General features: G+C 70.9%; 94 protein-coding genes (2 of these 94 only partly in view). 61 read left to right on the forward strand and 33 right to left on the reverse strand.

All coding sequences use genetic code 11. The features are described 5' to 3' along the window. Positions 1 to 30, forward strand: partial view of a TetR/AcrR family transcriptional regulator gene (locus H6726_02315; protein MCB9656456.1) — the final stretch only. 696 nt of this gene lie to the left of the window's left edge; 30 of the gene's 726 nt are visible here — the last part of the coding sequence; its start codon lies off the left edge, out of view; the stop codon is at positions 28 to 30. Further along, a complete protein-coding gene (locus H6726_02320; GenBank protein ID MCB9656457.1) occupies positions 27 to 602 on the forward strand; it encodes a sterol desaturase family protein in 576 nt (191 codons plus the stop codon). Before H6726_02315 ends, H6726_02320 begins: the two co-directional genes overlap by 4 nt. A 49-nt stretch (positions 603 to 651) precedes the next feature. Here H6726_02320 and H6726_02325 read toward each other — a convergent pair whose 3' ends face one another. Next, positions 652 to 1,560, reverse strand: a complete 909-nt coding sequence (locus H6726_02325) for an alpha/beta hydrolase (protein ID MCB9656458.1) — start codon at positions 1,558 to 1,560, stop codon at positions 652 to 654. A 97-nt stretch (positions 1,561 to 1,657) separates the two neighbouring features. Between H6726_02325 and H6726_02330 the strand changes: the two genes are divergently transcribed. From H6726_02330 to H6726_02365, 8 genes are all read left to right on the forward strand, one after another. After that, positions 1,658 to 2,887: a helix-turn-helix domain-containing protein gene (locus H6726_02330; GenBank protein ID MCB9656459.1), complete on the forward strand. Its 1,230-nt coding sequence runs from the start codon at positions 1,658 to 1,660 to the stop codon at positions 2,885 to 2,887. After that, positions 2,884 to 4,392: an alginate export family protein gene (locus tag H6726_02335; GenBank protein ID MCB9656460.1), complete on the forward strand. Its 1,509-nt coding sequence runs from the start codon at positions 2,884 to 2,886 to the stop codon at positions 4,390 to 4,392. The genes H6726_02330 and H6726_02335 overlap by 4 nt, the downstream gene beginning before the upstream one ends. A gap of 2 nt (positions 4,393 to 4,394) precedes the next feature. After that, positions 4,395 to 5,258, forward strand: coding sequence for a molybdate ABC transporter substrate-binding protein (gene modA, locus H6726_02340; protein MCB9656461.1), 864 nt, complete (start codon positions 4,395 to 4,397; stop codon positions 5,256 to 5,258). Further along, positions 5,255 to 6,067: a molybdate ABC transporter permease subunit gene (modB, locus tag H6726_02345; GenBank protein MCB9656462.1), complete on the forward strand. Its 813-nt coding sequence runs from the start codon at positions 5,255 to 5,257 to the stop codon at positions 6,065 to 6,067. Before modA ends, modB begins: the two co-directional genes overlap by 4 nt. Then, positions 6,064 to 6,852, forward strand: coding sequence for an ATP-binding cassette domain-containing protein (locus H6726_02350; protein MCB9656463.1), 789 nt, complete (start codon positions 6,064 to 6,066; stop codon positions 6,850 to 6,852). The genes modB and H6726_02350 overlap by 4 nt, the downstream gene beginning before the upstream one ends. Positions 6,853 to 6,862: 10 nt before the next feature. After that, a complete protein-coding gene (locus H6726_02355; protein MCB9656464.1) occupies positions 6,863 to 7,318 on the forward strand; it encodes a heme-binding domain-containing protein in 456 nt (151 codons plus the stop codon). 141 nt (positions 7,319 to 7,459) lie between these two features. After that, entirely contained in the window at positions 7,460 to 7,903 is a 444-nt protein-coding gene (locus H6726_02360) for a MarR family transcriptional regulator (GenBank protein MCB9656465.1), read from the forward strand. After that, complete coding sequence (locus tag H6726_02365) at positions 7,900 to 8,193, forward strand: DUF4442 domain-containing protein (protein ID MCB9656466.1); 294 nt, start codon at positions 7,900 to 7,902, stop codon at positions 8,191 to 8,193. Before H6726_02360 ends, H6726_02365 begins: the two co-directional genes overlap by 4 nt. 227 nt (positions 8,194 to 8,420) lie before the next feature. Here the strand turns inward: H6726_02365 and H6726_02370 are convergent, their stop codons facing one another. Continuing rightward, on the reverse strand, positions 8,421 to 10,361 hold the full coding sequence (locus H6726_02370) for a 3-isopropylmalate dehydratase (protein ID MCB9656467.1): 1,941 nt from the start codon (positions 10,359 to 10,361) through the stop codon (positions 8,421 to 8,423). A 47-nt stretch (positions 10,362 to 10,408) separates the two neighbouring features. Further along, entirely contained in the window at positions 10,409 to 12,475 is a 2,067-nt protein-coding gene (locus H6726_02375) for a response regulator (GenBank protein ID MCB9656468.1), read from the reverse strand. Positions 12,476 to 12,562: 87 nt separating this feature from the next. Here H6726_02375 and H6726_02380 point away from each other — a divergent pair, with 87 nt between their 5' ends. From H6726_02380 to H6726_02400, 5 genes are all read left to right on the forward strand, one after another. Continuing rightward, the gene (locus H6726_02380; protein MCB9656469.1) at positions 12,563 to 14,233 is read left to right on the forward strand and encodes a 2,3-bisphosphoglycerate-independent phosphoglycerate mutase; all 1,671 of its coding nucleotides are present in this window, start codon (positions 12,563 to 12,565) and stop codon (positions 14,231 to 14,233) included. Between the two features lie 20 nt (positions 14,234 to 14,253). Further along, entirely contained in the window at positions 14,254 to 14,901 is a 648-nt protein-coding gene (locus H6726_02385) for a hypothetical protein (protein ID MCB9656470.1), read from the forward strand. A 74-nt stretch (positions 14,902 to 14,975) separates the two neighbouring features. Beyond that, positions 14,976 to 15,983: a hypothetical protein gene (locus H6726_02390; GenBank protein ID MCB9656471.1), complete on the forward strand. Its 1,008-nt coding sequence runs from the start codon at positions 14,976 to 14,978 to the stop codon at positions 15,981 to 15,983. 31 nt (positions 15,984 to 16,014) lie between these two features. Continuing rightward, entirely contained in the window at positions 16,015 to 16,887 is an 873-nt protein-coding gene (locus H6726_02395) for a methyltransferase (GenBank protein ID MCB9656472.1), read from the forward strand. Further along, positions 16,884 to 18,191, forward strand: coding sequence for a hypothetical protein (locus tag H6726_02400; protein MCB9656473.1), 1,308 nt, complete (start codon positions 16,884 to 16,886; stop codon positions 18,189 to 18,191). Before H6726_02395 ends, H6726_02400 begins: the two co-directional genes overlap by 4 nt. A gap of 119 nt (positions 18,192 to 18,310) precedes the next feature. On the opposite strand, the gene H6726_02405 is transcribed toward H6726_02400, so the two are convergent. Together H6726_02405 and H6726_02410 are read right to left on the reverse strand one after the other, a co-directional pair. Then, positions 18,311 to 19,960 carry a long-chain fatty acid--CoA ligase gene (locus H6726_02405; protein MCB9656474.1) on the reverse strand — a complete coding sequence of 550 codons (1,650 nt, stop codon included), beginning with the start codon at positions 19,958 to 19,960 and terminating at the stop codon, positions 18,311 to 18,313. A 64-nt stretch (positions 19,961 to 20,024) separates the two neighbouring features. Beyond that, complete coding sequence (locus H6726_02410; GenBank protein ID MCB9656475.1) at positions 20,025 to 20,516, reverse strand: hypothetical protein; 492 nt, start codon at positions 20,514 to 20,516, stop codon at positions 20,025 to 20,027. 146 nt (positions 20,517 to 20,662) lie between these two features. On the opposite strand from H6726_02410, the gene H6726_02415 reads away from it, so the two are divergent. Next, the gene (locus H6726_02415; GenBank protein ID MCB9656476.1) at positions 20,663 to 21,460 is read left to right on the forward strand and encodes a DUF2470 domain-containing protein; all 798 of its coding nucleotides are present in this window, start codon (positions 20,663 to 20,665) and stop codon (positions 21,458 to 21,460) included. Positions 21,461 to 21,478: 18 nt separating this feature from the next. On the opposite strand, the gene H6726_02420 is transcribed toward H6726_02415, so the two are convergent. Continuing rightward, positions 21,479 to 21,847 (reverse strand): hypothetical protein, encoded by a 369-nt coding sequence (locus H6726_02420; GenBank protein ID MCB9656477.1) that lies wholly within the window; start codon positions 21,845 to 21,847, stop codon positions 21,479 to 21,481. 445 nt (positions 21,848 to 22,292) lie between these two features. On the opposite strand from H6726_02420, the gene H6726_02425 reads away from it, so the two are divergent. The 4 genes from H6726_02425 to H6726_02440 all read left to right on the forward strand — a co-directional run bounded on the left by H6726_02425 (position 22,293) and on the right by H6726_02440 (position 24,566). Beyond that, positions 22,293 to 22,895: a hypothetical protein gene (locus tag H6726_02425; protein MCB9656478.1), complete on the forward strand. Its 603-nt coding sequence runs from the start codon at positions 22,293 to 22,295 to the stop codon at positions 22,893 to 22,895. 93 nt (positions 22,896 to 22,988) lie between these two features. Continuing rightward, on the forward strand, positions 22,989 to 23,885 hold the full coding sequence (locus tag H6726_02430) for a sulfotransferase domain-containing protein (protein ID MCB9656479.1): 897 nt from the start codon (positions 22,989 to 22,991) through the stop codon (positions 23,883 to 23,885). 70 nt (positions 23,886 to 23,955) lie between these two features. Continuing rightward, on the forward strand, positions 23,956 to 24,198 hold the full coding sequence (locus H6726_02435; protein ID MCB9656480.1) for a hypothetical protein: 243 nt from the start codon (positions 23,956 to 23,958) through the stop codon (positions 24,196 to 24,198). Further along, a complete protein-coding gene (locus H6726_02440) occupies positions 24,195 to 24,566 on the forward strand; it encodes a type II toxin-antitoxin system PemK/MazF family toxin (GenBank protein MCB9656481.1) in 372 nt (123 codons plus the stop codon). The genes H6726_02435 and H6726_02440 overlap by 4 nt, the downstream gene beginning before the upstream one ends. 81 nt (positions 24,567 to 24,647) lie before the next feature. Here H6726_02440 and H6726_02445 read toward each other — a convergent pair whose 3' ends face one another. Further along, entirely contained in the window at positions 24,648 to 25,916 is a 1,269-nt protein-coding gene (locus H6726_02445; GenBank protein ID MCB9656482.1) for an NAD(P)/FAD-dependent oxidoreductase, read from the reverse strand. A 57-nt stretch (positions 25,917 to 25,973) separates the two neighbouring features. Here H6726_02445 and H6726_02450 point away from each other — a divergent pair, with 57 nt between their 5' ends. The 11 genes from H6726_02450 (at position 25,974) to H6726_02500 (ending at position 45,454) form a co-directional block, all read left to right on the forward strand. After that, positions 25,974 to 26,717 carry a 3'-5' exonuclease gene (locus tag H6726_02450; protein ID MCB9656483.1) on the forward strand — a complete coding sequence of 248 codons (744 nt, stop codon included), beginning with the start codon at positions 25,974 to 25,976 and terminating at the stop codon, positions 26,715 to 26,717. Between the two features lie 447 nt (positions 26,718 to 27,164). After that, positions 27,165 to 28,379, forward strand: a complete 1,215-nt coding sequence (locus H6726_02455; GenBank protein ID MCB9656484.1) for a hypothetical protein — start codon at positions 27,165 to 27,167, stop codon at positions 28,377 to 28,379. A 1,367-nt stretch (positions 28,380 to 29,746) separates the two neighbouring features. Next, positions 29,747 to 30,595 (forward strand): transposase family protein, encoded by an 849-nt coding sequence (locus H6726_02460; protein MCB9656485.1) that lies wholly within the window; start codon positions 29,747 to 29,749, stop codon positions 30,593 to 30,595. After that, the gene (locus H6726_02465) at positions 30,588 to 31,439 is read left to right on the forward strand and encodes an ATP-binding protein (protein MCB9656486.1); all 852 of its coding nucleotides are present in this window, start codon (positions 30,588 to 30,590) and stop codon (positions 31,437 to 31,439) included. The genes H6726_02460 and H6726_02465 overlap by 8 nt, the downstream gene beginning before the upstream one ends. A 305-nt stretch (positions 31,440 to 31,744) precedes the next feature. Then, entirely contained in the window at positions 31,745 to 40,267 is an 8,523-nt protein-coding gene (locus H6726_02470; protein ID MCB9656487.1) for a hypothetical protein, read from the forward strand. Positions 40,268 to 40,279: 12 nt separating this feature from the next. After that, entirely contained in the window at positions 40,280 to 40,936 is a 657-nt protein-coding gene (locus H6726_02475) for a hypothetical protein (protein MCB9656488.1), read from the forward strand. Between the two features lie 62 nt (positions 40,937 to 40,998). Continuing rightward, complete coding sequence (locus tag H6726_02480; GenBank protein MCB9656489.1) at positions 40,999 to 41,265, forward strand: hypothetical protein; 267 nt, start codon at positions 40,999 to 41,001, stop codon at positions 41,263 to 41,265. Next, entirely contained in the window at positions 41,262 to 41,537 is a 276-nt protein-coding gene (locus H6726_02485; GenBank protein ID MCB9656490.1) for a hypothetical protein, read from the forward strand. Before H6726_02480 ends, H6726_02485 begins: the two co-directional genes overlap by 4 nt. 5 nt (positions 41,538 to 41,542) lie before the next feature. Continuing rightward, positions 41,543 to 41,806, forward strand: coding sequence for a hypothetical protein (locus H6726_02490; protein ID MCB9656491.1), 264 nt, complete (start codon positions 41,543 to 41,545; stop codon positions 41,804 to 41,806). A gap of 1,028 nt (positions 41,807 to 42,834) precedes the next feature. Further along, positions 42,835 to 43,638 (forward strand): 2OG-Fe(II) oxygenase, encoded by an 804-nt coding sequence (locus H6726_02495; protein ID MCB9656492.1) that lies wholly within the window; start codon positions 42,835 to 42,837, stop codon positions 43,636 to 43,638. A 16-nt stretch (positions 43,639 to 43,654) separates the two neighbouring features. Next, positions 43,655 to 45,454 (forward strand): SDR family oxidoreductase, encoded by a 1,800-nt coding sequence (locus tag H6726_02500; protein MCB9656493.1) that lies wholly within the window; start codon positions 43,655 to 43,657, stop codon positions 45,452 to 45,454. A gap of 62 nt (positions 45,455 to 45,516) precedes the next feature. Here H6726_02500 and H6726_02505 read toward each other — a convergent pair whose 3' ends face one another. Then, positions 45,517 to 45,960, reverse strand: coding sequence for a transcriptional repressor (locus H6726_02505; protein MCB9656494.1), 444 nt, complete (start codon positions 45,958 to 45,960; stop codon positions 45,517 to 45,519). 66 nt (positions 45,961 to 46,026) lie between these two features. Here H6726_02505 and H6726_02510 point away from each other — a divergent pair, with 66 nt between their 5' ends. The 4 genes from H6726_02510 to H6726_02525 are packed head-to-tail and all read left to right on the forward strand — an operon-like array spanning position 46,027 to position 52,612. Next, positions 46,027 to 47,118 (forward strand): DNA adenine methylase, encoded by a 1,092-nt coding sequence (locus tag H6726_02510; GenBank protein MCB9656495.1) that lies wholly within the window; start codon positions 46,027 to 46,029, stop codon positions 47,116 to 47,118. 8 nt (positions 47,119 to 47,126) lie between these two features. Next, positions 47,127 to 48,626, forward strand: coding sequence for a hypothetical protein (locus H6726_02515; protein MCB9656496.1), 1,500 nt, complete (start codon positions 47,127 to 47,129; stop codon positions 48,624 to 48,626). 54 nt (positions 48,627 to 48,680) lie between these two features. Further along, positions 48,681 to 49,667 carry a TerC/Alx family metal homeostasis membrane protein gene (locus tag H6726_02520; GenBank protein MCB9656497.1) on the forward strand — a complete coding sequence of 329 codons (987 nt, stop codon included), beginning with the start codon at positions 48,681 to 48,683 and terminating at the stop codon, positions 49,665 to 49,667. Then, positions 49,664 to 52,612, forward strand: a complete 2,949-nt coding sequence (locus H6726_02525) for a 2-oxoglutarate dehydrogenase E1 component (GenBank protein ID MCB9656498.1) — start codon at positions 49,664 to 49,666, stop codon at positions 52,610 to 52,612. Before H6726_02520 ends, H6726_02525 begins: the two co-directional genes overlap by 4 nt. A gap of 32 nt (positions 52,613 to 52,644) precedes the next feature. On the opposite strand, the gene H6726_02530 is transcribed toward H6726_02525, so the two are convergent. Continuing rightward, positions 52,645 to 53,073, reverse strand: a complete 429-nt coding sequence (locus H6726_02530) for a hypothetical protein (protein ID MCB9656499.1) — start codon at positions 53,071 to 53,073, stop codon at positions 52,645 to 52,647. A gap of 177 nt (positions 53,074 to 53,250) precedes the next feature. Between H6726_02530 and H6726_02535 the strand changes: the two genes are divergently transcribed. Continuing rightward, entirely contained in the window at positions 53,251 to 54,162 is a 912-nt protein-coding gene (locus H6726_02535; protein ID MCB9656500.1) for a glutaminase, read from the forward strand. Positions 54,163 to 54,279: 117 nt separating this feature from the next. On the opposite strand, the gene H6726_02540 is transcribed toward H6726_02535, so the two are convergent. The 3 genes from H6726_02540 to H6726_02550 are packed head-to-tail and all read right to left on the reverse strand — an operon-like array spanning position 54,280 to position 57,151. Next, complete coding sequence (locus H6726_02540) at positions 54,280 to 54,936, reverse strand: response regulator transcription factor (protein ID MCB9656501.1); 657 nt, start codon at positions 54,934 to 54,936, stop codon at positions 54,280 to 54,282. Further along, complete coding sequence (locus tag H6726_02545) at positions 54,929 to 56,179, reverse strand: hypothetical protein (protein MCB9656502.1); 1,251 nt, start codon at positions 56,177 to 56,179, stop codon at positions 54,929 to 54,931. The genes H6726_02540 and H6726_02545 overlap by 8 nt, the downstream gene beginning before the upstream one ends. 15 nt (positions 56,180 to 56,194) lie before the next feature. Then, positions 56,195 to 57,151 (reverse strand): ornithine cyclodeaminase family protein, encoded by a 957-nt coding sequence (locus H6726_02550; GenBank protein MCB9656503.1) that lies wholly within the window; start codon positions 57,149 to 57,151, stop codon positions 56,195 to 56,197. Positions 57,152 to 57,270: 119 nt separating this feature from the next. Between H6726_02550 and H6726_02555 the strand changes: the two genes are divergently transcribed. The 3 genes from H6726_02555 (at position 57,271) to H6726_02565 (ending at position 63,095) form a co-directional block, all read left to right on the forward strand. After that, the gene (locus H6726_02555) at positions 57,271 to 58,848 is read left to right on the forward strand and encodes a hypothetical protein (GenBank protein MCB9656504.1); all 1,578 of its coding nucleotides are present in this window, start codon (positions 57,271 to 57,273) and stop codon (positions 58,846 to 58,848) included. Beyond that, complete coding sequence (locus H6726_02560; protein ID MCB9656505.1) at positions 58,845 to 61,715, forward strand: DUF2029 domain-containing protein; 2,871 nt, start codon at positions 58,845 to 58,847, stop codon at positions 61,713 to 61,715. Before H6726_02555 ends, H6726_02560 begins: the two co-directional genes overlap by 4 nt. 105 nt (positions 61,716 to 61,820) lie before the next feature. Further along, positions 61,821 to 63,095 (forward strand): aminotransferase class I/II-fold pyridoxal phosphate-dependent enzyme, encoded by a 1,275-nt coding sequence (locus tag H6726_02565; protein MCB9656506.1) that lies wholly within the window; start codon positions 61,821 to 61,823, stop codon positions 63,093 to 63,095. Positions 63,096 to 63,158: 63 nt separating this feature from the next. On the opposite strand, the gene H6726_02570 is transcribed toward H6726_02565, so the two are convergent. Genes H6726_02570 through H6726_02580 form a run of 3 tightly spaced genes read right to left on the reverse strand, consistent with a single transcriptional unit; the run spans position 63,159 to position 66,006 of the window. Then, positions 63,159 to 64,217, reverse strand: a complete 1,059-nt coding sequence (locus tag H6726_02570) for a hypothetical protein (protein MCB9656507.1) — start codon at positions 64,215 to 64,217, stop codon at positions 63,159 to 63,161. Then, the gene (locus H6726_02575) at positions 64,214 to 65,422 is read right to left on the reverse strand and encodes a FecR domain-containing protein (protein MCB9656508.1); all 1,209 of its coding nucleotides are present in this window, start codon (positions 65,420 to 65,422) and stop codon (positions 64,214 to 64,216) included. The genes H6726_02570 and H6726_02575 overlap by 4 nt, the downstream gene beginning before the upstream one ends. Next, positions 65,419 to 66,006, reverse strand: coding sequence for an RNA polymerase sigma factor (locus tag H6726_02580; GenBank protein MCB9656509.1), 588 nt, complete (start codon positions 66,004 to 66,006; stop codon positions 65,419 to 65,421). The genes H6726_02575 and H6726_02580 overlap by 4 nt, the downstream gene beginning before the upstream one ends. A gap of 144 nt (positions 66,007 to 66,150) precedes the next feature. Between H6726_02580 and H6726_02585 the strand changes: the two genes are divergently transcribed. Further along, a complete protein-coding gene (locus H6726_02585) occupies positions 66,151 to 68,088 on the forward strand; it encodes a hypothetical protein (protein ID MCB9656510.1) in 1,938 nt (645 codons plus the stop codon). A 58-nt stretch (positions 68,089 to 68,146) separates the two neighbouring features. Here the strand turns inward: H6726_02585 and H6726_02590 are convergent, their stop codons facing one another. Next, positions 68,147 to 69,340 (reverse strand): GGDEF domain-containing protein, encoded by a 1,194-nt coding sequence (locus tag H6726_02590; protein ID MCB9656511.1) that lies wholly within the window; start codon positions 69,338 to 69,340, stop codon positions 68,147 to 68,149. A gap of 23 nt (positions 69,341 to 69,363) precedes the next feature. Next, positions 69,364 to 70,257, reverse strand: coding sequence for an LLM class flavin-dependent oxidoreductase (locus H6726_02595; protein MCB9656512.1), 894 nt, complete (start codon positions 70,255 to 70,257; stop codon positions 69,364 to 69,366). Here H6726_02595 and H6726_02600 point away from each other — a divergent pair. Continuing rightward, positions 70,256 to 70,624: a DUF1294 domain-containing protein gene (locus H6726_02600; GenBank protein MCB9656513.1), complete on the forward strand. Its 369-nt coding sequence runs from the start codon at positions 70,256 to 70,258 to the stop codon at positions 70,622 to 70,624. The two genes, H6726_02595 and H6726_02600, sit on opposite strands and share 2 nt — an antisense overlap. Before the next feature lie 120 nt (positions 70,625 to 70,744). On the opposite strand, the gene H6726_02605 is transcribed toward H6726_02600, so the two are convergent. Continuing rightward, on the reverse strand, positions 70,745 to 71,389 hold the full coding sequence (locus H6726_02605; GenBank protein ID MCB9656514.1) for a GDSL family lipase: 645 nt from the start codon (positions 71,387 to 71,389) through the stop codon (positions 70,745 to 70,747). 85 nt (positions 71,390 to 71,474) lie between these two features. On the opposite strand from H6726_02605, the gene H6726_02610 reads away from it, so the two are divergent. After that, positions 71,475 to 72,248, forward strand: coding sequence for a TetR/AcrR family transcriptional regulator (locus H6726_02610; GenBank protein MCB9656515.1), 774 nt, complete (start codon positions 71,475 to 71,477; stop codon positions 72,246 to 72,248). Then, positions 72,232 to 73,197, forward strand: a complete 966-nt coding sequence (locus tag H6726_02615) for a Rieske 2Fe-2S domain-containing protein (protein ID MCB9656516.1) — start codon at positions 72,232 to 72,234, stop codon at positions 73,195 to 73,197. The genes H6726_02610 and H6726_02615 overlap by 17 nt, the downstream gene beginning before the upstream one ends. 17 nt (positions 73,198 to 73,214) lie before the next feature. Here H6726_02615 and H6726_02620 read toward each other — a convergent pair whose 3' ends face one another. Beyond that, complete coding sequence (locus tag H6726_02620) at positions 73,215 to 75,071, reverse strand: IPT/TIG domain-containing protein (GenBank protein ID MCB9656517.1); 1,857 nt, start codon at positions 75,069 to 75,071, stop codon at positions 73,215 to 73,217. Between the two features lie 218 nt (positions 75,072 to 75,289). Between H6726_02620 and H6726_02625 the strand changes: the two genes are divergently transcribed. After that, positions 75,290 to 76,753 (forward strand): hypothetical protein, encoded by a 1,464-nt coding sequence (locus tag H6726_02625; GenBank protein ID MCB9656518.1) that lies wholly within the window; start codon positions 75,290 to 75,292, stop codon positions 76,751 to 76,753. 69 nt (positions 76,754 to 76,822) lie between these two features. Here H6726_02625 and H6726_02630 read toward each other — a convergent pair whose 3' ends face one another. Further along, positions 76,823 to 78,385 (reverse strand): hypothetical protein, encoded by a 1,563-nt coding sequence (locus H6726_02630; protein ID MCB9656519.1) that lies wholly within the window; start codon positions 78,383 to 78,385, stop codon positions 76,823 to 76,825. A gap of 618 nt (positions 78,386 to 79,003) precedes the next feature. Between H6726_02630 and H6726_02635 the strand changes: the two genes are divergently transcribed. Continuing rightward, the gene (locus H6726_02635; protein ID MCB9656520.1) at positions 79,004 to 79,555 is read left to right on the forward strand and encodes a hypothetical protein; all 552 of its coding nucleotides are present in this window, start codon (positions 79,004 to 79,006) and stop codon (positions 79,553 to 79,555) included. A 117-nt stretch (positions 79,556 to 79,672) separates the two neighbouring features. Further along, the gene (locus H6726_02640) at positions 79,673 to 80,587 is read left to right on the forward strand and encodes an alpha/beta hydrolase (GenBank protein MCB9656521.1); all 915 of its coding nucleotides are present in this window, start codon (positions 79,673 to 79,675) and stop codon (positions 80,585 to 80,587) included. Positions 80,588 to 80,597: 10 nt separating this feature from the next. Here H6726_02640 and H6726_02645 read toward each other — a convergent pair whose 3' ends face one another. After that, positions 80,598 to 80,999 carry an OsmC family protein gene (locus tag H6726_02645; GenBank protein MCB9656522.1) on the reverse strand — a complete coding sequence of 134 codons (402 nt, stop codon included), beginning with the start codon at positions 80,997 to 80,999 and terminating at the stop codon, positions 80,598 to 80,600. Then, entirely contained in the window at positions 80,996 to 81,883 is an 888-nt protein-coding gene (locus H6726_02650; GenBank protein ID MCB9656523.1) for a pirin family protein, read from the reverse strand. The genes H6726_02645 and H6726_02650 overlap by 4 nt, the downstream gene beginning before the upstream one ends. 144 nt (positions 81,884 to 82,027) lie before the next feature. On the opposite strand from H6726_02650, the gene H6726_02655 reads away from it, so the two are divergent. After that, a complete protein-coding gene (locus tag H6726_02655) occupies positions 82,028 to 82,963 on the forward strand; it encodes a LysR family transcriptional regulator (GenBank protein MCB9656524.1) in 936 nt (311 codons plus the stop codon). A gap of 61 nt (positions 82,964 to 83,024) precedes the next feature. On the opposite strand, the gene H6726_02660 is transcribed toward H6726_02655, so the two are convergent. Beyond that, on the reverse strand, positions 83,025 to 84,305 hold the full coding sequence (locus tag H6726_02660; protein ID MCB9656525.1) for a hypothetical protein: 1,281 nt from the start codon (positions 84,303 to 84,305) through the stop codon (positions 83,025 to 83,027). Between the two features lie 121 nt (positions 84,306 to 84,426). Then, a complete protein-coding gene (locus H6726_02665; protein ID MCB9656526.1) occupies positions 84,427 to 84,930 on the reverse strand; it encodes a hypothetical protein in 504 nt (167 codons plus the stop codon). A 213-nt stretch (positions 84,931 to 85,143) separates the two neighbouring features. Here H6726_02665 and H6726_02670 point away from each other — a divergent pair, with 213 nt between their 5' ends. Further along, on the forward strand, positions 85,144 to 85,686 hold the full coding sequence (locus H6726_02670) for a hypothetical protein (GenBank protein MCB9656527.1): 543 nt from the start codon (positions 85,144 to 85,146) through the stop codon (positions 85,684 to 85,686). 21 nt (positions 85,687 to 85,707) lie between these two features. Here H6726_02670 and H6726_02675 read toward each other — a convergent pair whose 3' ends face one another. Together H6726_02675 and H6726_02680 are read right to left on the reverse strand one after the other, a co-directional pair. Further along, positions 85,708 to 86,925, reverse strand: coding sequence for an ATP-binding protein (locus H6726_02675; protein MCB9656528.1), 1,218 nt, complete (start codon positions 86,923 to 86,925; stop codon positions 85,708 to 85,710). 41 nt (positions 86,926 to 86,966) lie between these two features. Next, the gene (locus H6726_02680) at positions 86,967 to 89,729 is read right to left on the reverse strand and encodes a hypothetical protein (protein MCB9656529.1); all 2,763 of its coding nucleotides are present in this window, start codon (positions 89,727 to 89,729) and stop codon (positions 86,967 to 86,969) included. A 137-nt stretch (positions 89,730 to 89,866) separates the two neighbouring features. Here H6726_02680 and H6726_02685 point away from each other — a divergent pair, with 137 nt between their 5' ends. Continuing rightward, on the forward strand, positions 89,867 to 90,742 hold the full coding sequence (locus H6726_02685; protein MCB9656530.1) for a metal-dependent hydrolase: 876 nt from the start codon (positions 89,867 to 89,869) through the stop codon (positions 90,740 to 90,742). Positions 90,743 to 90,811: 69 nt separating this feature from the next. Here H6726_02685 and H6726_02690 read toward each other — a convergent pair whose 3' ends face one another. The 4 genes from H6726_02690 to H6726_02705 form a co-directional block, all read right to left on the reverse strand. Continuing rightward, on the reverse strand, positions 90,812 to 91,012 hold the full coding sequence (locus H6726_02690) for a hypothetical protein (GenBank protein ID MCB9656531.1): 201 nt from the start codon (positions 91,010 to 91,012) through the stop codon (positions 90,812 to 90,814). An 80-nt stretch (positions 91,013 to 91,092) separates the two neighbouring features. Beyond that, a complete protein-coding gene (locus H6726_02695) occupies positions 91,093 to 96,129 on the reverse strand; it encodes a DNA repair ATPase (GenBank protein ID MCB9656532.1) in 5,037 nt (1,678 codons plus the stop codon). Positions 96,130 to 96,136: 7 nt separating this feature from the next. Next, positions 96,137 to 98,251, reverse strand: coding sequence for a hypothetical protein (locus H6726_02700; GenBank protein MCB9656533.1), 2,115 nt, complete (start codon positions 98,249 to 98,251; stop codon positions 96,137 to 96,139). Between the two features lie 110 nt (positions 98,252 to 98,361). Continuing rightward, complete coding sequence (locus H6726_02705; GenBank protein ID MCB9656534.1) at positions 98,362 to 99,153, reverse strand: DUF1449 family protein; 792 nt, start codon at positions 99,151 to 99,153, stop codon at positions 98,362 to 98,364. 134 nt (positions 99,154 to 99,287) lie between these two features. Here H6726_02705 and H6726_02710 point away from each other — a divergent pair, with 134 nt between their 5' ends. Next, complete coding sequence (locus H6726_02710; GenBank protein ID MCB9656535.1) at positions 99,288 to 100,112, forward strand: diguanylate cyclase; 825 nt, start codon at positions 99,288 to 99,290, stop codon at positions 100,110 to 100,112. Between the two features lie 186 nt (positions 100,113 to 100,298). Here the strand turns inward: H6726_02710 and H6726_02715 are convergent, their stop codons facing one another. Continuing rightward, entirely contained in the window at positions 100,299 to 100,769 is a 471-nt protein-coding gene (locus tag H6726_02715) for a hypothetical protein (GenBank protein MCB9656536.1), read from the reverse strand. Positions 100,770 to 100,902: 133 nt separating this feature from the next. On the opposite strand from H6726_02715, the gene H6726_02720 reads away from it, so the two are divergent. The 5 genes from H6726_02720 to H6726_02740 are packed head-to-tail and all read left to right on the forward strand — an operon-like array spanning position 100,903 to position 106,374. Then, the gene (locus tag H6726_02720) at positions 100,903 to 101,385 is read left to right on the forward strand and encodes a hypothetical protein (protein MCB9656537.1); all 483 of its coding nucleotides are present in this window, start codon (positions 100,903 to 100,905) and stop codon (positions 101,383 to 101,385) included. 8 nt (positions 101,386 to 101,393) lie between these two features. Next, positions 101,394 to 102,155, forward strand: a complete 762-nt coding sequence (locus tag H6726_02725) for a hypothetical protein (GenBank protein MCB9656538.1) — start codon at positions 101,394 to 101,396, stop codon at positions 102,153 to 102,155. 15 nt (positions 102,156 to 102,170) lie between these two features. Further along, the gene (gene dapF / locus H6726_02730) at positions 102,171 to 103,073 is read left to right on the forward strand and encodes a diaminopimelate epimerase (GenBank protein ID MCB9656539.1); all 903 of its coding nucleotides are present in this window, start codon (positions 102,171 to 102,173) and stop codon (positions 103,071 to 103,073) included. Beyond that, on the forward strand, positions 103,070 to 104,959 hold the full coding sequence (locus tag H6726_02735; protein MCB9656540.1) for a response regulator: 1,890 nt from the start codon (positions 103,070 to 103,072) through the stop codon (positions 104,957 to 104,959). The genes dapF and H6726_02735 overlap by 4 nt, the downstream gene beginning before the upstream one ends. Then, the gene (locus H6726_02740) at positions 104,956 to 106,374 is read left to right on the forward strand and encodes a DUF4388 domain-containing protein (GenBank protein MCB9656541.1); all 1,419 of its coding nucleotides are present in this window, start codon (positions 104,956 to 104,958) and stop codon (positions 106,372 to 106,374) included. Before H6726_02735 ends, H6726_02740 begins: the two co-directional genes overlap by 4 nt. A gap of 85 nt (positions 106,375 to 106,459) precedes the next feature. Here H6726_02740 and H6726_02745 read toward each other — a convergent pair whose 3' ends face one another. Together H6726_02745 and H6726_02750 are read right to left on the reverse strand one after the other, a co-directional pair. Then, positions 106,460 to 107,527, reverse strand: a complete 1,068-nt coding sequence (locus H6726_02745; GenBank protein ID MCB9656542.1) for a type IV pilus twitching motility protein PilT — start codon at positions 107,525 to 107,527, stop codon at positions 106,460 to 106,462. 159 nt (positions 107,528 to 107,686) lie between these two features. Further along, entirely contained in the window at positions 107,687 to 108,691 is a 1,005-nt protein-coding gene (locus tag H6726_02750; protein ID MCB9656543.1) for a hypothetical protein, read from the reverse strand. A 155-nt stretch (positions 108,692 to 108,846) separates the two neighbouring features. Between H6726_02750 and H6726_02755 the strand changes: the two genes are divergently transcribed. From H6726_02755 to H6726_02780, 6 genes are all read left to right on the forward strand, one after another. Further along, positions 108,847 to 111,162, forward strand: coding sequence for a transglycosylase SLT domain-containing protein (locus H6726_02755; protein ID MCB9656544.1), 2,316 nt, complete (start codon positions 108,847 to 108,849; stop codon positions 111,160 to 111,162). A 61-nt stretch (positions 111,163 to 111,223) separates the two neighbouring features. Further along, positions 111,224 to 111,850: an AhpC/TSA family protein gene (locus tag H6726_02760; protein ID MCB9656545.1), complete on the forward strand. Its 627-nt coding sequence runs from the start codon at positions 111,224 to 111,226 to the stop codon at positions 111,848 to 111,850. Between the two features lie 92 nt (positions 111,851 to 111,942). After that, positions 111,943 to 112,554: a hypothetical protein gene (locus H6726_02765; GenBank protein ID MCB9656546.1), complete on the forward strand. Its 612-nt coding sequence runs from the start codon at positions 111,943 to 111,945 to the stop codon at positions 112,552 to 112,554. A 185-nt stretch (positions 112,555 to 112,739) separates the two neighbouring features. Then, the gene (locus tag H6726_02770) at positions 112,740 to 114,221 is read left to right on the forward strand and encodes a hypothetical protein (protein ID MCB9656547.1); all 1,482 of its coding nucleotides are present in this window, start codon (positions 112,740 to 112,742) and stop codon (positions 114,219 to 114,221) included. Positions 114,222 to 114,327: 106 nt separating this feature from the next. Next, a complete protein-coding gene (locus H6726_02775) occupies positions 114,328 to 115,335 on the forward strand; it encodes a flippase-like domain-containing protein (GenBank protein ID MCB9656548.1) in 1,008 nt (335 codons plus the stop codon). Further along, positions 115,332 to 115,343, forward strand: partial view of a hypothetical protein gene (locus H6726_02780; GenBank protein ID MCB9656549.1) — the 5' end (the start) only. Its footprint extends 543 nt past the window's final position; 12 of the gene's 555 nt are visible here — the first part of the coding sequence; it begins with the start codon at positions 115,332 to 115,334; its stop codon lies off the right edge, out of view. Before H6726_02775 ends, H6726_02780 begins: the two co-directional genes overlap by 4 nt.

Here is a 115,343-nt window from a genome sequence, read left to right on the forward strand (position 1 = left end):
TCCACCATCCACCCACAGGTCATGCCATGAACCCCTTCGCTGCCGTCCTGATCGCCCTGTGCGCCGGTGCGCTCACCTGGTCTTTCCTCGAGTACTGCATCCACCGCTGGCTCGGCCACGACCGTCGGCTGAGGGGCAACCTGTTCGGGCAAGAGCACACGCGTCACCACAGCGAGGGAGACTACTTCGCCCCGACGTACAAAAAGCTGCTGGCCGCGCTGGCCGCGCTGCTCGTGGTGCTCCCGCCGAGCGTGCTGGTGGCGGGCCCGCTGCTGGGCGCGAGCTACGCGGGGGGGCTCGTGGCCTTCTACCTGTACTACGAGGTGCTCCACCGGCGAGAGCACACGCACGCAGGCATTGGCCCCTACGGGCGCTGGGCGCGCAGACACCACTTCTACCACCACTTCGTGGACCCCTCGGTGAACCACGGCGTGACCTCGCCGCTGTGGGACGTGGTGTTCGGTACGTACCGCGCGCCCGGGGTCATCCCCGTGCCTGCGAAGCTCCAGATGCGTTGGCTGGCGGACCCGAGCACGGGGGACGTGCGCGCCCCCTATGCGGCGTTCTACACGCTCCGCGGCCGGGCTGCGCGCAGCGCGTGAGACGATCACGGGGCCGAGCGCGCCGCGCCGACGGTTCAGCACGCGGAGCTCAAGGAGCCTGACGCAGGAAGCGAGAGAATTCCCGCTGGAAGCGCACGGGCTCGTCCAGCAGCGGCACGTGACCAGAGCGATGGAAGCGAACGACGCGGCCGCGCCTCGCCTGCGTGGCGACCAGCTCCTGACCCGCCACCGGGTAGAGGGGCGAATTCATCCCGACCATCAAGGTCACGGGGGTGTCGCCTAGGCCGAGCGTGGGGCGGTAGTCGTGGCCGCCCCCCGAGTACGCGCGGAGGTACGTCCGCATGTCGTCGAGGTGCAAGAGCGGGACACGCTGGACGACGGGACCGGGCAGACGCGGGAGCGCGCGCCGGATGAAGCCCGTGCGACGAGGTGGCGCACCGAGAACACCCAGCAGCTCGGCGAGCACGCTGGCGAGGGGCTCACGCGCGCCGCGAGGGAGCTGATGGAAGTAGGTCGCGTCGGGGTGCTGATCCAAGAGCGCCCTGGCCGCGCGCATGTGGTTCACCAGCTCGGCCTGACGCACGCCAGCGAGGCCGTGCTGCCAGTCTGCGTCGTTCAGGACGTTCGGGGACTGATCGATGTGGAGGTATGCGCGCACGCCAACGAAGCCGGTCTCGCGCTGGAGATGGAGCGCGGTGGTCGCCCCCAGCGACACGCCCGCCAGCAGGAAGTCGGTCAGCCCGAAATGCGCGATGACGTCCTGGACGTCGTCTGCGTGGCTCTGGAACACGTCGGGCAGCTGCACCCGCACCGCGCGCGAGCGCCCATGGCCGCGGAAGTCTGGCATGTAGAAGCGGAAGCGCCTGGCATGCGGGAGGACGAAGGGGAGCCAGTGGTGGCTCGCCATGCCGAGGCCGGGGAGCAGCAGGACCGGCTCGCCGCGGCCGACGACGCGCACGTGGAGGCGCGCGCCATCACGGAGAGGAACGAAGGGCATGCCGCGCAGCATCCCACACGCGGGGCCCGTTGGACGAGGCCTCGAGACACACGTGGCACTGGAACGCATGCTCGACACCATGTAAAGCACACACGACATGACGAAACGAACGAACCTGCCCTCGCGAGGGCCGCGTGCCACGCGCGGCGGCGCTCGTGTCACACCCGACACGCGGCCAGAGCACGCGCTGGGACCCGAGCACGACGGGCATGCGCGAGGTGGAAACCGCGTGCGGGCGCGGCGGGAAGCGTGCGCTCTGCCGCAGGGGCTGCTGGCCGAACGGGTGGGGCTCAGCCGCCAGAGCGTGAGCGCCATCGAGGCGGGCCGGGCGACGCCAGGGGTGGACGTGGCGCTGCGTCTGGCGCAGGTGCTCGACTGCCGCGTGGAGGACCTGTTCGGAGACGCACCTGCGGCCCCGGACCTGCAGGCGGAGGGCGACACGTCCGACGCGAGGAGCGGCCGCGTGACGCTGGCGCACATCGGAGGGCGGTGGGTCGCGCACGGGCTGGGGCCCGAGGGGGCGTCGCGCTCGGCGGACGGGCTGCGTCGAGGTGGCACTGGCGACACGCACACGCCACGGGTGCGTGTGACACCGCTGCGCCCACTGCCCGAGCTGCAGGACAACGTGGTGCTGATGGGCTGCGGGGCAGGCCTCGGTCTGTTGGCGGACCTGCTCAACCGTCTCCCAGGCGCGGGCCGCTTCGTGTGGCTTCCGCGGACGAGCACGGCCGCGCTCGCCGCGTTGCACGCGCAGCACACGCACGTGGCAGGCGTGCACCTGGTGGACCCTCGTACAGGGGAGGCGAACGTGGCGGACGTGCGCCGCGTGGTGAGAGGCCAGCGCGTGACCCTGGTGACCCTCGGTCGCTGGGAGGCGGGGCTCGTGGTGCGGCCTCTCGACGCGGGACGCGTCCGTGGCGCCCAGGACCTGGGGCGGCGCGGACTGCGCGTCGTCGGGCGCGAGCGCGGGGCGGGCGCGACGCGCCTGCTGGAGCACACGGTGAAGGCGCAGGGGCTCCCAGCCGCCGTGGCCACGAACCCGGCGCTGGTGGTGAGCGGGCCGATGGACGTCGCACGCGCCATCGCGATGGGAGCCGGCGACGTGGGGGTGGCGACGCGCGACGCCGCCGAGGCGCTGGGGCTCGGGTTCGTTCCGTTGACCGAGGAGCGCTACGACCTGGCCGTGTCCAGTGAGGGCCTGGGGGACCCCCGCCTGGCGCGGCTGTTCGACGTGCTCAGCTCGCGCGCGTTCCGACGAGAGCTCGGCGCCCTGGGCTACGACGTCAGCGAGGCCGGTCGACGCGCCGCGGACGTGGGGGTCGCGTGAGCGAGCGGGCGCGGCGCTCGCCGTGGGTTGCGTTGGGGTTCGCGTTGACGTTGCGTGCGGTCGTGGCGGACGCGCAGCCGCCCGCAGGCCCAACGGTGGAGGGCAGGGGGACAACTGCGGAGCCCGCGAGCCGGCCAGACGACGCGGTGCCGACAGCCGAGGCCCCGCCCACCCCGCCCACCCCGCCCCCCCCGACGGCGACGCCCTTCCGCGCCCGAGAGGCCCTGCATGCGCCCGACTGGCTGTGGTTCGGGCTCGACCTGCGGCTGCGCTTCGAGCACCTCACGCATGACTTCCGCGCCGCAGCGATGGGCGATGCGCGGGCCCTCTCGCTGCGCACGCTGCTCGCGCTGGAGCTGCGCTTCGAGCCCCTGGTGGTGGGCGTGGAGCTCCAGGACTCGCGCGCGTACGCGACGACGGAGACGCTGCTGAACACGACCGTTGTCGACCCGCTCGAGCTGTTGCGGGCCTACGCGGGGCTGCGCTTCGGAGACGTGCTGGCCGACGGGGACCGACTGACGATCACGGCAGGACGTATGACGCTGGACCTCGGCAGCCGGCGCCTGCTGGCACGCAACGACTTCCGCAACACCATCAACGCGTTCACGGGGGTGGACCTGCAGTGGACGAGAGCGCAACGCGACTCCGCGCGTCTGTTCGCGGTCGTGCCCGTGCGACGCAGGCCCAGCGACGCGGCGTCGTTGCACGCCAACGACGCCGCGATCGACCACGAGAACCTGAACGCTTGGCTGTGGGGTGCATTCTACGCCACGGCCCCGCTCCGCGGACAGCTGAGGGTGGAGAGCTACGCGCTCGGTCTGTTCGAGAGCGACTCGATCGCCGCACCGAGCAGCGACCGTCGGCTGGTGACGGTCGGGGTGCGCGTGCTGCGCCCCCCCGCGGAGGGCGAGGTGGATGGACAGCTCGAGGTCATGGCACAGCTGGGGCGCTCGCGTGCCAGCGCTGCAGCCACGGACACGCGTGACCTGCGCCATCGCGCGGGTGCGCTCCACGCGACCCTGGGCTACCGCGCCGCGCGGCGAGGCAGCCCGCGCGTGGCGCTGCAGTACGACTTCGCGAGCGGCGACCGTGACCCCCTCGATGGGCGCAACGGGCGCTTTGATCCGCTGTTCGGCGCGCGCCGGTTCGACTTCGGTCCGACGGGGCTCTACGGCCCCCTCGCGCGCAGCAACGTACACGCACCGGGCGCGCGGCTCGAGCTCACGGCGGCGCACGTGGAGGTCATGGCGGGCTACCGTGCGTTCGCGCTCGCCTCGGCCCGGGATGCATGGACGGCGGCGGGCATCCGCGACCCGAGCGGCGCGTCCGGGCGCTTCGTGGGGCACCTGCTGGAGCTGCGAACGCGGGTCTCGGCCTTGCCCGGCAACCTGGTCCTCGAGCTGGGTGGGGCGTGTCTGCTGCGAGGAGAGTTCTCCGAGCGCGCGCCCGACGCGCCGACGCGCGACGCCGCATACGTCTACACGCAAGTGACGGGGACGATCTGAGCGTGCGGACACACTCACGCCTCCGACACATCGCGGAGCTCGGCTGGGGCGCGCATCTCACGCTGCTCGCGCTGCTCGCGCTGGGCGCGCCGGGCTGCGGTGGTGAGGCTCGCGACGACCCGGGCGTCTCGGCCGCGCGCCACGAGCTGGTCGTCTTCGCGGCGGCCTCCCTACGGGAGGCCTTCGGCGAGCTGGGCGCGCGCTTCGAGCGGCAGCACCCGGGCACGCACGTCGTGCTCCACTTCGCGGGTACGCAGGCCTTGCGGGCACAGCTGGAGCTCGGGGCGCACGCCGACGTGCTGGCGTCCGCCGACGAGCGCCACATGGAGGCGCTGCGCCGGGCGGGCCTGGTGGATGCGCCGCAGGTCTTCGCGCACAACGAGCTGGTGCTCGTAGTGTCGCGAGAAGCCCAGGCGTGGCTCCACAGCCTGGCGGACCTGCCGCGCGCCGAGCGCGTGGTGCTCGGGACGGAGCAGGTACCCGCCGGACGCTACGCGTCGGCGCTGCTCGAGCGAGCGGACAGTGCGCTCGGCCCTGGCTACCGGGAGCAGGTGCTCGCCCACGTGGTGTCGCGCGAGCTCGACGTGCGGCAGGTGCTGCACAAGGTGGTGCTGGGAGAGGCGGACGCGGCGTTCGTGTATGGCACCGACGCGCGCAGCGCGGGCGCGCGCGTCGCGGTCGTGCGGGTGCCCCCCGAGCTCGCCGTGACGGCCACGTACCCCATCGCGCGGGTGTCGAACGGCGCCGCGCCCGACCTCGCCTCGGCGTTCGTCGCGCTGGTGCTCTCGGAGCAGGGGCAGGCGTCGCTCACCGAAGCGGGCTTCGTCGCCGCCGCGACTGCGCCGAACGCGGAGGGCACGCCATGAGCCCGAGGACGCTGCACGCACAGCGCGTCGGCCTTGGGCTGCTCGGCGGGGCGCTGATCGTGTTCCTGCTGCTGCCGCTGGTGGCGCTGGTCCTCGGAACCCCGCCGCGTGATCTCTCCGCGGGGTTGCGGCACCCCCTAGTGTGGCCCGCGCTGCGGCTCAGCCTCCTGACCACCAGCGTGAGCCTCGCCCTCACCACCGCGCTCGGTACGCCTCTCGCCTGGATGCTCGCACGGGCGGACAGCCGCGCCTCACGCGCGCTCGAGAGCGCGCTGCAGCTGCCCATCGTCATCCCACCCAGCGTCGCGGGCGTGGCCATGCTGTTCGCGTTCGGCCGACGCGGACTGCTCGCGGGCTGGCTCTACCCCGCGGGCTGGTCGGTCGCGTTCACCACGGGCGCGGTCGTCCTGGCGCAGGTGTTCGTGAGCGCCCCCTTCTACGTCCAAGCCGCGGTGAGCGCCTTTCGGCGGGTGGACGAGCGTGTGCTGGCGGTGGCGCGCACCCTGGGCGCGACGCCGCTGCGCGTCTTCTCCCGCGTGGCCGTGCCGCTCGCGCTCCGTGGCCTGGTCGCGGGTGCCGCGCTCGCGTGGGCTCGCGCGCTGGGCGAGTTCGGCGCCACGCTCATGTTCGCTGGCAACCTCGAGGGGCGCACACAGACGCTGCCGCTTGCGATCTACGGCGCGCTCGAGACCGACATGCGCGCCGCCCAGGCCCTGTCGGTGGTGCTGGTGGTGGTGTCGCTGCTGCTGTTGCTCGGGGTGCGGGGGGTGCTGCAGCGGGTGGAAGAGCACAGGAGGAGCGGGCGATGACCGTCCACCGCGCGCCTGCGAACGTCCCCGAGCCACCACGGGCCACCTTGGTGGCGAGCGTCGCGGCACGCGTGGGGCCCCTGCGCTTGGAGGTCGCGCTGGACACGGCCGAGGGACCGCTGGTGATCGTGGGCCCGAACGGCGCGGGCAAGAGCAGCCTGCTGGCCGCGCTGCTGGGTCTCCTACCGGAGACACGTGGACGCGTCACCGTGGGGGGGCGCGTGCTGCTCGACACCGACGCAGGGGTGGACGTCCCCGTGGAGCAGCGGCGGCTCGCGTACGTGCCCCAGGACTTCGCGCTGTTCCCGCACCTCGACGTGCGCGCCAACGTGGACTTCGCGCTGCGCTGTGCGCCAGAGCGCCTGAGCCGTTCTCGACGGGATGAGCGGGTGGCGCAGCTGCTGGTGCAGTTCGGCCTCGAGGAGTTCGGCGCGCGGCGCGTCCAGACCCTGTCGGGAGGCGAGCGGCAGCGTGTCGCTCTGGCACGGGCGCTCGCGGGCTCCCCCGAGGCGCTGCTGCTCGACGAGCCCCTCTCGGCGCTCGACGTACACGCGCGACGTGAGGTGCGCGGTGTCCTCACGTCGCGCCTGGCCCAGCTCGACCTGCCCACGTTGGTCGTGACGCATGACGCAGCGGACGCTCAGGCCCTCGGGGGGCACGTGCTGGTCCTGGAGGCCGGCCACGTCAGCCAGCGAGGGACGTGGGAGGAGCTGAGGGCAGCGCCTGCCACCCCATTCGTCGCGGAGTTGGTGGGTGCGAGCGGCGCGTACGCGACAAGCGACTAGACTGCGCTGCATGACACCCCCCAAGACCCCCCGGACCAAGCGCGCGCTGCTCGGCGCGCTGTTGACGTTCGGGCTGATCCAGCTCGTGCCCTACGGGCGCGACCACGAGAACCCGCCCATGGGCGCGGAGCCGGCGTGGGACAGCCCGCGAACCCGCGAGCTGTTCATGACGGCCTGCGGTGACTGCCACAGCCACGCAACGGTCTGGCCCTGGTACACGCACATCGCCCCCGCATCTTGGCTGGTGATGCACGACGTGATGGAGGGCCGCGAGCACTTCAACGTGTCAGGGTGGCCAGACGGCGCACGCCACGCGGACGACGCCGCCGAAGAGTACGCCGAGGGGGAGATGCCCCCGGGGTTGTACACGCCGCTGCACCCGGAGGCCGAGCTGGGAGCCGCCGACCGTGAAGCGCTGCTCACGGGGCTCCGAGCGACGTTCGGAGGGGGCTCGGAGCACCACTGACGCGCGCCCTCAGCGGGGCCTGCACGCCGGGATTGCATGGTCGGTGTCCCGACCTGGGTCAGCTGGGTCGCGGTCAGCCGCCCGGCGCGTGCGACCGCGCACGTGTTTGACTAGGCAAACATTTCGGTCCACGGTGCGTGGGTGCCGAGACCACTCCGTCGTCCGCTGGTGCTGCTGCTCAACCAGGCCCAACAGGCCCTGATGCGGCGCCTGAACGCCGAGTCGGTGGCGCGCTTCGACGTCACGGTGCCGCAGCTCTCGGCGCTGTTCCAGCTCGCGCGGGAGGACGGCGCGCGCCTGACCGACCTCAGCGCTGCGCTGGGACTGGACAACGCGGCGGTCACCCGACTGGCGGAGCGCCTCGAGCGCAAGCAGCTGGCGCGACGGCAGCCGTGCCCGGAGGACGCGCGGACGAAGCGACTGCACCTCTTGCCCCTGGGGCGCGAGCGGGTGCAGCAGGGGCTGGCCGTCCTAGGTGAGGTGCGCGGCCCGATGGAGCGAGGCTTCACCGAACCAGAGCTAGACACCATCGAGCGCTTCCTGCGCCAGGTCATCACATTCGCCAACGAGGAGACCACCCCATGAGTCCGTCCGCCGCCAAGCCCAACGCGCTCGCCAAGCGCTTCGCCACCTTCTCCGGGACCGCGCTGGGGCGCTGGGCCTTCAGCCAAGCCGTGGTGCAGGCTGCACCCTACTTCGCGTCCATCGCGCCGCGCTTCGAGCGGCTGGAGCCGGGCTACGCGCGCGTGCTGATGAAGAACCGACGCGCCGTGCACAACCACATCGGCACGGTGCATGCCATCGCCATGTGCAACGCGGCCGAGTTGGTGATGGGTACGTGCATGGAGGCCTCGCTCGACCCCTCGCTGTGCTGATCCCCGGTGGGGATGGAGGCGGACGCCCCGCGCAAGCATGACGACCTCGTCGCGGAGTGCCACGAGGACTACGGGTCGTTCGCGCCTGAGACGTGACTGTGCCTGTGACCCTGACCGACACAGCCACGGGGACGTCGTGCGCGGCGCGCATCCGTGTGCGCCTGTCGCCTGCCCCCTGGGCGGGCGCGAAGGCGAAGGCGGCCTGAGTCCGAGCGCGGCGGCGGCGATCACGCGGAGACGACGCGCCCCGCGATGGCGCTCGCGGCGACACTGAGCGGGCTGGCCAGCCACACGTCCCCTGGCCCGCTGCGCCCCGGGAAGTTCCGGTTCTGCGCGCTGATGGTGACCGTGGAGGCGTCCTTCGAGGCGCCCGGCCCCGCGTTGATGCACGCCCCGCAGCTGGGCGCGATGACGGTCGCCCCCACCTCGCGGAACAGCGCGTCGTAGCCTTGGGCCTCGGCGTAGGCGCGGATGCTCTCGCTCCCGTACTGGATGAAGCACGCGACCCCGGGCGCCACCCGCTCTCCGCGAGCGAGCGCGTCGCGGAAGACGCTGGCGTAGAGATCCATGTCGTGCGCCTTGCCGCCCGTGCAGGAGCCACCGTACGCGATCTGGATCGGCACCGGCGCGTCGAGCTCGTCGATGGCGCGGCCGTTGCGGGGGTCGCCGGGGCTCGCGACCATGGGCCGCAGCTGGGCGAGGTCGAGCTCGAGCTCGTGGGCGTAGCGCGCGCCCGGGTCGCTCGTGACGCACAGCGCCCGCACGGCGTCCGGCGTGAGTCCTCGCGAGCGCGACAGGGCCTGCACCACCAGCTCGTCGGCGGCGATGATGCCGGTGAACCCGCCCGCCTCGACGGCCATGTTGGTCAGCGTAGCGCGCTCGTCGAGCGTCATCGCGTAGACGCCCTCGCCCGTGAATTCGAGCACCTTGCCAATGCCCTGGCTGGTGCGGAAGAACGGCATCGCCAAGAGGCGCAGCATGACGTCCTTGGCGGTGGTGCCCGGCGGCAGCGTGGAGCGCAGCGTGACGCGCACCGTCTCGGGCACGCGCACGCGCACGTCCTCCGTGAACCACGCGTTCGCCATGTCGGTGGAGCCCACGCCGAACGCGAAGCACCCCAGCACGCCGGCCATGCAGGTGTGACTGTCCGTGCCGATGACCACCTGACCCGGCAGCGCCAAGTCCTCCACCACCGCGTTGTGGCAGATGGCCTGCGAGCCGCCGCGGGGGCTCTCGCCGTAGAGCCTCAACTGATGACGCCCCGCGAATTCGGCCTGGGTGGTGGCGAGCCCGTTGGCCTTGTCGAGCAGCCCCTGCGCCACGCGCGCCGCCGGCATGACGTCGCCGATGAACGTCAAGTGGTCGCGGAAGAGCACCACGCTCTCCTTCGCGCGCACCCTGGCGTCTGGTCCGAGGGCGGCGCGGAACAGCGCGTCGGCCATGGGCGTCACGTACTCGTGCGCGAAGCGGAGATCGGCCCGGGCGAAGAGCGCGTCACCCGGCTGCACGGCGGCGACCCCCAGCTGCCCGTGGGCGGCATCGACCACCGCGTGGCGCGCCAGGATCTTCTCCACCATGGTCATGGCGCGCGGCGCCGTGGTGATCGCGGGCGGGGCGATCTCGCCGGCGAGCCGCGCGCGGTTGTAGGCGAACAACCCACCCGCCCGAACGATGTCGGCGCTGATGGGATCGAGCCCCTCGGTGAACGCGTCGATGGGCACGGTCTCCCCCGCCTCGAGCCGCGTCAGCACGCCGAAGTCGGTGGTGGTGAGCAACCCAATGTTCTGGCAGTTCTGCCCGTAGATCTTTTCGATGCTCTCGGCCACGATCACGCGCACCCCGGCAGCGAGTTCGGAGAATGGCGCGGTCTCCCGCGACGATCCGCAGCCCTTGCTGCGACCGCTGACGATGACGTCGAAGCCTCCGTCGCGGATGGCGTCCTGCGTGATGGCGTCACCCGCGAGACCCACGAGGCAGTAGCGCCCGAGGGTCTCGTCGTAGTGGAAGCACACCCAACCGGGGGTGATCTCGTCGGTGGAGATGGCCCCACGCAGCGCGTGCTCGAGGGGCCAGTGGAGGTCTTCCCCGGCGAGCTGGCGACGGATCCACTCCACGTCTTCCGTCAGGTACAGGACTCGACCCTTGAGAGTGATGGCGTCGCGCGGCACGCGGCGAGGATTGCGGGCCGGAGGGGACCGCGCAAGGCGTTGGCCGCTCACTCGGTCGACGGACTCAGGCGCTCGATCGTCACCACCAGGTCTTCGATGCGGAGCGGCTTCTCGAGCACCACCGTGCGCCGCGCGTCGTTGACCCCGTCCAGCTCGGCCGAGTCGCCGTAGCCCGTGCAGAGGATGAAGGGCACGTCTGGCCGCAGGCGGCGCACCCTCTCGAACAGCTCACACCCGTTCAGGCGAGGCATGCGCAGGTCCGACAACACGGCGCGGAAGCGCCCAGGAGCCTGCTCGAAGAGGCGGAGCGCCTCGGCACCGTCGGCGGCGACCACCACCTGGTAGCCGGACTCGACGAGCGCCGCGGCGCACGCGTCGCGCACCGCAGCCTCGTCCTCCGCGAAGAGCAGGCACCCAGCGGCCTGCGGTGGCGCCGTGGAGTAGCGCTCCATGCGGGCGGGCTTGTCGACCCCCTCGATGGGGAACGCGACACGCATGAGCGTGCCCTCGCCCAACGCGCTCTCGATCTGCACGCCGGCGCCATGATTGCTGAGAATGCCACGCACGGCGCTCATGCCGAGCCCACGGCCCGAGCGCTTCGTGGTGAAGAACGGATCGAACATCTTCGCCAACGTCGCGGGGGACATGCCCACGCCCGTGTCCTCCACCTCGAGCACGATGAACTCGCCCTCCGACACATCCTGTTCTGGGAAGCGCGCGTGGATGGCCGCCGATTCGTAGAGGGTGGTGTAGGTGCGGACCGTGACGCGCCCGCGCTCTTCCCCGATGGCGTCGACCGCGTTGGTGACCAGGTTCATGACCACCTGCTGCAGCTGCGCCGGGTCGCCCTGGATGGCGAGGTTCGCGGCGTGCAACTCCAACACCACCTCGACGGCGCCCGGCATCGCGGCCGCGAGCAGCCCCGTCATGTCGCTCACCAGCGCGTCGATGTCCACCAGCTCCTGACGCACCTTCGAGCGCCCTGCATAGGTGAGCATCTGGCGGGTGAGGTCGGTCGCGCGCTGGACGATGCCGTCGATGGCGGTCAGCGAAGAGGCCGCCGGCGAGTCGCTGGGGAGCCGCCGCTGCATGAGGTTCACGTGCGCCAGCAGGGCCGCGAGCAGGTTGTTGAAGTCGTGGGCGATGCCCCCGGCCAACAGGCCGAGGCTCTCGAGGCGCTGGGCCTGCTGCAGCGCGTTCTCCGTGCGCTTGCGCTCGGTGATGTCCTGCACGGTGCCGGTCAGGCGCAGCTGTGCGCCCGCCGTGCGGATACGGGACAGCAGGAAGCTGTGGTGTGCGCGCTGCCCGTTGGGGAGGTCCACCTCGACCTCGACGTCCACGTTGGCGGGGCCGTCGCCGCGCAGCGCCCGCGCCAGCACCTCCTGACCCGGAGGCAGGTGAAGCGCGACGAACGCAGGGACGCTCGGGACCGGCCCCGAGGTGGGCAAGCCGTAAAGCTGATACGTCTGCTCGGACCACGTCATGTGCCCGCTGCCAACCGTCAGCGTCAAGTCCCCGAAACGCCCGATGCGCTGTGCCTCGCGGATGGCTTCTTGGCTACGCAAGAGCGAGCGCTCGCGCTGATCGTTGCGGATGGTGACGCTGGCCAGGGCGCAATACTCGTGCACGAGCTCGGAGGCCACTGCGGGCAGCGGCCCCCCCTCCGAGCTGGTGAGGACGAAGAGCCCAAGGGGCTTGCTCTCGGGCCCCCGCACCGGCACGGCGAGCAGCGACGTGATGCCGAGGTCCGCGGCCTCCGCGGCGCAAGCGTCCCCCGCCAACCAGCTGGGCACGTCCATCTGCGTGATGGTCGTGGGGTTGTCGAACACTTGCTGCGCGATGCGCGCGAGCAGCATGGACCCTTCGAGGGTCCGCGCCTCGAACGACGGCGCTGCCCCGACCTCGACGCCGGCGGCGTCCTCACGCGCCACCAGGATGAGCGCTCGACCCTGCGGAGCGAAGCGCTGCACCAGGGTGCACAGGGTCGCCAGCACACCTTCGCGCGTATCGCCCGCCGCGATCAGCTCGAGGACGAGCAGCTGCCCCTCGCGCAGCGCGTTGTCTACGTCGTCGATGACACTCGCCGCCGAGTCGATGTCGCTGTGGTTGGACAAGGGGGTATTCACAATAGCACCAAAGCGGGGCGGTCCTGACACGCGGTCAGCTCAAAATGCTACGAATGTTCTGCTATAGGGCGCTCCATGACCGACTTCCGCTTGCGCCCCCACCCCCAGTTCGCCGGCGTCCCCGGCCCCGTGCTGACCGTCGTCATGGACGGCGTCGGGATCGGGCGGCACGACGAGGGAGACGCGGTTCACCTGGCCCACACGCCTGTGCTCGACGCGCTGGCCGCTTCGCCACTGACGACCACCTTGCGCGCGCACGGGCTGAGCGTGGGGCTGCCCAGCGACGACGACATGGGCAACAGCGAGGTGGGGCACAATGCGCTCGGCGCTGGCCGCGTGTTCGACCAGGGGGCCAAGCGCGTCCAGCAGGCCATCGCATCGGGGGAGCTGTTCGAGGGTCCCGTGTGGCGCGAGCTGACCGAGCGCGTGCGCAGCACGGGCCAGGCGCTGCACTTCGTAGGGCTGCTGAGCGACGGCAACGTCCACAGCCACCAAGACCACCTGGTGGCCATGCTGAAGCGCTGTCACGCGGACGGGGTCACCCAGGTGCGCGTGCACGTCCTGCTCGACGGCCGCGACGTCCCCGAGACCAGCGCCCTCGAATACCTCGAGCCGCTCGAGGCGCTGCTGAGTGAGCTCTCGGCTCAGCCCCAGCGTGACTACCGCATCGCGTCGGGGGGCGGGCGCATGGTGGTCACCATGGACCGCTACGAGGCCGACTGGGACATGGTCGCCCGCGGCTACGCCCTGCACGTTCGCGGCGAGGGACGCGGCTTCCGCAGCGCGCGGGAGGCGGTGCTCACGCTGCGCGACGAGAGCCCGGGCGTGATCGACCAGAACCTGCCGGGCTTCGTGGTGGTGGACACGGATGGCGCGCCCGTGGGCCCGATGCGCGACGGCTGCGCGGTGGTGCTCTTCAACTTCCGGGGAGACCGCGCGATCGAGTTCACGCGCGCCCTGACCGAGACCTCGTTCCACGCGTTCGAGCGCGGGCCCCTGCCGGACCTGCTGTTCGCCGGGATGATGCAGTACGACGGGGACCTGCACCTGCCGGAGCGCTTCCTGGTAGACCCGCCCGCCATCGACGCGACCCTGGGCGAATACCTGGCGCGCAACCGGGTGCCGCAGTTCGCGTGCAGCGAGACGCAGAAGTTCGGGCACGTGACCTACTTCTGGAACGGCAACCGCAGCGGCTGCTTCGACGCGCAGTACGAGCGCTACGTGGAGATACCCAGCGACCGCCTGCCGTTCGAGCAGCGCCCCTGGATGAAGGCGGCGGAGATCACCGACGCCACCATCCAGGCTCTGCTGGACGGCAAGCTGCGCGCCGGGCGCATCAACTACGCGAACGGCGACATGGTGGGCCACACCGGCCACCGGGACGCGGCCATCACGGCGGTCCAGGTGGTGGACCTGTGCCTCTCGCGCCTGCTGCCCGTGATCCGCAAGCTGCAGGGGGCGCTGATCGTGACGGCGGACCACGGCAACGCGGACGAGATGTTCGAGCTGGACAAGAAGACGGGCGCGTTCAAGGCCGACGCGAGCGGTCGCCGCGCCGCGAAGACCAGCCACACGCTCAACCCCGTGCCGTGTCACATCTACGCCCCCGTTCTCGGTGGCGTGAATGGCCTGCGGGTGGCCGACGTCGGTGCCGCAGGCCTCGCCAACGTAGCCGCCACCAGCCTCTTCTTGCTGGGCCTCGAGCGCCCCGAGGCGTTCGAGCCTTCCCTCCTCACCATCGCTTGATCTATGGTCGAGCTGCGCCGATGACGACGACCCCAAGCCACTTGCCACTCCGCTGCGCGCGCTACCTCCACACGGGCACGGCCATCGGCGCCTGGGGGCGTGGGGGCGTGCGGATGCTCGCGATGGGCCTCTGCCTGGGTCTCTGGGCCTCCGCCGGGGCAGCCAGCGCGCAGACCGGCACGGGGCTCGCCGGCTTCCAGTTCGGCTGGACGGCCGCCGAGGCACAGCACGCCTGCGAAGGCGCGAGCCACAGCTACAGCATCGAGCGCGTCAGCGGCGCCGTGGTCGAGCGCTGCTCGGCGCCCCTCGTGGACGTCGGGTTCCCGCGCGGGGCCGAGGTGGTGCTCAACTTCTGCGGTCAACACCTGTGCCGCATCGTGGTCATCGCGCAGCTGGAGGGCGACGCGGCGACCGCGACCGTCGCCGCCACGCGCGGACGGCTCGAGCGGAAGTATGGGGCGCCGTCTCAGACCGACGGCGAGGGCGTGGGCCTGCGCACCATCACCTACGAGCAGGCGGGGCAGGGGCAGTCGCCGGACCAGACGGCCCGCATCACCCTCACGGCGAGCGCCGGGCGTGGGCGGCGCATGGTGTCGTTGGCCTACATCAGCCGACGGCAGCTGACACCCGAGGAGCGGCGCGAGCTGGAGGTGCTCGGCGCGCTCTGACCCCCCGCACGAGACTGGAAAAGATGCCGGGCTTGGGCTACCAGGGGAGTATGAGATTGCGTGGGCTGATGGTCATGGGTGCACTCGCGGCGCTGCCCGCGTGCCAACGCGGCGCTGGTCCGAGCACGGCGCCGAGCGACCCTCCCGTCGCCGGGGCCGTGGCACCCGAGCTGCCGGGCGCGGTCCCTCCCAGCTTGCTGGCCGCCCCTGGCACCGGCCCTGCGCTCTTCATGGGGGCCGCGGCCAACGCCTCCCCCGTGGGCTACGTCTCGGCCGACGTCGCGTTCGAGCTGGCCGGCCCGCTCGGCGGGGAGCGCGTGCCAGTCCGCATCGTGGGCCCCATGGCGGTCGAGCTGCACTTCAGCGCCAACCGGCTCGCGGCGCGTGTCCTGCGGGGCGGACGGGTGCGGGGCACCCCCGTGTCCGTGGGCGTGGGCAACCTGGTGCGGGTGCTGGGCCCAGCCGACGAGCCGCGCCGCACCCGCATCTCCGTCACGCCCGTCATGGCCGATCCGCGGTTGCGCGAGGGACTCGGGACCTGGGAGGGGACCTTCCCAGTCGTCGGCTTGGGGGCAGACGCCAGCAGCGCCACCCCCACGCTGGCGGAGGGCAGCACGCGCCGCCTGCCCGCGACCGAGGTCGGGCTGTACGAGGCACCCGGTGGTCCGCTGGTCTACACGCTGCCCGCCTTGAACCCGGGGCTCACGGTCGAGCTCGTCCGCGACGAGGGCCCGTGGCACGCGGTGCGCGTAGGGTCCGGGCCGTTCCTGGTGGGCTTCGTGCAGACCGAGCTCGTCCCTGCGGCTGCCACCATCGTGCCGGCCTCTGGAGCGGGTCGTGGTGGAGACGCACTGCCCCAGCGAATCTCGGATGAGAGCGCCCACCCCCTGTTCCGCGTGCCGGCGGGCACCGAAGTGGTCTTCGAAGGGCGCGTCATCGCCCGCCTGAACCAGCCGGGTTGGGCCCGCGAGCTGCGCCGCTTCACGGCCTACCAGCAGGCGGATGTGTTCGTGGCGGTGGACGACTCGGTCGCGGTGCGAGGGCTCGTGCCCATCAGCGCCCTGCTCCCGCCCAGTCCGTGAGCGTGCCGACCGCTTCGACGAAGGCCATGGCGTGACCAACGAGGTCGACACGAGCGCGCTGCGGCCCGAAGACGGCGACGACGAAGACGCACGCGCGCTGGGTGACCCCGTCGACGATCCGCTCACGGACGACGCGCTCACGGGCGGCTTTCGTGTCTGGCAGCGCAAGCGCGGCCACCGCTACTCGATCGACGACGTGCTGACCGCCCAGCGGGCGTGCCTCGCGCGACCGGACGCACAGCGGTACGTGGACATCGGCTGTGGATTGGGCTCGGTGCTCCTGATGGTGGCGTACAAGCTGCCGAGGGCACGCGCCGTGGGTGTGGAGGCGCAGGCCGTCTCCCATGCGCTGGCGTGCCGCAACGTGCTCCGCAACGGTCAGGGTGAGCGCATCAGCGTCCTCCGCGGTGACCTGCGCGACCTGCGCGATGGGGCGCCGCGAGCGCTGGTCCTCTCCTCGTTCGCCGGAGGTCGTGAGGGCGCGGAGCTGGTCTCCGGGACCCCACCCTACATGCCGGTTGGCACCTCCACGCCCTCCCCGGACAGCCAGAGACGCTATGCGCGGGTCGAGCTGCGCGGGGGTGTCGAGGACTACCTCGCGACCATGGGGGCGCTCCTGGCGCCGGGTGGACGCGCCGTGGTGTGCTGCGATGCGCGCACCCCCGAGCGGGCCCTGGCGGGGGCCGTGGCCGCTGGGCTGACACCCCTCGAGCGCCTCGACGCGATCCCGCGGGAGGGCGCGTCGGCGCTGTTCAGTGTATGGACCCTGGCGCGGCGAGCCGACGTTCCGGACAGGCCCCACGTGCACGACCGCTTCGTCGCCCGAGACGCGCACGGACAGCGCACTCCGGCCTATCGCGCGCTACGCTCCTTCTTCGACCTCGATCCCCGGCCCCCAACATGAAACCTCGTGATCGCTCGCCTCGCCCCCGCAAGCGCCCCGCCTCGCCCGAGCGCTCGCCGGCCGTGCGAGGCGCGCTCTCCCACGTCGGAGGACCCGTCACGGCACGAGGGGAGGCCCACCATGCCGCCGCCCTGGCCGACGCCATGCGCGCAGCCGACAGCGAGTCGGCGGACCGCGGTACACACGGGATGCATGCCTACCCTGCGCGCATGCACGCCGCCGTCGCGGCCCACGTCATCGCGCGCCTGTCGCAGCCCGGCGACCGCGTGGTGGACCCCTTCTGCGGAAGCGGGACCGTGCTGGTGGAAGCCATGTGCGCCGGGCGTCGCAGCGCGGGCGTGGACCTGAACCCCCTGGCCATCCGCGTCGCCGAGGTCAAGACCACCCGCGTGGACGCCGAGCGCCGAGAGCGCCTGGCCGCCCTGATCGAGGCGCTGGGCGAGCAGTCCGAAGAGCGCGTGCGCACGCGCACCCCGGTGCGTGCCGCGCTGTCCGTGGAGGAGGCCCGCTGGTACGAGGGGCACACCCTGAAAGAGCTGGCCGGGCTGCACGAGGAGATCGCGGGCGTCGAGGACGAGCAAGACCGGCGCGTGCTGCAGATGCTCTTCAGCGCCATCGTCGTGAAGTTCAGCATCCAGCGCTCGGAGACCACGGAGCGCGAGGCCCCGCGACGCATCCGCAAGGGGCTGCCGACGGAGTTCTTCGTGCGGCGAGGCATGGAGTGGCTGGACCGCTGGGCGGAGCTGGAAGCGCAGATCGCCGACCACGCCCCGGCCGAGGTGTTCGCGCCACGGCTGGTGCAAGGGGACGCGCGCAAGCTGCGCGAGCACGTGGGGCCGGCGCCGGTCGACCTGGTGCTCTCCTCGCCGCCCTACGGCGGCACGTACGACTACTTCCACCACCACGCGCGGCGCTACCCCTGGCTGGGGCTCGACGCGCGCGCGCTGGAGCGGGGCGAGCTGGGTGCGCGGCGCGACCTGAACAACCCACGGGGACGCAGCCAGGACCCGGCCGAGGTCTGGGACGCGCAGGTGCTCGCCATGCTCAAGGCCATGCGCAAGGTCGTGCGCCCGGGCAGCCACGTCGTGCTGCTCGTCGGAGACGGGCAGCTGCACGGTGAGCGCGTCGCGGCGGACCGCCAGCTCGAAGGGCTCGCCCCCCGCGCGCGCCTGGAGGTGGTGGCAGTCGCGTCACAGAACCGCCCAGACTGGACCGGCAAGGCCATGCGCAAGGAGCACCTGGTGCAGCTGGCCGTGACCACGTCCGACGCGAAGAGCGAGCCCGACGGCGCACCCGAGGGCTGACGCGGCCCGCCACCTCCCGACGGACGAGACAGGTGGCGTCGGAGGCGGCGTGTGGCCGTCGAGGCGCGTGGCCCGCAGGTGGCCCTCGACGTGCTCGCGAGGGCCACGAACCAAGCGCGTCACTCGCGCGTGATGACCGTGAGCTTGCCGTCGGCGTACTGCGCGCGCAGCACCTTCTTGTCGAACTTGCCCACGCTGGTCTTGGGCACCTCGGCGATGAACGCGTAGCGCTCGGGCAGCCACCACTTGGCCACCTTGTCGCCGAGGAAGTCGTTGATCGCCTGGTCGGTCACGGTCGCGCCCGGCTTCGGCACGATGCACGCGAGAGGGCGCTCCTCCCACTTGGGGTCGGGCACGCCGACGACGGCCGCCTCGAGCACGTCGGGGTGGGCCATGATGGCGTTCTCCAGCTCCACCGAGCTGATCCACTCGCCGCCCGACTTGATGACGTCCTTGGCGCGGTCGGTGATCTGGCAGTAGCCGCGCGAGTCGACGTAGCCCACGTCACCGGTGCGCAGCCAGCCGTCGTGGAACTTGCTGGGCTCGCCCACGCCATCCTCGACGCCGTAGTAGCTGCCCGTCACCCACGGGCCGCGCACCTGGATCTCGCCCACCGACTCGCCGTCCCACGGGAGCACGCTGCCATCGTCGGCGACGATGCGCATCTCCACCCCGGCGGACACGCGGCCGGTGCGGTTGCGGTACAGCCACTCCTCCTCTGGCTTGGCCTGCCGGGGCGCGTAGGACACGGCGCCGAGGGGGCTGGTCTCGGTCATGCCCCAGGCCTGAATCATGACCACGCCGTGCTTCTCCTGGAAACCGCGCATCAGGGCCTCGGGCACCGCGCTGCCGCCGCAGAGCACCAGGCGCAGCGAGCTGAGGTCCACGTCCTTGCCCTCACAGAAGTGCAGCATGCCCGTCCAAATGCTGGGCACGGCGCCCGCGAAGGTGGGCTTCTCCTTCTGGATCATCGCGACCAGGGGCTCCGGCTGGAGCAGCGGCCCGGGCATGAGGAAGTCCGAGCCCATGAGCCAGGCCGCGTACGGGATGCCCCACGCGTTGGCGTGGAACATGGGGACCACCGGCAGCACCATGTCGCGCTCGCTCAGACCGCTGGTGGCGCCGCTGGCGAGCCCGAGCGCGTGCAGGTACGTGGAACGGTGGCTGTAGACGACGCCCTTGGGGTTGCCGGTGGTGCCGCTGGTGTAGGCCATGGCCGCCGGCGCGCGCTCGTCGAGGTCGGGCCAGGCGTAGTCGCCGTCTGCGAGGCTGGCCTGCACCAGGTCTTCGTAGCGGTGCAGCGTGGCGTTGGGCGCCGCCTCGAGCGCGGACGCGTCCCCCGCGCCGATGACCACGATGTGCTTCACCGTCTGGCACTCGGCGATGACCTTGGCGAGCAGCGGCACCAGCGTGTCGTTGACGAGGATGACCTGGTCGTCCGCGTGCGTGATGACGTAGCTGAGCTGGTCCGGGAAGAGCCGGATGTTGAGCGTGTGCAGCACCGCGCCCATGCCCGAGATGGCGAAGTACGCCTCGAGGTGTGCCTGGTCGTTCCAGCAGAACGTGGCGACGCGGTCTTCGACGCCGACGCCCAGCTTGCGCAGCGCGTGTGCCAGCGCGTGCGTGCGCTTGCCCACCTCGGCGAACGAGGCCTCGTGCCGCCCGCCCGGCGACATGGTGATCACGCGGCTCTCGCCGTAGATTCGCCGACCGTGCTCGAACATCCCCGAGATGAGCAGCGGCCGCTCTTGCATCGTGCTGAACGTCATAGCCGGCGAGGGTAAACCAAGGGCGCCGGGCTGCGCGGGGGAATTCGAAGCGCGGCTCCGCGCGTCAGAAGACCCGCAGCGACAGCTGGGCTCCACCCGGGAGCGGCATCACGTCGGCCGTCAGACCGCGGCCGCGCGCGGTGTAGTAGACGAGCTCGCGCTCGGGTCTCAGCACGCCGGCGATGAGCAAGCCCAGCCCGAGCGACTGTCCCAGCAAGCTCAGGATCCCTGCCGCCTTGCGCCGGTCGTTGTGGTAAGCGAACCAGACCGCCCCCGCGAAGGGCACGAAGGCGCGCGCATCGAAGTCGTCACGACGCGCGGACATGATGGTGCGCGCGACCGCACCGACGAGGTAGCCCCCACCGAGGAAGAGCGCCCCCGCGACGAGCTGCGTCCGCCGCGGTGTGACTCGGAGATACGAGCGGCCTGGGGGGATGGTCATGCCCTCTTCGTAGGAGACCACCACACGTCGCTGCCGGGTGCCCGCGGGGTCCTGCGCGCGCGTGTTCGCCGCAGGGGCGAGCGCGGCAAGCGACAACGAGAGGGTGAACGCCAAGCGCAGACCAACGGCCAACGCGGAACGAGAGCGACCTCCAAGCATGTCGCGGACTTAGCGTGCAGCGGAGGCGCTCGCAAGGTCGATGTCACGCCCCGCACGGCCCGCGGTTGGAGCGCTCGCCCGGAGATGGCAGCATGCAGCCCATGACCGACGCCCACGGCCGCGAAGGCCCACGCCCGAACGCGCTCTACGACATCGAGGTGCGCACCCCCACGCACGCCGAGCGCGTGCGCACGCTGGTGGCCGGCTGCGCGACCGCGACGCTGAGCACGCTGGCGGTGGACCCGGCGGGCTTCCCCTACGGGACGTACGTCACGTTCGCCATGGCCGAGAGCTCGCCCGTACTGCTGGTGTCGCGCATCGCGGAGCACACCAAGAACCTGGCCGCCGACGCGCGCGCCTCGCTGCTGGTGCACGAGACGGGCAAGCCGGACCCGCTGGCCAACGCGCGCGCCACGCTGGTGGGGCGCTTCCGCCAGCTCGCGAAGGAGGACTCGGCAGACGCGCGCGCGGCGTTCCTCGCGGCCCACCCCTACGCCGCCAACTTCGTCGACTACGACGACTTCGCGTTCCACGTCATGGACGTCGAGCACGTGCGCTACATCGGCGGCTATGGGCGCATGTCGTGGGTCACGGCCGCGGACTTCGGCGAGGCCACGGTGGACCCCATCGCACCCTTCATCGAGGGCATCGTGCGCCACATGAACGAGGACCACGCGGACGCGCTGCGCCTCTACTGCGAGGCCTTCTCGCGAGCGCCCGACACCGAGCGCGCGGTGATGACCACCATCGACCGCTACGGCTTCGAGATGACCGCCTACGGCCCCTTCGGTCAGGGCCCCGTGCGGCTGGCCTTCCCGCACCCGATCGCGGACGCCACCGAGGCGCGCAAGGCGCTGGTGGCCATGGTGGCGGCGGCGCGTCAGCAGCTGAGCACCTGAGCCGCGCTCACGTCGCGTTCATGCGACTGGTGGCACGGTGGGAGTGTCCCGCTCTCGCGCGTACTCTGCGGTCAGCGGCTCACGACGTCCGAAGAGCCCCCGCGGCGCCGACTCGAGCGCCAGGCTGCACCACCTGCAGCGGGTGGGCTCCTTGGCCAGGCGCGAGAGCGTCCCGCCCCCGAGCGCCGCGCCGCACATGAGCGGCAGCATGGTGATCATGTCCGCGATGAAGATGGGCGCGCACAAGGCGCAGACCGCCATGACCCCAATCCAGACCCGGTAGGCGATGGCAAAGCCGCGGTGGGGCCGCTGCACCCGCATGGGCTTGTCACAGCGCGGGCAGTAGAGGCGCTCCGCGGCGGGTTCCGGGGCCGGGTCGGCGGACATGGCGTGACGCTAGGCGCGAAGCGCGCGCGCGCCCAGGGGCTACCCGCGCGACGGAACCCCGTTCCACCAGCGCGGGCGCGTTGCCCTTCGAGCGCTCCCCACCGCCAAGGTCGACACGCGTTCACGAGGACCGTTTGCCCTGCTGCGCGTGCCCGTGGCACCTTGAGGCATCTGAAGGGAGCCGAGCGCGGCGGTCACTGCGCGCGTGTCCCTGCGTCCATGGACAGGAGATTAGACTATGCCCATTCATCTGCGTGTATTGGCGGCCATGCTTCTGCTCAGCGGGCCCTACTTGGCTGGATGCAGCCCCGAGGCGCCTCATGCCACCGTTCAGGGAGAGCAACTGACATGCTCGCGGCCCATGGTGACCACGCGCTACGTCGTGACAGGGCTACGTGTCCCCACGCGTGAGGATGTGACGGCAGGCGAACTACTCGGTGTCGACGTGGACGGCGTCGACGACGCGTGTGGATCGCCTGACTACGAAGGTTCGGTCGACAACTTGCTGATCGACATCGCCGCGGCGCTCCCCTCACTCATGCCGAGCGATCCCTTCTACTTCAATGCGGCCATCGAGGCGGGCCTCTTCTGCAACAGTACGGAGCCCGGCTGCGCGTCGGTGCGCTACGAGGTCGCTATCGAGCGCTGCGGGGAGGTCGCGCGTCTCCAGCTGTCGCGCTCGGGCACGACGCTTGGCGCCGACATCGTGGAGCTGGATGGCGATGGTCGCTTCGACGCGCGCTTCGAGCTGCTGTCGCTCGACCTGCCGGTTCTGTTCCAGGGCGCGCACACCATCCAAGCCATGAACTTGCGCCGAGCCCGGGTAAGTGGGGTGGTGAGCGAAGGCGCACTGGAGGAACTGGTCATTGGCGGCGCCAACCGCTACGAGGACTACCTGCCTCTGGTGTACTGCGATCCCGCCATTTGCGACCCGGGGGGTCCTATCGATGCACTCTTCGATGTGATGCTCGATCCGGGCGACGCATCGTGCGGCGGGATCTCCGTTGGGTTCGTGGCGACGGCGGTGATGTTGTCTGGCGACGACTGACTCGATGCTGGGCGCGGAGCACGCGCGCCCAGCCCAACGGAAACCCCGTTCCGCCCGCGCCGTCTTTTGTGTAGTTTTCCGCTCGGAGGTCCCATGAGCGACATCGTCTGGCCAGAGAAGACCCGCGAGCTACACAACCACCACTTCGACTCGACGATCTGGAACGACCTCCAGTTCCGGGACGACGACATCGTGATCTCGACGTACGCCAAGAGCGGCACGACGTGGGTGCAGCAGATCGTGGCGCAGCTGCTGTTCGACGCGCGCACCGACCTGGCCGTGGCGGAGATGTCGCCCTGGCTGGACCTGCGCGTGCCCCCGAAGGAGGTGAAGCTGCCCGAGGTGGAGAAGCAGACCCATCGGCGCTTCCTCAAGACGCACCTGCCCGTGGACGCCCTCGTGTTCTCGCCCAAGGCCAAGTACCTCTACATCGCGCGCGACGGACGCGACGTGGTGTGGAGCATGCACAACCACCACGTCAACGCGAACCAGCTCTGGTACGACGCGCTGAACCTCACCCCCGGCCTCGTGGGCCCGCCCATCGAGCCCCCGCCCGAGGACGTGGTGCAGTACTTCCGCGAGTGGCTCGAGAGAGACGGTCACCCCTGGTGGCCCTTCTGGGAGAACATCCGCACGTGGTGGGCCATCCGGCACCTCCCGAACGTGCTGTTCCTGCACTTCTCCGAGCTGAAGGCCGACCTCCCGGGGCAGATGCGCCGCATCGCCGCGTTCCTCGACGTACCGGTGGACGAGGCGCTCTTCCCCGCGATGGTGGAGCACTGCACCTTCGAGTACATGAAGGCCAACGCCACGCCGAGCGTGCCGCTGGGTGGCGCGTTCTGGGACGCCGGCGCCGAGGTCTTCATCCACCGCGGCACCAACGGACGCTGGCGCGACCTGCTCTCACCGGAAGACTGTGCGGCCTACGAGGCGCGCGCCGTGGTCGAGCTGGGCGCGGAGTGCGCCGCGTGGCTGGCGGGCACGCCCTGATCGCGACGTGGATGAGCCTTCGATGGAAGCGAGACTTCCGGATCGGAACTCGCATGGTCATACTTCGTCCATGAAGACCGCCGTCTCGATCCCCGATGCCATACTGCTGGAGGCAGAACAGGTCGCGAAACGACTGGGGCTCTCGCGCAGTGAGCTGTTCACTCGGGCCGTCGAGGCCTACCTCGCGGAGCAGGAGCATCGGGGCGTCACGGAGTCGTACGACGTCGCATTCGGTGAGGTACCCGAGCGCGATGACGCACAGCGGTCCGTCGCACGGCGAGCGCTCCTGACCGTCGAGTGGGACAACGAGTGAAGCGGGGAGAGATCTGGTGGGTCGACCTCGCGGAACCACAAGGCTCCGCGCCCGGTTTCCGCAGGCCCGTACTCGTCGTGCAAGAGGACCTGCTGACAGTCAGCCGTCTCCAGACCGTCATGGTCGTGCCGTTGACGACCAACCTCGGAAGAGGACAGGCAATCGGAAACGTTCAGCTCGGGGCGAAAGAGACCGGCCTGCCCAAGGACTCGGTCGCGCTGGTGTGCCAGGTGTCCACCATTGACAAGCTTCTGTTCGACCAGCGTGTGGGCGCTCTGTCTCGCGGAACGCTAGGAGCTGTCGACGTAGGACTGCGGCTCGTGCTGGGCCTCGGTGCGAGGCCAGGTATCGCGCGAAGCGGCCCGTAGCGGGTTCGTCCGCGGTGCACCGCAACGACACGCCGCTTGGCGACCCCCAGGCAGCACCCACTGGCAACGTCTCTCCGCGCCTCAGTCCACCGAAGCCGGCAGCGCGATCGGCCGGTTGCTCGGGATGCCCTTCCGCAGCACCTGGCCGGCATACCCGAGCAACAACCGCGGCAGCGTCTTCGCCAAGCGCCCGTACTGCTCGGTCCCGCCGCTGGCCAGCCGCAGCAGCGTCTGGTTCTCGAACAGCACGCGCAGCCAGCGGTTGGGGTTTGGCCCGTACAGCAGGTTGGCCAGCTTGGCCTGGAACCACAGGTTGCGGCCCGCGAGCGTCCACTTGAAGCGTCGCTCGTAGTGGCGGATGACGCGCGTGCCTCCGTCGAGGGCCTCGCGCAGCCGTGTCGCGCCATAGGCCGCGGTCTCGAGCGCGGGCGCGATGCCCTCGCCCAGCAACGGGTCGATGCCCCAGGCCTCGCCCACCAGGATGGCGCCAGGGACGTGCGCGCGCGTGCTGGGCGCGTAGTAGTGCTCCGGCCAGCCCGCGAGCTTGTCGTCCACCAGCCGGAAGCCGTTGCGCTCGGCGTAGGCCATGGTCCAGCGCTTGAGCTCGGCACCCGGCGTGACGCCGCGGCCGTCCATGATGCCCAGCTTGAACAGCCCGGGCACCACGCCCGTACCCGCACCGCCGGCCCCGGTCGCGTCGCTCGCGTCCGGCTTGGGGTACGGGAAGATCCACGCGTAGCCCGGGATGCCGTCCAGGATGGGGTCGAAGTCGAAGTACAGGATGGACGGGTCGTGCGCGCTGCTGACGGGCTCGAACACGGCCTCGATCAGGCGCCCCACGATGCCCGGCGCGAGCCCCAGCGCACGCCCCGTGACGCCGCGCGCACCGTCGGCGCCCACCAACCAGTCGAAGTCCAGGTGCTCGGCGCGCCCCACGGCGCCGGTGCGAATGCGGAAGTCGTAGGCCTGCGCGTCGATCTCGCGCACTCGCGCGCCCTCGATGACCCGCACGCCGCGCGCCTTGCACTCGCCCAGCAGCAGGTTGTCGAGCCGGCCCCGGTCGTAGAGCCATTGCGGACCCTTCTCGGTGATGTTCACCGCGCCCAGCGCGCAGCGGAACTCGAGCCCGCGCGTCTCGCCCCCACCCAGCGGCTGCGCCCCGAGCAGGCCCTGCACCAGCTCCGTGCCGCGGTTCGTGAGCCCGCCCCCGCACAGCTTGGGCCGCGGGAAGGTCGCCTGGTCCACGATGGTGATGTCCGCCGGGTCCACCCCGAGGTTGGTCAGGTAGAGCGCGAAGGAGCTGCCCCCTGGGCCTCCGCCGATGACACCGATGCTGGGCGAGCGCGACATGCGGCGGGCACTATCCCACGGCTGGCCCGGCGATCAATCGCGGGGCGCCCGAGCGACGTGGTCGCGACGAGAGCGGCGGGAAAGGAGAGAGCGCGTCAGTGTGCAGCCACGCCCGCGGGACCACGGCGCGCCAGGAGCGTCCGGCGCCCCACGTGGTTCTCGCCCGTCGAGACAACGGGGCTCGACCCCCAGCAGCACGAGCTGCTGGAGATCGGTCTGGTCTGGGTGACCGCCAACCTCGCGACCGAGATCGGATCATGGCGCACGCTGATCATCCCCGAGCGGCTGGACATCGCAGAACCGCGGGCTCTCGAAGTGTGCGCGTTCGACGCGGCCAGGTGGGCCGAGGCGGGCGTGGCGCTCGACGTGGCGCTCGCGGGGCTCACTCCCTGGCTCAAAGGCGCGTACCTCGCTGGCCACCACGTGGCGTTCGACGCGGAGTTCGTCGACTCCGCCAACAAGCGGACCGGCATGGAGCGCCCCGCCATCGATCACCGCATGCTCGACGCGGTGTCGCTGAGCTGGCCGGTGCAAATGCGAGGGGAGGTCGAGTCATTGTCGCTGCACGCGGACGCGGACGCGGCGCAGTTGGCGCGTGGAGCAGCGCCCGCCGCACCGCGCCCCAGACCATGCGCGCACGGCGCTCGATGTCGCGCGCGCGTTGTTGCGGAGGTTCGTCTGACGGCGGGTCGCGCTCGCCATGCACGGTCGTCGCAAACCGCCAGACGTGCCTCCAACCGTGCATCAGCACGAGGTCGACCCGATTCCTCGGATTCCGCGTGCCGCGATGCATGCGGTTAATGGGTAGCCGATACGGCCATCTGCGCTCGAGTAGCTGAGCGGTCTTGCGACCGTCTCGACGGTGATCCATCCTGCCTCATCCAGGAGCATCCTGGGGTGCAAGTCGGGAGGGTGAAGGCTCGTCCGGCAAACGAAGGCGGAGAACGGACGGCACCCCCAGTGATTCCGTCCGTGGCGGGCCCTCGCCCGCGGAGTCAAACAACCATGCGGACACACGCTCATCCCTTGCGCGCCATCCTTCTATTCTGTGGCTTGCCGCTGCTCAGTTGCACGGCGCCCTCCCACGAAGTGGCATCGACCGAAGGCGCGTCGACCGCCGAGGATGCGGGTCTCGACGGGGCCATCGGTCGAAAACACCACAGGCACGGCGGGACGTCTCCCTTCGCTGGCGGGGCAGGCACACCGTCGTCTCCCTATGAAATCGAGACATGTGCGCAGCTGCAGGCGATGGAGACCAGGCTGGACCGTCACTACGCGCTGGTCGGTGACGTGGACTGCGCGGGGTTCGACTCTGGTGATGGTCGCGGGTTCCTCCCTATCGGCGACGGCGGTGACTTCAGGGGGGAGTTGGATGGCCGTGGGCACGTCGTGCGCGGGCTCCGCATCGCACGCGCATCGCAATCGCGCGTCGGCCTCTTTGAGCGCACCCGCGACGCCGTTGTCCGCGATCTTGGGCTCGTCGCACCGCAGGTCGAAGGCAAGGACGAGGTCGGGGGGCTCATCGGCAACCAAAGGGATGGCCTGGTCGAGCGCGTGTTCGTGCGCGACGGCGTGGTCACTGGTCGCGAACAGGTGGGCGCGCTGGTTGGGCGGATGCAGCACGCTACGGTACGCGACTCGTACGCGCAGGCGGATCTCATCTGCACCAAGTGGGATGACTTCGGGGGCGGCGGGCAGTCGCGTTGGAACCGCAAGTGCGGCCACCTGGTGGGGGACACCTCCCACGGAAACGTCGTGACCTCCTACGCGGCGGTGAACGCGGCACCTCACTACGGTCTTGCCGGCGGGGCAGGTCCTCGCGTGCACGACGCTGCGTTCTACGACTGTTCGATCGTCGGAGGATGCAGCGCGCCCCATCCCGAGGCACGCGTCACGGCGCTGCTGCAGGATCAGGCGTACCTGGAAGCTCAGACGTGGGAGTTCGAGACGACGTGGGGCACGCGCGGTCCGGGCACCTATCCGTGTCTTCGCTGGGAGGCGGGCTGTGGCAGATCAGTCTGTGGGGCGGACGACACCACATGCGACGGGCTGGACGACGACTGCGATGGAACGACGGACGAGGGGTACGTTTCCACGGCGACGAGCTGTGGTGTGGGCGTCTGCGGCGCGACGGGTGCGACGAGCTGCGTGAGTGGCGCCGTGCAGGATAGCTGTGCGCCCGGCGCGGCGACGGGGGCCGATACGCTTTGCGATGGCATGGATGAGGACTGCGACGGGTCGACGGACGAGGGCTACGTGTCCACCGCGACGAGCTGTGGTGTGGGTGTCTGCGGGGCTACCGGAGTGACGAGCTGCGTGGCCGGCACGGTCTCGGACAGCTGTACAGCAGGCAGCGCCACGGGCTCCGACACGGCATGCGACGGGCTGGACGAGGACTGCGACGGAGCGGTCGACGAAGCCTACGCGTCGACCGCCACCACGTGCTCTGTAGCAGCGGGCTGAGCGATGCGATCGGGCGTGTTCCTGGTCACGCTCGATGAGGGGACAACAAGACGCCCCCTCCGCAAACTTGACCATCAAGTGCGGAGGGGGCGCTCCTTTAGGTGCTGACCAAAAGGAGCTGTGTTTGTACGAGAAGGTGTTTTCGAATGCGAGCTTTCCGCACGCGTTGCTGAAGCTTGATGCCGACCTGGCCGCTGCTGAGCGCGGCCGCCCGTGCCGGGCATGTGGAGCAGCGATGCACGTCGCCAACTACCCCCGCAAGCCTCGGGGCGGGCCTTGGGCTTTGGGACCGGAGCACGCGTTCCGGCACGGCCTCTGCTGCAGCCGTGAGGGCTGCCGCCAGCGCGTGCTGCCCGCGTCGGTGCGGTACCTCGGGCGCCGCGCGTACTTGGGCGCGGTGGTGGTGCTTGGGGCGGCGCTGCAGCATGGCGAGCGCGGGTCGCGTGACGCACCTCGGGGCCACGCTCGGGGTGGACCCGTCGGACGCTGGTGCGCTGGCGGCGGTGGTGGCTGGAACAGTTCCCTCAGACGCGCGCGGGCGAGGAGCTGAGTGCGCTTCTGGTGCCGCCTGCGGAGCCATCGACGATGCCGCAGTCATGGCTGGATCGGATGACGTCGCCGTGCGTGGAGCGCGCGGCTGCATGTGCTGCTGGGGTCGCTGGCTCGCTGGCTCGGGCCGCCAGGGCGTGCTGAACGAGGGCCGACGGCCACACGCAGAAGGATGCTCGATGACCGGAGTTAGTGCGCTTCGTAGCGTTGCCGGCATGACAACAACACTCCCGCCCAGCGAACGCTGGCCTGCTCTCGCTTCGCCGTCGTGGGGTCGCTGCTGACGTCACCGCCGGTGCACGGTGCGTTGCGCGCTGCGATCAAGGCGCTCTCTCAAACGACGTTCACGCATCCCGTGACGGGCTGCCGGTGAAGTTCGCGTACTCCACCATCGAGCGCTGGTTCCTACTTTAGCGAGCGCGACCCAGGACCCATTCCCGCAGCTCGGCAGGAAGGTTCGCTCCGGACGCAGGAAGCGCCGGTCGCTGTCGCCCGGGCTGAACAGGAGCCATTCACCAAGCAGTACCAGGAGCACCCCACGTGGAGCTTCCGGCTGCACCACTGAGAACCTCGACGCGGTCGTGGAGAAAGGCGCCCGAGCTGGGTCCGTTGCCCTCGTACTCGACGGTGCGGCGGCACATTGCGCGCGCAAAGGCTGGACGCAGCAGAAGCGGCGCACGGACCACACGCGCACCACAGCGTGCGAGAGGTGCGGAGCTACGAGATAGCCCACGCGCACATGCTCTGGCACCTCGACTTCCCACCATTGCACGCCGCCATGTCCTGCTGCCCACGGAACCTACGCCAAGGCGTATCTGATGGCGATCATCGACGACCACAGCAGGCTCTGCTGCCACGCGCAGTGGTACCTGAACGAGGGCGTCGCCGGCGTGAATCCACGCCTCTGTCAGGCCTTCATGAAGCGCGGTCTGCCGCGCGCGATCATGATGGACAACGGCTCGGCGATGAAGGCCGCCGAGCTGTGTCAGGGGCTGGGTCGCCTCGGGATCCAGCAGAACTTCACGCTGCGCGAGAGTCCGTACCAGAACGGCAAGCAGGAGTCCTTCTTCGCGCCCGTCGAGGGCAAGTGCATCGCGATGCTCGAGGGGGTCCCAGATCTCAACCTCAAGCTGCTCAACGACGCGACCACGGCCTGGGTCGAGTACGACTACAATCGGACCACGCACGAGGGCATCGACACCTCACCGCTCGAGCGTCTGCGCGCGGCCCACTCGGAGGGGCGTGAATCGCCGAGCATTGAACGCCTGCGCGCTGTCTTCCGCGAGGAACTCGTGCGCACACAGCGTCGCGGAGACGGCACCGTCAGCATCCACAGCGTGCGCTTCGAAGTGCCCTCGCACTATCGCCACATCGAGCGCGTGCACGTGCGGGTCGCGCGCTGGGATCTCACGCGTGTGACGATGGTGGACCCACGCCACGGCACCCCGCTTGCCGACCTCTTCCCGCTCGACAAGCAGCGCAACGCCGATGGCCATCGCAAGGCGGTCGACCCGACGCGGACGCTCGACGAGCCGCCCACCGAGACGGGTATCGCCCCGCATCTGCAGCGCCTGATGGACAGAGCGGCAGAGACCGGTCTGCCCGCCGCCTACTTGCCGATGAGCCCCACGACTCCTTCACAACCTTCGGAAACGCCCCATGATTGACCCCCTCCGCTCCACCTTTGGTCTCCGCTTCCACCCCTTTCGCCCAGACGTGCCCGTCACCGCGCTCACGATCAGCGCGCAGGTCGAGGCCTTCCTCTTTCGCGTCGAACAGCAGGTGCGCGATGGTGGCTTCGCCTGCATCACCGGGCAGCCCGGCACCGGGAAGTCCGCCGCGCTGCGACTGCTCGCCGAGCGTATCGACGGCATCAAGGACGCCACCGTCGGCGTGCTCACGCGACCCCATAGCAACAACGCCGACTTCTACCGCGAGCTCGGCCACCTCTTCGGCGTGTCCTCTCGCCGCACAAAACCGCTGGGCAGGCTCAAAGTCTTGCGGAGACCTGGCTCGCCCACATCGACCAGACGCGCACGCGCCCGTGCCTGCTCATCGGCAGGCCCAGGAGATGAAGGGCAGCGCCCTCGCCGAGCTGCGCTTGCTCTCTTCGATGAACCTCGACGCGCGTGCGCTCCTGACCGTCGTCCTCGCTGGCGACGACCGACTGACCGCCAAGCTGCGGACCCCCGACGCGCTCCCATCAGAGCCGCATCCGCTCCCGTCTACCTCGACTACGCCAGCAACGAACAGATCCAAGGGGCCCTCCAGCGTCTCCTCGAGCACGCCGGCAAGCCGACCTCATATCCGACGGCGTCCTCATCCGCCATCGCCCATTACGCCCAGGGCAACATGCGCGCCGCCATGACCATGGCCGACAACCTCCTCGCCCACGCACTCCAGCATGACCTCCCAGGCGTCGACGAGCAGGTCTTCTTCGAGGTCTTCCGTGTGCCTGACGACCGCACAGCAAGGCCAACCAAGACCAAGACACGTCGCGTCTCGGCCTGACCCCCGGGCATGAAGATGGCCGCGCGCGCGGCCATCTTCATGCCCACAACCCATCGCGTTGCGCGCCCGGCGACCCATCTCTCCTGCGCGCCGAACCCATCAACTATCCGGCGCCGAAACCCATCGGTGTACCGTGAGCGCCCCATCGCGGAGCGTGCTCCCCCGTCCATCGAATATCGCTCCCTGGCTCAACGTGCGGCGTTGGCGTCTGCGGCGCGACGGGTGCGACGAGCTGCGTGAGTGGCGCCGTGCAGGATAGCTGTGCGCCCGGCGCGGCGACGGGGGCCGATACGCTTTGCGATGGCATGGATGAGGACTGCGACGGAGCGGTCGACGAGGCCTACGCGGCGACGGCCACCGCGTGCGGCGTGGGCGTCTGCGGCGCGACGGGTGCGACGAGCTGCGTGAGTGGCGCCGTGCAGGATAGCTGTGCGCCCGGCGCGGCGACGGGGGCCGATACGCTTTGCGATGGCATGGATGAGGACTGCGACGGGTCGACGGACGAGGGCTACGTGTCCACCGCGACGAGCTGTGGTGTGGGTGTCTGCGGGGCTACCGGAGTGACGAGCTGCGTGGCCGGCACGGTCTCGGACAGCTGTACAGCAGGCAGCGCCACGGGCTCCGACACGGCATGCGACGGGCTGGACGAGGACTGCGACGGAGCGGTCGACGAAGCCTACGCGTCGACCGCCACCACGTGCGGCGTGGGCGTCTGCGGCGCGACGGGTGCGACGAGCTGCGTGGCCGGCACGGTGCAGGACAGCTGCGCGCCTGGCTCGGCGACCGGTGCGGACACGGCATGCGACGGGCTGGACGAGGACTGCGACGGAGCGGTCGACGAGGCCTACGCGGCGACGGCCACCGCGTGCGGCGTGGGCGTCTGCGGCGCGACGGGTGCGACGAGCTGCGTGAGTGGCGCCGTGCAGGATAGCTGTGCGCCCGGCGCGGCGACGGGGGCCGATACGCTTTGCGATGGCATGGATGAGGACTGCGACGGGTCGACGGACGAGGGCTACGTGTCCACCGCGACGAGCTGTGGTGTGGGTGTCTGCGGGGCTACCGGAGTGACGAGCTGCGTGGCCGGCACGGTCTCGGACAGCTGTACAGCAGGCAGCGCCACGGGCTCCGACACGGCATGCGACGGGCTGGACGAGGACTGCGACGGAGCGGTCGACGAAGCCTACGCGTCGACCGCCACCACGTGCGGCGTGGGCGTCTGCGGCGCGACGGGTGCGACGAGCTGCGTGAGTGGCGCCGTGCAGGATAGCTGTGCGCCCGGCGCGGCGACGGGGGCCGATACGCTTTGCGATGGCATGGATGAGGACTGCGACGGAGCGGTCGACGAGGCCTACGCGGCGACGGCCACCGCGTGCGGCGTGGGCGTCTGCGGCGCGACCGGTGCGACGAGCTGCGTGAGTGGCGCCGTGCAGGATAGCTGTGCGCCCGGCGCGGCGACGGGGGCCGACGTGCTGTGCGACGGGCTGGACGAGGACTGCGATGGCTCGGTCGACGAAGGCTACGTGTCCACGGCGACGAGCTGCGGTGTGGGTGTCTGCAGCGCGACGGGTGCGACGAGCTGCGTGGCCGGTGCGGTGGTGGATAGCTGCGAAGCGGGCAGCGCGACCGGAGCGGACACAGTGTGTGACGGGCTGGATGAGGACTGCGACGGGTCGACGGACGAGGGCTACGTCTCCACCGCGACGAGCTGTGGTGTGGGTGTCTGTGGGGCTGCCGGAGTCACGAGCTGCATGTCCGGCACGGTCATGGACAGCTGTACCGCGGGCGGCGCGACCGGAGCGGACACGGTGTGTGACGGGCTGGACGAGGACTGCGATGGTTCAGTGGACGAAGCCTACTTGCCGACCCCGACTGCGTGCGGGCAAGGCGTGTGTGCGTCGATCGGCGCGACCGGCTGCGTGTCGGGGGCCGCCGTGGATCTCTGTGAGCCCAGCGCTGCGACGGGGGCCGACGTGCTGTGCGATGGGCTGGACGAGGACTGTGACGGAACCGTGGACGAAGCCTACGTGTCGACCGCGACCACCTGCGGCGTCGGCGTGTGCGGTGGGACGGGCTTGACCAGCTGCGCGGCGGGCGCCGTGCAGGACAGCTGCGTGGTGGGAGCGCCCACCGGCGCTGACGATGTGTGCGACGGCGCGGACGAGGACTGCGACGGGCTGGTCGACGAGGGGTATGCGCCCGTGGCGACCAGCTGTGGTCTTGGCCTCTGCGCGGCAACCGGTGCCACGGTATGCACCCTTGGGGCCGTGGTGGACACCTGCACCCCTGGGGCGCCCGCCGCTCAGGATGGCTGCGGAGGTGGCGACGAAGACTGCGACGGCGCCGAGGACGAGGACTGCTGCACGCCGATGACCTGCGTCGAAGCGCAGGCCACATGCGGCGTGGTGTCGGACGGCTGTGGCGGCACCATGGTGTGTGGCACCTGCGACGCCCCCGAGGTCTGTGGCGCGGACGGCGTCCCGAACACCTGCGGGTTGGCGGTGCTGCCGCCAGATCCGGCTACGGTGGCTCCCCCAACGACGGTTCCCCTCCAGAACAATCTCCTTGGGAGCCTCGGCTTCCTGTTCGAGGGCCCGAACCCCATTCAGGGGGGCACGCTCGCGGGCGCATTCGGTGAGCGCCAGGCGTCGGCCGTGCGCGGCTGCGTGCGCGAGCGCGACGGGTCGCCCATCCCGGGCGTGCGCGTTTTCGCCCCGCGGCACCCCGAGTACGGCTATGCGTTCACGCGAGCCGATGGGTGTTACGACTTCGTCCTCAACGGCGGCGGCCGGACCATCCTCGAGTACCGTCAGGACAACTACCTGAGCGTGCAGCGCCCGGTCGAGGTGACGTGGGGTGCTTTCGTCCCGATGCCGCCCGTGGTGCTCATCCGGCAGTCGGCCGTTTCGACGCGCATCGAGCTCGGTGCGCCGACGGCGCAGGTGGCCGTGGGTGAGCCGCAGACCGACGTCTCGGGGACGCGCACCCCGGTGGCGTACTTCCCGGCGGGCATCCAAGCCGTGGTCAACGCCGACGGTTCGTCCAGCCCGTTGTCGCTCGGCACGCTCCGCATGACCGAGTTCACGGTGGGTTCCACTGGGGCCGACGCGATGCCCGCGCTCATGCCAGCCTCTTCCCTCTACACGTTCGCCATGGACATCTCGTTCGACGAGGCCGGACAGCGGAGCGAGGTGGAGTTCGACCGAGACCTCTACACCTACGTGGAGAACTTCCTGGACTTCCCCGTGGGGTCGGTGGTGCCTGCCGCCCGCTACGATCAAGAGGCTTCACTTTGGGTGCCCACGATCGACGGTGCGGTGATCGAGGTGGTCTCCGTGACGGGTGGGTTGGCGGACATCGACGCCGACAGCGACCCAGGAGCGGAGGACCCCGCGTTGCTCCTCGAGGCGCTCGGCATCGATGACGAGGAGCGTGCCTTCCTCGCGGCTCAGTACGCGCCGGGGACGCAGCTGTGGCGCACGCCGGCGCGCCACTTTTCCAACGTTGACTACAACGCATCAGGACGACTGATGTCGGATCCGGATCCCGGAGCGATTCCTTGGAGCGATCCAGAGTCGCCGCAGAAGGACTGTCGGATAGGCGGTTCGATCATCTACTGCCAGCGTCAATCTCTTGGCGAGCAGGTGCCGGTGTCGGGCACGGGGTTCTCGCTGCACTACCAGTCGGACCGGGTCGTCGCGAACGACGCGTTCAATCGCACCATCGACATCGACTTCCGGGGCCTCACCGTCCCGCCCGAGGCGACGGCCTTCGGGGTGCGAGTAGATGTGTTGGGCCGTTCCATCGCCGACGTGACCCTGCCACTCGACACGGAGACGTATTCTGTGTCGTGGGATGGCCTCGACGCCTACGGCCGCCCATGGGGACGCGAGGTGCAGGCGGAGTACTACGTGGACGTGATCGTGCCATATGAGTACTACCTCCAGGTCAAGTCTTCACTCCGCACGACGCTGCCCGGTGGGGCCGTGGTGATCGGCGCTGCGACATCGTCGCTTGGCGGCGGTGGTGGCGCGTGCGTGCCCGGGGCCGACCCGTGTTGCGTGGGGGGTGGTCCCGCCGTGGTGCGGACGGGCACGACCTCCCAGGCGCCTCCGATGACACAGACCATCATTCCTGCCCATCGCGTGGTGGACGGGCGCGAGACGGGCCTCTTGACCCGGCGTTACACAGCCGTGCTCGGCCGCAGGACGGTTGAGAGCGCCGGTCTTGGTGGTTGGGGTGTCGACCAACTCCACTCGTTCGACCCTTCGCGGGGCGTGCTGATGATGGGCGATGGCACGACGCTCGAGCCGAGCGACACCAACAGCCCCGTGCGCATCGTGTCGGGCGCCAAGAGTGCCGGGACGCAGCCGTTGTACCCAGACGCCGGTGGCGATTGGGCGGCAATGGCCAACTTGCCGGCGCCCGAGCACGTCGCGCTAGGACCCGATGGCTCGCTCTTCGTGGTCCTTTCACAGAACTTCGGCAGCAGGCAGATCTGGCGCATTACCCCGGACGGGAGAATACTCCCTGTGCTGGTGAACGCCGCCCGAACGCCTGCGGCGTGGGCAGCGTGGATGGCCTCCGCCGTGAACAACGTCAATGTGGAGAACAGCCTCGAGATCCACTCGTTTGCGGTCGATGGCAACGGCGACATGTACATCACGGATGCGCAACCATGGCGGCACCTCGTCAGGATGCGCCGCTCGGGTTCGATCGCCGAGCCGGTCTACGCTGAGAGCGAGCTCCTAGTCGGTCACGCGACGAGCGGCTCCAACCTGCCGCCGCCCGCGTGGCAGGAGGGGGGGGTGGCCTACACGTCGTTCATGGATATCCGAGGGCTGGCGGTGACGACCGATGGCTTGGTGTACGTGCAGGACCAGACATCGCGCGTGGTCGAGCTGACCCCTTCGGGGCGTTTCCGGACGCGCTACGCACCCCAGTACCCCGGCATCTACGGGCTCTCGACGGGGACGCACAACGCGGTCGTGGTGCGCGAAGGGGTCTCTCCCCAGAACCCGCGCTTCCTGCTGCGGGAACTCCTGCCAGGAGGCGAGACGCGCATCCTGGCAGGAGGTGGCGCGACAACTCCGGCCGACGGGGTGGTCGCGTCGGAGGCGCAGCTCATGGGTGATGGGTCGTTTGGAAACGACTTCAGTGTGGGTGCGGATGGTACCCTCTACTTCACGCACGTTCGTCCGTTCGGCAGCGAGTGCGACGGACGCGACGTGTACCGACTCAACGGCGGGTCGCTCGAGCGTGTGCTGCTGGGAGCGGTCAGTCCACTTCTGAACTTGACCCCGACGGCTTGTTTCTCTGCGCCCGTCCCGCTGACGGGTCGACCCTTCGCGCTCGCCGCGACGCCGAACGGCGGCCTGTTCGTGAGCGAACGCTGGAACCGGCGCATCCTGAGCGTCGAGCAGCGCGTGGGCACACAGCAGGAATCCCAGTTCCGCGTGCCCTCGCCCGACGGGTCCGTGGTCTACCACTTCGACCTCACGGGCCGTCATCTCTCCACGCAAGACGCCGTCACGGGCGCCCATCTGCTGCGCTTCGAGTACGACGAGGAGGACGGCTACTTGAGCGGCATCCTCGACGTGGATGGGCGGCGCACGTCGTTCGATCGCAGCGTCCCCGGTCAGATTCAAGTGCACGCTCCCGATGGACCGGGAGGCGAGCACGTCACGACCACGCTTCAGCTGAACGCCGACGGTTACACCGACACCATCGCCGACCCGGTGGGGGCCGTGTGGGCGTTCGACTACGCGGAGGGCGGCCTGCTTGAGCGTATGTGGCGGCCCCGTGCCAACGAAGGGGGGGTGCGCAGCGGTGAGCCCTACGAGTTCGACTATGCCTTGTACGAACGCGTGCCGGGCAGCGGCATTGGAACGCCCCGGCTAGCGAGCGACCGGGACCCCACGGGTGGGACGCAGAACTTGCAGATTCCGCCCGGCGGACACGTGGCGGTGGTGAGCCCGGTGATGAGCCCGTGGTGCGGTGGTCTCGCGCAGAGCGGGTGGTCGGTCGACAGCACGTCGACCACGGTGACGCGCACGCAGCACGGCATGACGACGACGTACGTGACGGGTCGCAACGGGCCGCTTGCGCCGTTGACGTCCACCGTGACGGCGCCGAACGGGCGCGTGACGTCGCATACGGAGCGCGACTCGGCGAACATCGTACGGAGCACGTTCCCCGGGGGTACGCTGGTGGTGCAGCAGGCACCCGACCCCGTGGTGGGCGAAGAAGCGCCGTATCCGGCGAGCTCCACGCTATCTCTCGAGGCTGCGCACGGCCGACCGGCGCTCTCCATGGTGGTCACCAGCACGCGGGACGCGACCCTGGACCCGCTCGTGGCGGCGTATCCCCCGTCGGTCCTGTCGATGACGTCGACTACAACCGTCAACGCGGCACGTACGACGACGACGACCTACGACGGGGCTACGCGGACCTACACGACGACGTCGGCCCAAGGGCACACGACTCAGGTGCGCGTGGACGCGCAAGGCCGCACGGTGGAGGTGCGTGCGCCTGGGCAGGTGCCGACCCACTTCGCGTACGACTCGCAGGGCTACCTGCAGGCGGTCACGCGCGGGGACGGCACGCTACGCCGCATGGACTACACCTACGACGCCCGTGGATTCATGGACAGCATGAGCACGCAGGTGTCGAGTGGTCGGGTCACGACCGTGAACTACTCGTCCATCGACGGTCGCGGATTCCCGCAAGAAGTGCAGGTGCCCGGCATCGGCGCGACGACCACCTTCCGTCCGGACATCGAGGGCGCGGCGGAGGGCGTGACACCCCCCGGGCAGCCGGAGCACCAGTTCGACTACGACGCGCTGGGACGCGCGACAGAGTACCGGCCGCCCGGGGTGGCCGAGGTGGCGGACCCGGCGGACTGCCCGGCGGGGGCGACGTGCAGCGTGTACGACTTCGCGCGGCGCCTGGACGAGGTGGTGCAGGCGGACGGGCAGGTGCTGGACATGCACTACAACACGGCGACGGGGCAGCTGACCTCGGTGGATGTGCCGGGCGACGGGACGTACGCATACACGTACTACCCCACGACGGGGCACGTTGACACGGTGACGGGCCCGGCGGGGACGACGGCGGTCCAGACGCTGTGGCAATCGGACCTACCGGTGGCGACGATCGCGACGGGGCCGGTGCCTGGGCGTGTGGACGTGACGTACAACAACTTCCTCGAGACGGCGCAGCTGGCGGTGACGGGCGGGCACGGTGTGGCGTACAGCTACGACCTGGACGGCCTCGTGGTGGGAACGTCGCGTGTGAGTGGTCCGTCGACGGCGGGGATGACGCTGACGCGGTCTGCGCTGGACGGGCACGTGGAGCAAGACGTGCTTGGGCTGGTGCAGACGGAGTACGCTGTGGACGTGAGCGCGACGACGCCCGGCTTTGGCGACTACCTGGGGAGCACGGTGCGTGCGAACGGGGCCGAGGTGTATGCGTCGGCCTACCAGCACGATGCGCTCGGGCGCATCACGGAGTGGGCGGAGACGGTGGAGGGCGTGAGCCGGGTGCAGCGCTTCGAGTACGACGACGCGGGGCGGCTGGTGAGCGTGCGGGACGGGCTGGACGCGCCAGTGGCGGACTACGCTTACGACCTGAACGGGAACCGCACGAACGTGGTGGAGGCGGACCGTGTGCTGGAGCTGGGCGTGAACCTGGGCTGCGCGGACAGCGGCGGCGTGCCACTCGCGCGCGGCGCGAACGACCGCGACGAGCTGTGCCGGCACGGGGAGTACGACTACGCCTACGACGCGAACGGACGGCTCGAGACGCGCACGAACGCGAGCGACCCGCTGGACGAGACGGTCTACACCTACGACGGCGCCGGGCGGCTGCACCGGGTGGCCATCGGGAGCACGACGGTGGACTACGTGCACGACGCGCTGGGCCGGCGCGTGGGGCGGGTGGTGAACGGGGTGTTCGAGCGGGGCTGGCTGTACAAGGACAGCCTGAACCCCATCGCGCAGGTGGACGCGACGGGCGCGGTGCAGGCGACGTACGTGTACGTGACGCGGGCGAACGTGCCGGACTACGTCGTGGCGGCGAGCGGGGACGTCTACCGCGTGGTGGCCGACCACCTGGGCTCGCTGCGCATGCTGGTGAACACGACCACGGGCGCGGTCACGGCGCGCCGCGACTACGACGTGTGGGGCCGGGTCACGTTCGAGAGCGGCGACCACAGCCTGCACCCCTTCGGGTACGCGGGCGGGCTCTACGACGCAGACACCGGCCTCGTGCGCTTCGGGGTGCGCGACTACGACGCGGACACCGGGCGGTGGACCGCGCCCGAGCCGCTGGGGTTTACCGCGGAGATGAACTGGTACCGGTATGCCAATGGGGATCCGGTGAACTTCGTCGACACGAGCGGTACCGTCGCGTTCGCGCTTCCGGCTATTGGTGCGGTGGCCGCGGGCGGGGCACTCGCTGCGGCTGCGGGGGCTGTGTTGTTGGTCGGAAGCGCCGCGCTTCTCGGGTATGCCATCTACCAGGGTGGGAGCGCGCTTGCGGACTACATCGACCGGTCCCGGGGTCGAGAGTCTGACCGTTCCGACGGGCGCCCCCGCCCGCGTCCTGTCGACCGACCCCCACCCGGCGGGGGTGGAAGCGATGGAGGCGACGGGAATGGACGTCGGCCGAACAAGCTGAGCTGCACGATCAAGTGCACTCTCCGCCACCCCCCTGGGTCGGCGGCTTGGACGGCCTGCATGACTTGGTGCCAGGGATATCCTCCAATTCCGCCATATACTCCACCAAGCGGAGGAGACGGGGGAGGCGGGGGGCTTTGCCAGGCGGCCTAGGCGGAGAGCAGCATGCATAACTCAACTGAAGCACTTGAACGCGCATACCGGCGCGGGGAAGACGGCGCGACCCTCGCAGCCCATCTCTTGGAAGATGGCCAGTTCGCGACGGTCCTTGAGGTACTTCCGAGCGTCCCTCGCCAGGCGCGACTCGAACTACGGATGCTGTTGATGGCCTCCGGGTCCCGACACGGGGAATGGGAGGTGGTCGAAGGTGTCCGTAGACACCTCTACGCGCTTTCCCCAACCACGGTTGATGAGTCCGTACGCCTTGATCTGGAGATCGCCACGATGCGGCTGCACCTGGGTCGAGGCGAGCGGAGGTCGGGGCTGCGCTACGTGCGCGCCCGAACAGACGCAGGTGGGCTCCTCGGTCATGTGTCGCTCGTGGCTCGTGCAACCTGGGAGCTACGCTCCGGCCGAGCAGACAAGGCCATCGATACACTGCTGTGTGCAGCGAAGGTGTTCGCTGAATACTTCGATCAGATCGATCCGTGGATCCTGCCTTCAGAGTGGCTTGCAGGCCATCTCGCACGTAGCAGTGTCAACAACGCTCGGGCGCTGACACCGTACTTCGAAGTTGTGCGGAGGAGTCGCGCGCGCGTTGCTGGGACACCTCTTGCAGAGCAGCTTTCGAAGCCTTCCGACCCCGACTGGCTTCTCAGCTAGACGGTGACCGACGAGTTGTTCGGCGGTCGTGGCTTACACACGCGGGCGGGCAGGTGCTGGACATGCGCTACAACACGGCGACGGGGCAGCTGACGTCGGTGGACGTGCCGGACGATGGGACGTACGCGTACACGTACTACCCGACGACGGGCCACGTGGACACGGTGACGGGCCCGGCGGGGACGACGGCGATTCAGACGCTGTGGCAGTCGGACCTGCCGGTGGCGACGATCGCGACGGGCCCGGTGCCTGGGCGCGTGGACGTGACGGGCACGGTGTGGCGTACAGCTACGACCTGGACGGGCTGGTGGTGGGGACGTCACGCGTGAGCGGCCCGTCGACGGCGGGGATGACGCTGACGCGGTCCACGCTGGACGGGCACGTGGAGCAAGACGTGCTGGGGTTGGTGCAGACGGAGTACGCTGTGGACGTGAGCGCAGCGACGCCCGGCTTTGGCGACTACCAAGGGAGCACGGTGCGTGCGAACGGGGCCGAGGTGTACGCGTCGTCGTACCAGCACGACGGGCTCGGGCGCATCACGGAGTGGGCGGAGACGGTGGAGGGGGTGAGCCGGGTGCAGCGCTTCGAGTACGACAAGTGACGAGCTTGGACAAGCTGCTCGTATCCGTGGTTCTTGTCTGCTGGGCCGTCGCGGGCATTCTCCTCGCTCTTGGTGAGATTGGGTTCGCCTTACCCTTTGCTCTCTTCCTCCCGGCGTGGGCGGGCTACTACAAGCTCATGTCTCGTCGGATCCTCAAGCAGCTTGATGACGAGAGGAGGGCGCAGCTGATGGTGGGATTGAAATACGCCGACGAAAACGATGCTTCCCGCGTTCCTCCGAATCCGCCAGACATGGCAGACGACTATTGACCTTCGTGTCTACCAAGGCACCACTCATTGCTTCGCTTAGCTTAACCTCGCAGGAACTCCGGTATATCGCGCAGCACTGGAACCGGTTCCAAGGTGCGGTAACGTTCATTCGGGACGGTATTGTCGTTCCCGCTTCTCAGGTCATCCGATGAGTTCGCCCGAACATCACATCTATCAGAGGCTGCCGTTCGGTAAGTTCGAGCTCTTGTTGGACGGACCACGGGACTGGCTGGCGGTCACCCTGTGCTCCGCTGACGCCGACACGGCTCTGGGGGCTTGTCCGGCCGCTGACGTACGAGACGCGGTTGCTCGGCTGCGCGACGCGGTCCGCGACGGATGGAGCGGACCGGCGGACGGAGACATCGCCGGCGAACCTGTCTGGTGGTTGATGTCGCTAAGCGAGCGTCACGTGACGCTATACGCTAGTGGTCCGACACTGGCGGGGGTCCACATCTACTTGCAGTCCGCGGATGGGACTTTCCTCGCGAACGTCTGGGTGCCTAGGGAGGCATGCGGGCCTTGGGCGCGGTGGGCCTGCGACGACCTGGTGGACGACCCCGTAGGCTCCTAACCGATGTCGCACGACGTGACACGACCGTATTCGTTCGGTGAATCGCGTCCTTGACGCACCCCCCCGAACCGCCAGCAAGGGCGAGCACGTCGGCGAGTACGTGCACGACGCGCTGGGCCGGCGCCCCAACAGCGACCACGTCCCGTGGCCTGCGTGAGGCACGTCCGGTCGCCGCTGGTGGCGATGTCGATGACGGGTCTAGGTCGACCGAGACGTCGAGCTGGCCCTCGTGACTTTGGCCCCATCAGGACACCTGGCCGGAGGCGGTGCGTGCGCAGGTGTGGGCACGGCCGGCGGCGACCTCGAGCACACGCGCTAGGCCTAGTGGCCGCGCGGCCTGGCTGTCAGCGTTGCTGCCCCAGCAAGGCACGCCGCTGGCGAGCGCGGCGGACTGCTGCCAGCACACGAGCACGCCGCGCTGCTGGCCCGTCCGGCCACCACAGCGCATGCTCGACGCGTGTCCCTCGCTGCCCCCGGCTTCTTCTTCGAGCCCGACGCGTTCGAAGCGCACGCGCGCGCCCACGCGGGGCGCTTCGCCGAGGCCACCCCCTTCCCGCACGCCGTCATCGACCAGCTGCTGGACCCGGCGCTGGCCGACGCGCTGGCGGACGCGTTCCCGACGCCCGCGCACCCGCACTGGAAGCGCGTGGATCACCCCGAGCAAGCGGCGCGCCTGGGCCACCTCCAGCGCAGTGGCTTCGAGGGCGTGTCCCCCCTGCTGCGCCACACGCTGGCCGAACTCAACGGCGCCGAGTTCCTCGGCTTCCTGGAGCGCCTGACGGGGCTGCGTGGCCTCGTGCCCGACCCCGCGTTCCGCGCCGCGGGGCTGCACATGACGCTGCCCGGAGGCCACCTGGACCTGCACGCGGACTTCAACCGCGACCGCTTCCGCGACCTGTCGCGCGTGCTCACGGTGCTCGTCTACTTGAACCCCGGCTGGGACGACGCGTGGGGCGGCGCGCTCGAGCTGTGGCCACCCGACCTCACCGAGTGCGCCGCGCGCATCGCGCCCACGCACAACCGCTGCGTGGTGCTGCAGAACGGCGACACGGGCTACCACGGGCACCCGAGCCCACTGCGCTGCCCGCCCGACCGCGCACGCCAGAGCCTCGCCGCCTACTACTACCTGAGCGACGCGGCCCGCGCGCAGCAGGACCCCACGTACCAGCCGAGCCCCGCGCGTGGCGCCGTGTGGGTGCGCCCCGCTGGCCCCCCAGGTCCGGTTCGTGGCCCGCGTGGGCCTGTCACGGGCGCGCCCTAGCGCCCATACTCGGGCGATGACCCCTGCCCGCTTCGTAACCTCCGGTGACGTCCAGCTCGCGCTCTACACCTGGGGCACCCCCGACGGCCGGCCGCTGGTCCTGCTGCTGCACGGGTACCCGGACTGCGCGCACGCGTGGACCGCGGTCGCCGAGCGGCTCGCCGAGGACCACTACGTGGTGGCCTACGACGTGCGCGGCGCCGGGCAGTCCACCCGCCCCGAGCACACCGAGGACTACGCGCTGCCGCACCTGGCGCGCGACATGGAGGCGGTGCTCGACGCCATCGCCCCCGTCGGGTCGGGCACGCGCGTGCACCTCGTGGCGCACGACTGGGGCTCCATCCAGAGCTGGGAGTTCGTGTGCACCCCGCACCTCGAGCGGCGCTTCGCGTCGTTCACGAGCATGTCCGGGCCCTGCCTGGACCACGTGGGCTACTGGGTGCGTGACCGTCTGTCGGGGGGCTCGCCGCGGGACCTCTCGCTCGTGGCCGCACAGCTGAGCCGCTCCTGGTACATTGGCCTGTTCCAGCTGCCCGGCGTAGCCCCCGCCCTCATGCGCCTGTCCGGCGACAAGGCCCAGGAGCGCCTCGCCGCGCGCGAGGGCCTGCTGCACGTGGCCCCGAGCCCGACCTTCGCGGACGACGCTCGCTACGGCATCAACCTGTACCGCGCCAACGTCCCTGCGCGGCTGCGTCAGCCTTCGGTCCGGCGCACGGGCCTGCCGGTGCATCTCGTCTGGGCGCGCGACGACCACTACATGATCCCGGAGCTGTGGGACAGCCTCACCGAGTGGGCGCCCGACGTGTACCGCAGCGAGCTCGAGAGCCCGCACTGGCTGCAGCTCACGCGCCCCGACGAGGTGGCCCGGCGCGTGCGCCTCTTCGTGCGGCACATCGAGAGCCTCGCGGGCCGTGGCGAAGGCGCGACCGGAGAGCCAGCGCCTTCTCCTTACATCGAGCGCGCGAAGCGCCTCGGACGCGCCGGCCGTTCACCCCGCGGGACGCAGCGCGGCAAGCTGGCGGTGATCACGGGCGCGGGCTCGGGCTTCGGCCGCGAGACGGCGCTGCTGTTCGCGCGCGAGGGCGCCGACGTGGTGGCCGTCGACATCGACGCGGCGAGCGCGGCGGACACGGCGGCGCGCTGTCAGGCGCTGGGGCGCTCGGCCTGGTCACGCACGGTGGACGTGGGCGACCCGGTAGCGATGCGCGCGCTGGCCACCTGGGTGAAGGACGCGCTGTGCGTGCCCGAGGTGGTGGTCAACAACGCGGGCATCGGGCTGGCCGGGTCGTTCTTCGACACCAGCAACGCGGACTGGGAGCGCATCCTGCGCATCAACCTGGGCGGGGTCATCCTCGGGTCGCGGCTCTTCGGCAAGCAGATGGTGGACGCCGGTCAGCGCGGGCACCTCGTGAACGTGGCGTCCATGGCGGCCTACACGCCCTCGCGAGGCATGGCCGCCTACGCGACCAGCAAGGCCGCCGTGCGCATGCTGAGCGACTGCCTGCGCGCGGAGCTGGCCGACACGGGCGTGCACGTGAGCACCATCTGCCCGGGCATGTCCATCACCAACATCACGCGCACGACCACGTTCGTGGGGCTCGACGCCGAGGCCCAGGCCGCGCAGCAGGCGCGCGCGACCCGCTTCTACGAGAAGCGCAACCTGCAGCCGGAGACCATCGCCGAGACGATCCTCGCGTGTGTCGAAGACGGGCGCGACGAAGCCCCGGTAGGCGCGGAGGCGCACGTCACGCGCTGGCTGTCCCGCGTGTCCCCCGGCGCTCTGCGGCGCCTGGCGCGCGTCGAGCTGAGCGCCTGAGAGCGGACGGCTGGGCGGCACGGGCGTGCGGCTCGAACGCACCCGGCGGCCAGCCGGGCACCTCAGCCCGCGCAGGAGTCGCAGCGGCCCCGCACGTGGACCTCGACGTCGGCCACGCGCATGGAGGCCGGCAACGCGGCCACCTGCCGGTCGATGCGCACCGAGCCCTCTGGCAAACAAGCGACGTTGCCGCACTCCATGCAGACGAAGTGGGGGTGCAACAGGTCGTCGTGGGCGGCGTCGGGGGCGGTGGCCTCGAAGCGCCAGATGTGGTCCCCCACGTCGCTGCGACGCGCGAGGTTCACGCGCGTGAGGTCCACGAGGTTGCGGTAGATCGTGGCCCGGTCGAACTCGTCGTCGCCCACGACGGCGCAGACGTCGGCGTGGGAAACCGGCCCGCTCGCCCGCGAGAGCGCACGCAGCACGCACACGCGCGCCGCCGTGGCCCGCAGGCCAGCGGCCCGGATGCTGGCGCGGAGCGCCTGGTCGTCCACGGGCGGGGGCATGTCCGCATGTTGTTGTAGAAACATTGCATTTGCAACTGCGGCGCACGCGGCGCAGGCTCGCAGCCCTTGATCAAGTACCTCGGCTCCAAGCGCCTGTTGCTCCCGCGCATCGTTTCTGCAGTCACGGCCCTAGGTGGTGGACGCGTGATGGACGTGTTCTCGGGGACGTCGCGCGTGGGCCACGCCCTGAAGCGCGCCGGGATGCAGGTCACGGCCAACGACCAGCTGAGCTACGCCGCGACCCTGGCGCGCTGCTACGTGCAGGCCGACGCGGACGCGGTGCGCGACGACGTCACGCGCGTGCTGTCGGAGCTGAGCGCGCTGCCGCCGCAGCCCGGCTACTTCACCGAGACCTTCTGCGAGAAGGCCCGCTTCTTCCACCCGAAGAACGGCGCGCGCGTCGACGCCATGCGCAACCGCATCGCTGCGCTGTCGCTCCCGCCTGACGTGGAGGCCGTGTGCCTGGTGTCGCTGATGGAGGCGGCGGACCGCGTGGACTCGACCACGGGCGTACAGATGGCCTACCTGAAACAGTGGGCGGCACGCGCTCACAACGACCTGTCCCTGCGGATGCCCGACGTGCTGCCTGGGCGAGGTGAGGCGCTGCAGCTGGACGCGCTCGACGCCGTGCAGGCCCGCGAGGTGGACGTCGCCTACCTGGACCCGCCCTACAACCAGCACCGCTACCTCGGGAACTACCACATCTGGGAGACGCTCGTGCGCTGGGACGCGCCCGAGACGTACGGTGTCGCGCAGAAGCGCATCGACTGCCGGGAGAGGCACACGCCCTTCAACTCCCGCAAGCAGATCCACGAGGCGCTGCGCGACCTCATCCGTGCGGCGCGCGCCAAGCACCTGGTGGTGTCGTTCAGCAACGAGGGCTTCGTCACGCGCGACGAGCTCTCGGAGTTGCTCGCCGAGCGTGGCCACGTGGCGGTCGTGGCCACGCCGATGAAGCGCTACGTCGGGGCGCAGATCGGCCAGCACGACCCGAGCGGCAAGCGCGTGGGGACGGTCAGCCACCTGCACAACAAGGAGTACCTGTTCATCGCGAGCCCCGAGCGCGGGGCCGTCGATTCCGCTGTGGCCGCACTGCGCGCTGGTGAATACGCAGAAGGCTCACGCGACACGTTGCACTCGTCGGTCGAATCGCGTTAGCTGGAGCCGTGGACGTCGGCCCTGATCTCATCCGAGAGCTGCTCATCCTCGAGGCTCGCGCGGCGACCGGTCAGCTGGAGGTCATCAGCGCTGGCGTGCACACGCTGCTGTACTTCCTCGAGGGGCAGCTGGTGTACGCCGAGGGCGGCACGCTGACCGACACCCTCGGAAGGGTGCTGGTGCACTCTGGCAAGCTGACGCAGGCGCAGTACGTGGCCGTGCTCCAGCGCATGACCGACGCCCTGGTCGAGCACGAAGAGATGCGCTTCGGCGAGGTGGCCATCGGGCTCGGCTACCTGACCCCACAGGACGTCACGGAGGGCCTGGCGGGGCAGGTGCGGAGCCGACTGATGGGCTGCCTGCAGTACGAGCGCTCCGTGCGCTACTTCGACGAAGGCAGCTCCTACACGGGGCGGGTGCCCCGCTTCCCGGTCGAGCTCGGCGCCGCGATCATGACCGGCATGCACGAGTTCTACGACGAGGAGCGCCTGTTCCCGCTGTTGATGCTGTCCCTCGAGCGACGCTGGCGGCTCACGAACCCCACCGACTGGGGCGCCGCGCGCTTCGCGTTCTCCGGGGAAGAGCTGCAGGTGGCGCGGCAGCTGCGTGAGCCCACGCGGCTGGCGGAGATCGTCGGCGACCCTCCGTCGACGGCCCGCATGCGCGTCACGCTCCTGCTGTGGCTGGCGGGCCTGGTGGAGGACTGCGAGCCCGATCGCGCGCGCTCCGAGCGCCCCCGCAGCGACCGCCCCTGCATCGACCGGGCGCTGGTGGAGGACGTGGAGGACCGCAGCGTACCGTCGCTGCGACCCCCGCCGCCGAGCACGCCAGACGCGGCGGAGCGGGCCACGCCGCGTCTCCCCTTGGAGGCCGCCCCGACGACCCCGACGACGGAGGACGCGTCGGAGCCAGCGGGTGGCCGCGAGGCGCGCGCCGAAGAGCTCGCCTCGGCACGGGCACGCGTACTGAAGGGGCTCAAGGGCGTCACGGGCGGTCGCCCTCCACGCGGGGCCGGGAGCGCCGCAGCGGCGGTCGCCGCGCTGCGTGGACGCCGCCCAGGGTCGAGCCACACCATGCCCTCCGTCAAGGCCGGGCAGACCGTCGAGACCGACCCGCGCGTCGAAGCGGAGACCTACTTCCAGCGCGGCCGAGTGGACCTGGAGCAAGGGCGCACGGCCGCCGCGCGCCAGCAGTTCGACCACGCGTTCCTGCGGCACCCGTCCGACGAGTACGCGCTCTACCTGGCCTGGGCGCGCTTCCTGACCGCCACCTCGGCGGAGGTCGTCGACGCGCGTTCCTCGGTGGAGGCGCGCATGATGGACTGCCTGCGCGCCGATCGCCGCTTGGCCTTCGCGCACTACGTCGCGGGGCGCCTGGCCCTCGTGGACGAGAACTTCGAGTCGGCCGAGAAGTCCTTCAAGCGGGCGGTGCAGTTCGACCCGGACCTGGTGGACGCGGCGCGCAGCCTGCGGTTGGTCCAACAGCGCATGAGCGCCAAGAAAAGCTGACGCCCGAGAGCGCGGAGCGGCGTTGCCTGGTATCGTCCGCTTCCCCCAACGCCTATGACCTACGTCTGGATCGGCTTCTTCGTTCTCGTGGCGGCGCTGCTGGCGCTCGACCTCGGCGTCCTGAACCGTGAGCACCACGTGATCGGCTTCAAGGAGGCCTCGCGCTGGACGGCCTTCTGGATCACGCTCGGCGTCAGCTTCGGTGGGTTGGTCTACCTCATCTACGAGAACCACTGGTTCGGGGTGAGCCTCGCGCACCAATCCCCGCTGGTGTCGGACGGGGTGGAGGCGCTGACGCTCTACATCACGGGCTACCTGCTCGAGAAGTCGCTCAGCATCGACAACATCTTCGTCATCGCGATCGTGTTCGAGCGCTTCGGCATCGCCCGTCAGTACCGTCACCGCGTGCTGTTCTGGGGCATCCTCGGGGCCCTCGTGATGCGCGCCATCATGATCTTCGGCGGCATCTGGTTGATCCAACACTTCGACTGGATCTTCTACTTCTTCGGGGCGTGGCTGATCTGGCAGGGCATCTCCAGCGTGCGCGGCGGCGACGAGGAGGTGGACCCCGAGAAGGGCCTCGTGTTCCGTGTCGCCAGCCGCGTCATGCCCATGCGCGGCGGCGAGCACCACGGAAAGTTCGTCACACGTGAAGGGGGCTTCGCGTTCACCATCCTCGCGCTGTGCTTGGTGGTCATCGAGTGGACCGACGTGGCCTTCGCCCTCGACAGCGTCCCCGCCGTGCTCGCGGTCACCACCGAGCCCTTCCTGGTGTTCACGTCGAACATCTTCGCCATCCTCGGGCTGCGGTCGCTGTACTTCATGCTCGAAGGGATGCTGGCCGAGTTCGACGTGCTGGCGTACGCCCTGGCCGCCATCCTGGTGTTCATCGGGCTGAAGATGATCCTGCACAACATGGTGCACATCCCCAACCTGGTCTCGCTCGGCGTGATCGTGGGCATCCTCGTGCTAGCGATCGTGGGTGAGCGGCTGGTACGCTCGCGCAAGCCCGAGTCCGAGGGCCAACAACAAGGCGACTGATGTCCGATTTTGGTGTCAACCAAGGCCTCGTCGAGGAGATGTTCCTCGCGTGGATGAGCAACCCCAGCGCGGTCGAGCCCGCCTGGCGGAAGTACTTCGACAACCTGCCCCAGGGGGAGTGGCCCCAGCTCACGTCGTCGGGGTCCCTCACTGCCCCGGCCGAGCACGTGCCCAGCGCGCCGCTCCCGCGCGAGACACACGCGTCGAACGGCGTCGCCAACGCCAGCCCAGCGCCCCTCGCCGGCCTCCCGGGCGCCTCTCCGTCGGTGTTCTTCCCGCCGGGGGCCGAGAACCTCCCCTTCGTCGCCGAGCGCGTCGCGGGCCGGCCCTCGTTCCCGCCCACGGGCGAGATGCTCGCCGCCACCCAGCTGCAGGCGCGCCTCTCGGCGCTCATCAACGCCTACCGCGTGCGCGGGCACCTGTACGCCAAGCTCGATCCCCTCGGGCTGAAGGACCTGCCCCCCACGGAGCTCGCGCTCGAACGCTATGGCCTCGCCAACGTGGACCCGAGCACGGTGTTCTCCACGGACGACTTCTCCGGTCCTCCCTCGCTGCCCCTCGGTGAGATCGTGGAGCGTCTGCGCGAGACCTACACGCGCACCATCGGCGTCGAATACACCTTCTTGGAGGACAAGGAGGCCCGCGAGTGGCTGCAGGACGAGATGGAGTCCAGCACCAACCACACGCAGCTCGACGTGCACGACCAGCTGCGCATCCTCACGAAGCTCACGGACGCCGAGATCTTCGAGCAGTTCCTGCACACCAAGTACATCGGCGCGAAGCGCTTCTCGCTCGAGGGCGGCGAGAGCGTGGTGCCGCTGCTGGACCTGCTGATCGAGCGCGCCTCCGAGCACGGCGTCGACGAGATCGTCATCGGCATGGCCCACCGCGGGCGCCTGAACGTCATGGTCAACATCCTCGAGATGGACGTGCGCGACATCTTCGCGGGCTTCGAGGACAAGGACCCGCGCAGCAACATGGGGCGCGGCGACGTGAAGTACCACATGGGCTTCTCGACCGACCGCAAGACCGAGGCCGGGCGCGAGATCCACATGACGCTGGCCTTCAACCCCAGCCACCTCGAGTGGGTCAACCCGGTCGTCGAGGGGCGTGTGCGCGCCAAGCAGGACCGCAAGGGCGACAAGGCGCGCTCGCGGGTGCTGCCCCTGCTCATCCACGGTGACAGCGCGTTCATCGGCCAGGGCGTCGTGGCCGAGACGCTGAACCTCAGCGAGATCGGCGGGTACCGCACGGGCGGCACCGTGCACGTCATCATCAACAATCAGATCGGCTTCACCACCAACCCGGAGGACGCGCGCAGCACCCGCTACTGTACGGACATCACGCGCATGCTGCGCTGCCCCGTGTTCCACGTGAACGGCGAGGACCCCGAGGCGGTGGCGCAGGTGGCGCACCTGGCGGCCGAGTACCGTCAGCGCTTCGGGCGCGACGTGGTGGTGGACCTCTACTGCTACCGCAAGTACGGGCACAACGAGGGCGACGAGCCGCGCTTCACGCAGCCGCTCATGTACGCCGCGGTGGACCAGAAGCGCACGGTGCGGCAGGTCTACATCGAGCGCCTGGTGGAGACGGGCAAGATCACCCGGCAGCAGGCCGAGGACATCGAGAACCGCCGGCGCGCGTTCCTGGACCAGGCCCTCGAAGAGGCGCGACGCGGAAAGTTCGCGCTGAAGCCGTCGGCCATGCTGGGCGTGTGGGAGTCCTACACGGGCGGGCGCGACGTGGACACCCCGCGGGTCGACACGGGCTACCCGCGCGAGAAGCTGGTGGCGCTGATCGACAAGCTCACCACCATCCCGGACGGCTTCACGCCGCACCCGCGCCTCAAGCGCTTCGTGCTCGACAAGCAGCGGGAGATCATGACCACCGGGGTCGAGGTGGACTGGGGCACGGCCGAGAACCTCGCGCTGTCCTCCATGCTGGTGGAGGGCATCCCCTGCCGCCTCACCGGACAGGACGTGCGGCGCGGCACGTTCAGCCACCGCCACGCCGTCATCTTCGACTCGGTCACGGGCGCTCGCTACACGCGCCTCGGCCACCTGAGCGACAACCAGGCGCGCCTCGAGATCGTCGACAGCCCTCTCAGCGAGGCGGGCGTGGTGGGCTTCGAGTGGGGCTACTCGCTCGACACGCCGGACGCGCTCATCCTGTGGGAGGCCCAGTTCGGCGACTTCATGAACACGGCGCAGGTCATCATCGACCAGTTCATCTCGTCGTCCGAGGACAAGTGGCACCGCCTCTCGGGTCTGGTGCTGGCCCTGCCGCACGGCTTCGAGGGACAAGGCCCCGAGCACAGCAGCGCGCGCCTCGAGCGCTTCCTCATGCTGTGCGCCGAAGACAACATGCAGGTGGTCAACCTGACCACGCCCGCGCAGGTCTTCCACGTGCTGCGCCGCCAGGTGCTGCGCCCGTGGCGCAAGCCGCTGGTCATCATGACGCCCAAGAGCCTGCTGCGGCACAAGCGCGCCGTGAGCACACTCGACGAGCTGGCCACGGGGCGCTTCGAGCGCCTGCTCCCGGACGCCGCTTCCGACAGCAAGGGCGCGCCGAAGGACGCGAGCAAGGTCACCCGTGTGGTGCTGTGCAGCGGCAAGGTGTACTTCGACCTCGAAGAGGAGCGCGAGAAGCTGGGCGCCGACCACGTCGCGCTGCTGCGCCTCGAGCAGCTGTACCCGCTGCACCCGGAGGAGATCCGCGACGCCCTCGCGCCCTATGCCGACGGCACGGACCTGGTGTGGTGCCAGGAGGAGCCGTGGAACATGGGCGCCTGGTACTTCATCCGCGCGCGCCTGCCAGAGATCGTGGAGCACCGCTTGCCGCTGCGCTGCGTGGCACGACCCGAGAGCGCCAGCCCGGCCACCGGGTCGAGCGGCGCGCACAAGCTGGAGCAGCGGATGCTCATCGACGAGGTCTTCGCGAGCTGAACGCCCCGTCCGGGCGCAGCGCCACGGCAGCCTCAGCTCGCGTGCTTGACCACGAGCCGCGCGAGCGCGGGGATGGCCGCTTCCACGTTGCTCTTGGCGGTGCCACGCAGCGAGCCGTAGGCCTTCTTGACCACGCCGTTGGTGGAGCGCTCGGCCTTGCCGTCCGTGATGGACAGCATGGCGTCGGCGGCGCGCCCGGCGTTGGCGCTGAAGTGGGCCACGACGTCCTTGCCGGCAGCCACGGCCTCCTGGTGCAGCGGGTCGAGGGCCTTGGCGAACTCGGGCAGGAGGTCGCTGACCACGTTGCGGATGAAGCCGGGCTTGATGCCGCTGACCGTCTTGTAGCCGGCCTTGATGAGGAAGTTCTTGGACTTCACCTCCGCGTCGATGAGCGCGAGGCAGTCGTCGACGATGGCAGGCTTCTTGGCGGGGTCGGACAGGGCGTCTGCGAGGCTTGGCATAGGCGCTGAGGGTAGGTCGGCACGGCGGGCTTGCAAGCCGGCCGCCCAGGCGCGGCGCGTGGCGTTGGGGGAAGCCGGGGGCGCGGAGTGCACGTGCCCACCGCCCGTCGTCGTTGGGATGCGTGTCACCCCTACATCAGCGATGCGTTCTGGCTCGATTCGAGGCAGCCTCTGCTCGTGGACTTCCAGCCCATCCTCGACGAGATCGCCCACACGTGTCTGCCCCTGACCAAGGAGGGCGCCGTGGCGACCTACATCCCGGCGCTCGCGCGAGTGGACCCGCGGCAGTTCGGCATCGCGCTGTGCACGGTGGACGGGCTCGAGGTGGCGGCCGGCAGCGCGGACACCCGCTTCTCGATCCAGAGCATCTCCAAGGTGCTGTCGCTCACGCTGGGCATGCAGCGCCTCGGCGAGCGCTTGTGGGAGCGTATTGGGCGCGAGCCCTCGGGGGATCCGTTCAACTCGCTGGTGCAGCTGGAGCACGAGCACGGTGTGCCCCGCAACCCGCTCATCAACGCGGGCGCCATCGCCGTGGCAGACCGCCTCGTCAGCGGCGACGCGCACGCCAAGGAGTCGCTGCGTGCGCTCGCGTCGGACCTCGCCGGGACACCCATCGCGTTCGACCGCGAGGTGGCCAACAGCGAGGCCGCGACGGGCTTCCGCAACTACGCCATGGCCAACTTCATGAAGAGCTTTGGCAAGCTCGACAACCCCGTGGAGGAGGTGCTGGACCTGTACTTCCACCAGTGCGCGCTCAGCATGAGCTGCGCCGAGCTGGCGCGGGCGTTTGGCTACCTGTGCCGCGACGGGCGCCACCCGCGCGATGAGCGTGCCGTGCTCTCGTCCAAGCAGGCGCGGCGCGTGAACGCGCTGATGCTCACCTGCGGCACCTACGACGCTGCGGGCGAGTTCGCGTACCGCATCGGCCTGCCGTGCAAGAGCGGCGTGGGAGGCGGCATCGTGGCCGTCATCCCGGACCAGCTGACGCTCTGCGTGTGGGCGCCGGGGCTCGGGCCCAGCGGCAACTCGGTGGCTGGCATGCGCGCGCTCGAGCTGTTCGTGGAGAAGACCAGGCTGTCGGTGTTCTGACGCCCAGACTCTGGGGCTGAAGCCAGATCCCGCCGAAAGGCACCCGGGGTCGAGAGGCTGTGTCTGAAGCCCGGGGTGCCCTTCGGCGGCTCCGCGGGGGGTTCTTGCTACAGGCCTTCAACGCTCGGGCGGAGGGTCCATGAAGCCCCACCGCTCGCCGTAACGCTGGATGTCTGCCAGGTTGGTCGCGCCGAGCTTCTGACGGATCTTCTCGATGTGCGAGTAGACGGTGCTCCCCGACAGGCCCAGGTCGAAGCCCACCTCCTTGGGCGTCGCGCCACGCGCGAGCAGGATGAACACGGTGTGCTCGCGCTCCGTGAGGGCCGCGTGGGGCGGCGCGCTGTCCGTGATGCGGGCCGCCAAGGCGCGCAGCTCCTCGCTCAGGAAGGAGCGCCCTGCCTGGACGGCCTGCACCGCGCGCACGAGGTCCGTGACGGGGTCCGACTTGGAGACGTACCCCTCCGCCCCGGCGGCCACCATGCGGGCGACGTAGTCGTCGGGGCGCTGGTGCGTGAAGAGCACCACGTGCGGGCCCGCGCGGCGGATGGCCCGCACGGTGTCGCCCGCCTCCATGCCGGGGATCTGCACGTCCAACACCACCACGTCGATGGGCTCGGCCGCGGGGTCCGAGAGGCGCGCGAGCAGCTCGCCGATGGTGCCGAGCGTGTCCACCACGCGCAGCCCTTCGGCCGGCGCGAGGTAGCGACGGAGCCCCTCGGCGACGATGGGGTGGTCGTCGGCTACCAGGAGTCGTACCAGCGCCGTTTCACTCATGCTGTACCGTCGCAAGTGGCACGCGAGCCGTCAACGCCGTGCCGCCCGCCCCGCTGTCGAAGCGCAGCGTGCCGCCCAACCCCTCGACGCGCTCACGCATGCCGATCAAGCCCCAACCCGCCCCGCGCGCGTTGACGTCGAAGCCCCGCCCGTCGTCCGCCACGGTCACCAGCAGCGCGTCGCGCTCGTGCCGCACGGCCACCCGCAGCAGCCGTGCGCGCGCGTGCTTCAGGGCGTTGGTGAGGGCCTCCTGCACCACCCGATAGACCACCTCCTGTTGCCTCGCGGGCACCGGTCCCGCGTCCACGCTGCGCTCGATGCGCACCTCGGCGCCGCGCTCGAGCACGGTGCACATGCGCTCGATGCGCGCCGGCAGGGCGTCGTCGTCGCGCGGTTCCCGCAGCCCGCCGACGATGCGCTTGGAGGAGCGGTCGAGCGCGTCCAACAGCCCCCCGAGGTGGTTGAAGTCATCGCGCGGGACGGCGTCGCTGGCTGCGCGCGCGAGGCACTCCAGCTCCATGCGGGCGGCGGTGGTCACCTGCGCCAGGTCGTCGTGCAGCACACGCGCGAGGGCGCGCCGCTCGAGCTCGCGCGCCTCCTGCTGCGCGCGGCGGGCCAGCTCGGCGGCCAGGTCGTGGCGCTCACGCGTGAGCTCGTGCGTGGAGTGGCCCAACCAGGCGCTCACCCCCACCACGGCGAGGAGCGTGATGGTGGGGATGTGGATCATCGGGTAGGGAAAGTAGCTGGGGTAGGCCAGCGCGAAGGTGAGCACGAAGGCCAGCGTGGGGGCCACCGTGAGCACCAGCCGCTCCTTCAGCTCGCAGGGGAGGATCAGCGTGAGCGGCGCGATGATGTAGACCGCGTAGAAGTAGGGGCCATCGAAGCCGCCGAGGGCCCCGAGGTGCAGCGCGACGCTGGCGGCCATGGTGATGGAGAAGGCGCACGCCACCCAGATGGGGTGCCGACGCGAGAGCGGCAGGTAGCGCATGGCCAGCACGGACGAGAGCGCGATGCCGATCTGGATGGGGATCCAGAACTTGCCGGGCGCGTTCTTGGGTGTCCCCGCGAGGACGACGCGCCCCACCACCCAAGCCACGGCGAGGATGAGCGTGATGGCCACACCGGCGACCTCGACGCGACGCCGCAGCGTGTCGCGTGACCACTCTTCGAAGGTCACCGTAGGCGCGGCGGGCAAGGCGCTCGGGGCGGAGGTGCGTTCGGTCACGGCGACGTCTTCTGCCATGGGCCAGCGCGCCGCCTACGACCGGAAGACGATCTGCTGGCCGATGCCCCGGCTGCGCGCCAACTCGAACGCGACGCGCGCGATGGCCGCGTCCTGGATGGCCAGACCGGTGGAATCGAAGACCGTGATCTCGGACGAGGGCGCCGCGCGGCGCCCCGCGACGACAGACCCGAGGGTGTCGCGCGCGGCGCTCGGGTCCAGCTCGCCGTTGGCGATGGGCACGTTGACCTCGCCGCTGTGGTGCGCCTGCTCGACGTCGTCGACGTAGATGCGCGCGTCGAGCAGGATGGCCGTCTCGAGCTCCTGCTTGCCCGCCGCGTCCGCGCCCATGGCGTTGATGTGGGTGCGCCCCTCGAGCCACTTGCGCCGGAGCACAGGGATGCGCGTGGGTGTGGCGGTGCAGACGATGTCACACTTGGCCGCGTCTTCGAGCGACACGGCGACGCCCTGGTTCTCGTCGGCGAAGCGCTCCGCAGCGTCGCGCCTGATGTCGGCGGCGCGCACCTCGAAGTCGGTCCCGAACACGAAGCGGTGCGCGTCCAGGATGGACTGCGCCTGCACCCCACAGCCGATGAAGCCGACCGAGGAGGGCTGATCGCGATAGAGGACCTTCGACGCCACCGCCGCGGCCGCACCGGTACGAAGCCCCGTGAGCAGCGTGGCATCGAGCACGGCGGCGGGCAGCGCCGTATCGGGGTGATTCAGGATGTAGAGCCCCATCACGCTGGGGAGGCCGTGTCGCGAGGGGTTGTCCGCGTAGACGCTCACCCACTTGACCCCGGCGGCGTCACCGAGCGCAGCTGGCATGGCGCGGAAGTCGCCGCTGTGCTCCGGGATGTCCAGGTAGACCTTGGCGGGCATACGCGCGTCACCCCGTCCGTGGGCCGCGAAGGCCCGCTCGACAGCTGGCACGACGTTGTCCATCGTGAGGAGGCCGCGAACTTGGGACTGGGTCAGGAGCAACGTGGGCATTCACCGAGAGCATACCGGAAGCTGTACGCGCACGCGCGACAGATCCCCCCTGGCGAGCTCCGCGCCCCACCCGCGCGTTGTCGACGCGCGCGTGCCCGCGTGCTGCTACTGTGCGCGCCGTGACGCGCCGCCTCGTCCCCGAAACCCTGCTCGCGCTGCTGGCGGCCGCGTGCGCCGCGCCGTTGTTCCTGGTGGAGCACCCGCCCATCCAAGACCTGCCCCAACACCTGGCGGCGATGCGCGTGCTGGCCGACTACGACGCGCCCGGTCTGCGCTTCGCCGAGTTCTTCGAGGTGCACCTGCTGCGCACCCAGTACCTGGCCTACTACGGCGTGGTGCGCGTGTTGTCCGTCGCGCTCCCGGTCGAGCTGGCCAACCGCCTCGTGCTCGCCGCGGCCATCGTGAGCACGCCCTACGCCATGCGTGCGCTCTTGCGCGCCCTGGGACGGGACGAGCGCTTGTGCCTGTTGACGCTCCCACTGACGTGGAACGCGCACCTCATCCTCGGCTTCCTCAACTTCGTGTCCGCCATCCCGCTGGCGCTGCTCGGTCTCTCGCTCGCGGTCCGGCTGCGGCTCTCGTTCTCGCCGCGCGTGGCCGCGGCGCTGGCGGTCGTCAGCACGTTCACGTTCTACACGCACGTCGTCCCGTTCGCGTTCCTCGGGCTGGGCGCGGCGCTGGTGCTGGTGGGCGACGGGGCGCGTCAGACCCTCCGCCGCTGGCTCGCGTTGGTGCCGGCCGCGCTCGCGGCGCTGCTGTGGATGCAGGTGAGCCCCGCAGGGCAGGCGACGGTGCAGGCGAGCACGCTGGCCGGGCCCGCGAGCGAGGGCCCATCCCCGCAGTTCGCGGCGCCAGGTGCCGCGCTGCGGGAGGCGCCGATGTGGCTGACGGACGTGCTGCACGGCGACACCGACATCCAGCTGCTCGTCGCCTACCTGGTGCTCCTCGTGCTGTGGCTCGCGGCGGGCGCGGGCGGCGACACGCTCGACACCTCGCCCGACGGACGGCGGCGCACGCGCATGCTGCGCCTGCTCGGACTCTTGTCACCCCTGGCCGCGCTCTTGTACTTCGTCGCGCCCGTGTCGTACGACTGGATCTGGCCCATTAGCGCGCGCTTTCCGTTGCTCGCGCTGGTGTTCCTGCTGCCGCTGCTGCCGCGCGCGAGGGGCGCCGCGGGGGTCGGGCTGGTCATCGCCGCGGGGCTGCTCACGCTGCGCTCTGCCAGCGCCGTGGGCGACGCATTCGAAGCGTTCGAGACGGAAGAGGTGGGCGCGCTGGACGAGGCGGTGGCCGCCATCCCAGAGGGCAGCCGCACGGCGGGGCTCATCTGGGACCGCGGCTCCCGCCACGTGGGCTTCTCCCCGTTCATCCACAGCGTGGCCTGGGTGCAGGCGCGCCGTGGCGGCGCGGTGATGTTCACCTTCGACGACTTCCCGCAGAGCCCCGTGATCTTCCGCGAGGACAACCGCCCGCCGCGCGTCCCCCCGCGTTGGGAGTGGACGCCCGAGCGCGTGAACCCGGACACGGACCTGGGCTTCTACGACCACGTGCTGACCCGCGGCGGGCCGGGACGCATGGCGCGCAGCTCTGCGTTCGAGGAGATCTTCCACGACGGGCCGTGGCGCGTCTACCGGCGTCGCGCGGAGAGCGGCGCGGGCACGACGCCTGACGTGGACGCGGCGGGGGCGCCCCGATGAGCGACCCCCCCACGCGCGCCGACTGGGACCCGACGCGCCACGTCGCCATCGCCCTCGGGCTCCTGACCCTGCTCGGCGCGGCCGCCTTCGCGTGGTCCTCCTATGTGCCGCACACGTTCATCCTGCGCGACGGGCGCTTCTACACGAACGTGAACGCCACGCTGACCGAGTCGCTCGCCATCGAGCAACCCTACGCGCGCAGCTGGTACGGCGGGGACCTCGGCTGGAACCGCAACCTCGACGCGGGGTGGAGCAACATCGCGGTCGGCCGGAACGGGGAGCACCTCCCGAAGCACCCGCTGCTGCTGCCCGTGCTGTCCGCGCCGTTCTTCTATGCGCTGGGGCTGCCCGGCCTCTTGCTCTTCAACCTGCTCACGTTCGTCGCCATCGGGGCGTGCGCCTTCGGCGTCGCGCGCCGCTACGTGGACGAAGCAGACGAGGCGGCCGCTGCCATTGCCGCCATCGCGCTGCCGCTCGGCACCAGCATCCTGAACTACGCGTACGACTACCACGTGGACACGCTGCTGCTGGCGCTCTTTCTCGGCGGAGTGCTGGCCATCCATCGTGGGCGCGGCGGGCTCGCCGGCGTGCTGCTCGGGCTGACGGTCACGCTCAAGCCGACGTGCCTCATGTGGGTGCCCTCCTTCTTGCTCTTGGCCACCTCCCCGCAAGCGGCGCTCGACAAGCGCGGGCTGCTGCGCGCCGTGGGCGCCGGGACGGTCGTGCTGCTGGGCTACGCGCTGCTCAACACATGGCTGTTCGGGCGACCGTACTGGGCTGGCTACAACCGCACGCTGGTGGTCGTGGACGGCGTGCCGGGCATCGCAGACCACGTCGACGCGTTCTCCTTCCCGCTCGAGGACGGGCTACGCCGCGTGTTCCTGGGTCACTACGGCGTCGCGCGCCTGTTCGCGCTGTTTGCGCTGGCCCTGCCCGGCTGGGCGCTGCTGGCGCGGCGCGCGCCGCGGTACGTGGCGGCTTCTGTGCTTGCCCTGGGATGCGCCGTGTTGGTGTTCGCCAAGTACGACTGGGAGGGCGACCGCTTCCTGTGGCCCGCCCTCGCGCTGCTGGTGCCCGCGCTGGCGGCCTCGCTCGGCAGCCTGCTGCGCCCGCTGCGTGACGCCCTGACGCGCCTGTCCGCGCGCGCCCCCTCCCCGCAAGCGCCCCCGCACTGGGCGCGTGACGCCGCGCTGGCCGCGGTCGCCGTGACCGCCGTGCTGGTGGCCCACGCCGCCACGTCCCCCAACCTCATCGACCGCGTCGCGCGCACCACGAGCAGCGTCGCCGCCACGCAGCTGGCCACCGAGGGAACGCTGTCGGTCGAAGGCACGGCGCTCGCCCCGCAGGGACACCCCGTCTACGACGACCATCGATCGCAGGTGGCCCGCACCCGTGGGGGCACGCTGGTGGCCCGCACGTCGCCGCTCGTCAGCGTGTTGAGCGCGCCCTTCGCGCGCTTCGGCGGAGAGGGCCTGCTGCCGCTGCACATCGCGCTCTCGGCCCTGCTGGCGTGGCTGGTGGTGGCCCTCGCCCCGAGGCCGCCGACCGTACTCGCGGCCACGGTCGTCGCCGTCGTCCTGCTCCCCGGCGTGCGCGACGCGCTGCTGACGGGTGGCCCCCCGCTGTTCACAGCGGTCGCGCTGGTTGGCGCGTTGGTCGCCGCGGCGCGGGGGTGCGCCGCCCTGAGCGTCGCCCTCGCCTGCCTCTGCGTGGCCTTCGCCGAGGCACCCGTGCTCGCGCCCGTCGCCACGCTGGTGTTGCTGGCCGCGCCGCTGCGCGCGCGCTGGCGGGCGCTCCCCTCGGACGACGCGCGACGCACCTGGGCGCTCCGCCTCGGGCTCGCGTCCGCCGCGACACCGGCTCTGTTGCTGCTCCTCGGGCTCCTGTTCTGGGGCCGCCCGCTGGCCGTCTCGTCGGAGCGCGTCGCGGTGCTGGGGCTCGAGGGAGTGTTCGCGGTGGCGCCCACGGACACACTCACGCAGCGTCTGGACGCCGTGTTCGGAGACGGCCCCAGCGCCCTGCGCGGCGCCGCACCCCTCTTCGTGTTGGCCGTTCCGGGCCTCGCCTTGGCGGCGGTCGGACGGCGCGACCTGGCCGTCGCGCTGGGGGTCACGTTGCTGTCGCTCCTCTCGCCGAGCGTGCTGTCCGGGCAGCCCGCGGTGCCGCTCTTCGCGCTGTTCCTGCTCGCCATTCCGGCGGCGCGGGTGCTGGGCGCGCTCGGTGCGCTGTGTGACATGGCGGCGCACCGGCTGGTGGCGCGGCTGCCCGCCCGGCCAGGGCTGGCGCTGCTGATCGCGCTGGGGACGCCGCTGGTGGCGCTGCTGCTCGTGGGTGCCGCGCGCCGCGCGCTGGCCAGCGACGTGTTCGATGTGGCGGACCCCGCCGCGGTCCAGCACGCGCGCGTGACGCTCTCGCGTGGCGCGCGCAGCGCCCCGGTGCCCTGCGACTTCCTGGCCTGGGAGTACCAGAGCTGGGAGTGCGCCAGCTTCGAGCGCGGCGTGACGCTCACCGGCCTCGCCACCGCCACGCCGGAGCACGTGGGCCCCGATGGCGAGCCCGCGCTGCACCTCGGCACGGACCAGCGGGGGCGCGCGCGCACCATCCGCTACGACGGCGTGCTGCTGACGGACCGCCTCGCGCTGACGGCGCGCCTGGACCCGCGCAGCGGTCGCGCGGGCACTCTGCGCGTGCTCGCGGACGACGAGCCACTGCACGCACAGGCGCTCGACACCCTGGGCGCGCCAGGCGAGCTGTACCCCCTCGACATCGACACATCCCGCCTGGCGGGCAGGCGCGTGACGTTGGCGCTCAGCGTGGTGTCGGAGCAGGGGCCCGTGTCCGTCTGGCTGCGCGGCGGCCCCCGTTGAGCCCGGCGCCGCCCCGGAGAGCGCCGCGTGCCCGACACGCGGATCCGTGCCCATGGCGTCCAACAGCGCTATGACTCGCCCATCGTCCGAAGAAGGAGCCCCAGAGTGACCCGTCCGTCCCGCGAAGCCCTAGCCGCCCAAGAGTCCACCCTCGCCGCCCAGTACGATGCGTTCTGCGCCAAGGGGCTCGCGTTGGACATGACCCGTGGCAAGCCGAGCGCCGCGCAGCTGTCGCTCTCGGACGCGCTCGACGGAATCCTGGCCGGAAACTACAAGGACGCGAAGGGCACGGACACCCGCAACTACGGCGGCCTGGACGGCCTGCCCGAGGCGCGCGAGTTGTTCGCCACGATGCTGCAGGTGAGCCCCGACGAGGTGCTGATCGGCGGCAACTCGAGCCTGACCCTGATGCACACCAGCGCGCTCTTCGCGTGGCTCTACGGGCCGAGCGGCGCCGGGAGCGCGTGGCGCGCGGAGCCGGGCGTGAAGTTCCTGTGCCCGGTCCCGGGCTACGACCGACACTTCGGCATCTGCGAAGACCTGGGCATCGACATGGTCCCGGTGGCGATGAACGAGGACGGCCCCGACATGGACGAGGTGGAGCGCCTGGTGAAGGGCGACGCAGCCATCAAGGGCATGTGGTGCGTGCCCCGCTTCTCGAACCCGAGCGGCATCGTCTACTCGGACGCGGTCGTCGATCGCATCGCGCAGCTGGGCAAGCTCGCGGCGCCGAACTTCCGCGTGTTCTGGGACAACGCGTACGCCGTGCACGCGCTGCACCGAGGCGCGCCGGCCCTCGCCTCCATCATGGACGCGTGCCGCAGGCACGGCACCGAGGACAGCGTCCTGATCTTCGGGAGCACGTCCAAGGTCACCTTTGCGGGCGCGGGGCTCGCGTTCATGGGCGCGTCCAAGGCCAACCTGGCCGTCATCAGCAAGCACCTGGGCAAGGCCACCATCGGTCCCGACAAGGTCAACCAGCTGCGCCACGTGCGCTTCCTGAAGGACGCCGAGGGCATCCTGGCGCACATGGACGGCCACGCGCAGCTGTTGCAGCCACGCTTCGAGGCCGTCCTGAGCACGCTCGAGCGCGAGCTCGCCGGCACCGACATGGGCAGCTGGACCAAGCCCGAGGGCGGCTACTTCGTCAGCTTCGACACCATCCCGGGGGTCGCTTCTACGGTGGTCGCCCTCGCGGGTGCGGCGGGCGTGAAGCTCACCCCGGCTGGCGCGACGTGGCCGTACGGCAAGGACCCGGCCGACCGCAACATCCGCTTGGCGCCCAGCTTCCCGAGCCTGAACGACATCCAGGCGGCCATGGACGTGTTCGTCTGCTGCGTGAAGCTCGCCACCGTCCGCGCTTGGCTGGCCGAGGGCTGAGCGCGAGCACGCCGGAGCTCTGAAAGGCACGCTGGAGCTCGCCGCCCCCGAGCTCCCACGTGCTCACCGCGGTGGGCCGACCGAAGCGCGCTCGTCGCTCGTCTCCCGCGCGGAGGAGCGCCCCACGCCGAGGGCGACGGTCAGGTAGAACGCGACGTTCCAACCGTCGAGCGTCGCCGTCCGGCGACCGCCCTGGTCCACCGCCATGCCCTTCAGATATCCGAGCTCGCAGCGGAAGCCGACGAGGGTACGGGCGTGCTCGTGCGCGAGCCCGAGCCCGAGGAAGGCCCCCAACCCGAGCCCGTGACGACGACCCGACCCGACGGCCGGGTTGGGATCGAGGTGCCCACGCGCCCGGACCGTCCCGAGCGCGGCGAGCACGTCGGCTTGAAACCGCCAACCGCCCTCCGCGGAGTCGAGCAGGCGCGCCCCGAGCATCCCCAGGTAGGCTCGCAGCTTGACCGGACCGGCCGTCTCGCTGCGGCTGCCTGCGCTGACGCTGGCCCGCACGAGGAAGCGGCGCCACACGGCACCCACGCCGACATCCCACGTGACGAGGTCGTCGTCCGCGAACGTGACGGGCAAGGGTGGGAAGATGCGGAGCCCCACCTGCGCGACGAGCTGGAACGGAGCACCCGTGTCCTGCAGCTCGGCGACGGCGGACGGCGGCCGCGAGGAGGGAGCCTGCGCATCCTCGCGGGCGAGAGGCGGGGGGCGCCTGCCGGTCGCGGTCACGCCGGGGGAACGACCCGGGTCGCGCGTGTCTTGCGCGAACTCTTGGATGGCCTCGTCCGTGTGCAGCAACTCGGCGACCACGATGGCCACGAGGCGCACGCGGAGTGCGGTTGGTGTGTCGCCCCACGGGACGACGCGCACCAGGGTACGTCCGCCGCGCGCGACCGTGACCCGTGCGTGTTGGTCCGAGCACTGGTCGACCCGAAAGGCGGCGTCGACCTCGCCGACCTCGATGCGGAGGACCTCCACCAAGCGCCGGGCGTCGAGCCCCGGGACCTGGCACACGTCGACGACCTGCGCGCGCGCGCCCGAAGCTGCGAGGATGCCGACGCACGCGACCAGCGCGAGCGCGCAGCGACGCGCGTGCGGAGACGACGAGACGCTCACTCGATCCACCCGCGAAACAGGTCTGCGGACGCACCGTTCGGGTGCAGCTCGAGGTAGCGGCGCGCGGCGTCGGGTCCGCGGGGATCGGCGTCGGCATGGAGCGCGCGAACGAGCCGCGCGCGCGCTGGCTCGCGGAGCGCAGCGGGGAGCCCCAGCTGGAGGCTCTGCTCGAAGTACGCGACGGCCCCGCCGGGATCGCCGAGTCGCTCCAACCTCAGGCGCCCCAGCGTGTACGCGGCGATCGCCGCTGCGCGCCCACCGTCCCCGCGCTGCATGATGCGCTCGAGCGGTCGCACCGCATCGCGCGGATGGCCGGCGAGACGCGCCAAGTCCGAGAGACGCATCAGCTCCGCGACGTCGTCGGTTCGGGTCGCCTCGCGCTGGAATCCGTCCGGTCCCAACGCGTCGTAGGCGTCTTCGTACCGACCTGCCTCGAGGTGTTCTCGCCAGCCAGGGCGTCGCTGTGCCTCCCGCGCGCCGACGCCTCCGAGCCGGGCCGGAGCCTCCTCGAGCTGCGCGGCGGCGTCCTGATCTTGCGGCGACGGTGCGGGCTCGCGGCGCGGAGCGGGCGGCTCCTCTGACGCAGACGAGACCACCAGAGACTGCCCTGCGCCCAAGCGCTGCACGTGATCGGGGACGCGCTCGCCGCGCACGAGGACCGCGCCACGCGCCACGTCGACCCCCACGCGTTCGTCGTCACGCGTGATGGTGAAGACCGTCCCGACGACCTCGACGCTCAGCGGACCACACGCGACCTCCCAGCGACGCGGTCCGCGCGGACGGATCCGAAAGGTGACGCGCCCCCCGCGCAGCGCGAGACGGACATGGTGGGGCGTGGTCTCGAGGAGGTCCACGTGGCTGCCCGGCGCGAGCGCCAAAGACGACCCGTCGTCGAACGACAGGGACTCGGCCACGTCGCTCGTGATCGTGGCAGGCACCGGGGAGCCGTCCGCCAGCCGGAGTGGCCCCGAAGGGTCGCCACGCAGCGACCACCCCACGCCCAGGAGCACCACCAGCGCCCCCACGGCGACCCCGGAGAGGAGCCGGCGACTGCGCGGGACTGCGAGTCTCTCGCGTCGGCTCGACGCGCGCGGACGCGGCCCGCGACGACCAGCCTCGACGCGACGCCACAGGGCTTGCACGCGTCGTTCGTCCACGTCCGAATTCAGCGCTTCCCGTGCGCGCTCGATGCGGTCCTGCGTCATGGGCCCTCCATGAGCGTCTTCACGACTCCGTCAGCACGCGCGATGCGGCGCTTCGCCGTGGCCAAGCTGCACCCCACGAGGTCCGCCACCTCGCCCAGCGAGTGCCCGTGAAGGCGCCGGAGGATCCACGCGATCCGCTCTGCCGCGCCGAGGCGATCCAGCGCGCGATCGATGATCCTCAGGTCGGCCCGCGCCTCCTGACCCGCGCGCTCGCTGGCCTGGCTCGCGAGCGGCGCGCACGCCTCGAACGTGCGGTCGAGCCCGAGCAGGCGGCGCAAGCGCTGACGACGCATGCGCTTGTAGACCCGGTTCACCGTCATGCGCCGGACCCACGCGCCAAAGCGGTCCGCGTTCTGCAGGTCCTCGAGCTCGTCGAACGCGGAGACGAACACGTCCTGCACCACGTCCTCCGCGTCGGCGTCGTTGCGAAGCATGCGCCGCGCCAGGCACAACACGTCGCCCACGTGACGTCGGTACAACGCTTCCTCCGCCCAATGGTCCCCGCTGAGCGCCCGCATGACGAGAAACTCGTCGTCGGGAGCGGGCGCGGCGACGCGCTGAATCGGGATGAGGGCGTAGGTCACGTGATGGATGGACCCCGAGGGGCAAAAAACGGCTCACGCGTTTTCGACGTTCGAGGGAGCGTCGGTGCGCGCACGAGAGGCTGAGCCGAACGAGGGCCGTCGGGGTCCTGTCCCTGCGCACCGTTCGAAAAGGGGAAACCGTCCATGCTCACGCGCGCCACCATCCTTGCTCCCGCGACCATAGCGCTCTTTTGTCTACTGGGGTGCCTGGATCGCCCTCTGCGCGCCATCGTGCCGTGCACGCAGTCCGGCGTCGTGCAGGAGGTCGACATCACCAGCGTCGACCAGATCGACCTGCTGTTCCTCGTGGACAACTCTGCCTCGATGAGGGAGGAGCAGTCCGCGCTGATCTCGGAGATCCCCCGCCTCGTGACGATCTTGGCGACAGGTCAGCTGCCAGATGGTGCCACGTTCGAGCCTGTGGCGAGCCTCCGTGTCGGCGTGATCACGAGTGACATGGGCGTCGGAGGCGTCGACACCGACGTCGAGCTGCTCTGCGGCACGCCAGAAGGTGACGACGGGCTGTTGTTGACGATGCACCGAGGCGGCGACGCGACCTGCGACGACGCCTACCCCCGATTCCTCGACTTCGCTTCGACCACCGACGACCCGACCGCGTTCGCGGACAGCGTGGGATGCCTGGCGGACACCGGCAGCGACGGGTGCGCGTTCGAGCAGCAGCTCGAGGCCGTGCTCAAGGCGCTCACGCCCTCGACGTCGGACATCACGTTTCGGCGGACACGCGGCGGTGTCGAGGTGAGCAACACGCCGGGTCATGGCGACACCGAGAACGCCGTGGACCGCGGTGACGGGACGCGCGAAGGCTTCGTGCGACCGAACTCGCTGCTCGCCATCGTCGTGGTCACGGACGAGGACGACTGCTCGAGCGAAGACATCGACCTGTACGATGTGTCCGAGGACTCCGTGTACCCCGTGCCGACCTTCATCGATGGGCAGGGCATACGACGGCAGGCGCGGAAGCGACAGTGCTCCGCCCATCGCCAGGCGCAGCACCCGATCGCGCGCTACGTGGATGGCCTGCTCGCGCTGCGCCCCGAGGCGGAAGGTAGGCTGATCTTCGCGTTGCTCGGAGGTATCGCCCCAGAGGTGGTGGACACGAACAGCGAGCAGGTGGTTCACAACGGTGTGCCGGTGCTCGAGCACGACTACGCGGGCATGCTGGCCGATCCCTCCATGGAAGAGCGGCCCACCTCGTTCGGAGACGACCTCGTCCCGGGGTGCACGCGACCGAACCCCGAAGCTCCCTCGAACGAGTTCCTACGGAACGACGCCTACCCACCACGGCGCTTGGTCCAAGTGGCCGCGGGCCTCCAAGAGCGCGGCGCGGCTGGGGTGGTCGCCTCGATCTGCCAAGCCGTGGACGCCGCCCAGGGAGACTATCGCGCGGACTTCGGGCCGGCGATCGACGCCATCGTCGCCGCAATCGCGTCGAAGATCCCGTCCAGCTGCCTCCCGCGACCCCTCATCCGCAACGGCCTCGGGAACGTCACGTGCAACATCCTCGAGACGCTCCCCAGCGGCGCCTCCTGCGCCGACCACGCAACCCGTGGGCGCAACCCCGAGGCGCACAGCATCACACCAGACGGGCGCGAGGTGTGCAGCGTGCGCCAGATCGCGCCCTCGCGGGAAGAGCGGAGCGCGGGTGCCGACCCGGCGGGCGTGGGTTGGTTCTACGACGACTACTCCGCCCGCGTGAACGAGGACTGCACCGAGGACCGCCGCCAGCAGGTCCGCTTCACGAGCGGCGCCGAGCCCGTGACGGGCGCGACGTTCCGGCTCGAGTGCGTGACCCCCGTCTCCCCACCCGAGTCGACCGTCGACATCGGGACCTCGTGTGAGGGGAACGCGCAGCGCTGCGAACTCTCGGGCGTGGCGCTGGACCGCCTCCGATCGCAGTACGACCGCCCGAGGGCCGCGCTGGTGTGCGACGACTACTCGAACACCTGCCGCCTGGTGTGCACGGCGGACGCCGACTGCCCTGGGGGTTACGTCTGCTTCGACGCGGCCCAAGGAAACCTCGGCAGCGCCGCGTACTGCTTGAGCCCGACCTGCGAGTTCTGAGCCGCCCGACGCACGGCGCGGTGTCCCATGCCGCGCGACCGGTGACACCATGCGTCGTTCAAGGGGCGGGGTCCGTCTCGACCTCCACGCGGTCCCGGCCACGCTCCTTCGCGCGATAGAGCGCGGCGTCGGCGGCGCGCACCAGTTGCTCGCCGCTGCGGGGTTGACCCGGGACCAGCGCCGCGCACCCAGCGCTGGCGGTGACGCGCAACGCGTGCTCGTCGTGCTCCACCACCAGCGCGCGGATGGCAGCGCACACGCGCTCGGCGGCGGCGCGAGCGCCCGAGAGCTCGGCCTCCGGCAGCACCAGCAGAAGCTCCTCGCCACCGTAGCGCCCTGCGGCGTCCACCTCGCGTAGATGCGACGCCACGACCTCGCCGACGGCCTGCAGCACCGCGTCCCCGGCGCGGTGGCCGTGGGTGTCGTTCACACGCTTGAAGTGGTCGAGGTCCAGCATGACCACCGCCAACGGTGCATCGAAGCGCTGGGCGCGCGTGATCTCACGTTCGAGCATGTCCTCGAGACCGCGCCGGTTGGCGAGCCCCGTGAGCACGTCGGTGGCCAGCAGCTCGTTGATCTCCTCCTGGCGTGCCCGCGCGAGCGCCATGGCGAGACCCGTCCCCGCCAGCACCGCGGCGGTGAGGACCACCGTGAACGCGAGGTTGAGGTAGACCCACACATCGGGGGGGCGCTCGCCTGCGAACACGACGGAGCTGAAGACCGGTCCGTAGAGCAGGAGGCCGGCGCGCTCGAGGATGGTGGTGCCCACGATGACCAGGAGCCCGACCAATCCCCCTTGCGCCGCCCGTCGGACATCGAACAGCAGGAACACGGCCATGCCGCCCGCCTGGTACCCGATCAGCACCGGCGTCGAGAACGGCCCCACCAAGTAGGCGCCAAGCCCCATCAGCACGAACCACGAGTGGATCACCGCCCGCACGAAGAGGTCGTGTGTGCCCTCGCGGCGGCGCAGGACGAACCACAAGACGAACAGCCCCGAGAAGGCCGAGAGGATGCCGACCAGGAAGCTGTGTGTGGTGGCGAGCGCGGGGCGCGAAATGTATGGCTCGACGGTGGGATCCGCGAGCAGCCCGTTCACGCGGTAGAGGTAGAACAGCGTGAACGGGATGGGAGGGAAGAAGATCAGGATCGTCTTCTGGATGTCGGTCCACTCGAGGGGGTTGCCCAACGTCCGCAGCGCACGCGGCATGCGTGAGCGGGGCGGTCGGGTAGGCGATCCCGAGAGGTGCACGCCCCGGAGCGTACCTCATCTGCTCATCTGCTGTGGATCAGCTCGGCCACGCGCTCCACCTGGTCGAGCGCCACGGACGTCGGCACCAGCAGGAGCTCGTCCACACCGAGCCCCTCGAGCTCGTCCATGATGGTGAGCAGCGCCTCGGGCGAGCGGGCGCGTACCATGGGTGTCACCTGCGCCGCAGCCCCCGGGCCCATGAAGCGCAGATAGCGCCCGAGGTAGTCGAGGATCTGCGCGCCCGCGGCGTCCGCGTCAGAGCCCAGCGCGTACCAGCATGCCACCTGGATGTAGGGCTTGGTCTCGCGTCCCTCGCGCTCCCAGGCCTCCTTGGCGGTCTTCATCTGGAAGCTCACCACGGGCGCCGTGGGCCCGAAGTCGAACGTGCTGAGCCCGTCCGCCCAACGCGCAGCGCGCTCGATGCTCTTGGCCATCAGGCTCCCCGCGAGCACGGGCGGCCCACCGGGCTGCACGGGCGCGGGCCCCACCGGGAACGCCCCCTCGACGATGGTGCCCTGGGCCCACACCTCGCGCATGCGCGCGACGGCCTTCTCCATGCGCGTCAGGCGGCGCTTGTCGTACACGGCGCCGATGGCCTTGTAGTCCTCCTCGCGCCCACCCACGCCGACCCCGAACACCACGCGCCCACCGGACAGCACGTCCAGCGTGGCCACCTGCTTGGCCATCAGCACGGGGTCGTGCATGGGCGCGACCATCACGGTGGCCGCCAGCTTCACGCGCTCGGTGACCGTGGCCGCCGCCCCCAGCGCGGCGATGATGTCCGGGTTGTAGAAGGCGACGCGCTCTCCTGCGGCGAGCGTGTGGAAGGGCCCCTGGTCCACCGCGCGGCACCACGCGAGGAAGGTGTCGCGGTCGAGCCCGGGCGCCATGACGGGCAGGTTCATTCCGATGTGCATGGCGCGCAGCGTACCGAAAACGTCGCGATCCCGGCGAGTGAACGCGCGGGGCCTTGCTCGGGGCCGCTACGGCGCGCACATCAGGCGCGTGCTGGCGCAGCTGAGCCTCGTCCTGGTCGCCGTGAACGTGCTGACCGCGTGCGTGTTCGCGTACGACAAGTGGCGCGCCACCCGAGGTGGATGGCGCGTGCGGGAGCGGACGCTGCTGGGATTGGCTGCGCTCGGCGGAGCCGCCGGCGCGCTGTTGGCCATGCGGGCCTGCCGCCACAAGACGCGCAAACCCGCGTTCCGGTGGGGCGTGCCCGCGCTGCTGGTGCTGCAGGCGGGGCTGGCCAGCGCGTGGCTGCTTCGAGGACAGCTCGGGTAGCAACCGGCGCGAATTGGCGCGGGGATCGGTGGGTAGCTTCCCCGGGTCGTCCGGCGTCGTGGCCCGCGGGTTCACGCGTGTCGCAGCCCGCGATGCCTCACAGGTCGCGTACGCGCACGTTCAGGCGGCGCCTGTCGTGAAGCGCGCCCAGGCCTCGTGCCGCTGCACCACCGCGGCGAGCAGCTCGTAGCCGAGCGCGCCAGGGTGGTAGCCGTCGCCTGCGTCGAGCGCGGGCAGGTAGTCGGGGTCCGCTCGCGTCGCGGCGTGCACGGGAATGAAGGGCACGCCGAGCTCTGCGCAGAGGGCGGCGAGCTGCTCCGACCGCTCGGCGATGTGGGCGTCGCTGGGCTGATCCGCCACGGCAGGGGGACCCACCATCAGGACGGGTCCGAGCGCCTGCGCGCCCGTGAAGATGGCGCGCGCATAGCTCCGCGTCTCGTCCGCCAGCAGCAAGCTGGGCCCGCCGGGGTACAGCGTGCGCGCGTCGTTCACGCCGAACGCGAACACCATGCGAGGCGCGACACCGTCGGGCCGGCGCGCGTCCAGCTCGGCGCGGAAGCGGCGCGCGATGCCCCCGCTGGTGTCGCCGCGCACCCCCAGGTTGTAGAAGGTGGCGGGCAGCTCGCCCTCGGGCGTGTCAGCGCGCCCGTCGGGCCCCCGCGCGCCGAGGTCGCGCATGACGCGCCCCACCCAGCCGAGGGCCTGGGGGTCACCCACGCCCAGCGTGAGGGAGTCGCCGAAGAAGTAGAAGCGCGTGTCGGCCATGCGGCAGAACATGGCTCACAGGTTGGGTGCTGTCCGCTCGTTCCAAAACATAGACCAGCGTCTAACTTTAGACTAGAGTACAGACATGTCCGAGCCGAGCCTGCGCGAGCGCAAGAAGCACGAGGTGCGCGAGCGCTTGTGCCAAGAGGCGCGCCGACTGCTGGCCGCGAGCGACGACGGGGGCGTGTCGGTCGAGCAGATCGCCGAGGCCGCGGGCGTGTCCCGCGCGACGTTCTTCAACTACTTCCCTTCCAAGGGTGCGCTGCTGGACGAGCTGGCGCGGCGCATGACGGGACGGCACCAGCGCTACCTCGCCGAGGTCAGCGCCGAAGGGGAGGCGCTGGAGCCCACCCTGGTGCGCTGGTTCGCGCGCTCGGTGCAGACCGTCCGGCGCTCGGAAGCCACCAGCCGGCTGCTCTTCGGTCGCGCCTTCGCAGGGGCCGAGGAGAACGAGCTTCGCGCGGCGCAGATGGCCGACGTTCACCGCGCCTATGCCGACCTGCTGCGGACGGCCCAGGTCCGCGGTGAGGTAGCGGTTGGAGCCGACGTGAGCTTCTACGCGGAGATGATGGCCGGCGCGATGACCGCCCTGCTCAACAACTGGTTCAACGACCCGAGCTACCCGCTGGAGGCCCGTGCCGAGCAGACCGCGCGCTTTCTGGCGAGCGCGATCGCGGCCGACCACGCGCCTTCGAGGAACGCCCGGGCCGCCCAGGCCCCGTCGCGCGCTGCCGCGACCCGGCGCGCGTCCGCAGGCACCCAACCTGCGGCAGGAGCATCGCCACCGTCCGCGCGTGAGGCAGCCCCCAAGTCCCCCACCAAGAAGCGCAGGAGCAAAGCCCATGACCGCAGCGCGTGACGCGAGCATCTCCTCCGGACGGGCGTTCCCCGGCTACCCCCGCGGCTGGTTCGCCGTGGCCCTCGGGACCGAGGTCACCTCGGACGCACCGCTCACGCTGCGCTACTTCGGGCGCGAGCTGGTGGCCTTCCGTAGCACGGATGGGCTCCCTACCGTGCTCGACGCACACTGCCCACACCTGGGCGCGCACGTTGGACACGGCGGCTCCGTCGTCGACGGCTGCGTGCGCTGCCCCTTCCACGCATGGAAGTTCGACGCCGCCGGCCGCTGCGTCGAGGTCCCCTACGCGCGCCAGATCCCGAAGCGCGCCCGCCTGCGCGCTTGGCCCACCGTGGAGCGCAACGGCCTCGTGTTCGTCCACTACGACCCGTGCGGGCGCGAGCCAGACTACGAGATCCCCGCCCTGCCTCAGGTGGGCGACACCCGCTGGACCACCTTCCGGCACGGCAAGCTGCGGCTGCGCACGCACTCCCGCGAGATCCTGGAGAACGTGGTCGACGTCGCCCACTTTCCGACGGTCCACAAGAACGTCCCCGTGGCCTTCGAGAACGAGTTCGAGGGGCACCGCGCCGTACAGCGCTCGGCCGGGCACGGCATGGGCGAGCACGCGACCACCCAGTACCGGCTGGAGGCGACCTACTACGGGCCGGGCTTCCAGATCACGGACATGGACTCGGTGGTGCAGACGCTCATGTACAACGCGCACACCATGGTGGACGAGGAGCACGTGGACCTGCGCTTCGGCGTGATGATCGCCCCGGGCACCGCCGGGGAGCGCTTCTCGGAGGCGTACGTGGACCACTACGTGGACACGCTCATGCACGGCTTCCGGCAGGACGCGCGCATCTGGGAGCACAAGCGCTACCGCACGCAGCCCGCGCTGTGCGACGGGGACGGCCCCATCACGCAGCTGCGGCGCTGGTACGCGCAGTATTACGACGCGCCCTGAAGCAAGGCGCGCGCGGATTACTCGACCTCGTACGCGCCCATGTCGTTGGCGGCGCCCTGGGGACGAACGGCCCCCAGAATGTCGACCAGCACGGGCGGGGTGAGCGCCGTCGCGGTGTTGCTGGACGGGCCGCCGGGGAGCGGGCGCAGCTCGTCGTCGGCGGTGGCGAAGACGTCGTCCGCGCCGTCGGGGTCAGACGCTGCGTTCAGGAACCCAGGGTCGAGAGCCACGCAGCCGCCTTGGTTGTCCAGGGTTCCGGCTGCGGTCGGGAACGAGTAGTCCGTCGCCACGCCCGTCGAGCCGAGGTCCTGCACGATGGAGTGCGAGAGGGTCATGACGCCCGTGCCGCCCTGGAAGGGAGCCACCGCTGGGTTGCCGTTGACGAACAGCTGCGAGCCCACCCCGGTCCCCGGCGCAATGAACGGGGGGTTGGTCAGGAACTGATTTCCCCAGAAGACGTTGTTGCGCAGCGTGACGGTGATGTCCCCCGCGTCGCCCAACGGCCCGAAGTTCGGGATGGCGGTGACGACCGCGACCGCGCCGCCTTGCATGGCCACGTTTCCGAAGAACGTGCAGTGCGCGATCACGACGTCGTTGGTGTCGCTCCCCGCGAACAGGATCGCCCCACCCGCGCCGCCACCGCCCGGCGAACCGAAGAAGGGCGCGCCCGGCGGGAGCGCGAACATGGTGCTGTTGCCGACGAACACCGAGTTCAGGAAGCGCAGCGTGCCCAGCCCGCGCGCGAACACCGCGCCACCGCCACCGACCGTGCCCCCCACCGGGTCGCTGCGGTTGCTCCGCGTGCTGTTGGCGTGGAACACGCTGCGGTCGACCACGACGACATTGCTGGCCATGGAGTGGATCGCCAGCGCGCCCCCCGAGCCCGCGTTGGTGGTCGTAGCGTGTGTGATGGTGTTGCCCACGAAGGCGCAGTCACGGAGGACGACCGAGGCGTTGGTCACCAGCATGCCGGCACCGTCCGACAGCGCGTCGGTGATGTTCCCGTCGCGGATGGTGAAGCCATCGAGCGTCGCGTTGCCGATCCCGTTCGCGACCACGATGTGGTCCGTGTTGTCGGCCTCGCCCGCTGCGCCGATCTCTCCGCTGAGGACGGTCGGATGCGCTCGGGCGTCGCGCGCGTCCCGTTGCGCTTCTCCCCCCGCGAAGCCGCCGTACACGCTCACGCCATCCACGAGCACGAACGACAGCGACTGGTCACCGGGGTTGGCCGCGTCGGGGGTGTAGGTCCCCTCGGCCACCCAGATCTCGTCCCCGGACTCGGCCGCGGCGAGCGCGTCCTGAAGGTCGACGAACGCGTCCTCCCAGCTCGTGCCGTTGTCGTTGCCCGTCGCGTCGGCGTCCACCAGCAGCACGTCGGGCAGCCAGCTGAACGAGAGCGCGTTGCTGACCCGACCATCGACCGTCACGGTCACGTCCACGGCCTCGGTCATGCTCGCGGGCACGACGACCACGAGGGAGCCCTCGGCGGCCTGCTCCACGATGACGGCCACCGCGCCGAACAGCACGGTGTTGTTGTCGGCCACGGCGTCGAAGCCGCTGCCGGTGAGCGTGATGCGCGCTCCGGGCACCGCCGCGCTGGATGACAGGGACGTGAGCACCGGGGCAGGGATGCCGCTGTCGGGGGGACCTGAGTCCTCCGAGCCCTGGTCGAGCGTGCCTTGGTCGGCACCTTGGTCGGTCGAGCCTCCGGCGTCCGCGCCCTGGTCGTCGAGCCCGAGGTCATCGAGGCCCTGGTCCCCCGTCGCAGCATCGCCGCCGGCGTCGCCTGTGCTCGGAGAGCCTCCGCCGCACCCGGATGCGAGCAGACAAAGGATGAGGGACCACGGCAAATGGACGGAAGACCGGCGCGCCATCATGAGCTCCTGGCCCGTCCGGGGGGGATGACGGACGGGCACGGAGAGTGTGCCACACCTCCCAGGTGACGCGAATATTCTTGTGTGAACGGCAGACATCCCCATGACAGCGCTGCACCTACGCTTCCTGCGCAGCGTGGGCGAGCTTTCCGCACGGCGCCGCGTGGGCTACACTGACCCTCATGTCGAGGGTCGAGGCGTCTGTCGTTGGTGTGACCATGGATCGGGGCAAACTCGCCCAGCTGAGGTGCATCCTGCTCATGTGTTCGCTGGGCGTGAGCGCGTGCGACAGCGGTGGCTCCCCCACCAGCGACCTCGGCCTGGCGGATGGCGACATGGCCGACGCAGGGCCGTGCGCCGACGGGAGCGCGCGTACGCTGATGCTCCGTGACGCCGACGAAGACGGCTTCGGCACGCTCGCAGGCGCGGACGCCCACGGCTGCCCAGCGGTCGGGTGGGTCCCCTACCCGGAGGACGGCCGGCTCGACTGCGACGACGGCGACGCGCGCGCCACCCCAGACGCGGAGGACTACTGCGACTTCGACTCGGACGGGGCCATCGGCCTGGACGACTGCGACGACCACAACCATCGTCGTCACCCAGGCGCGGTCGAGCGCTGCAACGACGTGGACGACGACTGCGATGGGCTCGTCGACGACGAGGATCAGGATGGCCTGATGGACCCGGAGGACACCTGGGCCCGCGACGAAGACGACGACGGCTACGCGTCCGAGGTGTTCCTCGCGTGCGAGGACCCAGGCGATGGGTTCGTCTTGTGGGGCGAGCGCACGAAGGAGCTCGACTGCGCACCCCTCGACCCCGACGTCCACCCGCACCGCATGGACGACTGCGCCGCTCGGGCCGACGCCAACTGCGACGGCGTGTTCGAGCCCGTATACGTGGAGGAGCCGTGGTTCCCACAGGTCCCCTACTCGTCCGCGGGCTTCACCGCAGCGGGCGAAGACGACCCGCCGACGCTGATTGCCATCCCCGGCAACGACCCCATCACCATCGACCTGTGCCCTGGGACGTACCGCGTCATGCTCGACCTCGGCACGAGCTTCGCCTGGCGCACCGACTTCACGGTGCGGGGTCATGGCGCCTCCCCCGAGGAAGTCGTCCTGGACGCCGCTCACGCGGGCCGCACCGTCGTCGTTCCTCCGTGGGCCAACCTCGACCAGATTGGGCGCGCCTCCGTCGCGCGCTTCGAGAACCTCACGCTCACGGGCGGGCGTGCACCCGACGGCGAGCGCGGCGGGTGCATCCTGCAGGGCGGCAACGACGACCCTCACAGCTCCGGCGCGCTCACCTTGGACCGCGTGCTCCTGCGCGACTGCCGCGCGGACGTCGGCGGCGCCGTGGCGGTGGAGCGGAACAACATGCTGACCATGACCGACGTCGTCATCACGGACGCGCACGCGACCCAGCGCGGCGGCGGCGTGGACTTCGAGGGCCTGTCGCTCACGATGAGCGGCGGGTCGTTCAGCGACGTGAGCGCCCCGGGGGGTCAGGGCGCCGCGCTCGCCGCGAGGCTCCCCGTGGAACAGAGCCTGTCGCTGCAGTCCGTCGACCTCGGCGCGGTAACAAACGACTTCGCGCTGCGCACCGAAGCGGAGACGGTCGTGCGGGACCTCGCCGACGGCGCGAGCCTGACGTGCACGCCCACCGCCTGCACTCCCTGATCCGCCGCGAGCCCGGGGCGTCCCTGCGCACGAGACGATGCGCCAAGGACACCAACGACCGCAGCCGAGTCAGAACACGATCACACCGCTCGCCACGAAGCCGGTGGACAGCCCTGCACACTGCCCGCCGACGACGACGTCATAGAGGTTCGCGAGGATCGGCCCGATGTCGTCGAACGCGATGTCACCGCCCAGCAGTGGCAGCAGCGTCATGAAGGTGGCCTCGAAGTCCATGCGTGCGACGTAGCCGCCGATGACCGCGTCCAGCAGGGATTCGCCGATCGTGCCGCTGATGATTACGCCGCTGACTTCGATGGGAATGTTCACCGTGCTGGTACCGGTGTCGTACGGGATGGCCAACGACAGGGCTGGAGTCTGGCCAAGGAAGTGGCCGGCGCCGTCAAGAGACACACCGAACGGGCCAGCGAGGGTGGTGGCCGATGGGCCCGTCCCGTCGAGCACCTCGACGATCGCGCACCCGGTACCCCTCCTGACACGCACGATGAGGTCCAAGCGCCCGCATGTGGGAGACCCCGCTGGACACTCCAACGCGTTGTCGATCGCAGCCTGGAGGTCGATGGGGTTGTCCGGCGAGAGCGCTGGGAGCGCGGCGTTCAGTTCGATCAGCGAGTTGTCGATGCCCCCCGCATAGTCCGGGATGCCGCAGGTGTCCCCGACTCCGTCCACGTTCTGCCCGATCACCATCCCTTGGCTGACCTGCTCAGGGGTCGGGATGCGAAACGCGTTGATGCGGTAGTCGACCGGGCCGCCCGCGTCCGCACATGTGATCATGCTGGGGTCGATGCACACGCCTTCGACGCAGGAGCCGGTGTTGCACACGCCCGCACAACAGCCCTCCCCGATGGCCCCGCACGGCGCCGCGCAAGTGGGTCCGTCCGCCGTCCCCTCGCACGTGCCGCCGTTGCTGCAGGTCCCTACGCTGCCACAGGTGTCCGTGTCGACACAGAAGGTCCCGCAGCAGGGCGCGCCAGCGGACTCGCCGCAGTCCACGCACTCCCCCCGGAAGCAACTCTGCCCCTGTTCGCAGGCGTTGCCGCACGCACCGCAGTTGGCCTCCGAGTTCAGCAGCACCAACGGACTGGACGCCACGGTGGCGTCGGAGTCGATGATGCCGTTGCAGTCGTCGTCCCTGCCGTTCCCACAGATCTCGGGCGCACCCGCGCCGACGTCGTCGTCCGCGTCGTTGCAGTCCGTCCCGCCGCACACCAGGGGGATCTCGCCGTCCCCGTCGTTGTCGAGGAGGGAGAAGGTGCACGTCGCGGTGACCGCGTCGCACACCTCGTCACGGGTGCATGGATCGTCGTCGACGCAGTCGGACGGCCGCCCGCACACGCGCCCCGTGAGGCAACCCGCCGTGGGATGGCAGACGGCGTTGTCCTCGCAGAGCGCGGAGCTGACGCTGTGCAGACAGGTACCCGACGCGGTGCACGTGTCGACGGTGCATGCGACACCGTCGTCGCACTGGGCCGCGCTGCTGCACATCTGATGGGTGCACGTCACGCCGTTGCCCGCGAAGCCGGTCACACATGCGCACGTGAACGCGCCCGGGGTGTCGGTGCAGATCGCGTGGGGAGAGCAGTTGTCGGTCTCGAGCGCGCACTCGTCGGTCACTGACTCGGAGGTACACACACGTCCATCACCCTGGTACCCCGGGGGACAGGCCGCACACAGAACGGTTCCGTCGCTCGCCTGCCCACACAGCACCAAGGGCGTGATCGAGCACCCGCCGTTGTCGACGGCGCACGAGGTCGGGAGAGACTGATCCAGACCGGGACCCGTGTCACCTGCGCCGCCGTCGGGGTTTGGTTGCCCACCGCCGCACCCGGCGATCGCTGGTGAGACGAGAACCCACGCGACCAGAGCGAACGCACGCAGCACAGACAACCGAGCATCAGATTCCATGAGCACCTCTCCTTCACCCAGGGAACGCACGTCCTTCCCCTCGGAGGCGCAGCTATGTCCGCTCCCATACAAGGCGACAAGTCGTCGGGACCCGGACGTATGGGCCGACGCCCGACGCACCCGGATCCGCCGTGTGCCTCGGGGCCGCATGTCGACGTCCCTGCGCATGGGTTGCCACGGCAGGGACGACGACGACCGCAGACTCAGAACACGACCAAGCCGTCCGCGAGGAAGCCGACGGAGACCCCGTCACACTGCCCGCCGAGGCGGACGTCGTAGAGATTGGCCATTCCTGCCCGGTTTGGCGCGCGTGCTACCGTGCGCCTCGTGACGTTCCCGAACCGACGTGCTTTCTCCACAGCCGCCTGGCTGCTCGTCCTCGCCGCCTGCGGCGGAGCCTCGTCAGCCACCTCGGGGGGTGGCGCCACGACGACACAGGCAGGCCCTCCTCTCGGCAGCGTGCGCGAGGTGAGCTGGGCCACGCGCACCTATCCCGGCTTGGACCTCGCCGCAGACGACGAGCTGGGCGAGCCCCTGTTCGCCGACATCACGGGCGACGGGCGTGAGGAGGCGGCGCTCGAAGGGATGGCCATCATCCCCGACGGGAACTCGTACGTGACCTACGTGTACCTCTTCACGCTCGCCGAGGGTGCGTCCGGGCCGGACCTGCTGGCCACCGTGGTGGGCGGTGATCGCGCGGACGGCAGCATCCGGCTCACGGGCCTGGACGCGGCGGGCCTGCACCTGGCGCGCGCCATCCTCGGGCCCGACGACGCCATGTGCTGCCCCAGCAGCGAGCAGCACGAGGTGTGGACGTGGAACGGCAACGAGCTCGTGGAGGAGGAGAGCGCGCGACGCACCGAGCCGACGGAGCCGTAGCCCCGACCCGCCAAGCGCAGGACGTTCGCGAGGCCGTGGCACGAACGTCTGCCAGCCCGCGTGAGCAGATGCGCTCCCGTGGGAATGACGTCGCGCACGGTCACGGTTGGTGTGCGGATGGAACCTGCCCGTGGGACCAATCGCACGCGCACCCGCACGAACGTCGCCCGCGTGGTGCTCGCGCTGGGATTGGGCTGGGCGCTGTCCGGTGTGGTGGCCGCGCAGCTCTTCGTGCGACGCGCGCGCTCGCCCTACGCAGAGCCTGCCCCCGATGGCTTCACGGACCTGCGGCTGCGCACGTCCGACGGCGTGGAGCTGGGCGCCTGGTACGCGGCTGCGAGCAACCCCCGCGCGTCGGCCGTACTCGTGCACGGGAACGGCTCGTGCCGCACGCAACTGGAGGGAGACGCGAGGCAGCTGCTGGCGCTGGGCGTGAACGTGCTCGCGATCACGCTGCGGGCCCACGGAGACTCGGAGGGCGAGCGCAACAACCTGGGGCTGGACGCACGCCGCGACGTCATCGCCGCCGTCGCGCACCTCCGCGCCCGCGAGCCCGGTGTGCCCGTGGTGGTCTACGGCAAGTCCCTCGGCGCAGCCGCCGCCGTGTTCGCGGGAGCGGAGCTGCAGCGACGTGTGGCGGGGTACGTGCTGGTGGCGCCGTTTGCCACGCTGCGCTTGGCGGTGGCGCGCCGGACCGAGCGCTACCTGCCACCTGGTGTCGACCAGCTCGCGTACACGGCCTTGCTGTTCGGTGCCCAGTTCGCGCTGCCCGAGCTGGATCATGTCGCACCGGCGCAGGCGGCCACGCGGCTGCCTCCGGAGATGCCCGTGCTCCTGTTCGCAGGCGCCGAGGACGACCGCGCGCCGGCCAGCGACGCCCACCTCATCGCGGCACCTCTCTCGAACGCGCACGTGGTGGTCGTGCCGGGCGCGGGCCATGACGGCCTCGCGCTAAGCGAACCCACGGCCAGCATGAACGCGCACCTGCGTGCGTTCCTGAACCGTGTCGCGCCCATACGTTCACCGCCGTAGTCGCGCCCCGTCAGGCGCCCGCGGTCGTCGTGATCGGCGTGCCCGCGAGCAGCGTCTTGGTGACCGGCGTCTTGCCAGCCACCTCGAGCAGCCGCGCCCACTGCTCGTCGGTGAGCACCTCGCTCACGTGCAGGACGCGCTCGATCCGGCTCTCGCCTTCGTGGTTCTTCAGAAAGGTGAGGTCCACGCGCAGCTGCCCCAGCGCCCAGCCCTTGCGCTGTGCGTACATCTCGAGCGTGATGGCGGTGCACGCGCCGAGCGACGCGAGCAGCAGGTCGTAGGGCGCTGGCCCCGCGTCCTTGCCGCCCGCGTGCTCGGGCTCGTCGGCGACGAGCTGGTGGTTGCCGGTGCGGATGTCTTGCCGGTAGGGGACGCCCTGGGACGTCACGCCGGCGGTGGCGATGGCTTTCATGCGTGTGTTGCTCCGGCGCGCGCGACGTGACCAAAGCGGCCGCTGTTGAAGTCCGTGATGGCCTGGTCGATCTCGGCGTGCGTGTTCATGACGAAGGGACCGTAGCCCGCGATGGGCTCGCGCAGCGGCTCGCCGCTCAGCACCAAGACAGTCGCATCGTTGTTGGCTTCGATCGAGAAGTCCGTGCCGGCCTGCTCGAACACGGCCAGCTGCGCGCTGCGCAGCACCTCTCTGTCGTTGAGCTGCACCGTGCCGCGCAACACCACCACCGCGAGCGAGTGCCCGTCTGGGACGCGCAGCTCGGCGCGCCCGCCCGGCGTGAGCCGCAGGTCCCACACGTTCACGGGAGAGTGCGTGTCCGCCGGCCCGGCATGCCCCAGGAGCTCACCTGCGATGACGCGCGCCCGCCCCGCGCCGTTCGGCAGCGAGACGACGGGAATCTGCGCGGCGGTGATGGCCTGGTAGCGTGGGGGCGTGAGCTTGTGCGCGGCGGGCAGGTTGACCCACAGCTGCACCATCTCGAGCGCCCCACCGCGCTCCGTGAACGCGGCCGAGTGGAACTCGTCGTGCACGAGCCCAGCGCCCGCCGTCATCCACTGCACGTCGCCAGGGCCGATGACGCCCCCGCCGCCCGCGGAGTCACGGTGCTCGACCTCGCCCTCGTAGACGATGGTCACCGTCTCGAAGCCGCGGTGCGGGTGCTCACCCACGCCGCGTCGCCGAGGCGGGTTGGCCGAGAACTGCGCCGGACCCGCGTAGTCCAGCAGCAGGAACGGGCTGAGCGCCTGACCGAGCGTGTTGTAGCTGAAGAGGGAGCGCGCCGGAAAGCCGTCGCCCACCCAGTGCGGAGCGGGGGCCGCGTAGACCTTGTGGATGTTCTTCATGGTGACGAAAAGATTATCCATGGAACAATCAGGCGAAAGTGTTGCCATTCGCCACGCAGCGTTCCGAGTATGGAACGATCTCCCGGATGAGAGGACACCCACTCGTCCCTTGTCGGATCCCGCGCCGTCCCCGAGAGGACACCCATGCAAGACCTCAACGACCTCTACTTCTTCGCGCAGGTGGTGGACCACGGCGGCTTCGCGCCCGCGGGGCGCGCACTGGGTGTCCCCAAGTCGACGCTCAGCCGGCGTGTCGCAGCGCTCGAGGAGCGGCTCGGGGTGCGCCTGCTGCAACGCACTTCCCGCCGCTTCTCGGTCACCGAGCTGGGAGCGGACTACTACGAGCACTGCAAGGCGCTCGGCGTCGAGGCCGAGGCCGCCCAAGCCGCGATCGACCGCGCCACGTCGGAGCCCACGGGCATCGTGCGCGTCAGCTGCCCGATCACGCTGTTGCAAGCGGGCGTGGACCGCATGCTGGCCGAGTTCATGCTGCAGAACCCCAAGGTCACGCTGCAGCTCGAGGCCAGCAACCGCCGCGTGGACGTGATCGCGGAGCGAGTGGACGTGGCCATCCGCGCGCTCACCCCACCCTTTCCGGACAGCGAGCTGCGACTGCGGGTGTTGGCCGAGCGCGCGTGGCGGCTGGTCGCGAGCCCAGGCTTGCTGGCGGCACACGGGACGCCGACCCATCCCTCGGAGCTCGCCCGCTTCCCGAGCCTGGCGTTCGGCGTACCGCAGGACGAGCCCCGTTGGGAACTGCAGGACGCGGCCGGGACACGCTGGACCCAAGCGCACACCCCTCGACTCCTGACCGGCGACATGGTCGCGCTCAGGGCCGCGGCCCTCGCGGGGGTGGGCATCGTACAGCTGCCGAGCATGATCCTCTGCGACGAGCTGCTCGCGGGGGCGCTGGTGTCGCTCTTGCCCGACTGGCGCGCGCCGTCTGGAGTCGTGCACCTCGTGTTCCCGTCGCGGCGCGGGCTGCTGCCCTCCGTGCGCGCGTTGATCGACTTCCTGACCGACGCCTTCGCGCAGCTGGACGAGCACGGGACTTTCATGAGGTCCCGGGGCGCCCCATGAAGCTGTCCAGCGCGTCGCTGAAGGGGTTGGTGGATGGCTGAAGCCAGGCTTGGAGCGTTGGTCAGCTGCGCGCGCCCAGCACGGCAGCCATGCCCCCGCCGACGGTGCGCATGTTGGTGGTCTGCCCCTGATACAGCCGCGCGGCCACCATCTGCACCTCACCCGCGTACGCGAACTCACGGACGTCCAGCTTGAGCGGGCCCACACCACGGCCGACGCGCTCGCTGGGCGGGACCACCTGCTGCGCCACGTAGCGCTCTGGAGCGCCCAGGATCTCGTCGAACACCCGGCGCGTGAGCTTGTCACCGCGGTACGCCGCGCGGCTCCCGAAGCCATCGCGAGGCTTGAAGAACCACCGCTTGCGCTCGGCCCAGAGCGTGTCGCGCGGCAGGTCGCGCACGACGTGGGTCTCGGGCACGTGGGTCGTGAGGGTCGCGATGTCCTCCTCGCTGGCGCCCAGTTCGCGGAGCGCCGCGGCGTCGGAGAGCACGGCCAGGTTGGCCTTGTCCGCATACAGCGCGTGCGCGCGCGGCGGCGGCGTGACGACCACGGCGTCGTCGAGGTGGGCCGCGCGCAAGAGCGCGTGCCCTGGGTCGGCCAGACGGAAGTCGGTCGCGCGCAGGTAGACCAAGTCGATGGGCTCGGGGTCACCCGCGAGACACACCGTCCCGCCCACGCGGACGAGCCCTGCGGGGTCGGTCACGCTCGCGCGGATGCCATGCCGCGCGAAGAGCGCCGCGAACAGCTCGAACTCGGGCTGCAGGAACTGCCCCTCGGGCTCGTCGTCCACGATGGCCACGTGCCGCAACACAGCGCCGGGCCGGGCCAGCGCGAGCTCCTGGCGAAACATGCTGACGATGCGCGCCTCGAGCTGGCTCACGTCGTAGGGCAGGTCGAAGGCGCGCTCGACCTGTTCACAACACGGCCGCTGGGCCTTGGCGAGCACCAGCTGCAAGAGCGCGCCGCCGGCGTTGGTGTTGACCTCGATCAGGCGAGGTCCGTCCGCGCCCAGGTGGAAGTCGAAGCCCAGGAACACCCCTCGCGCCCCACCGTTGGGTCCCACCGCGTGGCGCGTGGCCTCGTCCGCGTCTGTCAGCGCGCGCTCAACGAACGCGGGCAGGGCCACGACGCGCTCCATGGCCGCGACCGTGCGGCGCATGGCGTCGAGCTCTGGGCCGCCCACGAACACCGGCAGCGGCGCGAACAGGTTGGGGTGGGACGCCACCAGCGACTCCGCCCAGCCCGCCGGCATGCTCTCCCCGAGCAAGCGCGAGAGCGCGTCCATGTCCGTCGAGACGCAGTCGCAGCTGCGGTTGAGCACGTCGGCCAGCGTGTGGTCCATGGCGCGCCACCATGACCACGATGCGCAGGTCGGCAAGGCCAGCGCGCCGAGCGACGGGCCAAAAGCCCCAGGGCACACGACACGGGCACAGGACACGGGCCCCCGAGCCCCCGCACACGGTTCACGCGGGCGTCGCGGCTCCGTCCGATTCGTCACCCGCGTCGAAGCGCGCCTTCCGGTGCCACCGGAGCCCCGAGACGTCGGGGAGCCCAACGAGCGCTTCGTGAACGGCCAACGCAGCGTCGGAAGTGACCTGACGCGCGCCCGCCCCAGCGAAGAGCGTGCGCAACGACCAGCTGCGCTCCACGAAGCACAAACATGTCGGCTCGCTCGCCAACGACATGCTTGCTGCGACGTCGTCACCGAGGAGCACCTCCGGCGTCATGCGCGCCCCGACACCCAGCCAGTGCTCTTTCCCTGCGACGCGAAAGGGCACGCACCAGCCCCAGTCTTCGCAGAAGGGCTCGCGTGGTTCATGGCCCGCCGCACGCAGCGCTTCCGCGAGCCGGCGAGCCAGCCTCTCTCCTGGCAGACCGTTCACGTTGTCGGCGCTGGGGACGACCACGTCGGCGATGTCGGCAAAGAAGGTCGCGCAGGTGCGAGGCGAAGCGTCCACGAGCGCCATGGTCCTCGTTGGTCGAGCATCGTTCAAGACGGAGACGCACCCCTTGCGCTCGCGCCGGCCCGGCACCAGAGTCGCGGTCACGGGCGCCGAGGGGCGCCTCTCCCGCCGAAAGCCTCCGCACCCTCGTTCAACCAGTCCGTTTCGCGGTTCTACCGTCACGAAACCCATCGCCTCTCATGGAGCGGGAAGCGAGAGACCGAATGAGGAGTCGTCATGGAACCCGTCGAGAACGTGAAGCACCGCGCGCGCCTGTTGCAGCAGCGCGCCCAAGCATCCAACCCCGAGGCGCTCGCCGTGCTGCGCACGCTGCCCGAGCTGCACGCGCTGAGCGACGAGGCCCTGCTGGAGACGCTGCAACGACGTCACTGCCTGGCCGCACTGGCCAAGGCGCTGGGCTTCGGCAGCTGGCCCCACGCCAAGAGCGTGCTGAGCGGTGAGGCGCTCTTGCACCCCGAGAAGCAGCCCCACCCCGGGCCCGACCTGGGTACGCTCATGCACCGCGAGCTGGGCGGCGCGTACTGGAACATCTGGTCGGCGTCGTACGCCGAGGCACGCGACATCCGCGCCGAGCACGGCGGGTACCTGCTGCCGTATCGCAAGCAGTTCTTGATCGTGGAGACGCACTACCTCGAAGCGCTCGACCTGGACGCCGGGGACCCCGACTGGGAGCGCATCGGGCGCGACTGGGCCGCACCCGCCGACCTCACCGCGTGGGCGCGGCTGACGTCGCGCGCAGTGGACGCCCGGCTGAGCTGACACGGCCACTGGCGCGCTCCATCATGGCTTCAGGGCGTCGAGCAACGCCTCCAGGTCGTTCCAAGGGAGCACCGTGACGTGGCTGCGGTCTTGGCGCACGGTACCCCCGTGCACCAACCATGCGCTGAACGATGCATCCGACAGTGCTGCGCGCCAGTAGTCGAGCCCGGTGAAGAAGTCGGACGCAACGGTCTCGCCGGACTTGACCTCGACGGCTTGGAGGCGACCCGGCGCCGTCTCGATCAACCCGTCCACCTCGTGCCCCGCCTTGTCCCGGAGGAAGTGCAGGTTGGGCGTCTGGCCCGTGTGCGCCTGCACCTTGCGGAGTTCGGTCATCACCCAGTTCTCGAAGAGTGCTCCGCGCTGGGGATGCGCGACGACATGACCCGGTTGACGAACCCCGAGCAACCAGGCAGCTAGGCCGGGATCGGTGAAGTACAGCTTCGGGGTCTTGATGAGCCGCTTGGTGGCGTTGTTGAACCAGGGGCGCACCAAGAACAGGAGATGGCTCGCTTGGAGGACGGACAGCCACGCGTCAGCCGTCACCCGCGTGATGCCAGCGTCGGCGGCCAGCGCGCTGACGTTGACCAACTGTCCGATGCGCCCGGCACACAGCTGCACGAAGCGCTGGAAGGTCGCGAGGTCTTGGACATGGAGGACCTGGCGGACATCGCGCTCGAGGTAGGTGCTCACATAGTCCTGCAGCCACACGGACGGCTCGACCGGGCGGTCGTACAACGGGGGAAACAACCCGCAGTACAGGAGCTCGTCGACCGTCGTCGGGGCCCGGCCGACCCGCTGCAGCTCTCCCAACGAGAACGGCAGGAGCGTGAGCATGGACGCGCGCCCCGCCAAGCTCTGCGTGATGGAAGCCATGAGGTCGAACTGACTCGAGCCGGTCAGGACGAAGCGCCCCATGCGCCGGTCGGCGTCCACGACGCCCTGGAGGTACGAGAACAGGTCCGGCGCGCGCTGGACCTCGTCGATGATGGCACCGTCCCCCACCTGTCGTAGGAACGCACGAGGATCGGCCAACGCAAACGCGCGCGTGTCTGGGTCCTCCAGCGAGACGTACGGGAGGTTGGGTGCCAGCAGCCGCGCGAGGGTTGTCTTGCCCGACTGCCGAGGCCCCGTGATGGTGAGGACGGGGTAGCCAGCCAGCCGCTTGCGCGCGGTGTCCGTCAGGACACGAGGCACGGGGTCAGGGGGAAGGGCCGGTGAGGTCACTTGGGCGACCATGTCCATTTGTATACCCGACTATACAAATGGACGCAAACCCGTCACAGCTCGAGGAAGCGCTGCAACACCTGCGCGTCCTGCGCGTCGGTCGCCTCGCTCAACGGGACGACAGGCGCCGTCGTGCCCGGGCCCGCCTGGCGGTAGCGGATGCGGTCGGTGTCTGGGTCCACGCCGTAAGCCGTGAAGCGCCCCGTGGCCTCGTCCACGACGTAGGCGACCACGACGGGCGCGTTGGTGAGCGCGCCCAGCCGAACGGACGCACCGTCCTCGCGCACGATGCGCAGGTGATCCCCTTGGGGCATGGCCACGAAGCGACCGTCCGCCCGCGGGTAGTAGCGCTCCGCCGTGCACGCGCCGAACGACACCTGGGCGAGGTCTTCGACGCGGAGGCGCTGCAGCTCGCCCTCACGGCAGCGGAACAGGAACCGTGCGTCGGACGTGAAGTCGCCGCTGCCCTCCGACTGGAAGTAGGGCGTCGCCGCGCCGGCCGCGTAGAGCGCCTGGGTCACGGAGGCGGAGTCCGCCCCGACGCGCAGCGTCAGGTGCAGCACGCTCCCGTGGAAGACGGCCCCGTCGATGGGGTGCTCCGCGCGCAGCGACCACACGGCGCGGGTGCGCAGGTCGACGACGCGCACCTCGTCCCCGAACACCACGATGGCGCGCTGCGGCTCGAACACCGCGAACGGCTCGCGGCCCAGCTCGGGGTCCTGATCCACGCTCACCAGCTCGCGACCACGACCGTCGTACAGCGTCATGCGCCACCACGGGCGCGGCGGCGGCTCCGCAGCGTCGTCGCTGGGCCCCTCGGGCGGCTCGTCGGACTCGAGGGGCGTCCAGAAGACCGCGAGCGACGACCCGTCGGGGCTCCACTCGAGCCAGTCCACGCCGCGCCCTGCGCTCGTGAGGCGACTCACGCGTCGCCCGTTGCGCGTGTCGAAGTTGGTGACCGGCAGCCCCGGCCCGTGTACGGCGAGCCGGCTCCCGTCCGGCGAGAACGTGTACGAGGCCGGGCAGTCCGGGCAGGCCTCGCCCGAGCGCGCGCTCACGGGCACGCGCATGCGCCGGCGGCCTGTGGTCATGTCCCACACGGCGACGGTCTCGTCGTCCTCCTCGCCCAGCCCGACGCTCTCGTTCGCGCTGAGCTGATAGACCATGCCGCGCGCGTCGCGGACCGCCTGAGGCTCCTCCTGCGCCTCGGCTGCCGGAGCAGCGGCGTCCCCGACGAGCGCGCAGTCGCCCACGGCGCTGTGAACGCGCAGAGTGCGCCCCTCGCCACGCAGCTCGGCGCCCGCCATGGCGCAGTCCACGCGGCGCACGCCGGAGGGGCGATAGAGCACACCCCGGTAGCGGTTGGTGACCAGCACGCCCTCACCCGGCACGAACAGCGCGCCCCACACGCTCTCGGGGCCTGGCCTGGTCACGCGCTCGGCGACCTGCTCGCCGCGGCGCAGGTCCACCAGGTGGATGGCTCCCTCGTCGACGTAGATCATGCGGTCCCCGGCGGGCGTCACGTACATCGGCTCGAACCCGTACTCGCGCGCCTGCACGAAGGGCGCGAGGGGATGCGGTCGCGGCTGCCCGTTCAGGTCGAAGGCGCTCAGCCTGCTCAGGCTGTAGACCAGCGTCTCGCCATCGGGTCCGCGTGTGCTCTCGAGGGGCCAGCCCGTCTCCACCGTGGCGACCACCGCACCGCTCGCAGGGTCCACGAAGTGGACCATCGCGACACGGGGGTCGGCCCGCTGCGTGTCCCAGACCAACAGGCGCTCGCCCGATCGCAGCCAGTGGGCGGTACGGGCCCTGGTACCCGGCAGGTCGACCGTGTGGCGCAGCGCTCCCGTGAGCGGGTCTCGCAGCTGGACGTCCCCCGCGTCCGTGAGCGTCATCAAGAGGCCGCCCGTGGGCCGAAAGGCGAGCCCTCGGAAGCCCATGCCAGCCGACGACGTACCCGACGCGGGTTGCTCGCCACCCGGGCCCGTGGGCGCCGAAGGCGAGGGCTGCGCGGGCACGAGCGTGTCGACGAGCTCGCCCGCGGCGTCGTACAGCCCGAGGCGTGGCGCCGAGGGGACGATGATGGTCGTACGCTGGGAGGCGTCGGGCTCCTCCCGCTGCACGCGCGCGGCGATGAAGCGGGCCATGCTCGGGCTCACCCACGCCTCCGTGGGTACCAGGAGCTGTCCGCGCTCGTTGCGCGGCACCAGCGCGCGCCGCACCTCGAGCGTCGCGGCGTCACGCACGGCGAGGCCCGGCGGCTCCAGCGACACCACCAGGGCCCCGTCCGGGCTCATGTGCGCCGCAGGGAGATAGTAGAGGTCCCCCGTCTCCCCGGGGACCAAGGTGTCCGTCAGCAGGTCCCACACGAACAGGCTGGTGGCATAGGGCACGCCGTTCCCGTGCAGCAGCACGCGCGTGCCCGTGGGGTCGAAGTGGGGGGCTCGCAGCGCCCCGCTCTGCACCCACATGCGGCGGCTGGCGCGGACGTCCCCCGTCTCGAAGTCGAGCACGCTCACCTCGCCGCCGTAAGTGGCCACGAGCGCGAGGCGTCCGTCGGGCGAGATGTCCAGCGAGCGCACGCTGCCGCTGTGCCCGGCCTGGAACACGGGCCGACCCAGCGCTTCCGGGCCCGCCGCGCGCGCCGCGGGTGCGGGCAGTGACTCGTCGACGAGCAGTGTTCCCGGTGCCTCGACCTCCGGCTCGACGGGCGGCGTGGTGACCCCCGGTGTGGGCGTGCTGCAGCCGGGGGACGCGAGCGCCCCCAGCAGCACGAGCCAGAGAACCGCGGGACCCACCATGGCGCGCTGTCGCATCGCCGCAGTGTGCGCTTCGCATCTCGCAGCGTCATGTGGGAACACGGCGGCGCCGCACTCGTGGGATTTCCCCGGAGCGCTTATTGACCCGCGTTCAACAACGATCTAACCTGGAGGTGAGTTGTCCAGGAGGTCTCATGTCCGTCGCAGCCCGCCGCATCGCCCCTGCTCCGAGCCCCACGTCCCCCGTCGCGGACCGCGCCGAGCGTCCGCGTATCGTCATCCGCCGCGTCGACGTGGACACCGAGGAGCGCGGCGAGAAGTACTGGTACAACGGCATGCCCGGCGTGACCGCCTTCGCGTACGCGCTCTCGGCCGTGTTCCCGGACGGGGAGCGCATGTTCATCGACTCGGTGCGGCACTACCGCGACCAGATCAAGGACCCCGAGCTGCAGGCCGAGGTGCGCGCCTTCATCGGGCAGGAGGCGCAGCACGGGCAGGTGCACGAGCGCTACAACGCGCGGGCGGACGCGGATGGCTTCGCGGTGAGCGCGGTCACGGCGCACGCCCAGCGGCGCATGGCGCGTGTGCGCAAGGTGGCGCCGCCCGAGGTGCAGCTGGCCATCACCTGCGCGCTCGAGCACTTCACGGCCATGATGGCGGAGCAGCTGCTGGGCAACGAGCTCATGAGCGAGGGCGTCCCGGAGTCGCACGCGACGATGTGGCGCTGGCACGCGGCGGAGGAGGCCGAGCACAAGGCCGTGGCCTTCGACGTGTACATGACGGTGGACGGCAGCTACGTGCGCCGCATCCGCACGTACCTGGTGGTGTCGTTCATGTTCTCCGCCACCACGCTCGCCACCACCTACTACCTCATGGCCAAAGACGGGACGTTCTTCAGCCTGAAGAACCACGCACAGCTGCTGCGCTTCCTGCTCGTCTCGCCGGGGCTGTCGCGCAAGGTGCTGCCCGGCTGGTTCGACTACCTGCGCCCGAACTTCCATCCGTGGGATCGGGACGACCGCCACCTGCTCGAGCGCTGGAAGCGCGAGTGGGCGCCCTCCTTCCGGTGAGCACCCACGCGTCGTCACGGTCGGCCCAAAGAGTCGCCTAGCGAACGCGAGCCCTGGGCACGTGTGGCGTCACTTACCGCCGAACAGGCCGCCCAGCGCGCCCGCGACGCCCTCCGGGAGAACGTCCTTCACGCTGGCGAGCAGCTTGGGACCGTGCTCCTTCAGGAGGTTCTCCACCACGTCGGCGGCCTGCTTGGCCTGCTCTTCGCTGAGCCCGGCCTGGGCCTTGAGCTGCGTGACGAGGGTGCCCTTGATCGACGAGATATCCATGATGTGACCTTTCGTGGGGTGGGTCCCCGAGCATGGCGGAAACGAGCGCGCGCGTGAACCCCTCGCGTGCTCCGGGCTGGTCAGTCGTGAGGCCCCACGGCGCGCCCCAGGACGGCGTCGCGGATGGCGGCCAGCTCCAAGCCCAGCCCGCTCAGCGTACCCGTCAGGCGGGTGACCGGGTCCTCGTCCGCGCCGCCCATCGTCTTCTGGCGCCGGAATTCGCCCTTGATCTCCGCCCAGCGCTGCGCCTCCGCGGCGCTCAGCCTCCCGCGCAGCTCGGCCAGCTTGAGTAGGTTCTGCTCGGCGCCCGTGGTCAGCGTCTGGGCCTCGCCGCGGTAGTGATCGTCGACCAGCGTCTGCAGCTCGTCCGCGTTCATGGCCGCCACCACCTTCTCCGCGATCTTGTTCATGTTGCGGTAGCTGCCCTGCAGCTTGAAGGGCGGCTCGGTGCGGTAGGCGTCCGCTTGGCTGGCCGAGCGCACGTACTCGGCGTTGACGCGCAGGAGCACGTCGCGCGCGGTGAAGAGGTGACGCAACACCGCGGTGATCGCGTTGAGCTCGGCCGCGCTGTAGGGGTGGCTGAGCTCGCTGCTGGGCACGGTCTCGCCGCGCGCCATGCGCACCAGCGCGCGCAGGTCCTTCGGGTCGCGCCCGGCCAGCGGCGCGAGCACCGCGTTCGAGGTGAGCGCGTTCTCGATGTAGCTGAGCGCGAAGGCCTCCTCGCGCCCGCTCAGCACGTCGCCCAGGTTGTAGGTGTCGGCGCGGTTCGCGAGCATGTCCGGGATCTGGAACTTCTCGCCGCTCTCCGTGTAGGGGTTGCCCGCCATCACCACGGCGAGCTTCTTGCCGCGCAGGTCGTACGTGCGCGTGCGCCCACGGAACACACCCTCGATGCGCCGCTGCCCGTCGCACAGCGAGATGAACTTCTGCAGCAGCTCGGGGTGCGTGTGCTGGATGTCGTCGAGGTAGAGCATCACGTTGTTGCCCATCTCGAACGCCAGGTTGATCTTCTCCACCTCCTGGCGCGCCGTGGCGTTGGGGGCCTCGGCCGGGTCCAGCGACAGCACCTGGTGCCCCAGCGACGGCCCGTTGACCTTGACGAAGGCGAGACCCAGCCGGCTGGCCACGTACTCCATGAGCGTGGTCTTGCCGTAGCCCGGAGGAGAGACGAGCAGCAAGAGGCCCATCAGGTCGGTGCGCTTGGTGGCCCCCGCCGCGCCCATCTGCTTCGCGAGGTTGTCGCCCACCATGGGCAGGTAGACCTCGTCGATCAGCCGGTTGCGCACGAAGGACGTCATCACGCGCGGCCGCAGCTCCTCGAGGCGCAGGCGCGCGGCCTCGGCGTTGATGAGCTCGTGGCGCAGGGCGCGCAGCGCGCGGAAGGCGGGCACCTGTTCGCGTTGGTAGCGGCGCAGGCGCGGCAGCAGCTCGTCCACGCGCAGGCCAAGGCGGCGGTCCACGATGCGCGGGTGCTGCCCCAGCAGGTCGGTCGCGTCGGCCTGCAGCAGCGCCGCCGAGGCCTCGTGGTTGATGACGCTCTCGCTCAGCCACAGCGCGGCCGCCTCGTGCAGCACGGGCTCGGGCGGGGGCGCGTCCAGCGTGCGCCCAAAGGCCGTGAGCCACGCCAGCGCGACGCCGTGTTGCGCTGGCAGCTGGTGGCTCAGCCCGCTCAGCTCCTCGTCCAGGTCGCGTCGCGTGCCGTCCAGGTCCAGGCGCTGCTGCAGACGTTCGCGCAGCTTGGCCGCCTCCGCGGAGACGATGAAGCGCGTCTGCGGGGCGCGCAGGATCTCGGCCAGGTAGGCCCCCGCTTCGGCGGCGAGCCCAGGCGCCGCGAGCCGCGCCGCGGTCTTGGCGAGGCCCGAGGTGGCCAGCATCTCGGCGATGCGCTGCCCCAGCTCGTCGGCCAGCTCGGCGAAGGCGCGCCCCTCGCCAAAGCGCTCACGCAGCCGCCCGAGGCTGCGCGCGCGCCGCTGCCAGTCGTCGCCCTCGGCGGCGCCCACGCGGTGCCCCCAGAAGAGCATGGCCGCTGCGCGCGCCTCCCCCGCGAAGCGCAGCGGACCAGCGGACTCGAGTAGCGTGAGGAGTCGCTCGAGGATCGCGGCCGCGTCGGCGTCGTGCACGCCGCGCTCGTAGCCCTCGTCGTAGCGGTCGCGCGCGCGCGCCTGCACCAGCGCCAGCAGCCCGCCCGGCTCGCGCTGGGCCGCGTGCAGCGCCGCGAGCGTCAGCGCGCCCTCGCCGCCCGTGGGCTCGGCCCCCAGCGTGCTGGGCTCCTCGGCCTCGAACAGCAGCGTCGCGGCCAGGTACTCGCCGCGGTAGACCTCGGGGCTCTCGCTCACCAGGCTCTGCTCGAACAGCGGCCTTAGCGCCTCCAGCTGCGGGTGCTCGGCCTGCGTGAAGTAGTCCGTGCCCGCCACATGGAAGCTGAGGCCTCCCGCGCGCGGCACCAGGCTCAGCTCGAAGGGCTGGTCGTTGACGCTGAATTCGTGCCGTCCGAAGCGGATGAGGTCGCCCCCGCTACCGAACAGGTCCAGCTTGTCGCGCAGCCCGCGCAGCGCGTCCTGCCGCGCCGACTTGGTCTTGCTCTCCACCTCGTCCGCGTGCACCGCGCCGCCCAGCGCGCGCAGCTTGTCGGCGATCTCGCGCAGCTTCAGCAGCATGGGGTCGGCCGCGAAGTAGGCCTCGAGCCCCTCGGTCTCGCCGAAGCTGGCCGCGCGCCGGCGCACGCCCGTCAGGATGCGCTCGGCGGCCCCCACCAGGTTCTGGACGCGGCGGTTGCGCTCATCCAGCAGGCGCTGCTTCTTGGCGTCGAACGCGCTCTGGATCTCCTCGCGCTTCTCGGCGATGTCGGACAGGAACTCGTCCAGCTCGCTGAAGCGCGCCTCGAGCTCCTCCACCTGCACCATCAGGCGCGTCAGCTCGGTGTCGCAGCCCTCTGGGGTCTCGGCCGCCGCCAGCGCGCTGGCCACCGACTGCGACAGCAGCTGGAACTGCGCGGCGAACTCGGCCTTGCCCTCGGCCGCAGCCAGCGACTTGCGGCGCGCCTGGGCCACCGCACGCACGCGGTTCTGCTGCCCGAGCACGGCGCTGATGGCCTCGAGGATGCGCGTGCGCACCGTGGCGTCGTCCACGCTCAGCCCGGCCACCACCTCGCTGATGACCGTGAGCCCCTCGCTGACCTCCACCAGCCGCGCGTCCAGCGGGACCATCTCCGTCACACGGGTGACGTCCGCCACCTGGGCCTCGATCTCGGTCAGCTCCTGGGCGATGGGGCGCAGCGCCTGGTCCCCGGTCAGGAAGTGCACGCAGGTCTCGCTGACCTGCTCGAAGGCCTGCTTGGCCTCCTCGCGCAAGCCCGCCACACGGCCCAGGTCCATGAAGCGCAGGTCCTCGAGGGCCACCAGGCGCCCTTGGTGACGCCGCAGCGACGAGAGGGTCTGCATGTACGCGGCCACGCTCCCCTGCTCGCTGCGCGCCGCATCGAGCAGGGCCACCTGCTGCCCGCGCGCTTCATCCAGAGCCGCCTTGGCGCGGTCGCGCAGCGCCAGCACCTTCTCGAACTCGCCGACGATGCTGTCGGCCGTGGCCCGCAGCTCGATCAGCGGGCGACGCAACGCCACCTCGGCCTCGTCCAGCCAGAAGTACGCGTCGAGCGCGCGGTCGACGGCGCGGATCAGGTCCTCGAACGTGTGCCGCTGCGGCTCGGCGGTCTCCGTCAGCCGCCCGATGGCGTAGGCGTCCGAGAGCCCGCGCACCAGCTCGGCGTTGCCGATGCGCGCCATGAGCGAGCCGTCCGTGGGCGCCGCCGCGGCGACCTCCGCGGAACAGAACGGCGTCCGCCACACCTGCATCGGGTGCACGCGCGACGGCTCCGCGCTCTCGGAGCGGAAGACGATCATCTCGCCGTCGTCGAAGATGCTGTAGCCGTGGCACTGGATGGGCGTCTGCATCTCCTTGCGGATGAGGTTGTAGGGCAAGAGCGCGTAGCGCCCGCTGACGCGCTCGTGGAACACGTAGAGCACGTCCTCGCCGTTTGGGGCCCGCACCGAGGTCTTCAGCTCCATCCCGGCGGGCTGCGCGTCGAAGACCTTGTAGTCCCCCGTCTGCAGGTAGTAGCCGCCCGGGAACACGATGCCGTGCCCCTCGGGCAGCTGACGGCACGCCTGCCCGATGGCGTCCAGGCGTACCACCCGCTGCGCGCGCGGGTCGTACACCAGGTAGCGCGGCTTCTCCTCGCGGAACGGGTGGACGCGCAGCAGGATCAGGTCCCCCACCTTGGCGTAGCGGAATTCACCGTCGTCCAGCGTCTGATTCACGTCGTCGACGGGCTCGCTGTAGATGCCCCGGCCGGTGCTCGTGTTGTTCTCGACCTTGATCGTCAGGTCCCCGCCCAGTGTCTCCACGAAGAGCGTGTCGAGGATGTTCAGGTGCGGGTGCGTGCCCGTGACCTGCGCGTCACGCCCCGCCAGCACCCACTTGAAGTCGTAGGGCTCGGGGAAGACGTGGTCGCGGTCGCCGCGGTTGTCCACGTAGCGCACCGACCCGTCGGGCTCGATGCTCCAGCGCAGCACCTTCACGTCGCGCGTGGTCGCGCCCGTCTGCACCACCGCCAGCAGCTTGCCGGCGGTGCGTCGCAGCTGGATCAGCTTGGCGTCGCGGTAGTAGCGAAACAGCTCGTTGAAGTCGGCGACGAAGCGTGGGTCCTCGAGCAGCTGCGCGTCCTCGCCCCCGGCCGGCACGTGCCCGAGGTCGTAGTCCCCGTTCACGTGCTCGAAGCGGTGCAGCGAGAGCACGTGCTGCACGTCCACCTGCTCCTTGAGCTGGAACTCGACGGCGTAACCGAACAGCAAGCGCCCGCGCACCTGGACGATGTCGCGCGGCACGCACGCGTGCTCCGTGCGCACCCGCACCTGCCCGAGCACCTCGAGGGCCGAGCTGCCGAAGGTCTCGACGCGCCGTTGGTTCAGCCCGTCGAGGCGCTCCCGCAGCGCGACCCCCTGGGAGAGGAGCCGCCTGCGGATGACCTCGTAGTCCGCGCCGCTCTGCGCTTCGGCGTCCACGCCCCCATTCGGATCGGGGGCACCGGGCGCAGCGGACGCTGCCGTTCCGTCGTTGGCCATGGTGGGCTCAGTCCAGGCCGAGCTTGCGGGCCTCGGCCAACAGCTGCTTCAGCTTGGCCGCCTTCTCGGTGTCACCCCCCTGCGCGAGCCGCGCCAGGAGCGCGGTCACGCCGAGGTTCTTGAGGTCCTCGCTGCCCACGCGGGGCGCGCTGAGCACGTCCTTCACGTCGGCCACCAGGCTCTTGTCGCCGTCGAGGTAGTCCTTCAGCAGCGTCTTGACCGAGCTCGACCCGTCCACGAACGCGTCCGCGCTCTGGCCCAGCGTCACGGCCTTGACGAAGCGGTCGAAGAACTCGCCGTCACCACCCACGATGTTGATCTTGGCCTGCGCCATGGCCTGCGCCAAGACCTCGGCCTGCGCCTGCGCGACGTGTTGCCGCACGGCGATCTGCGCCAGCTCCACCTCGCGCTCCTTGTCGAGGCGCAGGCGGAACTCCTCGTGCTCGCGGCCTACGCCGTCGAGCGCCTTCATCGCGGTGGCCTTCTCGGCCAAGCCGGCGGCCTCGGCCACCAGCTTCTTCTCGATGGCCTGCGCCTCGGCCAAGCCGAGCTTCTCCACAGCCACCGCGTCGGCCTCGCGCACGTGCACGCTGGCCAAGCCTTCCTTCTCGAGGGCCGCCGCCGCCGCTTCCTTCACGCGCGCCGCGGACAAGCCCTTCTGCTCTTCACCGGCGGCCTCGGCCTCGAGCCGCTGCCGGATGACGTGCGCCTGGGCCACGCCCTCCTTCTCGATCGCGGCGGCGTTGGCCTCGCGCACGCGCACCTCGGCCAGGCCCTGGGCGGCCACCGCGGCCTGCTCGCCTTCCGCCATGCGCATCTTGGCGCGGGCCTGCTTGTCGGCGGCCTCGAGCGCCGCCTCGGCGTTGACCAGCGTCTGGCGCGCCGTGTGCTTTGCGGCCACCTCGGCGGCCTCGGCGGCCTTGATCTGCGTCACGTACGACTCCTCGGCCTGCGCCTCGGCGTGGATGACGGTGGCGTCCTTCACGCGCTTCGCCTCGGCGACCACGCGCAGGTCCTTGATGCGCTCCTCCTCCTCGGCGACGGTCTTGTCCACGGCCACGCGGCCGCGCACCACCTCGGCGATCTCGCGCTTCTTCACCTCGAGCTCGCGGTCCTTCTCGATGCGACCGAGCTCCGTCTCGCGCTCGCGGCTGATGGCCTCGAGCACGCGCGCCTTCTCCACGCGCTCGGTCTCGACGCCGATCTCGCGCTCGCGGTTCTTCACGGCCACCTCGGCCGCGCGCAGCTTGGCCTCCTCGGCCACGGCGATCTCCTCCTCGTGCTTCTTGCGGAGGACCATCGTCTCCTTCATCTCGGCGTCCTTCACGCGCTGCGCAGCGTTCTGCTCACGCGCCTGGGCGATGTCGATCTCCTTGTTCTTGCGCGCCTCGGCGTCGGCCCGCTGCTGCTCGAACTGGAACACGGCCTCGTCCGCCGTGAGGTCCTGGCGGCCCATCTCCATGCGCTCCTTCTGGCGCAGCTGGTTCGTGTGCACGTTCTGCACCGCGGTCATCTCCGTGATCTTCCGGATGCCCTGGGCGTCCAGGATGTTGTGCGGGTCGAGGTGCTCGAGCGGGGTCTGCTCGAGGAAGTCGATCGCGGCGTCCTCCAGCACGAAGCCGTTCAGGTCCTGCCCGATGACGTTCACGATCTGGTCGCGGAACTCCTCGCGCTTGTTGTAGAGGTCCTCGAAGTCGAGCCGCTTGCCGACCGTCTTGAGCGCCTCCGAGAACTTGGCGTTGAAGAGGTCCTCGATGGTCGCCTGGTCGGACGCGCGCGAGCAGCCGATGGCCTGCGCGACCTTGAGCACGTCGTTGACGGTCTTGTTCACGCGCACGAAGAAGTTGACCTTGATGTCCGCGCGGATGTTGTCGCGGCAGATCAGGCCCTCCTTGCCGCGGCGGTCGATCTCGATCGTCTTGACGGAGATGTCCATCACCTCGGCGCGCGTGATCACGGGGATGATCAGCCCGCCAGTGAACGTGACCTTCGGCTCACCGCGCAGCCCGTTGATGATCAGCGCGCGACCCTGGTCGACCTTGCGGTACATCTTCGCGAACATGGCGCCCAGGGCGATGACCAGGACACTGCCCACCGCCACCACGCCGCCCACCACCAGCATCTTCTCGCTCATCACTGTCTCCGTTCTGTCGCGGGCCTCGCGGCCTCATCCCCTCGGACGTGGCGCGGCCTGCTCGATGAAGGGCAAACCGGCACCCCGAAGGCTTCATTTCAGGAATCGGACGGGTGCCCGTCCGATTGTGGGAGCACCGCGCGCAGGGGCTCGACGTCGTACACGTCCGCCTCGGCGTGGTACCCGATGATCAGCGCCGCGTCGCCGCGCTTGAGCGCGCCTTCGTCGTCGCAGCGCACCCGCACGAGCAGGCTGGTTCCGTCCTCGTCGATGATGGCCTGGCCGTCGCGCGCGTCCACGCGCCCCGTACGGATGGTGCACGTGGTGCCCACGTAGCTCTGCTTGCTGCGCCCCTGGTGCACCACGAACAGCGGCCCGAGTGGGCGCGTGAGCAGCGACGCCACGGGCAGCGCCAGCACGAACGCCAGCAGCGCCACGAGCAGCGCACCGAGCCACGCGGGGACGGGCAGCAGGGGCAGCAGGACACGGGCGCCGACATAGGCACAGACCCACCCGGCCAGGAGCACCACCGTCAGGGTCACGGTCAGGGGCGCGTGCCGCAGGCGCAGCACGGTCAGGATGGCCGCCAGGCCCGAGGCGCTGCCCTCCCCTTCGCCGCCTGCGTCTCCCCCGTCGGCCGCATCGCCTGCATCGCCGACGTCCGCGCCGTCCGCCACGTCGCCCACGCCGTCGGCGCCGACGTCCACGTCCCAGTCGAGGTCGCCGTCCACGCCGAACACGTCGATGTCCAGGGCGCCCAGGATGACCGTGAGCCAGTAGACGAGCACGATGCCGAGGCCCGTGGTGTAGATCACCGTCGGGAAGCTGAGCACCGTCTGCAGGAAGTCCTCCATAGGGGTCGGGAGCCTCTCACGCGCGCGGGTGGCCATGCAATCCACACCGGCAGGGCGCGACCTGTGGAGGGAAGCGGAGGGCTGCGCCAGCATGGCGCGCGCGGGGTCTCCGAAGGGGCAACCCGGGGTGGGCGGGTTTGTTCTGTGGGCCACGCCGATTTGGGCGGCCCGTGCACCGCGAAGGTCTTCGTTTGGTCATCGAGCGGCTCTTCGGATACGAGCGCGCCGCGCTGATCGGCTTGCCCGTGGAGCGGCTGGTGCCCGTCGAAGCGCGGCAGCAGCACGTGCAGAAGCGCGAGCGATACGAGCGCGTGGGCCGGACGCGCTCCATGAGCGACCTCGACACCCTCGCCCCCGTCCGCCAGAACGGCGAGCTGGTGCCTGTGGAGATCAGCCTGAGCCCAGTGGACACGTCCATCGGCAAGCTGACCATCGCCATCGTGCGCGACGTGACCCGGCGACGGGCGTTGGAGGCCGACCTGCGCCACGCGAGCACGCACGACGGGCTGACGGGGCTGTTCAACCGGACCCACCTCGAGTCCGTCCGGTCGAGCCTCGAAGCGAGCGGCCAGATGGTCGGGGTCGTCCTGATGGACATCGACGGCCTCAAGGCCGTGAACGACACCTACGGGCACGAGGCGGGCGATCAGCTGATCAAGCGCGTGGCCGTGGTGCTGCGCGCCATGTCCGCGCCAGAGGACGTCCCCACACGTCTGGGAGGCGACGAGTTCGCGCTGCTGGTGCCGGGCACGGACGAGGCGGGTCTGGCCGCGAAGGTGGAGCTCTTGGGGGACGAGCTCGCGCGCCACAACGAGCTGCATCGCGGCCGGCCGCTCTCGTTCTCGCTCGGGGCCGCGTTGACGGAGCAGCGCGGCGGCATCGCGCTGGCCATGCGCGTGGCGGACCGCCGCATGTACGAAGACAAGCGCCAGCGGCGCAGGGCTCGCGGAGAGCCAGACGGGAGCGTGCCTCCTCCGTCTGCCACGCCCCGCTGATCGCATCGCGGCCACGCTGGAGAACTACGAGTACGCCGGCCGCGTGAGGCTGGGCGAACGCCCGGAGCACCCCATGCTCGCGCCGCGGCCCGCGCCGCGTTGACGCGAGGGGCGCGGGCGAGGGGCGAGGATGACGGCCGGCACGCGACCAGTCCCCGGCACCGTGACCCACGGTCGACCCCGCGCCTACCGCAACACGCAACGCTCCGCGACGCAGCGCGCCGTGGGCGGCGGTCCTCCTTCGTCGGGTTGGCACGCGAGTGTCTCCATGACCACGCACTCTTCGACGGCGCACTCCTCCTGGTAGCGCAGCCAGGCCTCATGGCTCCAGGCGACGGCATGCTCGGGACAGAAGCCGGTGCAGCAGTCCCGCGGCGTCCCGACCAAGCAGTCCGCGTCGACCTGACAGATCTGCGGGTCGATCTCGAGACTGGGATCGTTGGGGTCCACGACGTCGCGCGGATGGTCGCGGTCGGCGCAGTCAGGCTCCGTGCAGTCGGCACCCTCGCACGGCTCGTCGCAGCCCGAACGCTCGGGGGCATCACCCGAGGTGCCCCGGTGCGCCACGTCGCCCGCGCCCGCGCTCGCTCCGCAACCGGCGAGGCCGCCCACGACGAACCCGAACGTGGCCAGCAGGAGCATGCAGTGACGCGACATCGCTCCGTTCTACCAGACGCGCGCGCCGCCCACACGTGCTGGGCACGTATGCCCGGCCGACCGACGGCAGCACACCTCGGGACGCGCTCGGGCTTTCGCTGGACGCGCGTGGTGCACTATGCTGGACGGCACCATGGCCCGCTCCGTGTCGCGCTTGTTCCATACCGTCGTCGTCGTGGGCGCGTCGCTTTCGGCCTGCGACGGGCGAGGTGGTGCGGGGCCAGCGTCCGGGAGCGTGACAGCGCCTTCCGTCACGTCATCGGCGCCGGAAGCCGACGACGGCGCACCCGTGGAGGGCTCCGACGGTACCCCCGCTGCCGCCGCGCAGGCCGAACCCGGCGCGGGCGCAGCGAGCGCCTCCGCGCCGCCGGCAGGCAACACGCCGAGCGCTGAGGCACCTGGTGCAGACGAACCCGCCCGAGGAGATGGCACGACCGCCGAGGCGAGCCGCGACGCCGTCGGTGGGGATGTGGCGACGGACGAGCGCGTCGCGGCGCCCACCATGCGCGCGCGCCCACGCCCCGTGACGACCACGCCGGACACGCACGCCAGCCGCATGGACGCGTGCCCGCCGGGCTCGGAGCGCCCGTTCCCACCCTGCTACCACATCCTGTGACGCGCCCCGTGCGCGCCACAGGCGCCGTGTCCGCCCACGGCTTGCCCCGCAGCGACCCCAGCGTGGACGCCCTGTCGGACGCGCTGCGTCAGACCATCGCGCAGCACTGGACACGCAGGGTCACTTCCGAGCTGCAGGTCTCCTACTCGTTCGAGGCGCTGCTACCACGCCTGCGCGTGCTCGACGCCGACGCCACCGTGCTGGCCATGGTGGCGCGCTCCGCCACCGAGGAGCAGCGTCACGCCGAGCTGTGCCTGCATCTGGCCAACGTTTACGCAGGCAGACGGGTGGACGTGCCCCCCGTGCCGTTCGCGCTCCCGTCGTTCGGCTTCGACGACGAGCACCTGGAGGTGGCGTTGCACATCGCCGGCCTGTGCTGCATCAACGAGACCATGGCCACGGCGTACCTGGAGCACAGCCTGGCCCTCGCCACGGCCCCCATCGCCGTCGCCGCGCATCGGGCGCACCTGCGTGAGGAGGTGGACCACGCACGCCTCGGGTGGGCACACTTGGCCTCTCCGGCCGTGTCGGACGAGACCCGCGCAGCGCTCGCCCGCTGCGTGCCACGCCTGCTGGACGCCAACGTGCCGCTGTGGGAGCGCCCAGACGCCTTCCTGCCAAGTGCGGGAGTCCCCGATCATGGGCTGCCGAGCCACGCCGACTGTGTGCGCGTGGCCCGCGCCGCCGTGAACGAGCTGGTGCTGCCGGGGTTCCGGCACGTGAGGGTGCCCGTGGGTGCGTGGCGCAATGCGCTTCCTGGCCGCGACTGATACAGTCGTCCCTCCATGGCGCTGGAACGCATGTTCAAGTACGAAGGCCTCGGCAACGACTTCCTCGTGATCGAGCGGCCGCGCGGCGCGCGCGACGACGCCGCCGACGCGAGCCTGGCGCGGGCCCTGTGCGACCGGCACTTCGGTGTGGGCGCAGACGGCCTGTTGTTCGTGGACCCGGAGCAGCCGTCCATGCACGTGGTCAACGCGGACGGCAGCATCCCCGAGATGTGCGGCAACGGCCTGCGCTGCGTGGCGCTGCACTACGTGCGGCGGGCGGGCGACAACGTGCTGGCGCGCACCTTCGACGTGGCGACGGGGGCGGGGCCCCACACCTGCCGCGTCGAGCGCAACGCCTCGGACCCGGACGACGCCTGGGTCACGGTGGAGATGGCCGTACCCTCCCTCGAGCCCGCCGAGGTGCCCACCCGGCACGAGCAGCCAATGGTGGACGCGCCGACCGAGGTGGGCGAGCAGACCCTGCACCTGACGGCCATCTCCATGGGCAACCCGCACGCCGTCACCTTCGACGCGCTCGGCGCGGACCCGCGACCGCAGCAGCTGGCGCTCGGCCCTCTGGTGCAGACGCTGCCCCTCTTCCCGCGCGGCGTGAACGTCGGCTTCGTCCAGACCCTCGCGGCCGACGCGGACGGACTGGCGCGTCACTTCCAGCTGGACGTGCTCGAGCGCGGGGCCGGCTGGACCCTGGCCTGCGGCACGGGCGCGTGCGCGGCGGGCGTGGCAGCGGTGCTGACGGCGCGCGCCCCCCGCCACGAGGCGCTGCGCTTCGAGCTACCGGGCGGGCCGCTGGAGATCACGGTCGGTGAGGTGGGTGACCGCGTGCGCATGCGCGGCCCGGCGCGCTTGGTGTTCGAGCTGTCGCCGAGCGCCCGGCTCACGGGAGCGCTCCGCGCATGACGCCACCGCGGCTCCGCACCCTGGTGGTCGCCGCCGACCCCGCCGCCGCGAGCTTCGCGGACCGCGTGCTGCGCGACCACGGCGACGAGGTGACCATCGCCGTGGACGTACCCGACGCGCTGGCCCAACTCACCCGCTCCGAGCACCAGCTGGCGCTGGTGTCCCTGTCACTGCCCCGCGGCGACGGGCTCGCGCTGGTGCATCACATTCGTGCGCTGCACCCCGACGTGGACGTGGTTGTCATGACCGCCCCGAGCGAGCTGGCCGACACGGCACACGCGCTTGCGCTGGGTGTGCTGCAGAGCGTCATGCTCCCACTGACGGGTGACGCGCTCCTGGTGGCCGCGGACCGCTGCCGCGAGCGGCGCATCCTGGTGGAGGAGCGGAAACGCTTGGCGGCCGAGGGGGAGCTCAGCCAGAAGCGCACCGCCACCTACGCCCGATGCGCGGCGTTCGTCGCCGAGACCGACCCCACCGTGGTGGGCGCGCGCGTGCTCGACGCGTGCGTGGCGGAGTGCAGCGCCAGCACGGGGGCGCTCTACGCGCCCGCCTACCTGGGCGCCAACGACTACGCGCGCGTCGCGACGCACGGTGAGCGCACGCGCTTCCCGGGCGTGCTCACGCAGGAGGAGCTGCTGGAGCTGGACCCCACGCGGGCGGTGGTCGTCGAGCGCGAGCGGCGCGCCGATGTCACGCGCGACGTGGTGCGCGTGGCGCTGATGGGCACGGCCGAGCTGGACGCCGTGCTGCTGCTCGAGTGTGAGCGCGTCGACACTGCGGGATTGGCGGGCCTCGAGGTCATCGCCGGGCTGGGCACGGCTGCGATGACCGCCGCGCGACGGGTGGACGCCATTGCGCGCTCGGGCATCAAGGATCCCGAGACCAGCGCCTACACCTTCGCGTACTTCGGCGACGTCGCCGGGCGCGAGATCGATCGCGCCGCGCGCCACCAGCGGCGCTTCTCGCTCTTGATCGTCAACCTGGACGGCGTGGAGGCGGCGCGCCCGCAGCTCGACCCGGAGACCCTGCTCGACTTCCGGCGGCTCCTGAGCGACGCGCTGCTCGAGACGGTGCGCGACTCCGACGTGCTCGCGCGCGTGGAGGACGACGAGTACTACGTGCTGCTGCCCGAGACGGGCCTGCTGGGAGCCCTGGCCGCGAAGCGCCGCATCGAGTCGCGCTTCAACGAGCTGACGGAGCTGGCCCGCTTTCAGGCGGCGAGCGGGGTGGACCCGGTCGTCGGTATTGCCGTGTTCCCGTCGGACGGGGGTGACCTGGGGCGCCTGCTGCGCGTGGGCCGCCGCCGCGCCGAGCAGTCGCGGGCCGGTGTGTTCCGGCGCATGGGGCTCGCGCGCATGCCGTTCTGGGAAGCCATCGACCTGTTGCTGGGGGACCCCGCGGACGTCACCTTCCCGCCCGAAGGCGGCGTGAAACTGCACGAGGACCTGGAGCGCAACCACGACGCGCAGGGGCTCGCGCAGCACGTCGTGCTCCCGCGCGAGCTGCTGCCCCGGGTGGCGCGCACGCTCATCGGAGACGCCACTCGGCATCGCGCCGTGGGCACGCTGTACGCGGCCGGAGACCCTGGGATGGTGGCCGCGCTGGCGGACGCGGTGGGAGCCGAGCCGTCCACCGTGCGCGCCTGGGTGCTGGGCGGGGAAGCGGGTGCGCCGGGGAGTGAGCTGCGCCTCCCGGTCGCCGACGAGCGGCTGCGCGAGGGCGTGGTGCTGCTCGCGCTGAGCGAGATCGGCGGCTACATGCTGGTGGGGCGCAGCCTCCCCAACGGGTCGCTGCTGGCGTACCACGCCGCCGACCTCGACCTGGTGGACGGGCTCATCACCGCGCTACAGGCCGCCTATCATCTGCAGCCGGAGGTGCGCGTATGAAGGGCCGCGTCTTGGTGGTGGACGGCAACTACGACACGCTGGTCGCGTTGGCGGCGGCGCTGCGGGCGCGCGACCACCACGTGGCGCTCGCGACGGACGGACGCTCCGGTCTGCAACACGCGGTCGAGACAAGCGCCGAGGTGGTGCTGGTGGACCGGGACCTGCCGGTGCTGGACGTGCGCACGTTCCTCGAGGTGCTGCGTGACAACCCGCGCACCAGCGACGCCCACGTGTTCATCATGGGCGAGGGCGACCCGGCACGCCTGAGCGCCATCGACGCGCTGGCCGAACCCATCGTGAAGCCTTTCAACGCGGAGGAGATCGCCCGCCGCGTGGACGAGGTCATCACGCGGCGCCGAGCCCCGCGCGGTGCAGACGACCTGAAGGGCGACCTGTCGCAGGTGGCCCTGTTCGACCTGCTGCAGGTGTTCTCGCAGAACCGCCGGACGGGCAAGCTGGAGGTCCACGCAGGCGGCGGGGTGGGCGCCATCTGGCTGTTGGAGGGGCGCATCGTCGACGCCGTGTTCGGGCAAGCGATGGGCGAGAAGGCGGTCTACCGCGTGCTCGCCCTGCGCGAGGGGCGCTTCCTGTTCCAGCCCGAGACGCGCAGCGTGGCGCAGCGCATCGCGCTGCCGGTGGACCACCTCCTGATGGAAGCCGTGCGCCGCGTGGACGAGTCGGTGCGCGTGCGCTCGGAGCTGCCGGCGCTGAGCGCGCTGGTGTACGAGCGCAGCCACGACGGCCCCGACGACCCGGTGGTGGCTGCCATTCGCAAGCACCTCGACGAGCCGCGCAGCATCGAGGAGCTGCTCGACCTGGTGCCCGGGCACGACCTCGAGACCCTCAAGGCCATCCTCGCGCTGCAAGAGGCGGACGCGATCGAGATCGACGCCTCCCAGGGACAGGTGGCTTTCTGCGCAGAGCACGAGGTGGCGGCCATGCGCGCGGCGGCGATTCGCCTGCGGCGCGCTGGGGGCGAGGGGGCCGTGCGTTTGGGGGTCGTCGCGCGCAGCAGCGAGGACGTCCTGCGCTTCAGCCGCGCGCTGCAGTCGGTGCGTGAGTTCGCGGCGGCCGCCGACGCTGCGGAGAGCGCGGGCGACGCACTGTTGGGCCCGCTCGGCACCATCCGCTTCGGCGGAACGGACCTCGAGCTGTTCGCGCTGCCGCACGACCAGGCCTACCGGCCACTGTACGGCGCGGTGCTGGCCACGGCGCGTGTGGCCATCCTGCTCGGCACGCGACCCGCAGACGCTCCCTTGCGTGAGCTGTGCGAGACGCTCGACGTGCGCCTGGTGCACGTGCCGCGCGGCTTCGAGTACGCCTCCGGCGCGACGTTCGCGGTGCGCGAGGCGCTCGGGACGCTCCCCACGGGCCCCGGCGACTACACGCCCGCGTCGGGCATGCAGCGGCTCTGAGCGCGCACACGGCTGGGCGGAGGCGAGGGGCGCGCGGCGCCTCGGAGCCGCGGCCGCGGCAGCGCTCCCGGACGACCCGGGTGACTCAGGTGTACGAGAGGTTGCGCTCGAAGTCCGACGGGCTGGTGGCCGCGCTGAGGGCGACCTCCTTGGTGATGTGCCCGCCCTTCATGAGGTCCACGAGGTGCTGGTCGAAGGACTGCATCTTGTACTGGATGCGGCTCTTCTCGATGAGGTCCTTGATGGACATGGAGCCCGGCTTGGCGATGGCCTCGCGGATCGAGCCCGTGCACAGCATGATCTCCTGCGCCACGACCATGCCCGACCCGTCGCGTCGGGGCAGCAGGCGCTGCGAGACGGTGGAGTGCAGGTTCTGCGCGAGGCGCTGGCGCACCTGCTCCTGCTCCTCGGCCGGGAACACGCCGAGGATGCGGCCGATGGTCTTGGTGGCGTCGGTGGTGTGCACCGTGCTGAACACCAGGTGGCCCGTCTCGGCCGCCTTGAGCGCGATGTCGATGGACTCGGCGTCGCGCATCTCGCCCACCAGGATGACGTCCGGGTCCTGACGCAGCGCGGCGCGCAGGCCGATGTTGAAGCTGGCCGTGTCCACGCCGATCTCGCGCTGCGAGATGGACGAGCGCTTGTTGGCGTGCAGGAACTCGATCGGGTCCTCGATGGTGAGGACGTGCGCCATGCGCGTCTCGTTGATGTGGTTCACCATCGCGGCGAGCGTGGTGGACTTGCCCGAGCCGGTGGTGCCCGTGACCAACACGAGGCCGCGGTCGGCGTCGGCGATGGTCTCGATCACGGGCGGCAGGCCGAGCTTGCCGATGGTGGGCGCCTCGGTGGGGATGATGCGCAGCACGAGGCCGTACGTCTCACGCTGGCGGTAGATGTTGACGCGGAAGCGCGCGATGCCCGGTAGCTGGTAACTCGAGTCCACCTCTTGGGTGTGCTCCCCGGAGCGCATGCGCGGCCCCGCGATGAGCCGCGCGAGCGTCTCCGTGGCAGCCGCCGTGAGCGGGTCGGCCTTGAGCGGGACCAGCTGCGTGTTGACCCGGTAGTACGGCGGAGCACCGGGACGAAAGTGCACGTCGCTCGCGCCGTGACGAACGCCCGCCTCGAGCAGGGCGTGCAGGATGGTCTCGTTCATGAGCGCGATGGTACCCGGTTTGGCGCGCGCTTGACGAGCCCAGGCACGGCGGAGCCCCATCGCGGCACCGCCGTGCCCGCCCACGAGCGACCGCCCACCGGGCGGACGACGCGCCGCGCTGCCGAAGCCGCGAGCGTCGTGACGACCGCGTCCGAGCGATCAGAGCCCCAGGCTGCGCCCGAAGGTGATGTGGGCCTGATGTGCCTCCTCCGTGTAGTGGTGGATGACGGACCCAACCAGCAGCCCGACGACCGACACCGCCAGACCCGCGGCCGCCGCCGTACCGACCGCGACGTTGGCCACCCCGTGCGCGAGGTGACCGAGCTCGCCGACGACGTGGGCTGCCTCGGCCAGCTGGAGCGCGCTGTGCACGTGCGCGCCGGGCGCCTCGGTACGCGCCCCGGCCGTGACGCCGGAGCTGTCGGCGGCGCCTTGCAGGTTCAGGCGGCGGGCCGCGCGCGACGCAGCGTCCGGGAACTCACCCGGCTGCCAGCTCTGGCCGCGCATGCGGTTCACGAACGTGCGCAGCCCATCCGCGCTGTGGGCGATCGCCGCGCGCGCGCGCTCCAGGTCGGCGGCGTCTCCACGGATGCCCAGCAGCTGCGCCTCGACGTGCTCGGGCGTGCCCGGCCGCGCGTTGCGCAAGCTCTCGAGACGCCCGGGCAAGCCGTCACTCAGCTGTTGGAGGCCTGCTAGGCGCGCGGCCACCACGGTCTCCGCTTCCTGCACGATGCCCTGACGGACGCGCGCGCCGGCCACCTCTTCCACCATGCCCTGCATGGTCGCAGCGTCGAGGCCGGTGCTGAGGTGGCGCAGCCCGGTCGCCTGATGTTCGAGCGCGCGCTCGAGATCTCCCTCCAGGCGCACGGCGCCGACGTTGGCGAGCGAGGAGAGCGCGGCCGGCTGCGCCCCGAGGTGCTCGCGCAGCGCAGCGGGGCCGTCTTCCAGGTAGATGCGCACCGCAGCGTCGATGGCGGCGCGATAGGCGGCGTCCGTGGTCTGGGCCGCCGGGCGAGCGGCCTGCAGGCTGTGGACGTCGGCGGCGGCGTCCTGTTGGACGGTGGACGGCGCAGCCGGGGTGGCTGCGGTCGGCGGCGGGGGAGCGGCGGCCCCCGAGGCGGCGGCGTGTGTGGTGGGGCGGATGTGGACGGGCGTGATGGACATGAGCGGCTCCGAGAGGAGAGAGCGAAGGAGGGACCTGCGCCGTTCTCGTGCGCTCGCCGGGGCGATTGCGTCGCCGCACGCATTTTTCCGCCTGCCGCCACGCGCTGCCGGTGCAGGAACATGGGCGGCGCGCCGAGACGTTGTAGGGTGAACTCATGCTCTGTTCTCCGCTGGTCGTCCGTCCGCACCGCGTCGCGCTCGCCGCGCTGAGCCTGGTGGCGGCGTGCGTGGGCGTCTCCGCGCAGGACGCCGACACGCCCTCGGCTCCGTCGACCGCGACTGGACGCCCCGTCTCGGCCCCGGCCGGGGCCGAGACGCCTGTGTTGCGTCCGCCCGTGGAGCCCTCCACCGACGAGGACACGCTGGCAAACCGGGTGCGCGCGCATCGGGACGCCGAGGCCCTCTCCATGCTGGACGCACTGCCGGTCGCGGAGCGCCCGCGCGGGGCGCGCTACCTGCGGGGCCGCCTGCTGGAGCGACTGGGGCGTCCCGATGATGCCGCCGCCGCGCTGGCCGACCTGAGCGACCTGCCGCCCGTGGCGCGCGACGACGCCCGCACCCGGCGCGCCAAGCTGTTGATTCGCGCGCGTCGCTGCCAGGAGGCGCTGCCGCTGCTCGAGGAGCTGGTGCAGGAGCCTGCCCACGGAGGCCTCGCGCGCTTCCAGCGGGCCGAGTGCGCGCTGCGCCTGGGTGACCACGCAGACGCCGTGCTGCGGCTCGACGCCGTGCTCGCCGAGGACGCCGGCCCGGTGGACCGCTTCGCGGCGTGGTCGCTGCGCGCCGACGTGGCCGTGGCGCTCGAGGACCGGGACGGCGCGCTCGAGGCGCTGCACCACGCCCTGCTCGAGCGCCCGGAGCACCGTCTGGCCCGCGCCGCCGCCCGACGCTTCACCGAGCTGGCTGGACACCCCCCGGTCTTCACGCCGGAAGAGGCGCTGGCCCGCGCCGAGCGGCTGCTGCGCAAGCGTCACCCGCGCGGCGCGCTCGACGCCCTCGACGGCGTGCCCGTGCCGAGCGAGGGGGAGCCTCGCGGGCGCTTCCTGCACACGCGCGGCATGGCGCTCTACGCCACCCGACACGACTACGCCGAGGCGGCCACCGTGCTCCGCGAAGCGGCCACTGCGGGCGGGCCCGAGGCCTTGGACGACGCCTTCCACGCCGCCCGCGCGCTGGCCCGCGCCGACCGTGACGCCGACGCGGTCGTGGCCTTCCGCGCGCTGGCCGCAGCGAACGGCGGAACGCGGCAGGCGGGACACGCACTGTACCTCGCCGCGTGGCTGGCGCTGCGTCACGACATGCCGGGCGCCGAGGCCGAGATGCGCGCGTTCGTCGAGCACCGCGACGCCCGTCGGGTGCCCGAGCTGCGCCGGGGCGCGCTGTTCCAGCTGGGGCTGAGCGCGTTCGAGGGGGGCCGCCACGCTGATGCGGCCGAGCTCTTCGCGCGCTACGCCGAAGGCGGCGGCGGCATCATGGAGGCGGGTCGGGGCCACTACTGGCGCGGACGGGCGCTCGAAGCGGGAGGCAACAGCGCAGCGGCGGCGCTGGCCTACGAGCGCGTGCGCCAAGAAGAGCCACTGCACTGGTACTCGCTGCTGGCCGAGGCGCACCTGAGCCAGCTCGGGCGACCCGTGAGCAGCCCGTTCGTCGGCGGTGGGCGCCCGCGCAGCGAGACGCCGCACACGCTGGCGTGGCCCAACGTGCCGGACGACGCCGTGTTCTTCGCCACGCTCGGCCTGACGGACGACGCGGCCGAGGTGGTGCAGGCGCGCGCCAACGCCATTCGCTCCAGCGCTCCACGCGGGCGGCGGGTGGAGTGGCTGGTGGCGGCGTATCGTGCCGTGGGCGCCACGTCCTCGGCCTTTCGCCTGGCCGCCCTCCAACACGACGAGCTGAGCCGCCCACCGGCGGACGACAACCGCTGGGCCTGGGAGGCCGCCTACCCCCGCCCCTACGCGGGCGAGGTCCGCCGCATCGCCGCCGAGCACGACCTGTCGCCCGCCTACGTGTGGGCCAGCATGCGGCAAGAGAGCGCCTACAACCCCAGCGTCACAAGCCACGCCGGGGCCGTGGGCCTGCTGCAGATGATGCCCGAAAACGCACGGCGGCGCGCGCGGGCGCTGGGCATCCGCTACCGCGCGGGCGTGCTGCTGGACCCGGTCGTGAACCTGCGCTTCGGCATCGACGAGATCCAACAGCACTACGCGCGCTACGAGCGCCAGATGCCGCTCAGCATCGCGGCCTACAACGCGGGACACGCCAAGGTGAGCGAGTGGCTGGCGCGCACCCCCGGCGAGGTCGACGTGGACCTGTTCGTCGAGCACATCCCCTTCGACGAGACGCGCAACTACGTGCGCCGGGTGACCAGCCACTACGCGCGCTACCGCTACCTGGAGGCGCCGCAGCAGCCATTCGTGCTGCCGCTGCGCGTGCGCGCCCCGCGCGAAGCGCCTGCGGACGGCACGGCCCACTGAGGTCCAGCGCTCCCGGACGACGACCTCGATCCGAACGCGGGGCTGGCTCGTAGTAGGGCTCATGTCGGCCACCAAGACCATCAGCTCCCGCCCAGCGCCCGCCTTCGACGCTCACGTCAGCCCGGGCGCAGCGCTCGCAGCTGCTCGCTGCCTCGACCTCGACGGCAACCCGGTGCGCCTCCGGGACGTGTTCGACGACCGTCCTACGGTGGTGACGTTGGTGCGGCAGTTCGGGTGCCTCTTCTGCCACGAGCTCGTCGCCGAGCTGATCGAGGGCGCCGACGCGATCACGCGCGCGGGGGGCCACCAGGTGATCGTGGGCTCGGGCAGCGTGAACCAGGCGCGGAAGTTCGCCGAGCACAAGGGCCTGCCGCGCCCCGACGTCACGCTGCTCACCGACCCCGAGCGCGCCAGCTACGACGCGGCGCTGGTACGCCGCAGCTGGATCGCCACCTTCCTGCATCCCAGCGCGTGGAGCGCGTACGCGCGCGCACGGCACGACGGGCACGCGATCACCGGGTCCTTCGGCGACGTCCCTCAGCTCGGCGGCATCTTCGTGGTGCGTCCGCCCGCCACGCTGGTCTTCGAGCACCGCTCACGCTTCGCGGGGGACAACCCGAGCCTCGACGAAGTAGTCGCCGCCGTCGCACGGCGGCACAGCTGGATGGACGAGCTGACGGTCGCCTGACCAACGCCCAGCCTCGAGGACGGGTTGCGCCCGAGGCGGCCCGTGATACCCAGGTCGTTGCCACGATGTACGTGGGTGTAAGGAGGTAGGTGATGAGAAGAGTTCTCTTCGGACTGGCGCTGGGCGCCGCGCTCATGGGTGCCGGCTGCGGCAACACAGCGACAGCCATGCGACCTGCCACGGCAGGAACCGACGCGCACGTAGTAGAGGGTCAAGCCGTGGTCGTGTTCGTGCGCCACTCGCGCTTGGGCAAGAAGGTGTCGTTCCCCATCGTGACGGAGGCCGGCGAGTTCGTGGCCATCCTGCGCGGCAAGATGCACGCGAGCGTGACCGTGCCCGCCGGCCATCACCGCTTCGTGGTGCTGGCCGAGAACGCCGAGGTGGTCGAGGTGGACGCCGAGCCGGGTCGCGTGTACGTGGTCGAGACGCGCCCGCGCATGGGCTGGGGCAAGGCGCGCGTCACAGTCGAAGGCGTGCAGCGCGGCACCGAGCGCTTCGTCGAGGCCCCGGCGTGGATCGCCGATACCCCGGGCTTCGTCCCCGACGCGGCCGCGGGCGCGGCGTGGGTGGCAGCGCACCGAGAGAACATCATGGAGCGCGTGGCACAGGGCCTCACCGAGTGGGGCAACGGCGACGAGGCGTACCGCGCCGCGCGCACGCTGCGAGTAGGGGACGGGTACCTGCCAGCCGAGGTGAGCTGGTAGTCGGGCAGAGCGGAGGCGAGAAGGCGGTGGACTCGGAGACGTGATTGCAGAGTCCGCCGGTGCTCCTCACGAAGGGTGAGCGCGCGCTCGGGGAGCGTCGGTGACTCGCTCGCGGCCGAGCAGGACTTGCTGGGAGCCCCTTCGTCGAGGATGCTCGCTGCGTGCGAGAGACGCGCGGATATCGAGTGTGCCGGACATCTCGCGCGACGTTGATCGCGCTCACGTTGGTCGCGGGCTGCGGCGCGCCAGGTCGACTCCGAACGGAGGCAGCAGCTGCCGAGGCGACGTCCTCCGCTGGCGCTGGGGAGGCCGAGCGCGCCGACGAGCTCTGGCAGGAGCTGCACACCGCATTTCGATTCCGAGGAGGTGAGGCTGCGCTCGCCCTCGTAGCGCCGGGAACGCTGGGTTGGCTGGGCGAGCTACGTTCGCTGGCGCTCGATGCCACACCCGCAGAGCTCGCCCCGCTCGATCGCACGACGCGTCTCCGCACCTACTTGCTCCGCGCGTTGGTCGGCGAACGGCTCAACGCCCTCGACACGGGGGCGCTCTTCGCGACGCTGATAGCCGAGGACTGGCCTGACGCACTGCCCGGACTGCATGTCGACATGACATGGCAGGCGGACGCCACGGGTGGACTGACAGGAGGTGACCCCGCCTCCACGATTCGCTTGGTGCACACGGACAGAGGGCTCTTGTTCGACGGAGCCTCGCTGGCTCACTACCTCTTCCCGGACGAAGTCGGCGAGGCAACCATGCTCGATGACATCGCTGGCGCCGTGAGCATCGACTGCACGACCCTGCACGCGCCAGTCCGGATCGGTGCGCCACGCCACGATCCATGGCTCGCGCTCGGGCGTCACTTGGCCGCCCTCACGGCACGAGACCCTGCCAACGTCCGCGCCACGGTGTCGACAGACACGATCGCCGCGCTCGAGTCGATCCGCATCGACGCTCTCGACGACGTGGGCGCTCCGCGACTGCTGACATGGCGCGTCCGCCAAGCGCTGCCATCGGGGTTCCTGGCATCCGCGACGGCGGAGACACTGCTCGAGCGCATCGTGCGTGACGGCCTCGTCCAGCCGTTGCTCAGCGGACCCGCGACGCGAGTGATGTGCCCTGACGAGCGCACGACGTACTTCGTGACCGTCGACCCAGAGACCGACATCGCGCTCCCCCTCCACATCGCAAGGCACGAGGCAGGACGCTGGGGCTTCGACTGGACCTTTGCTCTCGAAGATGTGCCGCTGCACGTCCCCCGCTCGATCGACCACCTCGGGGACCAGGCACTCGTCGCCGCGTGGCCCTATCTCTTCACGACGGCCTGGTCGGAAGCGCTCCGACTTCCCCTCCGTGAGATCCCAGCGATTGCGGCCGACCCACCACTCTCGGAGATGGTGACGCGTCGCCTCCAAGGCGACATCGACCGGGCCGTGGAGCGGTGTCGCGCGCGGCACCTGAGCGAGTACCCGCAGCTTGCCGGACGCATCGACCTCCGCGCGACGGTCGGCGACGGTGCGCTACGCGATGTGGCGTTGACACACATCGACCTTCACGTCGCGAGCGCACGACAGTGCCTGGTCGATGCCGTCAGCGCGTTGCCCACACCGGAGCTGGTCGCGGGGACCCGGCTGAACCTGCCGGTGGTGTTGCGGCCGACCACTCCTTGAGCGCCGCTGGACGGCCTGAGCGCTGGAGCGCGAGCGACGTGATCCCGCGCGGCAGGGTTAGGTCGCTTTCTTGCTACATGCACCTACATCGACGTACCTAGGGGACATGGCGCGCACGCTGAAGCTGCTGTTCTCGGTCTCCTTGCTGCTCGGGATGCTCGTGTGGATCGCCACGCACGACGGGCTCACCCAGACCCTCGCGGCCCTCGAGCGCGTTACGACACCGTGGCTGCTGGCGGGCGTCGGGGTGCAGCTGCTGGCCGTGCTGGCGGGCGTGGCGCGCTGGCGCACGTTGCTCGCGTCGCAGCAGGTCGCGCTGGGTGCGGGGTTCCTCACGCGGCACTACCTCATCGGGCGCTTCGTGGGCGTGTTCACGCCGTCCACCTTGGGCCTCGACGGCTACCGCGTGGTCGCGACCTCGCGTGAGACGGGGCGCACCGCCGCCGGGGCGCGGGCGGTGCTGATCGAGAAGGGCCTGTCCTTCGCGTCGCTGGCCGCCACCAGCTTCGCGCTCCTGCCGCTGGGCGCCGCGCGCTTCTACGGACCGGCGGGGTTGCTGGCCTCGCTGGGGCTCGGCCTCGGCGCGCTCGCGGGCCTCTACGCCATGCACCGCCCTGCATGGCTGCGCGCGATCGCACGGCGTAGTCCCCCGCGCCTGCGCGGTCCGCTCGAGAAGCTGGTGGGCGCCCTCTCGGCGGACCGCATCACGACGCCGCAGCTGCTCGGCGCATGTGGCCTGGGCGCGGTGACGCAGCTGTGCGGCGCGGCGACGTTCGTGTGCACGGGGCTCGCGCTGCACGTGGGGGCCTCGCCCGTGGAGCTGCTGGTGGTCGGCCACGCCATCGTGCTGGCCATGCTGCTGCCCGTGAGCGTCGCGGGTGCGGGCCTGCGCGAGGGCACGGCGGTGGCCATGCTGGGCCTCGTCGGTGTGCCCATGAGCGACGCGCTCCTGGTGGGCGTGCTGGGCTTCGTGGTGACGCAGCCGGCGGCCGTCCTCGGCGGCGCGCTCCAGGTGCTCGAGGGCGCGCGCGAGCGGCAGGCAAAGGGGGCGGCACAGCCAGCGACCCCACACGCGCAGCCGGGGCTCGGCATGGGTGTACTCTCCCGCGGATGAGCTACGTC

It is taken from the genome of Sandaracinaceae bacterium (assembly GCA_020633055.1).
In the GTDB taxonomy this organism is placed as follows: Bacteria; Myxococcota_A; Polyangia; order Polyangiales; family Houyiibacteriaceae; genus JADJJE01.

What these genes read in the sequence shown, in the direction of transcription:
- H6726_02320 (MCB9656457.1), top strand. Translation starts at nt 27, where the DNA reads ATGAACCCCTTCGCTGCCGTCCTGATCGCCCTGTGCGCCGGTGCGCTC.
- H6726_02325 (MCB9656458.1), bottom strand. Translation starts at nt 1,560, where the DNA reads ATGCCCTTCGTTCCTCTCCGTGATGGCGCGCGCCTCCACGTGCGCGTC.
- H6726_02330 (MCB9656459.1), top strand. Translation starts at nt 1,658, where the DNA reads ATGACGAAACGAACGAACCTGCCCTCGCGAGGGCCGCGTGCCACGCGC.
- modB (MCB9656462.1), top strand. Translation starts at nt 5,255, where the DNA reads ATGAGCCCGAGGACGCTGCACGCACAGCGCGTCGGCCTTGGGCTGCTC.
- H6726_02350 (MCB9656463.1), top strand. Translation starts at nt 6,064, where the DNA reads ATGACCGTCCACCGCGCGCCTGCGAACGTCCCCGAGCCACCACGGGCC.
- H6726_02355 (MCB9656464.1), top strand. Translation starts at nt 6,863, where the DNA reads ATGACACCCCCCAAGACCCCCCGGACCAAGCGCGCGCTGCTCGGCGCG.
- H6726_02365 (MCB9656466.1), top strand. Translation starts at nt 7,900, where the DNA reads ATGAGTCCGTCCGCCGCCAAGCCCAACGCGCTCGCCAAGCGCTTCGCC.
- H6726_02380 (MCB9656469.1), top strand. Translation starts at nt 12,563, where the DNA reads ATGACCGACTTCCGCTTGCGCCCCCACCCCCAGTTCGCCGGCGTCCCC.
- H6726_02385 (MCB9656470.1), top strand. Translation starts at nt 14,254, where the DNA reads ATGACGACGACCCCAAGCCACTTGCCACTCCGCTGCGCGCGCTACCTC.
- H6726_02390 (MCB9656471.1), top strand. Translation starts at nt 14,976, where the DNA reads ATGGGTGCACTCGCGGCGCTGCCCGCGTGCCAACGCGGCGCTGGTCCG.
- H6726_02400 (MCB9656473.1), top strand. Translation starts at nt 16,884, where the DNA reads ATGAAACCTCGTGATCGCTCGCCTCGCCCCCGCAAGCGCCCCGCCTCG.
- H6726_02405 (MCB9656474.1), bottom strand. Translation starts at nt 19,960, where the DNA reads ATGACGTTCAGCACGATGCAAGAGCGGCCGCTGCTCATCTCGGGGATG.
- H6726_02415 (MCB9656476.1), top strand. Translation starts at nt 20,663, where the DNA reads ATGACCGACGCCCACGGCCGCGAAGGCCCACGCCCGAACGCGCTCTAC.
- H6726_02420 (MCB9656477.1), bottom strand. Translation starts at nt 21,847, where the DNA reads ATGTCCGCCGACCCGGCCCCGGAACCCGCCGCGGAGCGCCTCTACTGC.
- H6726_02430 (MCB9656479.1), top strand. Translation starts at nt 22,989, where the DNA reads ATGAGCGACATCGTCTGGCCAGAGAAGACCCGCGAGCTACACAACCAC.
- H6726_02435 (MCB9656480.1), top strand. Translation starts at nt 23,956, where the DNA reads ATGAAGACCGCCGTCTCGATCCCCGATGCCATACTGCTGGAGGCAGAA.
- H6726_02445 (MCB9656482.1), bottom strand. Translation starts at nt 25,916, where the DNA reads ATGTCGCGCTCGCCCAGCATCGGTGTCATCGGCGGAGGCCCAGGGGGC.
- H6726_02455 (MCB9656484.1), top strand. Translation starts at nt 27,165, where the DNA reads ATGGAGACCAGGCTGGACCGTCACTACGCGCTGGTCGGTGACGTGGAC.
- H6726_02460 (MCB9656485.1), top strand. Translation starts at nt 29,747, where the DNA reads ATGGCGATCATCGACGACCACAGCAGGCTCTGCTGCCACGCGCAGTGG.
- H6726_02465 (MCB9656486.1), top strand. Translation starts at nt 30,588, where the DNA reads ATGATTGACCCCCTCCGCTCCACCTTTGGTCTCCGCTTCCACCCCTTT.
- H6726_02470 (MCB9656487.1), top strand. Translation starts at nt 31,745, where the DNA reads ATGGATGAGGACTGCGACGGAGCGGTCGACGAGGCCTACGCGGCGACG.
- H6726_02475 (MCB9656488.1), top strand. Translation starts at nt 40,280, where the DNA reads ATGCATAACTCAACTGAAGCACTTGAACGCGCATACCGGCGCGGGGAA.
- H6726_02480 (MCB9656489.1), top strand. Translation starts at nt 40,999, where the DNA reads ATGCGCTACAACACGGCGACGGGGCAGCTGACGTCGGTGGACGTGCCG.
- H6726_02500 (MCB9656493.1), top strand. Translation starts at nt 43,655, where the DNA reads ATGACCCCTGCCCGCTTCGTAACCTCCGGTGACGTCCAGCTCGCGCTC.
- H6726_02505 (MCB9656494.1), bottom strand. Translation starts at nt 45,960, where the DNA reads ATGCCCCCGCCCGTGGACGACCAGGCGCTCCGCGCCAGCATCCGGGCC.
- H6726_02520 (MCB9656497.1), top strand. Translation starts at nt 48,681, where the DNA reads ATGACCTACGTCTGGATCGGCTTCTTCGTTCTCGTGGCGGCGCTGCTG.
- H6726_02530 (MCB9656499.1), bottom strand. Translation starts at nt 53,073, where the DNA reads ATGCCAAGCCTCGCAGACGCCCTGTCCGACCCCGCCAAGAAGCCTGCC.
- H6726_02540 (MCB9656501.1), bottom strand. Translation starts at nt 54,936, where the DNA reads ATGAGTGAAACGGCGCTGGTACGACTCCTGGTAGCCGACGACCACCCC.
- H6726_02545 (MCB9656502.1), bottom strand. Translation starts at nt 56,179, where the DNA reads ATGGCAGAAGACGTCGCCGTGACCGAACGCACCTCCGCCCCGAGCGCC.
- H6726_02550 (MCB9656503.1), bottom strand. Translation starts at nt 57,151, where the DNA reads ATGCCCACGTTGCTCCTGACCCAGTCCCAAGTTCGCGGCCTCCTCACG.
- H6726_02560 (MCB9656505.1), top strand. Translation starts at nt 58,845, where the DNA reads ATGAGCGACCCCCCCACGCGCGCCGACTGGGACCCGACGCGCCACGTC.
- H6726_02575 (MCB9656508.1), bottom strand. Translation starts at nt 65,422, where the DNA reads ATGACGCAGGACCGCATCGAGCGCGCACGGGAAGCGCTGAATTCGGAC.
- H6726_02585 (MCB9656510.1), top strand. Translation starts at nt 66,151, where the DNA reads ATGCTCACGCGCGCCACCATCCTTGCTCCCGCGACCATAGCGCTCTTT.
- H6726_02600 (MCB9656513.1), top strand. Translation starts at nt 70,256, where the DNA reads ATGGCGCGCAGCGTACCGAAAACGTCGCGATCCCGGCGAGTGAACGCG.
- H6726_02595 (MCB9656512.1), bottom strand. Translation starts at nt 70,257, where the DNA reads ATGCACATCGGAATGAACCTGCCCGTCATGGCGCCCGGGCTCGACCGC.
- H6726_02605 (MCB9656514.1), bottom strand. Translation starts at nt 71,389, where the DNA reads ATGGCCGACACGCGCTTCTACTTCTTCGGCGACTCCCTCACGCTGGGC.
- H6726_02610 (MCB9656515.1), top strand. Translation starts at nt 71,475, where the DNA reads ATGTCCGAGCCGAGCCTGCGCGAGCGCAAGAAGCACGAGGTGCGCGAG.
- H6726_02615 (MCB9656516.1), top strand. Translation starts at nt 72,232, where the DNA reads ATGACCGCAGCGCGTGACGCGAGCATCTCCTCCGGACGGGCGTTCCCC.
- H6726_02620 (MCB9656517.1), bottom strand. Translation starts at nt 75,071, where the DNA reads ATGGCGCGCCGGTCTTCCGTCCATTTGCCGTGGTCCCTCATCCTTTGT.
- H6726_02625 (MCB9656518.1), top strand. Translation starts at nt 75,290, where the DNA reads ATGGATCGGGGCAAACTCGCCCAGCTGAGGTGCATCCTGCTCATGTGT.
- H6726_02640 (MCB9656521.1), top strand. Translation starts at nt 79,673, where the DNA reads ATGGAACCTGCCCGTGGGACCAATCGCACGCGCACCCGCACGAACGTC.
- H6726_02645 (MCB9656522.1), bottom strand. Translation starts at nt 80,999, where the DNA reads ATGAAAGCCATCGCCACCGCCGGCGTGACGTCCCAGGGCGTCCCCTAC.
- H6726_02650 (MCB9656523.1), bottom strand. Translation starts at nt 81,883, where the DNA reads ATGAAGAACATCCACAAGGTCTACGCGGCCCCCGCTCCGCACTGGGTG.
- H6726_02655 (MCB9656524.1), top strand. Translation starts at nt 82,028, where the DNA reads ATGCAAGACCTCAACGACCTCTACTTCTTCGCGCAGGTGGTGGACCAC.
- H6726_02660 (MCB9656525.1), bottom strand. Translation starts at nt 84,305, where the DNA reads ATGGACCACACGCTGGCCGACGTGCTCAACCGCAGCTGCGACTGCGTC.
- H6726_02665 (MCB9656526.1), bottom strand. Translation starts at nt 84,930, where the DNA reads ATGGCGCTCGTGGACGCTTCGCCTCGCACCTGCGCGACCTTCTTTGCC.
- H6726_02670 (MCB9656527.1), top strand. Translation starts at nt 85,144, where the DNA reads ATGGAACCCGTCGAGAACGTGAAGCACCGCGCGCGCCTGTTGCAGCAG.
- H6726_02675 (MCB9656528.1), bottom strand. Translation starts at nt 86,925, where the DNA reads ATGGTCGCCCAAGTGACCTCACCGGCCCTTCCCCCTGACCCCGTGCCT.
- H6726_02680 (MCB9656529.1), bottom strand. Translation starts at nt 89,729, where the DNA reads ATGCGACAGCGCGCCATGGTGGGTCCCGCGGTTCTCTGGCTCGTGCTG.
- H6726_02685 (MCB9656530.1), top strand. Translation starts at nt 89,867, where the DNA reads ATGTCCGTCGCAGCCCGCCGCATCGCCCCTGCTCCGAGCCCCACGTCC.
- H6726_02690 (MCB9656531.1), bottom strand. Translation starts at nt 91,012, where the DNA reads ATGGATATCTCGTCGATCAAGGGCACCCTCGTCACGCAGCTCAAGGCC.
- H6726_02695 (MCB9656532.1), bottom strand. Translation starts at nt 96,129, where the DNA reads ATGGCCAACGACGGAACGGCAGCGTCCGCTGCGCCCGGTGCCCCCGAT.
- H6726_02700 (MCB9656533.1), bottom strand. Translation starts at nt 98,251, where the DNA reads ATGCTGGTGGTGGGCGGCGTGGTGGCGGTGGGCAGTGTCCTGGTCATC.
- H6726_02705 (MCB9656534.1), bottom strand. Translation starts at nt 99,153, where the DNA reads ATGGCCACCCGCGCGCGTGAGAGGCTCCCGACCCCTATGGAGGACTTC.
- H6726_02715 (MCB9656536.1), bottom strand. Translation starts at nt 100,769, where the DNA reads ATGTCGCGTCACTGCATGCTCCTGCTGGCCACGTTCGGGTTCGTCGTG.
- H6726_02720 (MCB9656537.1), top strand. Translation starts at nt 100,903, where the DNA reads ATGGCCCGCTCCGTGTCGCGCTTGTTCCATACCGTCGTCGTCGTGGGC.
- dapF (MCB9656539.1), top strand. Translation starts at nt 102,171, where the DNA reads ATGGCGCTGGAACGCATGTTCAAGTACGAAGGCCTCGGCAACGACTTC.
- H6726_02735 (MCB9656540.1), top strand. Translation starts at nt 103,070, where the DNA reads ATGACGCCACCGCGGCTCCGCACCCTGGTGGTCGCCGCCGACCCCGCC.
- H6726_02740 (MCB9656541.1), top strand. Translation starts at nt 104,956, where the DNA reads ATGAAGGGCCGCGTCTTGGTGGTGGACGGCAACTACGACACGCTGGTC.
- H6726_02745 (MCB9656542.1), bottom strand. Translation starts at nt 107,527, where the DNA reads ATGAACGAGACCATCCTGCACGCCCTGCTCGAGGCGGGCGTTCGTCAC.
- H6726_02750 (MCB9656543.1), bottom strand. Translation starts at nt 108,691, where the DNA reads ATGTCCATCACGCCCGTCCACATCCGCCCCACCACACACGCCGCCGCC.
- H6726_02755 (MCB9656544.1), top strand. Translation starts at nt 108,847, where the DNA reads ATGCTCTGTTCTCCGCTGGTCGTCCGTCCGCACCGCGTCGCGCTCGCC.
- H6726_02760 (MCB9656545.1), top strand. Translation starts at nt 111,224, where the DNA reads ATGTCGGCCACCAAGACCATCAGCTCCCGCCCAGCGCCCGCCTTCGAC.
- H6726_02765 (MCB9656546.1), top strand. Translation starts at nt 111,943, where the DNA reads ATGAGAAGAGTTCTCTTCGGACTGGCGCTGGGCGCCGCGCTCATGGGT.
- H6726_02775 (MCB9656548.1), top strand. Translation starts at nt 114,328, where the DNA reads ATGGCGCGCACGCTGAAGCTGCTGTTCTCGGTCTCCTTGCTGCTCGGG.